General features: G+C 57.1%; 101 protein-coding genes, 1 tRNA gene and 1 pseudogene (2 of these 103 cut by a window edge). 63 read left to right on the top strand and 40 right to left on the bottom strand.

Annotated features, from left to right (window positions below; translation table 11 throughout):
* From ACUZ9Q_RS07935 to ACUZ9Q_RS07910, 6 genes are all read left to right on the top strand, one after another.
* A protein-coding gene (locus ACUZ9Q_RS07935) for a homocysteine S-methyltransferase family protein (protein WP_215647894.1) crosses the window boundary here: on the top strand, positions 1 to 1,722 show its 3' portion. 675 nt of this gene lie to the left of the window's left edge; only the last 1,722 of its 2,397 coding nucleotides appear in the window; its start codon lies beyond the left edge, outside the window; its stop codon occupies positions 1,720 to 1,722.
* A 49-nt stretch (positions 1,723 to 1,771) separates the two neighbouring features.
* Positions 1,772 to 2,239, top strand: a complete 468-nt coding sequence (locus ACUZ9Q_RS07930) for a TlpA family protein disulfide reductase (protein ID WP_022659376.1) — start codon at positions 1,772 to 1,774, stop codon at positions 2,237 to 2,239.
* Entirely contained in the window at positions 2,239 to 2,748 is a 510-nt protein-coding gene (locus ACUZ9Q_RS07925) for an N-acetyltransferase (RefSeq protein WP_192111896.1), read from the top strand. Before ACUZ9Q_RS07930 ends, ACUZ9Q_RS07925 begins: the two co-directional genes overlap by 1 nt.
* A complete protein-coding gene (gene hpt, locus ACUZ9Q_RS07920) occupies positions 2,735 to 3,283 on the top strand; it encodes a hypoxanthine phosphoribosyltransferase (protein WP_192111895.1) in 549 nt (182 codons plus the stop codon). Before ACUZ9Q_RS07925 ends, hpt begins: the two co-directional genes overlap by 14 nt.
* Before the next feature lie 43 nt (positions 3,284 to 3,326).
* A complete protein-coding gene (locus ACUZ9Q_RS07915; RefSeq protein ID WP_192111894.1) occupies positions 3,327 to 4,049 on the top strand; it encodes a zinc-ribbon and DUF3426 domain-containing protein in 723 nt (240 codons plus the stop codon).
* 336 nt (positions 4,050 to 4,385) lie between these two features.
* The gene (locus tag ACUZ9Q_RS07910) at positions 4,386 to 5,753 is read left to right on the top strand and encodes an amino acid permease (RefSeq protein ID WP_449247658.1); all 1,368 of its coding nucleotides are present in this window, start codon (positions 4,386 to 4,388) and stop codon (positions 5,751 to 5,753) included.
* A gap of 552 nt (positions 5,754 to 6,305) precedes the next feature.
* On the opposite strand, the gene ACUZ9Q_RS07905 is transcribed toward ACUZ9Q_RS07910, so the two are convergent.
* A tRNA-Lys gene (locus tag ACUZ9Q_RS07905) sits at positions 6,306 to 6,381 on the bottom strand.
* Between the two features lie 83 nt (positions 6,382 to 6,464).
* Between ACUZ9Q_RS07905 and ACUZ9Q_RS07900 the strand changes: the two genes are divergently transcribed.
* Together ACUZ9Q_RS07900 and ACUZ9Q_RS07895 are read left to right on the top strand one after the other, a co-directional pair.
* Positions 6,465 to 8,387 (top strand): cytochrome c biogenesis protein CcdA, encoded by a 1,923-nt coding sequence (locus ACUZ9Q_RS07900; protein ID WP_449247657.1) that lies wholly within the window; start codon positions 6,465 to 6,467, stop codon positions 8,385 to 8,387.
* Positions 8,388 to 8,556: 169 nt separating this feature from the next.
* Positions 8,557 to 9,033, top strand: a complete 477-nt coding sequence (locus tag ACUZ9Q_RS07895; RefSeq protein ID WP_192111892.1) for a chemotaxis protein CheW — start codon at positions 8,557 to 8,559, stop codon at positions 9,031 to 9,033.
* Positions 9,034 to 9,324: 291 nt separating this feature from the next.
* On the opposite strand, the gene ACUZ9Q_RS07890 is transcribed toward ACUZ9Q_RS07895, so the two are convergent.
* From ACUZ9Q_RS07890 to ACUZ9Q_RS07855, 8 genes are all read right to left on the bottom strand, one after another.
* Positions 9,325 to 10,278, bottom strand: a complete 954-nt coding sequence (locus ACUZ9Q_RS07890) for a rhodanese-like domain-containing protein (protein ID WP_449247656.1) — start codon at positions 10,276 to 10,278, stop codon at positions 9,325 to 9,327.
* An 11-nt stretch (positions 10,279 to 10,289) separates the two neighbouring features.
* Complete coding sequence (locus ACUZ9Q_RS07885; protein ID WP_449247655.1) at positions 10,290 to 10,547, bottom strand: sigma factor-like helix-turn-helix DNA-binding protein; 258 nt, start codon at positions 10,545 to 10,547, stop codon at positions 10,290 to 10,292.
* A complete protein-coding gene (locus ACUZ9Q_RS07880; protein ID WP_449247654.1) occupies positions 10,538 to 10,843 on the bottom strand; it encodes an RNA polymerase sigma factor in 306 nt (101 codons plus the stop codon). Before ACUZ9Q_RS07880 ends, ACUZ9Q_RS07885 begins: the two co-directional genes overlap by 10 nt.
* Before the next feature lie 8 nt (positions 10,844 to 10,851).
* Positions 10,852 to 11,190 (bottom strand): hypothetical protein, encoded by a 339-nt coding sequence (locus ACUZ9Q_RS07875; protein WP_192111889.1) that lies wholly within the window; start codon positions 11,188 to 11,190, stop codon positions 10,852 to 10,854.
* A gap of 594 nt (positions 11,191 to 11,784) precedes the next feature.
* The gene (locus ACUZ9Q_RS07870; RefSeq protein WP_022659388.1) at positions 11,785 to 12,015 is read right to left on the bottom strand and encodes a hypothetical protein; all 231 of its coding nucleotides are present in this window, start codon (positions 12,013 to 12,015) and stop codon (positions 11,785 to 11,787) included.
* Positions 12,016 to 12,024: 9 nt separating this feature from the next.
* Complete coding sequence (locus ACUZ9Q_RS07865; RefSeq protein WP_449247653.1) at positions 12,025 to 12,645, bottom strand: GDSL-type esterase/lipase family protein; 621 nt, start codon at positions 12,643 to 12,645, stop codon at positions 12,025 to 12,027.
* 4 nt (positions 12,646 to 12,649) lie between these two features.
* The gene (locus ACUZ9Q_RS07860) at positions 12,650 to 15,325 is read right to left on the bottom strand and encodes a TIGR03960 family B12-binding radical SAM protein (RefSeq protein WP_449247652.1); all 2,676 of its coding nucleotides are present in this window, start codon (positions 15,323 to 15,325) and stop codon (positions 12,650 to 12,652) included.
* 162 nt (positions 15,326 to 15,487) lie between these two features.
* Complete coding sequence (locus tag ACUZ9Q_RS07855; RefSeq protein ID WP_192111886.1) at positions 15,488 to 15,829, bottom strand: hypothetical protein; 342 nt, start codon at positions 15,827 to 15,829, stop codon at positions 15,488 to 15,490.
* A gap of 101 nt (positions 15,830 to 15,930) precedes the next feature.
* On the opposite strand from ACUZ9Q_RS07855, the gene rnc reads away from it, so the two are divergent.
* Positions 15,931 to 16,674, top strand: a complete 744-nt coding sequence (rnc, locus tag ACUZ9Q_RS07850) for a ribonuclease III (protein ID WP_449247651.1) — start codon at positions 15,931 to 15,933, stop codon at positions 16,672 to 16,674.
* A gap of 116 nt (positions 16,675 to 16,790) precedes the next feature.
* Here rnc and ACUZ9Q_RS07845 read toward each other — a convergent pair whose 3' ends face one another.
* The 5 genes from ACUZ9Q_RS07845 to ACUZ9Q_RS07825 all read right to left on the bottom strand — a co-directional run bounded on the left by ACUZ9Q_RS07845 (position 16,791) and on the right by ACUZ9Q_RS07825 (position 21,296).
* Complete coding sequence (locus ACUZ9Q_RS07845; RefSeq protein ID WP_192111884.1) at positions 16,791 to 17,699, bottom strand: flagellin N-terminal helical domain-containing protein; 909 nt, start codon at positions 17,697 to 17,699, stop codon at positions 16,791 to 16,793.
* Between the two features lie 410 nt (positions 17,700 to 18,109).
* Positions 18,110 to 18,838 carry an amino acid ABC transporter ATP-binding protein gene (locus tag ACUZ9Q_RS07840; protein ID WP_192112092.1) on the bottom strand — a complete coding sequence of 243 codons (729 nt, stop codon included), beginning with the start codon at positions 18,836 to 18,838 and terminating at the stop codon, positions 18,110 to 18,112.
* A 20-nt stretch (positions 18,839 to 18,858) separates the two neighbouring features.
* Positions 18,859 to 19,536, bottom strand: coding sequence for an ABC transporter permease subunit (locus tag ACUZ9Q_RS07835; RefSeq protein WP_192111883.1), 678 nt, complete (start codon positions 19,534 to 19,536; stop codon positions 18,859 to 18,861).
* Positions 19,529 to 20,278 carry an amino acid ABC transporter permease gene (locus ACUZ9Q_RS07830; protein ID WP_022659398.1) on the bottom strand — a complete coding sequence of 250 codons (750 nt, stop codon included), beginning with the start codon at positions 20,276 to 20,278 and terminating at the stop codon, positions 19,529 to 19,531. Before ACUZ9Q_RS07830 ends, ACUZ9Q_RS07835 begins: the two co-directional genes overlap by 8 nt.
* A 106-nt stretch (positions 20,279 to 20,384) precedes the next feature.
* Positions 20,385 to 21,296: a glutamate/aspartate ABC transporter substrate-binding protein gene (locus tag ACUZ9Q_RS07825; RefSeq protein WP_192111882.1), complete on the bottom strand. Its 912-nt coding sequence runs from the start codon at positions 21,294 to 21,296 to the stop codon at positions 20,385 to 20,387.
* A gap of 867 nt (positions 21,297 to 22,163) precedes the next feature.
* Between ACUZ9Q_RS07825 and ACUZ9Q_RS07820 the strand changes: the two genes are divergently transcribed.
* The 3 genes from ACUZ9Q_RS07820 (at position 22,164) to ACUZ9Q_RS07810 (ending at position 29,213) form a co-directional block, all read left to right on the top strand.
* Positions 22,164 to 23,855, top strand: a complete 1,692-nt coding sequence (locus ACUZ9Q_RS07820) for a bacteriohemerythrin (protein ID WP_227117892.1) — start codon at positions 22,164 to 22,166, stop codon at positions 23,853 to 23,855.
* 331 nt (positions 23,856 to 24,186) lie between these two features.
* Positions 24,187 to 25,629 carry a diguanylate cyclase gene (locus tag ACUZ9Q_RS07815; RefSeq protein ID WP_449247650.1) on the top strand — a complete coding sequence of 481 codons (1,443 nt, stop codon included), beginning with the start codon at positions 24,187 to 24,189 and terminating at the stop codon, positions 25,627 to 25,629.
* Between the two features lie 248 nt (positions 25,630 to 25,877).
* Positions 25,878 to 29,213, top strand: coding sequence for an EAL domain-containing protein (locus tag ACUZ9Q_RS07810; protein WP_449247649.1), 3,336 nt, complete (start codon positions 25,878 to 25,880; stop codon positions 29,211 to 29,213).
* Between the two features lie 150 nt (positions 29,214 to 29,363).
* On the opposite strand, the gene ACUZ9Q_RS07805 is transcribed toward ACUZ9Q_RS07810, so the two are convergent.
* Genes ACUZ9Q_RS07805 through ACUZ9Q_RS07790 form a run of 4 tightly spaced genes read right to left on the bottom strand, consistent with a single transcriptional unit; the run spans position 29,364 to position 33,884 of the window.
* Positions 29,364 to 30,188, bottom strand: a complete 825-nt coding sequence (locus ACUZ9Q_RS07805) for a lysophospholipid acyltransferase family protein (protein WP_192111878.1) — start codon at positions 30,186 to 30,188, stop codon at positions 29,364 to 29,366.
* Between the two features lie 2 nt (positions 30,189 to 30,190).
* Positions 30,191 to 31,414: a replication-associated recombination protein A gene (locus ACUZ9Q_RS07800; RefSeq protein ID WP_215647903.1), complete on the bottom strand. Its 1,224-nt coding sequence runs from the start codon at positions 31,412 to 31,414 to the stop codon at positions 30,191 to 30,193.
* The gene (locus ACUZ9Q_RS07795; RefSeq protein ID WP_192111876.1) at positions 31,411 to 32,169 is read right to left on the bottom strand and encodes a 16S rRNA (uracil(1498)-N(3))-methyltransferase; all 759 of its coding nucleotides are present in this window, start codon (positions 32,167 to 32,169) and stop codon (positions 31,411 to 31,413) included. Before ACUZ9Q_RS07795 ends, ACUZ9Q_RS07800 begins: the two co-directional genes overlap by 4 nt.
* Positions 32,166 to 33,884 carry a hypothetical protein gene (locus ACUZ9Q_RS07790; protein ID WP_192111875.1) on the bottom strand — a complete coding sequence of 573 codons (1,719 nt, stop codon included), beginning with the start codon at positions 33,882 to 33,884 and terminating at the stop codon, positions 32,166 to 32,168. The genes ACUZ9Q_RS07795 and ACUZ9Q_RS07790 overlap by 4 nt, the downstream gene beginning before the upstream one ends.
* Positions 33,885 to 34,043: 159 nt before the next feature.
* Between ACUZ9Q_RS07790 and ACUZ9Q_RS07785 the strand changes: the two genes are divergently transcribed.
* The 3 genes from ACUZ9Q_RS07785 to ACUZ9Q_RS07775 all read left to right on the top strand — a co-directional run bounded on the left by ACUZ9Q_RS07785 (position 34,044) and on the right by ACUZ9Q_RS07775 (position 37,137).
* Positions 34,044 to 35,195: a GAF domain-containing protein gene (locus ACUZ9Q_RS07785; RefSeq protein WP_225529811.1), complete on the top strand. Its 1,152-nt coding sequence runs from the start codon at positions 34,044 to 34,046 to the stop codon at positions 35,193 to 35,195.
* A 2-nt stretch (positions 35,196 to 35,197) separates the two neighbouring features.
* Positions 35,198 to 36,223, top strand: a complete 1,026-nt coding sequence (mreB, locus tag ACUZ9Q_RS07780; protein ID WP_215647905.1) for a rod shape-determining protein — start codon at positions 35,198 to 35,200, stop codon at positions 36,221 to 36,223.
* Between the two features lie 125 nt (positions 36,224 to 36,348).
* The gene (locus ACUZ9Q_RS07775; RefSeq protein WP_215647906.1) at positions 36,349 to 37,137 is read left to right on the top strand and encodes an inositol monophosphatase family protein; all 789 of its coding nucleotides are present in this window, start codon (positions 36,349 to 36,351) and stop codon (positions 37,135 to 37,137) included.
* Positions 37,138 to 37,267: 130 nt separating this feature from the next.
* Here ACUZ9Q_RS07775 and ACUZ9Q_RS07770 read toward each other — a convergent pair whose 3' ends face one another.
* Positions 37,268 to 37,783 carry an NUDIX hydrolase gene (locus ACUZ9Q_RS07770; RefSeq protein WP_215647907.1) on the bottom strand — a complete coding sequence of 172 codons (516 nt, stop codon included), beginning with the start codon at positions 37,781 to 37,783 and terminating at the stop codon, positions 37,268 to 37,270.
* On the opposite strand from ACUZ9Q_RS07770, the gene rimI reads away from it, so the two are divergent.
* From rimI to ACUZ9Q_RS07750, 4 genes are all read left to right on the top strand, one after another.
* Positions 37,782 to 38,240 (top strand): ribosomal protein S18-alanine N-acetyltransferase, encoded by a 459-nt coding sequence (gene rimI, locus ACUZ9Q_RS07765; RefSeq protein ID WP_225529810.1) that lies wholly within the window; start codon positions 37,782 to 37,784, stop codon positions 38,238 to 38,240. The two genes, ACUZ9Q_RS07770 and rimI, sit on opposite strands and share 2 nt — an antisense overlap.
* A 14-nt stretch (positions 38,241 to 38,254) precedes the next feature.
* Positions 38,255 to 39,019 (top strand): triose-phosphate isomerase, encoded by a 765-nt coding sequence (gene tpiA, locus ACUZ9Q_RS07760; protein WP_297144411.1) that lies wholly within the window; start codon positions 38,255 to 38,257, stop codon positions 39,017 to 39,019.
* A 51-nt stretch (positions 39,020 to 39,070) separates the two neighbouring features.
* Positions 39,071 to 39,454 carry a preprotein translocase subunit SecG gene (secG, locus tag ACUZ9Q_RS07755; RefSeq protein ID WP_449247648.1) on the top strand — a complete coding sequence of 128 codons (384 nt, stop codon included), beginning with the start codon at positions 39,071 to 39,073 and terminating at the stop codon, positions 39,452 to 39,454.
* Between the two features lie 80 nt (positions 39,455 to 39,534).
* The gene (locus ACUZ9Q_RS07750) at positions 39,535 to 40,590 is read left to right on the top strand and encodes a Smr/MutS family protein (protein ID WP_449247647.1); all 1,056 of its coding nucleotides are present in this window, start codon (positions 39,535 to 39,537) and stop codon (positions 40,588 to 40,590) included.
* Positions 40,591 to 40,718: 128 nt separating this feature from the next.
* Here the strand turns inward: ACUZ9Q_RS07750 and ACUZ9Q_RS07745 are convergent, their stop codons facing one another.
* The 6 genes from ACUZ9Q_RS07745 to xerD form a co-directional block, all read right to left on the bottom strand.
* Positions 40,719 to 41,123, bottom strand: a complete 405-nt coding sequence (locus ACUZ9Q_RS07745) for a DnaJ family domain-containing protein (protein WP_192111868.1) — start codon at positions 41,121 to 41,123, stop codon at positions 40,719 to 40,721.
* Positions 41,116 to 43,869, bottom strand: a complete 2,754-nt coding sequence (mutS, locus tag ACUZ9Q_RS07740) for a DNA mismatch repair protein MutS (RefSeq protein ID WP_192111867.1) — start codon at positions 43,867 to 43,869, stop codon at positions 41,116 to 41,118. Before mutS ends, ACUZ9Q_RS07745 begins: the two co-directional genes overlap by 8 nt.
* 110 nt (positions 43,870 to 43,979) lie before the next feature.
* Positions 43,980 to 44,420, bottom strand: a complete 441-nt coding sequence (locus ACUZ9Q_RS07735; protein WP_192111866.1) for a LapA family protein — start codon at positions 44,418 to 44,420, stop codon at positions 43,980 to 43,982.
* A gap of 157 nt (positions 44,421 to 44,577) precedes the next feature.
* Positions 44,578 to 45,120 (bottom strand): HIT family protein, encoded by a 543-nt coding sequence (locus ACUZ9Q_RS07730; RefSeq protein WP_192111865.1) that lies wholly within the window; start codon positions 45,118 to 45,120, stop codon positions 44,578 to 44,580.
* 20 nt (positions 45,121 to 45,140) lie between these two features.
* Positions 45,141 to 47,885 carry a CBS domain-containing protein gene (locus tag ACUZ9Q_RS07725; protein ID WP_449248134.1) on the bottom strand — a complete coding sequence of 915 codons (2,745 nt, stop codon included), beginning with the start codon at positions 47,883 to 47,885 and terminating at the stop codon, positions 45,141 to 45,143.
* Positions 47,886 to 47,926: 41 nt separating this feature from the next.
* Positions 47,927 to 48,856 carry a site-specific tyrosine recombinase XerD gene (gene xerD / locus ACUZ9Q_RS07720; protein WP_215647912.1) on the bottom strand — a complete coding sequence of 310 codons (930 nt, stop codon included), beginning with the start codon at positions 48,854 to 48,856 and terminating at the stop codon, positions 47,927 to 47,929.
* 155 nt (positions 48,857 to 49,011) lie between these two features.
* On the opposite strand from xerD, the gene folK reads away from it, so the two are divergent.
* Together folK and ACUZ9Q_RS07710 are read left to right on the top strand one after the other, a co-directional pair.
* Positions 49,012 to 49,527 (top strand): 2-amino-4-hydroxy-6-hydroxymethyldihydropteridine diphosphokinase, encoded by a 516-nt coding sequence (gene folK / locus ACUZ9Q_RS07715; RefSeq protein ID WP_027180803.1) that lies wholly within the window; start codon positions 49,012 to 49,014, stop codon positions 49,525 to 49,527.
* 105 nt (positions 49,528 to 49,632) lie between these two features.
* Positions 49,633 to 49,929: a TRASH domain-containing protein gene (locus tag ACUZ9Q_RS07710; RefSeq protein ID WP_022658711.1), complete on the top strand. Its 297-nt coding sequence runs from the start codon at positions 49,633 to 49,635 to the stop codon at positions 49,927 to 49,929.
* A gap of 135 nt (positions 49,930 to 50,064) precedes the next feature.
* Here ACUZ9Q_RS07710 and ACUZ9Q_RS07705 read toward each other — a convergent pair whose 3' ends face one another.
* Positions 50,065 to 54,411: an acyl-CoA dehydratase activase gene (locus ACUZ9Q_RS07705; RefSeq protein ID WP_227117872.1), complete on the bottom strand. Its 4,347-nt coding sequence runs from the start codon at positions 54,409 to 54,411 to the stop codon at positions 50,065 to 50,067.
* A 261-nt stretch (positions 54,412 to 54,672) separates the two neighbouring features.
* Positions 54,673 to 56,001 (bottom strand): M23 family metallopeptidase, encoded by a 1,329-nt coding sequence (locus ACUZ9Q_RS07700; protein WP_192111861.1) that lies wholly within the window; start codon positions 55,999 to 56,001, stop codon positions 54,673 to 54,675.
* 230 nt (positions 56,002 to 56,231) lie between these two features.
* On the opposite strand from ACUZ9Q_RS07700, the gene ACUZ9Q_RS07695 reads away from it, so the two are divergent.
* The 13 genes from ACUZ9Q_RS07695 to ACUZ9Q_RS07635 all read left to right on the top strand — a co-directional run bounded on the left by ACUZ9Q_RS07695 (position 56,232) and on the right by ACUZ9Q_RS07635 (position 67,711).
* On the top strand, positions 56,232 to 56,843 hold the full coding sequence (locus ACUZ9Q_RS07695) for a protein-L-isoaspartate(D-aspartate) O-methyltransferase (protein ID WP_027180804.1): 612 nt from the start codon (positions 56,232 to 56,234) through the stop codon (positions 56,841 to 56,843).
* Between the two features lie 41 nt (positions 56,844 to 56,884).
* Entirely contained in the window at positions 56,885 to 57,799 is a 915-nt protein-coding gene (locus ACUZ9Q_RS07690) for an Mrp/NBP35 family ATP-binding protein (RefSeq protein ID WP_297893125.1), read from the top strand.
* A gap of 146 nt (positions 57,800 to 57,945) precedes the next feature.
* Positions 57,946 to 58,494, top strand: coding sequence for a CDP-diacylglycerol--glycerol-3-phosphate 3-phosphatidyltransferase (pgsA, locus tag ACUZ9Q_RS07685; RefSeq protein ID WP_192111859.1), 549 nt, complete (start codon positions 57,946 to 57,948; stop codon positions 58,492 to 58,494).
* Between the two features lie 12 nt (positions 58,495 to 58,506).
* Positions 58,507 to 58,761 (top strand): hypothetical protein, encoded by a 255-nt coding sequence (locus ACUZ9Q_RS07680; protein WP_022658717.1) that lies wholly within the window; start codon positions 58,507 to 58,509, stop codon positions 58,759 to 58,761.
* Positions 58,761 to 59,069: an FtsB family cell division protein gene (locus ACUZ9Q_RS07675; protein WP_225529809.1), complete on the top strand. Its 309-nt coding sequence runs from the start codon at positions 58,761 to 58,763 to the stop codon at positions 59,067 to 59,069. Before ACUZ9Q_RS07680 ends, ACUZ9Q_RS07675 begins: the two co-directional genes overlap by 1 nt.
* A complete protein-coding gene (locus tag ACUZ9Q_RS07670) occupies positions 59,066 to 60,190 on the top strand; it encodes a tetratricopeptide repeat protein (RefSeq protein ID WP_192111858.1) in 1,125 nt (374 codons plus the stop codon). Before ACUZ9Q_RS07675 ends, ACUZ9Q_RS07670 begins: the two co-directional genes overlap by 4 nt.
* Before the next feature lie 14 nt (positions 60,191 to 60,204).
* Positions 60,205 to 61,581: a hypothetical protein gene (locus ACUZ9Q_RS07665; protein WP_449247646.1), complete on the top strand. Its 1,377-nt coding sequence runs from the start codon at positions 60,205 to 60,207 to the stop codon at positions 61,579 to 61,581.
* A 217-nt stretch (positions 61,582 to 61,798) separates the two neighbouring features.
* Positions 61,799 to 62,806, top strand: a complete 1,008-nt coding sequence (gene fbp / locus ACUZ9Q_RS07660) for a class 1 fructose-bisphosphatase (protein WP_192111856.1) — start codon at positions 61,799 to 61,801, stop codon at positions 62,804 to 62,806.
* A gap of 74 nt (positions 62,807 to 62,880) precedes the next feature.
* Positions 62,881 to 63,942 (top strand): tRNA (adenosine(37)-N6)-threonylcarbamoyltransferase complex transferase subunit TsaD, encoded by a 1,062-nt coding sequence (gene tsaD, locus ACUZ9Q_RS07655; RefSeq protein WP_192111855.1) that lies wholly within the window; start codon positions 62,881 to 62,883, stop codon positions 63,940 to 63,942.
* 161 nt (positions 63,943 to 64,103) lie between these two features.
* Positions 64,104 to 64,427, top strand: coding sequence for a thioredoxin (gene trxA, locus ACUZ9Q_RS07650; RefSeq protein WP_192111854.1), 324 nt, complete (start codon positions 64,104 to 64,106; stop codon positions 64,425 to 64,427).
* Positions 64,424 to 65,350, top strand: a complete 927-nt coding sequence (gene trxB / locus ACUZ9Q_RS07645; protein WP_449247645.1) for a thioredoxin-disulfide reductase — start codon at positions 64,424 to 64,426, stop codon at positions 65,348 to 65,350. Before trxA ends, trxB begins: the two co-directional genes overlap by 4 nt.
* Entirely contained in the window at positions 65,343 to 66,074 is a 732-nt protein-coding gene (locus tag ACUZ9Q_RS07640; protein WP_192111853.1) for an outer membrane protein assembly factor BamD, read from the top strand. Before trxB ends, ACUZ9Q_RS07640 begins: the two co-directional genes overlap by 8 nt.
* Positions 66,075 to 66,253: 179 nt before the next feature.
* The gene (locus ACUZ9Q_RS07635) at positions 66,254 to 67,711 is read left to right on the top strand and encodes a cation diffusion facilitator family transporter (protein WP_449247644.1); all 1,458 of its coding nucleotides are present in this window, start codon (positions 66,254 to 66,256) and stop codon (positions 67,709 to 67,711) included.
* Positions 67,712 to 67,916: 205 nt separating this feature from the next.
* Here the strand turns inward: ACUZ9Q_RS07635 and yihA are convergent, their stop codons facing one another.
* Positions 67,917 to 68,585, bottom strand: coding sequence for a ribosome biogenesis GTP-binding protein YihA/YsxC (gene yihA / locus ACUZ9Q_RS07630; protein ID WP_192111851.1), 669 nt, complete (start codon positions 68,583 to 68,585; stop codon positions 67,917 to 67,919).
* Between the two features lie 186 nt (positions 68,586 to 68,771).
* Here yihA and efp point away from each other — a divergent pair, with 186 nt between their 5' ends.
* The 3 genes from efp to lolA all read left to right on the top strand — a co-directional run bounded on the left by efp (position 68,772) and on the right by lolA (position 72,573).
* Complete coding sequence (gene efp / locus ACUZ9Q_RS07625) at positions 68,772 to 69,329, top strand: elongation factor P (RefSeq protein ID WP_022658729.1); 558 nt, start codon at positions 68,772 to 68,774, stop codon at positions 69,327 to 69,329.
* A gap of 90 nt (positions 69,330 to 69,419) precedes the next feature.
* A complete protein-coding gene (locus tag ACUZ9Q_RS07620) occupies positions 69,420 to 71,861 on the top strand; it encodes a DNA translocase FtsK (protein ID WP_252209447.1) in 2,442 nt (813 codons plus the stop codon).
* A 40-nt stretch (positions 71,862 to 71,901) separates the two neighbouring features.
* Positions 71,902 to 72,573: an outer membrane lipoprotein chaperone LolA gene (lolA, locus tag ACUZ9Q_RS07615; protein ID WP_192111850.1), complete on the top strand. Its 672-nt coding sequence runs from the start codon at positions 71,902 to 71,904 to the stop codon at positions 72,571 to 72,573.
* Between the two features lie 71 nt (positions 72,574 to 72,644).
* Here the strand turns inward: lolA and ACUZ9Q_RS07610 are convergent, their stop codons facing one another.
* The 6 genes from ACUZ9Q_RS07610 to ACUZ9Q_RS07585 all read right to left on the bottom strand — a co-directional run bounded on the left by ACUZ9Q_RS07610 (position 72,645) and on the right by ACUZ9Q_RS07585 (position 79,893).
* A complete protein-coding gene (locus ACUZ9Q_RS07610; RefSeq protein WP_225529808.1) occupies positions 72,645 to 73,097 on the bottom strand; it encodes an acyl-CoA thioesterase in 453 nt (150 codons plus the stop codon).
* Positions 73,098 to 73,304: 207 nt separating this feature from the next.
* On the bottom strand, positions 73,305 to 73,838 hold the full coding sequence (gene hybD, locus ACUZ9Q_RS07605; protein WP_022658733.1) for a HyaD/HybD family hydrogenase maturation endopeptidase: 534 nt from the start codon (positions 73,836 to 73,838) through the stop codon (positions 73,305 to 73,307).
* 125 nt (positions 73,839 to 73,963) lie between these two features.
* Positions 73,964 to 74,668 (bottom strand): Ni/Fe-hydrogenase, b-type cytochrome subunit, encoded by a 705-nt coding sequence (cybH, locus tag ACUZ9Q_RS07600; RefSeq protein WP_192111849.1) that lies wholly within the window; start codon positions 74,666 to 74,668, stop codon positions 73,964 to 73,966.
* A 51-nt stretch (positions 74,669 to 74,719) separates the two neighbouring features.
* Entirely contained in the window at positions 74,720 to 76,534 is a 1,815-nt protein-coding gene (locus ACUZ9Q_RS07595) for a nickel-dependent hydrogenase large subunit (RefSeq protein ID WP_192111848.1), read from the bottom strand.
* A gap of 11 nt (positions 76,535 to 76,545) precedes the next feature.
* On the bottom strand, positions 76,546 to 77,646 hold the full coding sequence (locus ACUZ9Q_RS07590) for a hydrogenase small subunit (protein ID WP_297144392.1): 1,101 nt from the start codon (positions 77,644 to 77,646) through the stop codon (positions 76,546 to 76,548).
* A gap of 129 nt (positions 77,647 to 77,775) precedes the next feature.
* On the bottom strand, positions 77,776 to 79,893 hold the full coding sequence (locus ACUZ9Q_RS07585) for a methyl-accepting chemotaxis protein (protein WP_192111846.1): 2,118 nt from the start codon (positions 79,891 to 79,893) through the stop codon (positions 77,776 to 77,778).
* A gap of 569 nt (positions 79,894 to 80,462) precedes the next feature.
* Between ACUZ9Q_RS07585 and ACUZ9Q_RS07580 the strand changes: the two genes are divergently transcribed.
* Positions 80,463 to 81,326, top strand: a complete 864-nt coding sequence (locus ACUZ9Q_RS07580; protein ID WP_449247643.1) for a TonB family protein — start codon at positions 80,463 to 80,465, stop codon at positions 81,324 to 81,326.
* A 3-nt stretch (positions 81,327 to 81,329) separates the two neighbouring features.
* On the opposite strand, the gene ACUZ9Q_RS07575 is transcribed toward ACUZ9Q_RS07580, so the two are convergent.
* The 6 genes from ACUZ9Q_RS07575 to ACUZ9Q_RS07550 form a co-directional block, all read right to left on the bottom strand.
* Entirely contained in the window at positions 81,330 to 82,178 is an 849-nt protein-coding gene (locus ACUZ9Q_RS07575) for a metal ABC transporter permease (protein WP_192111844.1), read from the bottom strand.
* A gap of 38 nt (positions 82,179 to 82,216) precedes the next feature.
* Positions 82,217 to 82,993: an ABC transporter ATP-binding protein gene (locus tag ACUZ9Q_RS07570; RefSeq protein ID WP_449247642.1), complete on the bottom strand. Its 777-nt coding sequence runs from the start codon at positions 82,991 to 82,993 to the stop codon at positions 82,217 to 82,219.
* A complete protein-coding gene (locus ACUZ9Q_RS07565) occupies positions 82,990 to 83,811 on the bottom strand; it encodes a metal ABC transporter substrate-binding protein (RefSeq protein ID WP_215647581.1) in 822 nt (273 codons plus the stop codon). The genes ACUZ9Q_RS07570 and ACUZ9Q_RS07565 overlap by 4 nt, the downstream gene beginning before the upstream one ends.
* 12 nt (positions 83,812 to 83,823) lie before the next feature.
* Positions 83,824 to 84,432: a class I SAM-dependent methyltransferase gene (locus ACUZ9Q_RS07560; protein WP_449247641.1), complete on the bottom strand. Its 609-nt coding sequence runs from the start codon at positions 84,430 to 84,432 to the stop codon at positions 83,824 to 83,826.
* 50 nt (positions 84,433 to 84,482) lie between these two features.
* Positions 84,483 to 86,579 carry a TonB-dependent receptor gene (locus ACUZ9Q_RS07555; RefSeq protein WP_215647583.1) on the bottom strand — a complete coding sequence of 699 codons (2,097 nt, stop codon included), beginning with the start codon at positions 86,577 to 86,579 and terminating at the stop codon, positions 84,483 to 84,485.
* Between the two features lie 357 nt (positions 86,580 to 86,936).
* A complete protein-coding gene (locus ACUZ9Q_RS07550; RefSeq protein ID WP_449247640.1) occupies positions 86,937 to 88,526 on the bottom strand; it encodes an outer membrane homotrimeric porin in 1,590 nt (529 codons plus the stop codon).
* A 147-nt stretch (positions 88,527 to 88,673) separates the two neighbouring features.
* Here ACUZ9Q_RS07550 and nikA point away from each other — a divergent pair, with 147 nt between their 5' ends.
* From nikA to ACUZ9Q_RS07425, 25 genes and pseudogenes are all read left to right on the top strand, one after another.
* The gene (gene nikA, locus ACUZ9Q_RS07545) at positions 88,674 to 90,269 is read left to right on the top strand and encodes a nickel ABC transporter substrate-binding protein (protein ID WP_022658745.1); all 1,596 of its coding nucleotides are present in this window, start codon (positions 88,674 to 88,676) and stop codon (positions 90,267 to 90,269) included.
* Positions 90,270 to 90,335: 66 nt separating this feature from the next.
* Positions 90,336 to 91,271, top strand: a complete 936-nt coding sequence (gene opp1B, locus ACUZ9Q_RS07540; RefSeq protein ID WP_323390682.1) for a nickel/cobalt ABC transporter permease — start codon at positions 90,336 to 90,338, stop codon at positions 91,269 to 91,271.
* Entirely contained in the window at positions 91,268 to 92,113 is an 846-nt protein-coding gene (gene opp1C / locus ACUZ9Q_RS07535) for a nickel/cobalt ABC transporter permease (RefSeq protein WP_215647586.1), read from the top strand. Before opp1B ends, opp1C begins: the two co-directional genes overlap by 4 nt.
* On the top strand, positions 92,110 to 92,985 hold the full coding sequence (locus ACUZ9Q_RS07530) for an ABC transporter ATP-binding protein (RefSeq protein WP_449247639.1): 876 nt from the start codon (positions 92,110 to 92,112) through the stop codon (positions 92,983 to 92,985). The genes opp1C and ACUZ9Q_RS07530 overlap by 4 nt, the downstream gene beginning before the upstream one ends.
* Positions 92,978 to 93,736, top strand: coding sequence for an ABC transporter ATP-binding protein (locus ACUZ9Q_RS07525; RefSeq protein WP_449247638.1), 759 nt, complete (start codon positions 92,978 to 92,980; stop codon positions 93,734 to 93,736). The genes ACUZ9Q_RS07530 and ACUZ9Q_RS07525 overlap by 8 nt, the downstream gene beginning before the upstream one ends.
* Positions 93,737 to 93,770: 34 nt before the next feature.
* On the top strand, positions 93,771 to 94,535 hold the full coding sequence (locus tag ACUZ9Q_RS07520; RefSeq protein WP_227118389.1) for a class I SAM-dependent methyltransferase: 765 nt from the start codon (positions 93,771 to 93,773) through the stop codon (positions 94,533 to 94,535).
* A gap of 68 nt (positions 94,536 to 94,603) precedes the next feature.
* On the top strand, positions 94,604 to 96,061 hold the full coding sequence (locus ACUZ9Q_RS07515) for an aspartate ammonia-lyase (protein WP_449247637.1): 1,458 nt from the start codon (positions 94,604 to 94,606) through the stop codon (positions 96,059 to 96,061).
* Between the two features lie 39 nt (positions 96,062 to 96,100).
* On the top strand, positions 96,101 to 97,333 hold the full coding sequence (gene hydF, locus ACUZ9Q_RS07510) for a [FeFe] hydrogenase H-cluster maturation GTPase HydF (RefSeq protein WP_449247636.1): 1,233 nt from the start codon (positions 96,101 to 96,103) through the stop codon (positions 97,331 to 97,333).
* A gap of 374 nt (positions 97,334 to 97,707) precedes the next feature.
* Positions 97,708 to 98,736: a [FeFe] hydrogenase H-cluster radical SAM maturase HydE gene (gene hydE, locus ACUZ9Q_RS07505; protein ID WP_449247635.1), complete on the top strand. Its 1,029-nt coding sequence runs from the start codon at positions 97,708 to 97,710 to the stop codon at positions 98,734 to 98,736.
* A gap of 84 nt (positions 98,737 to 98,820) precedes the next feature.
* The gene (locus ACUZ9Q_RS07500) at positions 98,821 to 100,077 is read left to right on the top strand and encodes a [FeFe] hydrogenase, group A (protein WP_192111831.1); all 1,257 of its coding nucleotides are present in this window, start codon (positions 98,821 to 98,823) and stop codon (positions 100,075 to 100,077) included.
* A 12-nt stretch (positions 100,078 to 100,089) separates the two neighbouring features.
* Entirely contained in the window at positions 100,090 to 100,464 is a 375-nt protein-coding gene (locus ACUZ9Q_RS07495) for an iron hydrogenase small subunit (RefSeq protein WP_022658755.1), read from the top strand.
* 390 nt (positions 100,465 to 100,854) lie between these two features.
* Positions 100,855 to 102,273 carry a [FeFe] hydrogenase H-cluster radical SAM maturase HydG gene (gene hydG / locus ACUZ9Q_RS07490; RefSeq protein ID WP_449247634.1) on the top strand — a complete coding sequence of 473 codons (1,419 nt, stop codon included), beginning with the start codon at positions 100,855 to 100,857 and terminating at the stop codon, positions 102,271 to 102,273.
* Between the two features lie 609 nt (positions 102,274 to 102,882).
* Complete coding sequence (locus ACUZ9Q_RS07485) at positions 102,883 to 103,293, top strand: NADH-quinone oxidoreductase subunit A (protein WP_192111829.1); 411 nt, start codon at positions 102,883 to 102,885, stop codon at positions 103,291 to 103,293.
* Positions 103,278 to 103,745, top strand: a pseudogene (locus tag ACUZ9Q_RS07480) (NADH-quinone oxidoreductase subunit B); the annotation flags it as partial. The gene ACUZ9Q_RS07485 and the pseudogene ACUZ9Q_RS07480, both read left to right, overlap by 16 nt.
* A 179-nt stretch (positions 103,746 to 103,924) precedes the next feature.
* Positions 103,925 to 104,503, top strand: a complete 579-nt coding sequence (locus ACUZ9Q_RS07475; RefSeq protein WP_449247633.1) for an NADH-quinone oxidoreductase subunit C — start codon at positions 103,925 to 103,927, stop codon at positions 104,501 to 104,503.
* Positions 104,500 to 105,618, top strand: a complete 1,119-nt coding sequence (locus tag ACUZ9Q_RS07470) for an NADH-quinone oxidoreductase subunit D (protein ID WP_192111827.1) — start codon at positions 104,500 to 104,502, stop codon at positions 105,616 to 105,618. The genes ACUZ9Q_RS07475 and ACUZ9Q_RS07470 overlap by 4 nt, the downstream gene beginning before the upstream one ends.
* An 11-nt stretch (positions 105,619 to 105,629) precedes the next feature.
* Positions 105,630 to 106,622, top strand: coding sequence for an NADH-quinone oxidoreductase subunit NuoH (nuoH, locus tag ACUZ9Q_RS07465; protein ID WP_192111826.1), 993 nt, complete (start codon positions 105,630 to 105,632; stop codon positions 106,620 to 106,622).
* Between the two features lies 1 nt (position 106,623).
* A complete protein-coding gene (locus tag ACUZ9Q_RS07460) occupies positions 106,624 to 107,064 on the top strand; it encodes a NuoI/complex I 23 kDa subunit family protein (protein WP_022658762.1) in 441 nt (146 codons plus the stop codon).
* Positions 107,064 to 107,588 carry an NADH-quinone oxidoreductase subunit J family protein gene (locus tag ACUZ9Q_RS07455; protein WP_192111824.1) on the top strand — a complete coding sequence of 175 codons (525 nt, stop codon included), beginning with the start codon at positions 107,064 to 107,066 and terminating at the stop codon, positions 107,586 to 107,588. The genes ACUZ9Q_RS07460 and ACUZ9Q_RS07455 overlap by 1 nt, the downstream gene beginning before the upstream one ends.
* Positions 107,588 to 107,914 carry an NADH-quinone oxidoreductase subunit NuoK gene (gene nuoK, locus ACUZ9Q_RS07450; protein ID WP_192111823.1) on the top strand — a complete coding sequence of 109 codons (327 nt, stop codon included), beginning with the start codon at positions 107,588 to 107,590 and terminating at the stop codon, positions 107,912 to 107,914. The genes ACUZ9Q_RS07455 and nuoK overlap by 1 nt, the downstream gene beginning before the upstream one ends.
* Before the next feature lie 12 nt (positions 107,915 to 107,926).
* Positions 107,927 to 109,420 carry a monovalent cation/H+ antiporter subunit D family protein gene (locus ACUZ9Q_RS07445; protein WP_192111822.1) on the top strand — a complete coding sequence of 498 codons (1,494 nt, stop codon included), beginning with the start codon at positions 107,927 to 107,929 and terminating at the stop codon, positions 109,418 to 109,420.
* A 2-nt stretch (positions 109,421 to 109,422) separates the two neighbouring features.
* Entirely contained in the window at positions 109,423 to 109,668 is a 246-nt protein-coding gene (locus ACUZ9Q_RS07440; protein WP_215647596.1) for a hypothetical protein, read from the top strand.
* Positions 109,661 to 111,451, top strand: a complete 1,791-nt coding sequence (locus ACUZ9Q_RS07435; RefSeq protein WP_215647597.1) for a Na(+)/H(+) antiporter subunit D — start codon at positions 109,661 to 109,663, stop codon at positions 111,449 to 111,451. The genes ACUZ9Q_RS07440 and ACUZ9Q_RS07435 overlap by 8 nt, the downstream gene beginning before the upstream one ends.
* Before the next feature lie 25 nt (positions 111,452 to 111,476).
* The gene (locus ACUZ9Q_RS07430; protein WP_192111819.1) at positions 111,477 to 113,000 is read left to right on the top strand and encodes an NADH-quinone oxidoreductase subunit M; all 1,524 of its coding nucleotides are present in this window, start codon (positions 111,477 to 111,479) and stop codon (positions 112,998 to 113,000) included.
* Positions 113,001 to 113,031: 31 nt separating this feature from the next.
* On the top strand, positions 113,032 to 113,591 hold the 5' portion of the coding sequence (locus ACUZ9Q_RS07425; RefSeq protein WP_449247632.1) for an NADH-quinone oxidoreductase subunit N. Its footprint extends 865 nt past the window's final position; 560 of the gene's 1,425 nt are visible here — the first part of the coding sequence; it begins with the start codon at positions 113,032 to 113,034; its stop codon lies off the right edge, out of view.

Here is a 113,591-nt window from a genome sequence, read left to right as displayed (position 1 = left end):
CCGGTCATGGCCGAACCCAATGCCGGTTTGCCCGAACTGCGCGGCAATGAAACCGTGTTCCCCTTAGGGCCGGAAGATTTTGCGCAAAAAACCGCCCCCTTTGCCCACCTTGGCGCGCGCATACTTGGCGGCTGCTGCGGCACCACGCCCGCGCATCTGGCTGCGCTTGCGCAGGCCCTGCGCGGTATGGACAGCGTCACGCCGCCCCCGGTATCGCGCAAGGGCATCTGCCTGACCAACCGCTCCCAGATGGTGCGCATCGCTGTGGGCCAGCCCCTGACCATCATTGGCGAACGCATCAACCCCACGGGCAAAAAGGCCCTCACGCAGGAACTTCAGGCCGGAGCCTTTGACGTTGCCATGCAACTGGCCGATGCTCAGGTAGATGCCGGGGCCACGGTGCTTGACGTTAACGTGGGCGCCCCCCTGGTGGACGAAACCCAGCTTTTGCCCGAACTGGTGCAGCGCCTTGTGGGGCGGCTGCCCCTGCCGCTCTCCATAGATTCTTCCAATGCGGATGCCATTGCCAACGCCTTGCCGTACTGCCCCGGTTCGTTTCTGGTGAATTCCATCAGCGGCGAGGCTGGGCGCATGGAAGCGCTCGGCCCCTTGTGCCGCGATTTCGGCGCGCCCTTTATTCTGCTGCCCCTGCAGGGGGCGCATCTGCCGGAAAAAGCCGCAGAGCGCATCAGCACGGTGGAGAGCCTGATCGAAAAGGCCGAGGGCATGGGTATTTCGCGGCGGCTGATGATGGTGGACATTCTGGCGCTGGCTGTATCCTCCAGCGCGGACAGCGCCCTCCAGTGCCTGGAAATGACGCGCTGGTGCGCTGCCAACGGCCTGCCCACAACGCTTGGCCTTTCAAATCTTTCTTTTGGTCTGCCCGCGCGCGAACTGCTCAATTCCACGTTTCTCTCCCTGGCGGCGGGCGCGGGGCTTACCTCGTGCATCGCCAACCCCTCTGCCCAGCGCCTGCGCGAGGCGGCAGACGCGCTCAAGGTGCTGTGCAACCACGATGCCCACGCATCTTCGTTTATAGCCTCCTATTCCGGCTGGAAACCCGGCGAAGGCACCATACAGGTGCGTCAGGGCGGCGGGGCTGCGGCCAAAACCCTTGCCGAAGCCGTGCTCAACGGCGACAAGGAAAATGTGCTGACTCTGCTTACGGCAGAGCTTGACGCGGGCGCCGACCCCTTTACCCTTGTGCAGGAAACGCTCATTCCGGCTATTACGGAAGTGGGCGCGCGCTATGAACGGCGGGAATACTTTTTGCCCCAGCTCATCCGCGCGGCAGAAACCATGCAGACCGCTTTTGCGTATCTCAAGCCTTTGCTGGAGGCCGGGCGCGGCCCGGAAACGCGCCCTGTTGTGGTGATGGCCACGGTAGAAGGCGATATCCACGACATTGGCAAAAATATTGTTTCGCTGCTGCTCGGCAACCACGGTTTTGACGTGGTGGACGCGGGCAAGGACGTTCCGGCAGAGGCCATTGTTGCTTGCGCACTCAAGCACAACGCGCGTATCATCGGCTTGTCGGCATTGATGACCACCACCATGGTTCGCATGGAAGACACCATCAAAATCGTCAGGGAGCGCGCTTTGCCCATCAAGGTTCTGGTGGGCGGGGCTGCCGTTACGCAGGCTTTTGCCGATGCCATCGGGGCAGATGCGTATTGCGCTGACGCCGTAGGTGCGGTAAAGGCCGCCAAGCAGTTTGTTTAGCCGCGCCCCGGCGCGGCCTTTGCTCCTCATTCAAAACTTCGGGTAAACTATGAAGAAACTCATCCTGGCCTTATTGCTGTGTCTGGCTTTGCCGTGCTCGGCGCTGGCGGCCTCGTCATCGGTTCCTACCCTGAATTTGGCCGGGCTGACGGATATGCTTGCCAAAAACAAGGGCAAGGTCATCATGCTCAATTTCTTCGCCACATGGTGCCCTCCGTGCCGCGTTGAAATCCCCGAGCTTGTGAACGTTCGCAAAAAGTACGCGGAAAAAGACGTGCTTATCGTGAGCATCTCCCTTGATGAAGACTCCAAGGTTGTGCCCCCCTTTGTGGAAAAGATGAAGATGACATACCCCGTCTTTGTCGCTGACCGCGAAGTGGCGCGGGCGTTCAAGATTTCGCAGATTCCTCACAATGCCTTCTACAGCAAGGATGGCCAGCTCATTCTGTCTGAACCCGGCATGGCGGACGCCGAAATGGTAGAGATGGTCTTTAAAAAGTTGCTGGAACAGAAATAATGGAAAATACCCTTGTGGTGCGCAAAGCCCACATGGACGATGTAAAGTCCATGCATGGGCTTTTGCTGCAATGCGCCCAGAAAGGGCTTTTGCTGCCCCGCGCGCTGATCCATCTTTATGGGCATGTGCGCAACTTTATGGTTGCGGAGAATACTGCTGGCGAGATAGTGGGCTGCTGCGCCCTTGCCCCGGTGTGGGAAGATCTGGCCGAAATATGCTCGCTTGTGGTGCGTGAAGACGCCCGCCGCCTGGGAACGGGCCGGGAGCTTGTCAACGCCTGCCTTAGCGAATGCCGCGACCTGCATATTCAGAAAGTGTTTGCGCTTACATACCAGGAGGCGTTTTTCGCCCGCCTGGGTTTCAGGGTTGTGGACAAGAATGTTTTGCCGCAAAAAATCTGGGCCGACTGCGTGCACTGCGCCAAGTACCCCAACTGCGACGAAACAGCCGTTTATTTTGAACTGGATTCCGCTGCAAAGGACGTAGGAGAGGTGCATGTCCAAGGCTAACGACATCAAGGTAAAAGAACTGAAACCGGTATTCACGCCGGAACAGATTGCAGCCCGGATCCAGGAACTGGCCGCAGAGATCAACGCCGAGTACGGTGATGAGCCGATGGTGGCAGTGTGTGTGCTCAAGGGTGGCTTCATGTTTTTTAGTGATCTGGTTCGATTTTTGCACAACAAAAATCTGGAACTGGATTTTGTCCGTTTGTCCAGTTATGGCAAAGGGTCTTCCAGCTCCAAGCATGTGATCTTCAGCAAGGATGTTGAGATTGACATTTGCGGCAAGCATGTGCTGATTGTTGAAGATATCGTGGACAGCGGGCACAGCATGCGTTTTCTGCTCGGGCAGTTTGCGGCGCGCAAGGCGCGCAGTTTGCGCCTGGCTGCACTGGTGGACAAGGATGAACGCCGGGAAGTTGACGTTAAGGTCGATTTTGCGGGCTTCAAGCTGAACCAGGGGTTCATTGTGGGCTATGGCCTGGACTACGCCGAGCATTACCGTATGTTGCCCGGCGTGTTTGAAGTTATTCCCGAATAGGCTTTTCCCGGCTCCGGCAGCCGGTAGGTTTTGGAGTAATGGCATGGAAATAAAGTGTCCTAATTGCGGTAGCCGCTTCAATTTGCCGGATCAGCTTGCCAAGCCGGGCGTCAAGCTGCGTTGCTCGGTCTGCAAGACGGTTTTCACCTATGAGCCGGAAGTCCCCCTGGCTGAACAGGGGCCGCTGCCGGAAATGCCCATCAAAAAGAAGCTGCCACTGGTCAAACTGGCGCTGATTTTTGTGCTGGTGCTGGCCTGCGCAGGCGGCGGCTGGTATTATTACTCGCTCAAAAGCGCTGCCAAGCAGCCCAATGAGCAGGAAATTGCCAAGCAGGTTGAGCTGCTGACCATGCGTAACGTGCGGCAGTATTATGTTGATAATGAAAAGGTGGGCAAGGTTTTTGTGATAGAGGGCAGGGTGGTTAACGAGTTCCCGCAGCCAAAGGAACTCATTACCATTGAAGCCGCCATCTACGACAAGGACAAGAAAGCCCTGGCTGTCAAAAAACAGCTTGGCGGCGTGCAGCTTTCACTTTTTCAGCTCCAGGTGCTGAGCGAGAAGGAAATGGAATCCTTCCTCAACAACAAGGTTGAGATTCTCACCAACAACACCAATGTGCCGCGCGGCGGCGAAGTGCCGTTTATGGTGCTGTTTTACGCGCCGCCCGAAGGCGTGGCCGAGTTTGGCGTGAGGATCGTTGACGCAAGGGATGTGTCTGAGCAGGGCGGTTCCGGTACGGGCACCCCCGCAGAGCAGCCCAAATAACTGTTCTGACGCAAAACGCCGCTTGTTTTCGAGCGGCGTTTTGTTATTGTGCCAGGCGCAGGGCCGCATAAGCGGTTTGCCCACCGCGGTGCCAATACTGCGGCGGGCTGTATTGCGGCCTGCGGAATGTTGGGTCAGCCGTCTGCTGCTGACCGGGCAAAAGGCGAATGTGCGCGAAAGGCCGGTTTTGTTGTGGAAGCCGCCTTTCGTTTTTGGCGACAAGAGGATTGGCCGGCCGCATACCGGATTTTGTGCAACAGGGCGACTCTGGCGGGGAGTGGCCGCATAGCCAAATTGCTGCAAATGAAAAACGAAAAACCAGAATTGAAAAGAGCCTTGAAAAACAGGCATGTACAGCTCATTGCCCTGGGCGGAGCCATTGGCACCGGCTTGTTCCTTGGTTCGGCTGGCACCATCCAGATGGCTGGCCCCGCTGTTCTGATCAGCTACGCGCTTGGCGGCTTCATTGCCTTTATGATCATGCGCCAGCTTGGCGAAATGATGGCGCAGGAACCCGTTGCCGGATCTTTCAGCAACCTTGCCCACAAGTACTGGGGCGATTTTCCCGGTCTGCTTTCTGGCTGGAACTACTGGATTCTGTATGTTCTGGTGGGCATGTCCGAGCTGTCGGCTGTTGCCGTATATGTGCAATACTGGTTTCCCAGCATCCAGCCATGGCAGACCACGGCCTTTTTCTTCCTGCTGATCACCGGCGTAAACCTTTGCCATGTGAGCCTTTTTGGCGAAATGGAATTCTGGTTTGCCTCCATCAAGATTGTGGCCATTGTGTCCATGATTCTGCTGGGGTCTTTTTTGTTGTTCAGCGGCCATGCTGGCCCTGACGCGGCGGTGAGCAACCTGTGGACCCACGGCGGCTTTTTGCCGCATGGATGGGAAGGCGTGTTTACCGCACTGGCGGTTGTGGCCTTTTCGTTCGGCGGGCTGGAGCTTGTGGGCATTGCCGCTGCGGAAACCGACAATCCGCGTGTGACCATCCCCAAGGCTGTGAACCAGATCATCTACCGCATTCTTATTTTTTACATTGGCGCGCTGCTTGTGCTGCTGACCCTGCACCCCTGGAGCCAGCTTGGCGCACCCGTGGACAAGAGCCACTGGGCCCAGGCCATGGTAGCCAGCCCCTTTGTGCAGATTTTTGACCTCATCGGCATTCCTTTTGCCGCGCATGTGCTGAACTTTGTGGTGCTCACAGCGGCCCTTTCCGTCTACAATGGCTGCGTTTACTGCAACAGCCGCATGCTGTTTGGCCTGGCGCTTCAGGGCAACGCCCCCAAGGCCTTCGGTACGGTCAGCGCTCGCGGCGTGCCGGTGTACGCCCTGCTGATTTCGTCTCTAGCCACGCTGATCTGCGTCATCATCAACTACGCCATGCCCGGCAAGGCCCTTGGCCTGCTCATGTCGCTTGTTGTTGCCGCTCTGGTCATTAACTGGGCCATGATCAGCCTGACGCACCTCAAGTTCCGCGCTGCCATGGTTCGGGCTGGCGAAGTCATTCATTTCAAGTCCCTTTGGCATCCTTTCACCAACTATCTGTGCCTGCTGGTCATGGCCATGGTGCTCGCAGTGCTTGTGATCATTGGTGAAAGCCTTGCGGTAATGCTTGCCCCCATCTGGATTGCCTTTGTATGGCTGGGCTACAGGCTGAAAAAGCAGAGCAAGCATCTGCCTCCCAGCATGAGCAAATAACACTGTAGCCGCGTTTTCAGGCTGTAAAGGCCCGCTTGGCGTGCGCGTCCCTTTGGGGATGGCATGACAAGCGGGCCTTGTTTTTTTGTGGTGTGTACCTTGGGGGCAAGGGATTCCTGCCGCTGTCAGCCAAGCAAGTTGGGCAGCGTATGGCAAGGTGTTGAAAATTTTTTTTGGCACAAGCAGAAATATGAAATCGTGGCTTGTGGCCTGCTGCGACAAAATCCGTAATCGCGGCATTGCGGCTGTGACTGCCTGTCTGGCTTCAGGGCCGATGTGCGGTTGGTAATATTTATCCATGCAAGACTGTTAAGAAAAATTGGCAGCAGAAGGGGCAGAATCGGCCTGTGATGGGCTGGCAAAGGGCGGGAGCGGGCAAACGCGAACAAGGAAGGCCGTAAGCTGCGGTTTTCACAAGTGACGTAGCCGGAAAGCGCTTGTCTAGACTTGCCTTCGAGGAGCGGCTATTGTCTTGCAACAGGTGAACGCCATGAAAAAACATAAAGCAACAACAAAAAAAGGTTCGCGGTTGAACCGCGAACCTGAATTTTCTGGTGGGCCATCAGGGACTCGAACCCCGAACCAACTGATTAAGAGTCAGCTGCTCTACCAATTGAGCTAATGACCCGCATTGCGTGAAAAGGTGTTTACGCTCATGCGGCCCTGCCTGTCAAGTAATTTGAAAAAAATCAGCTAAAAAGAGACAATGCATTGAAATATGACAAACTGGCCGTAGCTTCCGCCATGCCGCTTGCCCCGGTCTGGCGAGTGCTGTGCGCAGGCCTCGTGGTGCTGTGCGCCGCTGTTTTTATGAGTTTTGGGGCGCGGGCCGAGGATCTGCAACCAAGGCTTGAAACTGCCCGCGACGGGCAAAACCTGATTGCTGCGCTGCATATTGTTATCCCTGCGGAATTTCACGCCTACGGGCACGAACCGGGCGAGGCGGGCAGACCCACCACTGTGGCCTTTTCTGTAGCAGGGGGCCGGGCCTTGCCCGTGTATTACCCCGATGGAGCAGTCCAGCGCGATTATTACGATCCAGCGGCTACCGTGAACGTGTACGAAGGCAACGTGACCTTCTACATCCCCTTGCCGTCCGATGCCGCAGGAAAGCCCTTTGTGGCTGATTTGAGCATGCTGTTATGCTCCAGCCGCAAGTGCATGCCCGTCAATGAACAAGTGACGGGTACGATTGCGGCCGAATCAGCGCCCCTCAGCGGCATGCCCTGGCGCGTACAGTGGCAGGAATTGCAGCGTCGCGCGCCTGCGGCGCCGCCGTCAACCACGGCGGAAGAGGACGGCAACGATGACGCAGCGGGCGACGCGTGGGCCAGGGAGTCCGCGCAGGCCACCACTGGTGGATGGGTCGAGGAAGGTATGGAAAAGCTGCCGCCGCCGGATGGTTTTGACGTTCGCCTTTCGCCGCGTTTTCTTGATGATTCCATGGAAATTTCCGGCCTGGGCAAGGCCCTGCTGTTTGGCATACTTGCAGGCCTGCTGCTCAACGCCATGCCCTGCGTACTGCCGGTGCTTACCTTCAAGGTCAGCGGACTGCTCATGGTTGGCGGGCGTGATGCCGCAGGGCTCAAGCGCTTTCGGCAGCACAACCTCTGCTTTGCCGCAGGGGTCATGACGCTGTTCAGCGCGCTGGCCCTTGTGCTGGGGCTTGCAGACCTCATGTGGGGGCAGCTTTACCAGAATCAGGCTGTGCTCATGGTCATGCTGCTGGTGGTCTTCTTGATGGGACTGTCCACCCTTGGCGTGTTCAGCCTGCCGGTCATTGACCTCAAGACCGGGGCCAATAGCAAAAATCCCTGCTTGCAGGCATATTTTACGGGCCTTGTTTCGACCTTTCTGGCTACGCCGTGCAGCGGCCCGCTGCTGGGCGGCGTGCTGGGCTGGGCTTTTACCCAGCCGCTCATCATTGTTGTTGTGGTTTTTTGGGCTGTGGGGCTGGGCATGGCCCTGCCGTACATCCTGTTTTGCATCTGGCCAGATCTGGCGCGTATTTTGCCAAAACCCGGCGCATGGATGCACGTTTTTGAGCGCATAGTGGGCTTTATGCTCATGGGCACGGCCCTTTACCTGCTTTCTGTGCTGCCTGTTGAGCGGCACATGCAGGTGCTCACCGTGCTGCTGGTGCTTTCGCTCTGCGCCTGGCTGTGGGGGCAGTATTGCGGCATAACCGCGCCGCCCCTGAGGCGCAAGATCATGGGCGTGCTGGGCGTGGGTCTGCTGGTGGCGTCTGTTTTCTGGGTGCTGCGCCCCGTTGCGCCCCTGCCCCAATGGCGGCAATTCACGCCGGAGGCTTTTGAGGCCAACCTTGGCAAAAAGCCCATGCTGCTTGAATTTACCGCCAACTGGTGCCCCAACTGCAAATTTATGGAAGCCACAGTGCTGACGGACGAGCGCATGCGCAAGCTTCAGGCCCGGTACGGCATGGAACTCGTACGCGTGGATCTGACCAACGCCAATGCCTATGCGGTGCGATTGCTTGACGCCCTGGGCAGCAAAAGCATTCCGCTTACAGCCATTTTCCCCGCCGGGGATGAAGCCGGGCAGCCTCTTGTGCTGCGCGATGTGTATAGCGCCCGGACACTTGAGCAGGCCCTGAGTGAAACTTATGAAAAATAATGGCCTTTTTCGTAGATTGCCCTATGGTTCTTTACTGCCCTGCCGATATTGTCTAATGTGTGACCATACAGCAGTGCTTGAAATGGAAAAGAGGTTCACGGCCCAAGGGTTGCCCCTCATGTAATTTTTCTGCACACGACTGCGGCCTACTTGCGACAAGGGAGCAGACATGGATCTGAGTCAAAAAAAACAGGAAGACGAACTTCTGCAACTGGTGACGTTCAGCATCGGTGAAGAAGAGTTCGGGGTGAACATCCTGAAAGTTCAGGAGATCATCCGCACCATGGAAATCACCAAGGTGCCCCGTGCTCCGGAATTTGTGGAAGGCGTCATCAATCTGCGCGGCAAGGTGATCCCCATCATTGACCTGCGTCGGCGTTTTGGTCTTGCCCCCAAGGGACATGACAAAAACACGCGGATTATTGTCATTGAAATCAACAACATCATCGTGGGCTTTGTTGTCGATGCCGTCTCCGAGGTGTTGCGCATACCCGCAAGCACGGTGGAACCGCCGCCGCCAGTTGTGGCCGGGGTGGACTCGGACTACATCAGCGGAGTGGGCAAGTTGCAGGATCGCCTGCTTATCATGCTTGACCTTGATAAGCTGCTTTCTAGCGACGATCTGGAGATGTTGACGTCCGTCTAGCCCGTAGCCCGGCATCTGGCGCTGCATTGCCAGCAGAGTAGCGTGTGGAGGCGTGCCTGCACCGATTTCTCTGACTGCGCCCGCAGAGCCCGGCATCCGTAGAGTAGCCACGTATACCATGGCTGCCTGGGTGCTGTGTCAGCAGATTATGACAACAGTGCCGAAAGGGTATTTAAAACAGGCCGGGCTATGCCCGGCCTGTCTGCGTTATGCGCGGGCAACAAGACTGAAAAGACAAATTGTCAGCTCACCGATATTTACGCTAAGTTCTGCGCTAAGTTCCGCGTATGCTCAGTTGGAGTATTCTGCTGTATGCTCTGCGGGAAAGCGGTGGTCAGTTTGCAGCAGCGGCGACTGATTTTTGAATCCAGATATATTCCACCCGGCGAGCCCCCAATCCAGGCTGTAGGCTTCATACCCCAGCTGGTTGAGGATCATTGCACCAACATTTGAATAGTGGCCAATGTAGCATGCGACCACAATTTTTTTGTCGCGGGGCAGCTGTAGCAGCTGTTGATCGCCGTCAATAAATATTTTTGCGGGCAAGCTTGCTGCACCGGGTATGTGCGCATAGGCATAGTCCTCTGGAGATTGCATACTGACGAGCAGGGCATCGTCCTTCATTGCTGCCAATTCTTCGTGGCTAATGCTTACAGGCCGCCTTTGGCTGGCGTACTCGCGTGTTTTTTGCAAAATACTGTCACTGTCACTCTGCCTGGATGCTTTGGAGCTTTGCGGGGGCACCAATGGCAAGGGGGTTGCAGTGTTTGCAAGGGGCAGTTTGCGTCCCTCAGGAAAAGCCCCCGTACCCGCAAATTCCTTGTTCCAGCCAGCCATCCCAAGTAACAGTGTTCTGGCATCATAGCCCAGCTCGCGCAGAAAGATGGTCATCTGGCAACTCTGCTGTCCGTTGGGGTCGGTAACAACAATTATTTTGTCACGAGGCAGAAGGTTGAGGGCAGAATCGGGATGTGCGTAATCCAGTTTGAGCAGATTCGCACCGGGGATATGGCCTCTGGCAAATTCATGGGGGCTCTGCAGGCTGATAATGAAATATGAAGCATCCTTTGCCGTAATTATTTTTTGCAGCTCTGCTGCTGTAATCGAGTGTTTGTCAGCGAGGGCCCGGCGACTTATCCGCAATATCTGTTCCTGCTCTGTTTCTTCAGAAGCACAGGCCTGTGTGGCGTGATCAAAAGCAAGTAGCATGGCAATTCCTATTATTGAAACTTTAAACAGCCACATATTGTTCCCCTTTATGAATTGATAATTTCTTGTCTTATGGATTCAAGCCTGGTGCGCAGCCGCAGTACCGCATAGTGCTTGCGTGAAATAAGGGTGTTAACTGGCACACCAGTTTCGCTGGAAATGCTGTTGTACGATTCGCCCAGTAATTCTGTGCGCACAAAAATATTGCGCTGCTCTTCAGGGAGGTCTGTCAGAGCGGATTCAAATTCTTCCCAAAACAGATTTTTCAGTACATGGTCTTCTGGGCGAGCGTCATCTAACAGCAAAAGTTCCAGTGGGTTGCCAGAAAATTCCTCCTGATCTTGTGGGCCGCAGTCTCCCGCAGAAATTGTTTTTTCTTTTTCAGCAGATCAATGCTTGCGTTACGGGCCACATGGTAAAGCCATGCGAGCATTTCATCCTGCGGCAGTAATAATTGATCTGCTTTCACCAGCTTATAGAATGCAGTTTGAATGACATCTTCCACATCATTCTGAGGCAGCTTTTTTTGCAGAAAAGTTTTCAGGTGCTGATAGCATTTTCTGAAAATTTCCTTGGGGATGGATTTTGGCAGGTGTGCCATGCTGGTTCCTATTTTTGTTCACCGTCACGATTGGTGCAAGGAAACCTGCCATGGTGTGAGCGGATGCGTTCAATACATTGAGCGCGCTGTTCCGGAGACATGGAATGCCAGTTTTCCAGTATTGCCTGCCGCTCTTTGCGTGCCATGAAGTGGCCCATATCTTTAAGGATGCCAAACCCGCCAAACAAAAGGCGTGAAAGAACAAGCAGCCCCACTGCCTGAGCAATGGAAAGTGTAGGAAGATTGAAAAGTTCGGGGATTAGAGCATTCCACAGCAACATGGTAGCCACGCCAAAAACAACTATGGCAACGGCAAGTTTAACTAAAAATTTCATCATGGTGTTCATAGGGGCTCCGTATAGGGGTATGTGTTTCTCACTTCCTTTAACGATTTGAAAAAGAGAATATTGTGTCTGCGCAAAACTTTGTTTTGTGAAAATTAATTTTTCAATTAAACAAGAATGTTATTAGTAAAAAGTTGTACCCATTTTTGGGGGGACACGGGCAGAACGATTGCAAGGCACAAAAAAGCGCCAGGCAACCTACAAAAATGTCGGGTGCTGGCCTTGAACGGGCGACTATAGCTGCTTTGATTTATATACGCTGCGGTCACGTATTTTGGGCATAGCACAGCCAGGATGTGCCTGTTGGGAAACGGGGTAATTAGGAGTGAGTGTGGTGTGCCTGTTGAGCAGCACAGTAACACGGCAGGCAGGAGCCTGCGGAAAGAATGAGGACGCAAACAGGGGGAGTGCCGAAAGGGTACAGCTAAAGCCGTTTGCTCAACGGCGAACTGGCACATGGAGTGCCAGTATGACAGCTAGAGCGCAAAACGGCAGTATACAGTAAGGCAGGTTATAGCTGGTGTAATGCTTCAAATTTAGACAAGTCAGCTAGGGTGTATTCTTGCCATGCCAGGCTTGGCGGGAATCGGCAGGATATTATTTGCCCAGCGGCTGCTGCCGTACCCGGCGGCTCGACCGCAGAAACAGCTCTTCCACAATGACCTTTTCATAATCAGGAGCCAGGGCAAGATCTGTGTGCAAGGCATTGCACAACATGCTTTCAAGCTGCTGGGTTTCTTCCCAGATTTCAAGCAGTTCGTCATCCGCCATTGTTTTGACACGTTCTGCAAAAGGCTGTTCGTCAATAAAGGGAATACATGAACCCATTGTGTTCTCCTACTGCGCGGCGCGCATGAATTCTCTAACGCATTGCTGCGCCAGCAGCGTTTGCGCCATCTGGGCGCAACCCTGTGATCCGGGGTGCAGCCCATCGCTCAGATCGTCCATATAGACGGAATTGGTTAGCAAAAGCTCATGCACCTGCGCAAAAGGAATGCCGCGCTGGTCGCACAGCATTTGTTGCAGTTTGCACAGTTGTGCGATGCGGGCGTTCGCTTCCGCTGCCGCAACGGGCGGCGGGCTGATCACCAGTGTGGGGGCGGTTGCCGCCGCTTCTTCCAGCACGGGGTGCAGCAATGCTGCCGTCGATGCCGGGTCTGCGGGCTGGCCGCCGCCTGGGGCAGCCATATCCACCACGCCCACGCAAAAAACAAGGTGCGGCTTCATACCGGGTATAAGCCTGTTTTCCAGCTCCTGCCGCCAGCGTGCGGCAACGTCAGCCGTGCCGTGCCGCCGCGCGCCCAGATTATAAAACGTGGCGCGCGGTATGGGGCAAAGGCCCGTTTTGTGTGCAAGCACTGCCAGCCTGCTTACCCACCCGCCCGGCATGAGACAATCGTTAACGCCTTGCGTCAGCGAATCGCCAAAAAAGAACCAGGCTGGTGTCGTATGCGGCATATGGTTACTCTGGATAGGATTGACCGTCCGCAAATATCTGCGCTGTTTTAAGCAAGCCTATGCGCTGGCGCAGAATTTCGGATGCTCCCAGGGGTTCAAGCACTGCCATGCAGAAAACCAGAGGAGACAGGTATCCGTTACTCCAGTCTGCCACAAATGTCACGGCCTCCACCTGGCCCGTTTCACTGGTCTTTGTTGACCAGTCGCGCAACATCAGTCGGATATCTGCCGTGCGCGGGCCTTTCTTGGTATCGCGCGTGAACATGCGCTCGGACAGCTCGGCAAATTCGGCAAAGCAGCGGGCTGCCGCTGCGGTTTCTTCCTGAGTGGGCATGCGCAGGGTAAAGGCTTCGGCAACGGCCTGTTCTGTGCGGCGGCTTTTTTCCACAGGCTCCACCCGCAGCACGTTCATGCCGGGGGGCAGCAGGGGGGCCAGGCGCGCGGCGACTTCTTCCGGCGGCAGATTTTTGTGCAGGGTAAGGGCAAACCACTCGGCCTGGCTTTCCACGCCCACAGGCAGCGCGCGGCCAAAGGAGAGCAACGGCATGGGGTGGAAGCCCTGCGAAAATGCCAGGGGCATGGCAGCCCTGCGCAAGGCGCGGTCAAGCACAGCCTGCAATTCAAGCTGGCTCAGATATGCGCTGCCCCCGGCCTTGCTGTGCCACAGGCGGTACTGGGCCGCCTTGACGGTCAGCTCCGCAGTGATCTTGGGCGGGCGGCTGGTTTGCGGACGGCAGACAAGGCGGCCTTCCTCGTCCAGGGTAGGCGCGTGGGCCATCTGGTCGCGCTGCGGCAAAATAAGCCTGTTGCGGTGCAGGGGCTGGCCGGGTTCGTCCGAGTCCGCCGGGGCGGATGCGTGTTGCATGCGCGAAGGGCCAGCCTTGGTGTCGCATGCGCCGCACTGGCGGCACGCGCCGTAGCGGCAATCATCGGTAATTTTTTCCGTCAGGGCGCGTTCGCGTTCACGCAGCAGAAATTCCTCGGAAATGCCAGCTTCAAGGTGGCTCCAGGGCAGGGCTGCGCCGGGTTCGCGCGGGCCTGTGCATTCCTGCGCGCTGATACCGCACTCTTCAAGAGCTTCAAGCCAGGGCGGCAGAGAAAAATGTTCCATCCAGCTCGTAAACACAGCGCCCTTGCGGTAGGCCTTTTCCACCACATCGGCCATACGGCGGTCTGCGCGCGACAAGACCCCTTCAAGGTGACTCATGGCGGGTTCGTGCCAGCGCAGCTTGAGGAACTTCTGCCCCTTGAACTGCGTCCGCACCAGATTGACGCGGCGCTGGATTTCATCCTGCCCGATCTGCGGCACCCACTGGAAGGGCGTGAAGGGCTTGGGCACAAAGGGTGAAAGGGCGGCTGTCACCTGTAAGCGGGGGTTGCCGCGGCCAGCGGCATCGCGAACCTTGCGGCAGATATCCGCAATGGCAGACAGGTCTTCATCCGTTTCTGTGGGCAGGCCGATCATGAAGTAGAGCTTTACAAGCCGCCAGCCGTGTTCGACCAGTTTCTGCGCGTGCAGCAGCAGGCCTTCTTCTGTAACGCCCTTGTTGATGACATCGCGCAGGCGCTGGCTGCCGGCCTCGGGGGCGAGAGTCACGCCAGTGCGGCGCAGATCGGCCATGCGTTCAATGATTTCGTCATCAATGGAGCCAACGCGCAGCGAGGGCAGGGAAAGGCTGATCTGTTCGCGGGCGCAGCGGTCAAGCACACCGAAACTCAGGGTCTTCAAGGCGGAAAAGTCGCCCGTGCTCAGAGAAAGGAAGGAAATTTCGTCAAAGCCCGTTTCGTTCAGGCATTTGGTCAGGAGTTCATTGATATTGTCGAGCGAGCGTTCGCGTACAGGGCGATACACCATGCCCGCATGGCAAAAACGGCAGCCGCGTGTGCAGCCGCGCGCGATTTCGAGCGAGAGGCGATTGTGGACAGCGCCCACAGGCACAACCTGCCGCGTGGGGTAGGCCGCATTGTTGAGGTCGGCCACAATGCGCCGGGTGGGGCGCTGGTAGTCATCGCGCAGTGGCTTGAGCGGGAAAATGGGCGCGCCTGCGGCGTCAAATTCCTGCTGGAAAAGGGACGGCACGTACACGCCGGGAATAGTGCGCGATTGCAGCAGCATTTCATCGCGCGTCCAGCCCTGATCCAGAGCTTTTTCAAGCATGCGCAGCACGTCCGGCAGGCTTTCCTCGCCGTCGCCGAGCACCATGATGTCCACAAAGGGGGTCAGCGGTTCCGCGCTCAGCAGCGCGCCGCCGCCAGCAATAACCAGGGGGCATTGGGTGAGGCTTTTCGGCCTGTCTGCCGTGCGCAGCGGGATGCCTGCCAGATCAAGCATATAGAGCACATTGGTGTAGCAGAGCTCGTGCGTGATGGAAAAGCTCAGGCAGTGCATGTTGCCCAATGGCGTGTCTGATTCCAGCGTGGCCAGCGGCGTATTGTGGGCGCGCAGAATTTCTGCGGCTTCCTTTTCAGGCGCCATGACGCGCTCTGCCCACCAGCGCGGTTCGCTGTTGACGATATTGTAAAGAATTTTTTGTCCAAGGTAGGACATGCCCACATCATAGGTATCGGGAAAGGCCAGAGCCACGCGCAGGCGTACGTCTTCGGGGGTCTTACGGCAGGCGTTGTCCTCAATGCCCGCATAGCGGCTTGGTTTGGGCAATAGGGGCAGCAGTGGGCGCATGTCTATCCTTGTGTGGGTTGGAGAAAAGGCGAAGGGTGCAAAAAGGGCGGCGTTTTGCGCCGCCCCAAGAGTGATGGCAAACCCCGTTTCTCGGGTATTGCGCCATCAGAGTCGGCAAAGCCGCCGGGCGCAAAGGGGTTTGCTGCAAGAGTTCTTCTTGAATTACTTGATAAGGCCGCTGCCGGAACCACCAAAGGGTTCGGAGCTGAACTGCATCTTGCCGAGGCCGCCGGCCACGGTCAGATTGGTACAGGCTTCGATGTACTTGTCCTGCAGTTCCTTGGGGGTGTTGGCATAGCGGTAGAGGAAATTTTTTCCCTCAATGCTGCCCGTAAAATCAGGTTCAAAGGGATAGCCGTAGGGCAACAGCATCATCTGCACACCCTGCTGGGTGGGGACAGTCTGAAGGGTGGCCACCTCGTTAAGGCAGTCCTTGTCGGCGTCATACTTGCCGATGATCAGTTCGCCCGTCACCAGCTTCATCAAACGGATATCATAAGCCATGCTCAACTCCTCGGTAGTCGTTGGTTTTACCTAGGCATTGGTGCAACGCATGTCAAGGTATTTTATGTTGCCAACAGTTTTGAAATGACTACAGTACGGGCATGCAGAATTTTGACGCACCCACAAATACAGACCCCGAAGCAGCGGCCAAAGTGCTGGAACCAGTGCTCGGGTATGTCTTTACAAAGCCCGCGCTGCTGGATCTTGCCCTGACGCACAGCTCGTGGGCCAATGAATGCGGCACAGGGCAAAACCATAACGAACGCCTTGAATTTTTAGGCGATGCCGTGCTTGAACTGTGCGTCTCAGCCCAGTTATATCGGCGGTTTCCTGATGCTCGCGAAGGCGAGCTGACCAAGATGCGGGCGCATCTGGTGAGCACCGTAAGCCTTGCGGAGCGGGCACGAAAGATTGGGCTTGTTGCCTTGCTGAAACTGGGAAGAGGAGAAGAAAGCCAGGGGGGCCGTAATCGCGACGGCGTGTTGAGCGATGCGCTGGAGGCTGTGCTTGCCGCCGTGTATGAGGACGGCGGTTTTGCTGCCGCCCAGAGCGTGGTAGCGCGGCTTTTTGCTGACCGCTGGCCCACGGCTGCAAGCAAGACCATGCCCAAGGACTATAAAACGAGGCTTCAGGAAGCTTCGCAACAGCGCTTTGGCGAAGCGCCGCTCTACACCCGCATGGGCAGCCAGGGGCCGGAGCATGCCAAAATTTTTGAGATAGCCTTGCGGCTGCCGGATGGAACCGAATTTGCCGCCACTGGCAGCAGCTGCAAAAAGGCGGAACAAAATGCCGCCCAGCAGGCGCTTGCCGTTCTCGAGTCTACTGCAATACCAAAAAAGAACTGACAAATCCCCCAATATGCCGCCGCGAAGCATGCGGGCATAATCGGGATTGTCCCGGCCCGGGGGCACAGCCCCCGGGCCTCCCATCTTTGGTCCACCACAGCCTAGTTTATGATGGCCTAACCGCCGATAAGCTTCATGGCCATCTGCGGCAAGGAGTTGGCCTGCGACAACATGGCCACCGCAGACTGGGTGAGAATCTGGTTGCGGACAAAGGACGTCATTTCTGTCGCAACGTCCACGTCGGAAATTCGGGATTCAGCAGCCTGGAGATTTTCAGCCTGAGTGTTCAGGTTGGTAATCGTATTTTCCAGGCGGTTCTGCACCGCGCCAAGGTGCGCGCGGATTTTATCCTTGGACACAATGGCCTTCGTAATGGCCTCAAGCGACTGCTGCGCGGCCTGCTGCGTGGAAACCGTGCCGCCCGCCCGCAATGTGTTGGTGGCGGTGTCATAGGCCTGGTTGCCAACGCCAAGGGCAGATGCGGTGGTGCAGCCGATGGTGATATAGTAATAGTCTTCGGCAGAATCGTTGCCGGTGCCAAAGTGAACCTTCAGCTTGCCGGAAGACGTCATGCCGCTGCCATCGTGCGAGTCAGAGGACAATGTGCCGTTCAACAGGTGGATACCGTTGAAGTCGGTGGCATTGGCGATACGGGTAATTTCCGAAGCCATTGCCTGGTACTCGGACTCGATCATCAGGCGCTGCGTGGAGTCATAGGTGCCGGTGGCTGCCTGTTCCGCCAGTTCCTTCATGCGCGTGAGCTTTTCATCGATGATGCCAAGCGCGCCGTCGGCGGTCTGGATCATGGAGATAGCGTCGTTCGCGTTGCGCGCGCCCTGATGCAGGGTGGTTATGTCGGCGCGTTGCAGTTCTCGAATTGCCAGACCCGCGGCATCATCAGCGGCGCTGTTGACGCGAAGGCCAGACGACAAGCGCTGCATGGATTTTCCCAGTGCCGAGTAATGCGCATTTAAATTTCTGGCCGTATTGTCGGCCATCATATTATGGTTAATGACCAAAGACATGGGACACCTCCTGGTGGTTACTAAGCTGTACTCGCCAAGATGCAATCCATGTGCCAATAAAAAAAGTTATTATAATTTATATAGTTACAAGATTAAAATCGTGGAGGGAAATTTTTTCCCTCCCTGAAGAGGAATTTTTGACAGTATATTAAGGCAGTCGCACAAACCACTTTGCCTGCTTCAGAGGCGATGGAGCGAATGCAGCCTGATGCTCATCGCTGCGGCACGTCATCCTTATGCGTTGGCAGCGCAGGCAGTTATCACTTGCAGGCCAACCTGATAATCCATTGTGTATATGCATCCTGTTATGGCTGCGGTGGGCTACGCAGCAAGAAGAAACCCCGGCCTGTTCCCACATGTACTGGGAGCAGGCCGGGGTTATGCCGTTAACAGCGCCCTGAGGCGGCGTATTAGTGCGGAATGATGTTGGCCAAAAAGTCCTTGGCGCGCTGGGTTGCCGGATTGTCGAAGAACTTGTCCTTGGGGGAGTCTTCGAGAATCTGGCCGCTTTCCATAAAGAGAACCCGGTTGGCGACCTTGCGGGCAAAACCCATTTCATGGGTAACGACCATCATGGTCATGCCTTCGTAGGCCAGCTCAACCATGACATCCAGCACTTCGTTAATCATTTCCGGGTCGAGTGCGGAGGTCGGTTCGTCAAAAAGCATGGCCACGGGATCCATGCACAGGGCACGGGCAATGGCAACGCGTTGCTGCTGCCCGCCGGAGAGCTGTGAAGGATACTTTTCCGTCTGCTGTTCAAGGCCGACCCGCTTGAGCAGCATGTGGGCCTTTTCCATCGATTCTTCGCGGTTGCGCTTAAGCACCTTTTCCTGAGCCAGAACAAGGTTATGGATGATGTTCAGGTGCGGAAAAAGCTCAAAATGCTGAAAAACCATGCCAACGTGGCTGCGGAGCTGGGCAAGGTTGGTTTTTTTGCTGGTCACTTCTGTGTTGTTCACAAAAATTTTGCCAGACTGCACGGGTTCAAGGCCGTTCACGGTTTTGATCAGCGTGGATTTTCCCGAACCGGAAGGCCCGCATACCACAACAACCTCGCCCTTGTGTATGCGCGTGCTACAGTGGCTCAGCACATTGAAGTCACCGTACCACTTGGATACGTTTTCCAGAATGATCATGGCTTCATCGGTGGGATTAATCATTGATTGAGTCTCTTTTTTACCATGGTTACGGTGGCTGAAACGCAGAGGCAGACCACAAAGTAGCCGGATCCTGCAATCAGTACCATATCAATTTCATAGCCTGTTGTTTTGCCAATGTTGGAAGCGGTGCGGAAAAAGTCGGCAAGGCCGATGATGTACACCAGGGCGGTATCCTGAAAAAGAATCATGCCCTGGGTCAGCAGCAGGGGCGTCATGACGCGGAATGCCTGCGGCAGGATGACATAGGTGATTGTTTGCGACTTGGTCATGCCAAGCGCAAGGGATGCCGCGTACTGGCCGCTGGAAACACTACGCATGCCCGCGCGGATAATTTCTGCATAGTAGGCCGCCTCAAATGCGGTAAAGGCCACTATGGCGGAAACAAGCCGGATGTCTGTTTGCGGCGAAAGATTGAAGAACGAACTCAAAAACTGCGGCACAATGAGGTAGAACCACAGCAGCACCATCACAAGGGGGATGGAGCGGAAGCAGTTCACATAGGCGGCGGAGAGCCAGCGCATGGGCGCGTAAACAGAAATGCGCGCCACTGCCAGCAATGTGCCTATCACCATGCCAAAGGCAATGGCGGTAATGGTGATCTTGAGCGTTACCAATGCCCCCTGCGCAAGCAGGGGCAGGCTCTGCTGGATGATGCTCCAGTCTATGCTAAACATTTTTGCCTCCTGTGCTCATGGAGGGCAAACGCATTTTGTTCTCCAGCAGTTTCATGGAACGCATAACCACAAAATTCAGGAAGGCGTAGGCAAGCGTAACCGCAATGAACGATTCATACGCGTAGCCGGAAAATTCCAGAAGGCGGTTGGCCTGCGCGGTCAGTTCGATAAGCCCCACAGTTGAAGCAACTGCGGTGTTTTTGACCATATTGAGCATTTCGGAGGTCAACGGCGGAATGATAATGCGGTAGGCATTGGGCAACAGAACGTGACGATAGGTTTGCGGCAGCGTAAGGCCAAGGGCCAGGGCTGCGTAGCGTTGCCCGCGCGAGAGGGCCTGAATGCCAGACCTGACCTGCTCACAGACGCGCGCACCGGTAAAGAAACCCAGCGCGCAGGTGGAAATGACAAAAAACTGGATGTTGGGGTTCAGTTCTGCCTTGAACCATACGCTTGCTTTGTAGGGCAGCAGGTCGGGTGCTGCAAGGTACCATATGAAAAACTGAACGATAAGAGGTATGTTGCGAAAAACGGTCACATAGGCTGCGCCAATGTTGCTCAGAATCTTGTTGGGCAGAGTGCGGAGAATACCGAAAAAAGAGCCCAGAAGAAAAGCCAGAATCCAGGCACAGACAGACAGGGCCACTGTCGTCAAAAAGCCGTCCACCAGCCAGCTAAAGTAGGTGACGTTTCCGAACGGCGCCTGCTCAAAAAAAATGCCCCAGTTCCAGTTAGCCTGCATTCGTTGGTTCCATCCCTGTGTAAAAAACGTATCTCATGGTGCAGCGGGCTTAAACGCATGCCCGGGAGCGCCCGCTTGCGCCTGAAGCTCCCGGGCATGCCTAAAATCAGTTCAGGGCCTTATCGTTGGGGGCCTTGAAGAGAGCCTTCATTTCGTCAGACATTTCAAAATTCATGTTCATGTTCTTGGGCGGAATGGGCTGCATGAACCAGCGGTTAAAGGACTTTTCGGCATTGCCGTTGCTCTGTTCCGCAGCAATCACGTCGTCAAGAAGCTTCTTGAACTGCGCGTCGCCCTTGCGCACCATGCAGCCGTAGGCTTCAAAGCTCTGCGGGGTTCCCACGATGATCCAGTCAGCGGGCTTTTTGGCCTTGGCGCGTTCGCCGGCAAGCAGGGCGTCATCCATAAAGAAGGCCACAGCGCGGCCAGATTCCACAGTGCGGAACGCATCGCCGTGGTCTTTTACGCTGATGATGTTGATGGCGAGGCCCTTCTCGTCATTCATCTTGTTCAGCAGCTTTTCAGACGTGGTGCCGGAGGTCACGGCAACGTTCTTGCCCTTCAGGCCGTCAAAGTCCTTGATGCCGGAGTCTTTGTTGACCAGCAGGCGGGTGCCGATGATAAAAAAGGTGTTGGAGAAGTCAACCTGCTGCTGACGTTCCAGGTTGTTGGTGGTCGAGCCACACTCGAAATCAAAGGTGCCGTTTTGCAGCAGGGGAATGCGGTTCTGCGAGGTGATGGGCACAAAACGCACCTGGAGGTTGGGCATGTTCAGCTGTTTTTTAACGGCTTCCACGACCTTGTTGGAATAGTCCTGTGCGTAGCCGATAACGTTCTGCTGAAGATCGTAGTAGGAAAAAGGCACGGAAGATTCACGGTGACCCACAACAATCACGCCGGTATCCTTGATTTTTTTCAAGGTCCCGGTGAGTTCCTCTGCCTGCGCCTGACCGCCCTGAACAGAGGTCAGCAGAAGCAGAGCCGCCAGAGCGGACAAAATGGATTTCTTCAGCGCCATGGTTTCCTCCTGGAATGGCATTTACGGAAGACGGCGCCCCGTTGCCAATTAGCAGCGCCGCCGAAGAAAACTACCCGGAAAATGGTGTTTGCCAAACCCATAAAAGCCAAGCCCCGCAATCAGTAACTACGGTGCTCTGGTTTTAATGGGGTGCCGTTGTGCAAGTGCACGTCCACGGCAAACAGTTTCCCTGAGTCCCTGCCAGAGTGCAGTGTCTGCGCTCATCGGGCGCGCCGATGCTGGCAGGCAAGAAAGCCGGGTGCGCTATCATGGTTCAGCGCACGCCGCTTCACGTTGCTGAGAACGGTACGCGGCAACCGGCAAAGAAAAATACATCAAACCATGCGGCGCTTGGCGGTGCATGATCCATCGCTGACTGGTGCCTTGGGGGGGAGGCGTCGCTGCGTTCTTGAGCAATTAAATGATGCGAAATGTATTCGCAAAATTTTACGTCACATGTTCAGGCGGTTACCCCTGCGGGTAAAAAGCGCTCGCGCCTCACAGGCGGGCGTTTGCTCGCACAGCCTTAGGAGCGATTGCAAGGTGAAATCGCTCCTAGAGTGCAGGAACCACAACCAGTTATGTTTGCGGCAGAATACCTGCATCAAAATTTTCATTAAAATACCTCGGCATCATTATAAATATTAGCCCTGGTGTCAATATGACATCCACTTGCGTTGACCTCGCGCGTGCTGTCCTCCGAATTTTGGGCAGACGCATAAATGTAACATTTTTTTCAAGATTGGCGCTATTGGTGCTGCTTGTGTTGTCCGATAAACGATAATATGATCGTTCTGCTTGGTTTTCTGGGAGGCTGTTTTTTTCAGCCTCGGGCACAATTATCCGTTTTCCGACAAGGGTGGGTTTATGGTTTTTATTTCCCATGCATTTGCTTTGGCCATGCTGGTTATTTTGGCGGTTGTTGGAAAAATTGACGGATTGTTGTGGCTTGCTTTGGGCGGTGCGGCTGCCTGCCTGGTGGTTGATGCAATTATGTGGCTGCGCGCCCTGGCCGAGGCAAGGCAAATGCGCGAGCTGATGGATGACGTAGCAAGCGGCGCTGGCGAATCCGGCGGCGCCAATAATCAGGAACGCCTTGCCTATTGCATTGGGCGGCTGCGTTCGGCAGAAGATAACCTGGCTGCCGAGCGGCAACGCACAGCCGGCCTTGAGGCCAGCAATGCGGCGCTTCAGGCAAAGCTGCAAGCGGCGCAGGCCGAAAATGCAGCCTTGAGTGAGAAATTTGAAAAGGGCGATGCCGTGTTGCACAAGGCGCATACTGTTTGCGCCAAACTCTCTGCCGAAGCCCAGAACCTTGCGACCCTGGTTACGGAAGTGAACCAGGGGGTTGCCGTGCAGCGCGACCGCCTGAACGAAACCGGCGGCGCTATGGACACGGTCTCTCAGGGGGCGCACGAATCATCCATGCGCGTGCGCGAGATTTCTGAGAACGCGCAAACAGCCAGCGGCAGCGCATCTGCCAGCAAGGAGCAGGTTGACGGCGCTGTTAATTCCATTGAGCAACTTAAAGATACCATTGTGCAGCTCAAGGAAGCCATGGCGGGGCTTGGAGAAAAAGCCAGCAATATCGGCAAGGTGATGGCTGTCATCAATGAAGTTGCCGACCAGACCAACCTGCTGGCCCTTAACGCAGCCATTGAGGCGGCCCGCGCTGGCGAAGCCGGGCGCGGTTTTGCCGTTGTGGCTGACGAAGTGCGCAAACTGGCAGAAAAAACCATGGGCGCCACGCGGGAAGTTGAAGACGCAGTGAAGGCCATTCAGCATGAGGCCCACCGTAATGCCGAAACAGTGGATGCCGCCGCGCGCCTCAGCCTTGAAGGCGCGAGTTCCGCCTCTGTGGCTGGCGAGCGCATGCGCGAAATTCTGGAGACCATGTCCGGCACAGCCCAGCATTTGCAGGCTGTGGCCGCCACTGCCGGGGTGCAGTCGGAAAATATTGAAGACGCCAATAAAGCCCTGGACGAAATCCGCATAGTGGCGGAGCAGACCTCTGGCAATATGAAGGTGTTCACTGCTGCGCTTCTGACATTTCAGGGCGGCATGGAAGAGCTGGACATGATTGTAAGCGCCCTGGCAAGCGGCGACTATGATCGTGCATCTTCAAATAAGTTTGTGCAGTGGACGCCTAATATGGATCTTGGTATAAATGATATAGACAGCCAGCATCGCCTGCTTGTTGACTATATTAATGATCTTCACAGCGCCATGACCAATAACAGCAGTGCGCAAGAGATGCTTGGCATTCTGCGCAAGCTCCGCGATTACACCAGTACACACTTCAGGGATGAAGAAAAGCATTTTGTCCACTCCGATTACCCCTCCACCAAGGAGCATCTTCAGATTCACAGGGAATTTGAGGCCAAGGTCAATGAAGTGGAGCAGGGCATCAAGCAGGGAACAATAACCCTGAGCATGGATCTGCTTTCGTTCCTTAAAGACTGGCTTGTGCAGCACATCATGGGCATGGATGCGCAGTACGCGCCCTATGTCAAAAAAGCTGCCAGGCTTGGCACGACCCGCAAGGGGCGTGTTGCCTGATTCCACTGTTTCAGCAGTTTGTTAACGGCCCGTTCCGGTTCAGGAAAGCGCACTAGCCTGCGGCTTCCTGAACCGGAACGGGCTTTTATTATGCGGCAGGCGCAGGCTCTCTCCGCTCATGCCTGTGACGTTCGGATTTTGGAGAATAGCGTGGATCCTTCTTCCACCATTGCAGGACTGACAAAAATCATTCATATGCAGATGGTGGAATGATCGTTTTGCCGTGGCGGACCGGCCGCAAGTACTGCTTTGATTCGCACGTTTTTATGGCTGTGCATGCAAGCGGCCTTGCCCTTGCACAAAGCGACAATAGTCAAGTCTGGGGGAATGGATGCCCATCCAACGCGCTGCCGCAACCAACCGCGTCATCAAACTATTGTGCAGCGGGCTTGTCTGGCTTTTTTTGCAGGCCTTGCCCGGCATGGCCTGCGCTTTTGATACCGCGGTGTCGCATCTCGGTGATGTGGCCCTCACACCCACCGAGATGGCCTACCTGCGTGAGCACAAAAAAGTTACCCTGTGCGTTGACCCTGATTGGGTTCCTTATGAGCAGATAGACGCATCGGGCAAACACGTGGGCATTGCAGCCGATCTTCTGGCGCTGGTTGCGGACAGAACAGGCCTTGAGTTTGAGCTGGTGCGCACCGCCGACTGGAATGAAAGCCTGGCTTTTTCCAAAAGCGGGCAGTGCAAGGTGCTGAGTTTTCTCAACCAGACCACTGAGCGTAGTGAATGGCTTATCTTTACCTCGCCCCTGTTCAGTGACCCCAACGTGTTTATAACGCGCGAAGAACATCATTATATCTCTGACCCGGCAGCGCTTGAGCACGAATCCATTGTCTTTCCTGAAGGCACGGCAATGGAAGGTTTGATCAGGGAGCGGTATCCCAATCTTGAGATCAAGCTTGTGCGGTCAGAAGATGAAGCCATGAAAATGGTTTCAAGCCGTCGCAGCTCCATGACCATGCGTTCCCTGATGGTGGCCGCCTACACCATACGCACAAATGGGCTGTTCAATCTGAAAATTGCCGGGCAATTGCCCATGTACATGAATCACCTGCGCATTGGCGTACGCAAGAGTGATGTCATCCTGCGCAATATTCTGGACAAGGGCGTGATGTCCATAACACCGCAGGAACGGGGAAGGGTGGTCAATCAGCATATTTCCATCAATGTGCAGTCAGCCATCAACCCCATGTGGTTTCTTTTTGGCGGCGGGATTGGCGCTGTCATCGCCTTGCTCTGGGGCTACTGGACGTACCGGCTGTGGCGGCTGAATGCTGAGCTGCTGCATATTTCCAATACCGACAAGCTTACAGGCCTTGCCAACAGGCAAAAACTTTCTGGCGATATGGCCGAGGCCATGCTGCGATCGCACCAGCGGGAACTTCCTCTTTCCGTGCTGTTGCTGGATGTGGACAACTTCAAAAATGTCAACGATACCTTCGGGCATCTTGCTGGCGACGGCGTGTTGCAGGCCCTGAGCGCCCTGGCTGTAGATGTTCTGCGCCAGCAGGATATTGCCGGGCGTTGGGGTGGGGAGGAGTTTCTTGTGCTTTTGCCAGAAGCCGATGCCGATAAAGCCGGGGAAATTGCAGAAAAACTTCGCCGCCGGATTGAAGAGTTCAGCTTTGCAGACGGGCTGCGTTGCACCGTGAGCATCGGCCTTGCAGAGATGCGCCCTCATGATACTCAGGACAGCCTGATCCACAGAGCGGATACGGCGCTTTACCATGCAAAAAGAATGGGGAAAAACAGAGTCTCTGTGGGCTGATTTTTTGTGTGTTTGAGGTTTTAAAATGCGTAATTATGTGATATCAGTTTATAATATCGGGTCATGAACTTGCTTGGAACAATGATTTGGAGTAGATTTATTGCTATAGGTTTTTAGTTTCCATATTTCCGTAACAGCCGTGTGCAGTTCATTTTTTGTTTAAACGCCGCATGGTCTCCTTCGCCTCCACTGGCTTCCATCTGTTCCGTTTTTTGGGAGTTGACGCATTCTGCCGCTGTGGGGTTCATATGACTGATTCCCAGCCAAACCTTCGTTCAGAGTCTGAACGCAGCAAGTCATCCCGGCTGCATTCCCACAAGCAGCTATGGGTCATTGCCACAATCAATTTGCTTGTTCTGGGCATTATTATTTTTGCGCTGGTGGGCAGCAGGCAGCAGGAACTCGACAAGGCCGCCAACACGCTGGAAAGCGTTTCCCGATCCATTGACGATGTTCTTTCCTGGCGTTTTGAGAAGATCAATCTTGCCCTGCTGGGCGCGGTTGATGAAGCGCAACAGCAGGCACTGCGCGGCGATGTTTCCTGGGAATGCTTTGAAGCCTATGGCAAAAACCTTGATGAACGCCTGCCGGACACCCTTGGCTTTTTGCTGACAAATACGCAGGGACGAGTGGTATACGCTTCTCCCCGCGCACTTTCTGGTGAGATGTCCATCACCAACACCGACCACTTTGTTCAGTTGCGCAATAATCCCTCCTCTGGGCTTGTTATTTCCCACCCTTTTTACAGCCAGTTGTGGACGCGCCCCATCATTGTGCTTTCCATGCGCTATTTGTTGCCCGATGGTTCGTTTGGCGGCGTTGTGGCCTGCGCTGTCTCCATAGATATGTTTTCGGACATCATGGCTTCAGCCGTCATTGTGGGTTCAAGCGCCGTGGCCACCCTGTGGGATAAAAAGCTGGGCCTTGTCACGCAGTATCCGCGCGGGCGTTTCTGGCTTGACGCCAAACCATCGCCCCCGTTGCGAAAACTTATTGAACACGACGCCGCTCCAAGCATCTACCAGCACAGGCGTGCAGATTTTGGCGATAAAAAAAGGATCGCGTTTTATCGCAAGCTTAGCCAATGGCCCCTGTATCTTTCTATTGGCCTGTATGAGCAGGCCGTTCTCGCCAAATGGCGTCAGGACATTTTTTCACTGGGTTTTTTATGGATAGTCTGCGTGTTTATCTCATTCTGGAGCGGTATTAGCTACACCCGCCAGCTCAAGGCACTTGAATTGGGCGAAAAGCGCTACAAAGGCCTTTTTGACAATATGCAGGCAGGCATGGCCCTGTGCGAGCCGGTCTTTGCGCCAGATGGGAAAATTTGCGATTTCAGGCTGGTTGAGATCAACCAGGCCTACTGCGACGTATTCAAGGCGGAGCGGGAAGACGTTATCGGCAAAACACTGCTGGAAAGAATCAGCCCCAAAACCAGCGAAACAGCCCGCTGGGTGAATCCGCTCATAGTGACTGCGGAAACCGGCGACCCGTCTCATTTTGAATTTTACCTTGCTGGCAACAACCTGTGGGCGGATATTGTTGCCTATCGCTCAGAAGTTGGAATCATAGCATTTTTATGCACTGACATAAGTGAAAGAAAATTCGCTCAGGCGCGGGCAAACCGTATTTCACAAATGTACGCTGCGCTCAGCAGATGCAATCAGGCCATTGTGCGCTGTTCTGGCAGAAATGATCTTTTTGCTGAGGTTTGTCGGGCTGCTGTTGAAGCTGGCGGCATGAAGGGAGCCTGGATCGGCCTTGTTGAAAAGCAGACAGGCAACGTGCAGCCCGTTGCATCATTTGGCCTGAGCAATACCGATCTGCAAAAGCTCGACATATCTGTTTGGGCGTCTGACCCCAAAGGGTCCGGCCCAACTGGCTGTGCAATCCGAAACAACGAATCTGTCTGGTCAGACGACACCACAACTGACCCCAGGCTTGCGCCCTGGTGGCAGCTTGTGCGCAAAACGGGTTTTCTTTCTGTTGGGGCGCTCCCCTTGCGCCAACGGGGAGAAGTTGTTGGAAATTTGACGCTCTACGCCGATGATGCCGGAACCTTTGATGCAGAGGTGCGCGAGCTCTTGGGGGAAATGGCCCTGAACGTCAGTTTTGCGCTGGATAATTTTACATGGGAAGAAGAGCGCCGCCGCAACGAAGCCCGCATCAATGAGCTGGCCTACTATGATCAACTGACCGGCCTTGCCAACCGTCCCCTGCTTACTGACCGCATCCGGCAGGCAGTTGCGGTGGGCATGCGCACGGACAAGTTCAGCGCGCTGCTGTTTATTGACCTTGACCGGTTCAAGACGATCAACGACACGCTTGGTCACGCGCACGGCGACAATCTGCTCAAGCAGGTTGGGCAGCGCCTGCTTGCCATTGTTCCGGCAGATGACACGGTGGCGCGCTTTGGCGGTGACGAGTTTGTCTTGTTGTTGCACGGGCTGTCGGGCAACAGCGAGGAAGCTGCGGAGGCCGTGGCGCTTATCTGCCGCAAGATTCTCAATGCCGTTCGCGAGCCAATTCTTGTGGAGGGCATCACCTGCAACTGTACAGCCAGTATTGGCGTTGCCCTGTTCGGCAAGCAGAGCATCACTCCAGATGAACTGCTCAAGCAGGCGGATCTTGCCATGTATCAGGCTAAAGACGCCGGAAGAAATACCGTGCGGTTTTTTGATCCGGCCATGCAGCAAACCGTCATGGAGCGCATAGAGCTTGAGCGGGATCTTGAGGAAGCCATTCGCCTTGAGCAGTTTGTGCTGTATTATCAGCCGCTGATTGACCTGGATGACAACGTGTTTGGCGCTGAAGCGCTGATTCGCTGGCAGCACCCCAAGCGCGGTATTGTATCGCCTGCCGACTTTATTCCCCTTGCAGAAGAAAACGGCATGATTGCCCGCATAGGTGCATGGGTGGTGCGGCAGGCGTGCAGCCAGCTTGGACGCTGGGCTGTGATGCCCGAGTTTTCAAATCTGACAATCGCCATCAACGTAAGCGCACGCCAGTTCCGCGAAAGTGATTTTGTACGGGATGTTACGGCAGCGGTGCGGCAAACGGGCATTGACCCAAGCCTGCTGAAGCTGGAGCTGACCGAAAGCCAGCTGGCTGTGAACATGCAGGAAATCATATCGTCCATGGTCGAGCTGAGCAATCTGGGCATCCGGTTTTCGCTGGATGACTTTGGCACCGGCTATTCGTCCATGGCGTATCTCAAGCTGCTCCCGCTGGATCAGCTCAAGATTGACCGTTCATTCATTCGCGACCTGCTCACTGACCCCAACGATGCCGCCATCGCCAGCATCATCATCGCGCTTTCGCAAAGCCTTGGTTTAACCACCGTGGCCGAGGGCGTGGAAACACGCGAGCAGAAAAGGGCTCTGCTGAACATGGGCTGCACGTTGTTTCAGGGGTATCTGTTCAGCGTGCCGCTGGCGGTGAAGGACTTTGAGCGGTATCTGGCGCACAGAAACGCAGCGGCAGCCGCAGAAGGGCATGGTAATCGGGCCGAGCAACCCGAGAGCGCTGAACAGACCGAAAGCACCGAACAGGTAGCGGAGGGCGAGGGCAGGGGAGCCGCCTGAGCGGGGAGAAAAAACTTCAGGCGGGGCAATATTCAGGCCTGTTGCACGCATTGCCATGCCTGAAAAGAATTTTGTGCTTCAAAAAATAACAAGGGCGGGGTAAACCCCGCCCTTGAACGTCATATCCGCAAAATAGCCGTAAAAATCTGGCTACTGGTTGATGCCGTCCAGTTGCAGCCATTTGCCGAGGTGGCTTTCAATATGCTGGCAGATTGCCGCCTGTTCTTCCTTGCCTTGCCCGGCAATGGTGAGGGGGCTTGCAAAGGTGTAGCGTATGGTCAGGCCGGGTTTGACCGGGCCAAGTTCCTTGATTTTTTTGCCCTGTCCCCAGGCGTCGGTTTTGAGGGCCAGCGGCACAATGGGCACTCCGGCCTTTTTAGCCAGCTTGACGCCGATGGAATTGAACTGCTGCGGATTAAACTCGCGCGAGCGGGTGTGCTGCGGAAACACAATGATGGAAATGCCCTTTTTCAGGCGCTCCAGCCCGCCGTTCAGTACGGCTGCGAGGTCTTCACGCGGATTGGTGCGCCCAACCACGATGGGGTCGCGCGAGCACATCACCGGGCCAAAAAGCGGCATGGTGGTGAGGCTTTTTTTGACCACAAAGGTCACCTGGCGGCGGGGCCGGATCATGGCCGGGAGCATGAATGTTTCCAGCGTGCTCATGTGGTTGGCCACAAACAGGCAGGGGCCGTCCACAGCTTCAATGGCGTCCATGCCTTCAATCTCGATGGGGCAGCCTATGCGCTCCACAAGGTCTGCCACCCACGCGCTGGCATATACCCAGGCGGCATCGTCGCACTGCCCCTTGGACGCTCTGGAGCACAGCCAGCGCACTGGGCCGAGAAACAGGCGGCTGTAAAAGCTGAGCGAGGGCATCATACGGCTGAAAAAGCCCGCACTGGCAGGCTGACTGCTGTATGTGTCACCCGTAAGAAACTTGGCTTCAAATGCGCCGTCAACAAAGGGGTTCATGCCTATTCGTCCGTTTTTTTGATTTTATGCAGTTTGCGCCACCACTGGCTGAGGCGCGGTTCTTCGCCGTTGTCGCGCGGCTGGTAGAACCTGCGTCCTTCCAGTTCTGTCGGCAGGTATGACTGCTCGATCCACGATTCCGGGTAGTTGTGGGGGTACTTGTATTCCTTGCCGTAGCCCCATTCCTTGTGCAACTGGGTAGAAGGATTGCGCAGATGCAGCGGCACCGGGCGCGTCCCGTTGAGTTTGACCTCGCGGGCGGCGTTGAGATAGGCCGCGTATGAAGCGTTGCTCTTTTTTGCAAGTGCCAGATAGGTGACGGTTTCCGCCAGCGGAATAAAGCCTTCCGGCATGCCCACAAATTCCACGGCCTGCTGACAGGCCACGGCCAGCCCCAGAGCGTCCGGGTCGGCAAGCCCCACATCCTCGGAGGCGGAGAGTATCAGGCGGCGGCATACAAAGCGCGGGTCTTCGCCGCCTTCAAGCAAACAGGCCAGATAGTACAGGGCCGCATCCACATCGCTGCCGCGAATGGACTTGATGAGCGCCGAGGCCAGTTCGTAGTGGTTGTCGCCATCCTTGTCGTGGCGGATGAGCACCTCGGGCAGCGCCGCCTTGATATGCTCCAGATCGCGCCTATCTTCCGGCAGGGCGCCCACATATTCCACAAGATTCAGCAGGGTGCGGGCATCGCCGTGCGAAACCCCGGCCAACAGGTCGGCCACATCATCTGTCATTTCAAGCTGCATGTCTTTTGCGCCGCGCCGGGCAAGCTCCATAAGCTCAGGGCGGCCCAGGGGCCGCAGCCGCAGCACGTGCAGGCGCGAAAGCAACTGCCGCGTGACGCTGAACGAGGGATTTTCCGTGGTTGTGGCAAGCAGGGTCAGTTCGCCCGATTCCACCAGCGGCAAAAAAAAGTCCTGCTGCGCCTTGGAAAAGCGGTGCAGTTCGTCCAGCACAAGAATTTCCACACCTGTGAGCGAGCGCCGCAGGTGCTGCAAGCCAGCTTCGGGCGCGCTCAAGCGCAGATAGGGCTTGCCGGATGATTTGGCCAGTAGCAGGGCAAGGGTTGATTTGCCGCAGCCGGGCGGGCCGAAAAACAGCAGGCTGGGCAAACGCCCGGACTTCATAAGTGAGCGCAGGCGGTCGCCAAGATGGGTCTGACCAAGAAAAAGCGCCAGATCATCGGGCCGCATGCGCTCCGGCAGCGGCTTGCTTACGGTCACTGTCCGCTCCCTTGGGCGGCATCGGGCTTGCCGTAAAGCTGCGAACCCCACCAGTGCAGGCCAAGACAGAGCGTTGCGGCTGTCTCACAGCGCAATACGCGCGCGCCAAGGCTCACGGCGGTAAAGTGGGCGGCTTTCAGGGCTGCCAGTTCCCGTTGCGAAAAGCCGCCTTCGGGGCCGATCACATAGACGGTCAGGCCGGGCTGACCCGCCATTTCCGGGGTGAGCATGTGCACACCGTCCTGGAGTTCCCAGGGCAGAATGCGGTGGTCGGCAGCGTGCGAAAGATGGATGAGCTGGTCCACGCCGCCCGAGAGGGCGCGCACTTCGGGCAGCCAGGGGTTGCCGCTCTGCTTTGCCCCGGCAATCATCTGCCCAAGGCAGGCTTCTTCTGCGGCGGCAGAAAGTTTGCCCTGGCTGTGGTCGCCCTGCCACAGCCATACGCCGTGCGCGCCAAGCTCCACGGCCTTTTCCATAAAAAAGCCGCGCCGCACGGCCTTGCTGTAGGCCAGCGCCACAATGGCCCGCGAATGCGGAGCAGGGGTGACAGTTTCAGAAACGCGCTGGAGCTGCACGTTTTTTTTGCCCACCTTGCACACCACAAATATGCCCGAGCGGCCCCGGCCATCGAGAAGCCCCACTTCGGTGCCGGATTCCGCGCGCAGAACCTGCCCCAGATGCCGGGCTTCCTGCCCTTCAAGAAGAGGTGTATCGCCCCAGTGTTCAGGGGCCAGATAAAAAAACGGTACGCTCATGCCACCACGTTTTCCTTGCCGCTGCGCGCCTTGCGCACAGCCTTGAACCCGTCCTGCAATGAAACAAGACGTCTGTAATTTTTACGGATTTCCTGACCAGCCGGGGTAAGGGTGTCTTCCGGCGGTTCAACGTATTTGCGTTGCAGATAACTGTCGCGCAGGATTCTTTCCACACAGTCTATCACGGCGTCAACCAGGCCGGGGAAGAAACTGACGATCTCAAACTTCAGCTCGTTGAGCAGGTTCAGGGCCTCGCGGAACATCTGTTGGTAGGTGATGCGCGCGCCCTTGAAGGTGCGCTGGCACAGGTCTTCCAGTATGCGCACGCGCCGGGCCTGCTGGATGTAGCTGAACCGGGTGCAGACTTCCTGATACAGTTCGCGCAGGTTTTCAAAGGCCTCGTCATTGTCTGGCGAAAAGAGGTAGTTGGTCAACACCTTGCTTACATTGGAGAAAAATTCATCACTGTAGCTGATCATGCGGCGCTGATGCTTTGTCAGCCAGCTATAGAGGAATTTGAGCCGCTTTTCGTGCGTGCCCGTGTTTTCCACCACCTCGGTGCGCTTGTAGATGATGCGCCCCGTGTATTCGCCGCGCACAATGTCGTTGAGGCGCAGGAACATGTTGGAGGTGTCCTTGATGATGTTAAGCCCTGTGAGCGCTTCGCCCGTAATGGGGTGCAGCACCTCCTGCGCCACCACGGAGAGGGCGCGGTCCTGCCGCACGTTGCTGGCGTCAAAGGTGTGCTGGCGGTATTTGATGCGCAGAATGACCACCCGGCGCGGCTTGTCCAGAAAAAATCCATCGCGGTCAATGGCGCTCAGCGCTTCGTCCTGATCGGCGTCCACAGCCACAAGGGCCACTTTTTCCAGCAGGGGGTAGCGCGTGTTTTCGCCATTGGCCATGTAGGTGGTAATGGTTCTGTCCGTCTGCCCCAGCACGCGCAGCAAAAAACGCTCGCCCATCTTGTGCAGCTTGCGGGCAAAAAGCGCGCTCGAGGTGCGGCGCTCTGAAACTATGGGGAAGCCGTAAAGCTCCATGAGGTACTGGTACACAAACATGCGGTTGCGTTCGTAAATATCGCTGTCGCCATATACGAACTTGCCGATGCGGATGCCAAAACGCTTCAGTTCGCTGTCGATATCCGAAGGAAAGGAAGCGAATATCCCGGCCAGATGAAACTGCTTGTCCGCGCCCCAGGCCAGCACGTGCGCCCTGTCCATGCTGAGCAGGTAGGGCATGAGGGCAGGGTAGGTTTCGAGCACAACCGTGTCTGTCGAGCGGAACTGCTGGCGAAAAATATCCTGATGCACACGCGGCAGCCGCGAGGCCAGGGTTTGCAGGTTCTGCACCATGACCTGATTTTCCAGCGGGCAGCATGCGCCGTCGCCTTCGGTAATTACGGGGTGCAGGCGGTCGAACTGAAAAATTTCTGAAAAATAGTCGAGCTGGCGGGCAAAGGCCACCATGGCAAAGCCGGGCAGCTCTTTGTATTCAAACATGTCGTTGTCAAACGAGGGCAAAAGCTCGCGCGCTTCCACAAGGGGGTAGTTCTTGTTTTCCTGATAGGGTTTGACAAGACACAGGCGGATATGCACGGCGTCGAGCATTTTCTTGAGCTGCGGCAAATCGCTTACGGCAATCGAAGAGGACAACTGGGTAGCGTCCTGCCAGGGCAGACCGTCCTTGCTGAATACCTCTTGCCATTTAATCATCCGCACATCCCTTATAGAAATTTGTTATTTACTACCTGCTTTTCAGAATATTTTCCAGTGGGAATGATGCAGGTTCCCCGAAAAACGGCATCAACCGGGGCTGCCAAGCCCGATATCAGGGGTGCAGGCGCTGCCGGCAAAGGCCTCGGCACCGGAACAATGAGCACGAGCAGCGCAAAAGAAGTTGCGGCGGCGCAGGCCCTTTGCTACAAGAAATGCGTTACCCGAGAGCCGTCACGCCTGTGGGCGGCATCACCTCAACCCCATGTGCCCATGACCGCCAACTCTGTTGAAAAGCATATTCTGAGCATCGTTTGCAGCGTTTTTGACGCTTATTCCGTAGTCCTTTTTCTGCCTGATGAAGAAGGCGAAGCGCACCACCTTGCGGCTGCCTTCAGCCTGGGTGAAAGGATAGCGTCCAACGCATCGGTGCTGCCCGGCAAGGGCCTTGTCGGCTGGATTGTTCGTAACCGGCAACCTCTGCTTGTGCCGAATTTTGATCAGCGCCAGAGCAACCTTGGCTACTACACCGGTGGCGAAGAGGCCAATATCAAGGCCTTTATGGGCTGCCCTGTGCCCACTGGCGGCGCGCTCTGCGTTGACAGCAAGCGGCAGTACTCTTTTTCAGACAAAGACCACAAGATCCTGCAAATGTTTGCAGAACTGATCTCGCGCCAGCAGGGTTCCACGGGGCGGCAGGAGCTTGCCGGGGATATTCCGCGTTATTTTGCGGAATTATCCGTTATTCAGGATCTGCGCTTTCGTTACAAGCGCTGGCCCCAGTTTTTGCAAAACTACCTGCGCATCATGGTTGAAGCCACGGGTTTTGACTACTGCGCCTTTGCCTCGGTGGACGAACCGGGCGAAACATATTGCGTTGAAAGCGAATCAGCCCGCCTGCTGCTGACCGGCGAAGAACCGCTTATCCTGCCCATGGGCAGCGGCATAACAGGCTGGGTTTTCCGCAACGATCAGCCGGTGATCGCTGAAGGCGTCGAAGGCGCGCCCGCCACTGTGCTGTTTGGCAAACTACCGGATATGCCCGATTTTCAGGCTGCCATCTGCATGCCGGTTATGGTCAACAAGAGCACGCGCGGCGTCCTTTGCCTTGCGCACACCAATCCCCGCCAGATAGACGAATCCCTGCGCAGTTTTGTGCGTCAGTCTGTGGATCATCTGGCCCTGTTCCTGGAAAATCTGTATCTCAAAATGCGGCTCAGAACCATGTTGCCCCGAGCACGGGTGCACAACGACGGCCCCCAGGCCTATGACCCCGACACTGCGCCCATTCCGCCAACAAAAGAATACTAAACATGATGTTACGGCGTTTCTTCAGATTCTTGTCAAAAGACATTGCCATGGATCTTGGCACTGCCAACACCCTGCTTTACACCAGGGCGGATGGCATTGTGATCAATGAACCATCGGTGGTGGCCATAGACACGCACAAGAATTCTGTTCTCGCCGTAGGCGCTTCAGCCAAGGAATATCTGGGCCGCACTCCCCAGCGCATCAAGGCCGTGCGCCCCATGAAGGACGGCGTCATCGCCGACTTCGACATCACCCGCGAAATGATCTCCTACTTTGTGCGCAAGGCCATTACCGGGCTGCGGCTGGTCAAGCCCTCCATGGTCATCTGCATTCCAACGGGCATCACCCAGGTGGAAAAACGCGCGGTCATTGATTCGGCCATTCTGGCTGGTGCTGCCGATGTGGCTATGGTCGAGGAGCCAATGGCCGCGGCAATTGGCGCAGACCTGCCCATTCACGAGCCTCTGGGCAATCTGGTGCTCGACATTGGCGGCGGCACAAGCGAGGTGGCTGTTATCACCATGGCGGGCATTGCCAATGCGCAGTCTGTGCGCGTGGCGGGCGATGCCATGAATATGGCCGTGCAACGCTATATGCGCGATGTTTTCCGCATGGAAGTTGGTGACAATACTGCGGAAAACGTGAAGAAAATTCTTGGTTCCGCCATGCCCATTCCCAATGCGCCGGTGCTCGAAGTTTCGGGCAAGGATCTGGTGCGCGGCGCGCCACGTGTGGTCAAGGTTACGGAAGGCCATGTGCGCGAAGCCCTGCGCGAGCCTGTGCTGGCAATCCTTGGCGCAGTAATGCGCGCCCTGGAAAAAACGCCGCCTGAACTGGCTGCGGATATTTACCGCAACGGCATGCTCATGGCGGGCGGCGGTTCGCTGCTCAAGGGGCTGGATCAGTTTATCGCCAGAGAAACGCGCCTCAAGGTTTTTGTGGACAAAGACCCACTGACCACCGTGCTGCGCGGTACGGCCCGCGCCATGCTTGACCGTCAACTCTACCACTCGGTCTTCATTAACTAGCTGCGCCCCGCGCCTCTTGCCGGGAGGTTGCGAAATCCATCTGTCAAAACAATATCTGCTGCGGGGCGACCAGCCCTGCGGCGTCTGTGCGTGGTATACACAGCCTTGCGCACAAAGGGATAGCCATGTTTGCATCACAGGATATTTTGCAGGGATGTCTGGAAATTGTGCGCCAGAGCGGCGACATCGTGCGTGAACACTGGGCAAAGCCCAGCAATGTGCGGCACAAGGGGCGCATTGATCTGGTCACGCAGACCGACCTGGCTGTGGAAGCCTTTTTGAAGGAAAAACTGGCAAACCTTGTGCCCGGCGCCGCCTTTATGGCAGAGGAAAGCAGCGAGAGCGAGAAGGAACCGGACGGCCTGTGCTGGATCATCGACCCTGTGGACGGCACTACCAATTTTGTGCACCGCATCCCGCAGGTTGCTACCTCGGTAGCGCTCTGGAACAAGGATCATGTGGAGCTTGGCGTGGTCAACATTCCCATGATGAACGAATGCTTCAGCGCGCAGCGCGGGCAGGGCGCGTACCTCAACGGCGCGCCCATAAGCGTGAGCAAGGCGGAAACCCTTGGAGATGCGCTGGTGGCCACGGGCTTTCCCTATGACTTTAGCGGGCGACTCGACAGAATACTGGAACGCCTTTCCCTTGTGCTGCCCAAAAGCCAGGGCCTGCGGCGCATAGGCGCGGCGGCGGTGGATATGGCCTATGTGGCCTGCGGCAGGCTGGATATGTTTTATGAAGAAGGCCTGAAGCCCTGGGATTTTGCCGCTGGCCTGCTGCTGGTGGAAGAAGCCGGGGGCAGGGTGACCAATTTGCGCGGCGAGGCCCTGCATTTTGGCGATGTGCTCATGGCCTCCAACGGGCTGGTGCATCAGGAGGCTGTTGATCTGCTTGGCCCCACGGCCGTATAAGAACACAGCGTGGCACGGCCTGAGCAGAGCGTTCACGAAGTGTGCGCAGGCCCAGCGAGTTACGCTCCTGCCGGGCAGGTTTTTCAACTGGCAGGCTTTTTACGGGTAAATTGAGGGCGTGTGAAGCAGCTCAGCGCGGGCGCACAAGGCCAGCCTGCACCGCCTGCCGCAAAAAGGGCGAAAGCAGTTCGCCAAAGTGTACGCCTAGGCCCCGCAGTTCGTCATAATCGACCAGCATGTGCTGATCCGGGTCACGCACGGCGGTGGCAGCCAGCGAGGCGGGCATGCGGCCTTCATACAGCGCCACAAAGGCGTTGAAATTGTCCGGCCCCGGCGGGGAAACGCCGAGCGCCAAAATGCGCCCCTCGTGGTTCCAGTCGTTTCTAAACAGCTCCTGCGCCTTGTGCTCGCTTGATTGCCCGGCGGGCAGCCGCCCGAAGGACGAAAATCCCCAGCCAAGGCCAGGGCGGTGCGTCAGCAGGGCGCGGCCAAGGCGGTCGCGCACAAGCAGGCCCACTGCCCGGTGGCGCAGGTTCTGCCTCAGTATGTCCTCGCCGCGCATGATGCACAGTGGTACATTGTTGTGATCCACAACCTCCTGCAAGTCAGGAGAGTTGCCTAATGAAGGATAAAGGCTGATTTTCATGAATGCTTCCACAGTGCGGGACGAACGCCTTCAGATGCTTGGGCCGCAGCATGCCGCCGCTATGTACGAGATTGAGCGCCAGTGTTTTCCTCTGCCCTGGTCAGAAGAGCAGTGCGCTGCCGCCTTTGGGCAAAAGGCTTTTTCGGCACTGGGAATGTTTCGGCATGAGGCGCTGATTGGCTATATATCAGTATATCACACGCTGGATGAACTGGAAATACTCAATCTTGCAGTTTTGCCGGATGAGCGCCGCAGAGGCCACGGGCGGCGTATATTGGGCGTGGTCTTGCGCCTTGCGCGTAAAATGGCTATAAACAAAATCTTGCTTGAAGTCAGAGTGGGCAACAGGCCCGCTATTTGTCTGTATGAGAGTTGCGGCTTCAAGCGAGAGGGCGTGCGCAAAAAGTATTATACCGATACTGGCGAAGACGCGCTCATTTATCTTTGTTCCATCTGATCCTTGAGGACGCCATGCAAAAAATATTTGCCGCCAACTGGAAGATGTATAAAACCCGCGCACAGGCTGCCCAAAGCGCAAGCGATCTGGCCAAAGGCCTCGGGCATATGCCTGCGGGGCAGGATGTGGTTGTTTTTGCGCCCTTTACGTCCATAAGCTGCGTGGCGGACGCTTTTAAAGGCGTGGCGGCGCTTTCGGCGGGCGGGCAGAACTGCTATCCCGCAGAAGAAGGGGCTTTTACTGGCGAAACTTCGCCCGCCATGCTGCTTGATGCTGGCGCAAGCTGGGTGCTGACCGGGCATTCCGAGCGGCGGCACATCATGGGAGAGGACGATGCCCTGGTGGCCCGCAAAACAATTTTTGCCCTTGAGCACGGCCTCAAGGTGCTGTTCTGCATTGGCGAAACCCTTGACGAGCGCGAAGCTGGCAAGCTGAACGCCGTGCTTGAGCGCCAGCTTGCCGCTGTTTTTTCGGCCATGCCCGAGAGCCTTCGCGGCGCTGCCCTTGTGGGCAAGCTTGCCATTGGCTACGAGCCTGTGTGGGCCATTGGCACGGGCAAGGTTGCTGGGCCGGAAGAAGTGCTCGATGCCCACGCCGTCACGCGGGCCTTGCTGAAAAAACTTGTGGGTGAAACCGCAGACAAGCTGCCCATCCTTTATGGCGGCAGCGTTAAGCCAAACAATGCCGCAGGGCTTATGGCCCTTGACAATGTGGATGGCCTTCTGGTAGGTGGAGCGTCTTTAGAAGCGCAAAGCTTCTTACAAATTATCGGGGCCTAACCCCACTTCGGGCGCGCCATCGGGCAGTGGCCGGACGGCGAGGAGGAATTCGTGCAGACTCTCATTCTTACGCTGCATATCATTGTGTGCGTGTTGCTGGTTATTCTTGTGCTGCTTCAGGCGGGCAAGGAAGGCATGGGCGTGATTTTTGGCGGTGGCAACAGCTCTGTGTTCGGCAGCGGCGGCGCAGGCGGCATTCTTGCCAAACTGACTGCCCTGATGGCCGTGATTTTTGTTATCACGTCGCTCAGCTACACCCTCGTGACAAGCTCGCGTCCTTCCAGTCAGTCTACGATTCTTGACGTGAAGATTGAAGAGCCTGCTGCTCCCAGGCCCGCCGCCCCGGCTGTTACGCCCGGAGCGGAAGCGACCCCGGCTCCTGTGGTTCCCGCTGCTCCTGCCGAGCAGAAGGCCCCGGTGCCTGCGGCTCAATAAGCGCAGCACCTGTTTTACTGCTAAAGCCGCGGCCTGTGCTGCGGCTTTTTTTATTCGCATACCTTATGAGTGGAGCCGTTATGTCTGACGCAGACGCCTTTGGGGCAAATCCGTTCCGCGCGCTCAACGCAAAAAAATTTCCCGAAAAGCAAAAAAACGGCAGCAATGAGCGCAAACCTACGCGCCACGGGCAAGGCAAGGGCAAACGCGTGATAGCGTCTGCTGGCACTACGCTGGTTGCTGAAGTTTCGGATGAAGACTGCGATCTGTTTTTGAACGCCGTGAGCAGCGTGACCCCTGCCAAAAACAGCCGCAAGGCTGCAAATCCGGGTTTTTCGCTGGAAGAACGAGGTGCCTTGACCAGCATGGCCGATGCACTGGCTGAAGAACGCAGCAAGGGTAAAAAAAATAGGGCCAAGGGCACAACGCCGTATGCTGGCAAACCCGTGGGGGCATCTCCGGGAGCGGCCCAGACGCCGAGCGCCCATGCGTCACCTGGCACGGCGTCATCTGGCAAGGCGGCTCCTGCCAGCGCCGCATCTGGCCCCGTTCAGCATGAGGACGATGACGAAGCTGCGGCCTTTCTTGCCGCCATGGGCACGGTAAGCCCCCTCACTGGCGGCGGGCGTGATGTTGCCCCGGCTCCTGCCCCGGCAACGCCACCGCCTCACGGCGAGCTGAGCCTTCAGGATTTCATGGATGGCAAGCTGGAGTTTGCGCTGACGTTCTCTGACGAATACCTCGAGGGCCATGTGGTTGGCCTTGATCAGATGATTTTGAACAAGCTCCGCGCTGGTGGCCTCAGCCCGGAGGCCCATCTTGACCTGCACGGCCTCAATGCGATGCAGGCATTTGAAGCTCTGCGCGGTTTTTTTAAGGGAAGCTGGTACAAGGGCCTGCGCACGGTGCTGGTGGTGCCGGGCCGTGGGCGCAATTCGCCTGACGGCATGGGCGTTCTGCGCGAAAAGCTGCAAAGCTGGCTGACGCAGGATCCCTTCAAGCGGGTGGTGCTGGCCTTCTGCACAGCCCAGCCGCACGATGGAGGCCCGGGCAGCGTCTATGTGCTGCTGCGCAAGTATCGCAAAAAGGGCCGTATTTACTGGGAAAGAATGCCGGCGGATTCTGACCTGTACTAGGGCAGGTCATGGGAAGTTTTATTTTTGTGGTAGAAACGGGCTTGCAGATTTAATGCAAAAAAATGGCCGGGATGTTCCCGGCCATTGTGCTTTTTGTGGGGTCAGGTGAATGTCCCTTGCCGCCGATATCAGCCTGCCTTGCGTGGATTGGCGGACAGCCTGTCCAGCAGGCGGTCGTAATAGGGATCGTCCTGCTCAATCTGCATGGGCCGCTGAAAGCGCATTTTGGCCCGCGTGACCATAAAGCGCACCCTTTGCATCTGGCGCACTCGTTCCTGCTCGTCCTCGCACTGCTCCAGCAGATCAACAAGCCTGTTCAGTTCCTTGCGCTCCTCAAGCTCCGGCGGCAGGCAGCCAGCATTGCGCAGTATCTTGTAGGCCATGCGCATATCTTCCGGCACATGGCTCAGGTCTTCAATTTCAAGAGGTTTGCCAGCGCCGGGCAGATTGTCAAAGGCCCCCTGCGACAGGGCTTCCTCAATGCGGCGTTCCGCCACAAGCTGGATGACAGACCAGGGATTGGCGTCACTCATGGGCATCCTCGTCCGGCGGCAAGGCGTCTGTTTGCGGGGCAGATTCCGGGCTGTCGCTCCACAGTTTTTTCCATTCCATAAGCAGGCGCAGGGCGTCCAGCGGGCTGAGTTCGTCAGGATTAAGCTCGCGCAGCAGCAGAACAAGCGGGTGTTCCGAGCGCGGCGGCGCAGCGGCAATTTCCGGCAGTTCCGGCTCTTTTTTTGCTGGCTCCGGCAGACTCAGGCCCGGCAGAGACACCGCAGAAACCACGGTTTTTCTGGCGTTGTCGCGCCCACGCTCAAGCCCCTGCAAAATGGCTCTGGCCCGCTGCACCACGGGGCCGGGCACACCCGCAAGGCGGGCCACCTCCACGCCGTAGCTGCGGTCCGAAGGGCCGGGAACCAGCTTGTGCAGAAAGAGAATGTCGTTGTTGTATTCGCGGATGGCGATGTTCATGGTGAACACGCCCGCAATGCGGCCTTCCAGCGCGGTCAGTTCGTGGTAGTGGGTGGCAAAGAGGGTGCGCAGGTCGCCGCCAGCCCGCTTTGCGAGGTCTTCCACCACGGCCCAGGCCAGGGCAACGCCGTCATAGGTGCTGGTACCACGGCCAATTTCGTCCAGAATCACAAGGCTGCGGCGGGTGGCCTGACGCAGAATGCGGGCCGTTTCCATCATTTCCACCATAAAGGTACTCTGGCCCTGGGCGAGGTTGTCTGATGCGCCCACGCGCGAAAACAGTCGGTCTACCAGCCCAAGGCGGGCGGCGCTGGCAGGAACCATGGAACCCATCTGCGCCAGCAGGCTGATGATGGCAACTTGCCGCAGCACGGTGGATTTACCCGCCATGTTGGGGCCTGTGAGCAGGCACAGGCGGCGACCGGCATCAAGGCGAAAGTCGTTGGGCACAAAGTTGGCGCGGCCAAGCATGGCTTCAACCACAGGATGCCGCCCTTCGCGGATGTCCAGATTGGCCTCCGCGTCAAGCTCCGGCCTGCACCAGTTGTTGGTGCGGCCCACCTGCGCAAGGCTCTGCCAGTAATCGAGCTGGGCAACCATATCCGCCGCGTGGATGATGCGTTCGCGCTGGGCGGCCATGTGGGTGCGCAAATCCTGAAACAGCGAGTATTCCAGCGTCTTGCGCTTGTCTGCGGCAGAGAGAAGCTCTTCTTCAAGCTCTTTCAGCTCCACAGTGGTGAAGCGCTCGGCATTGGCAAGGCTCTGGCGGCGGATAAAATGGAAGGGCGCAGGGCCGCTGTGGGCCGCGCGCGTAAGCTCGTAATAATAGCCGAACACACGGTTAAAGCCCAGCTTGAGCTTGCTGATGCCCGTTTTTTCCTGTTCCTCGGCCAGCATGTTCTGGAGTTTCTGTTCGCCATGTTCCGCCAGATCAAGCAGGCGGTCAAGTTCCGCATTATAGCCGGTTTTGAACAGGCCGCCCTCGGTAATGACCGCAGGGGGGCTGTCCACGAGGGCGCTTTGCAGCAGGGCCGCGCAGTCTTGCATGTTGTCCCACGACTTGACCACATCGGCAACGCTCTTGGGCATCTGACCCGCAGGAGCGGAAGTTGTGTCAGAGTTCGCTCCGGAAGGCGTTCCAGCCGCTTGCAGGGCGGCATACACATCCGGCAGGGCCGCAAGGCTGTTGCGCAGGGCAATAAAATCACGCGGCGCGCCCTGATTCAGGCTGATGCGCGTGGAGAGGCGCTCCAGATCGTAGACATTTTTCAAAGCCTCGCGCAGTGCGGCGCGGCGGGCATCGTCCGCATGAAAAAAGGCCACCGCGTCCTGAACGCGGGTGATGGGGCCAAGCTCGCGCCAGGGGTGGCGGAGCATGTCTTCAAGCAGCCTGCCGCCCATGGGAGTCATGGTGTCGTCCAGCACATGGCGCAGGGTGCCCTTGCCCTTGCGGCCATTGAGACGGCAGAAAATTTCAAGGTTACGCTCGGTCACATCGTCAATGAGCAGACGGCGGCCAAGATCAAGGGGGGCAAAGGGCATGAGGTGGTCGGGGTTGCGCATCTGCGTCTGGCTCAGATAAACCAGCAGCGCGCCGCAAGCCCGCATGAGTTCCGGCTTGCCTTCCAGCCCAAGAGCACCTGCCTCGCGTACCCCCTGAGCGGCTATAACGCGCTCTGTGGCGCGCTTAAGGTCAAACTGGGGCGCAGGCATGCGCACAAGCCTTATGCCTTCCAGAATGCAACGTTGGGGCGGCTCGACCCCTTCCGGCACCAGCAGCTCGCGCGGGGCGAGTTTTTGCGCCCACTGCCACAGTTCGGCCTCGCGCTTGAACTCGACGCCTGACCACTGACCCGTGGAAATATCTGCCCAGGCAAGGCCGCCAGCCCCCCCCGAGGCGGAAGGGCACAGCGCACCCAAAAAGTTATGGCTCTTGCTGGCGAGGTTGGCGTCTTCCAGCACTGTGCCTGGCGTGATAACGCGCGTAACGGCCCTTTTGACCAGCCCCTTGGCGGCCTTTGGGTCTTCTGTCTGGTCGCAGATGGCAACGTGGTAGCCCTTGTCGATGAGCTGGGCCACGTAGCCCTCCACCGCATGCCACGGCACGCCGCACATTGGGATGGGGTTTTCTGCGTCCCTGCTGCGGCTGGTGAGGGCAATCTGAAGTTCACGGGCCGCAACCTTGGCGTCTTCAAGAAACAGTTCATAAAAGTCGCCCATACGGTAGAACAGCAGGGCATCGGGGTGTTCGGCCTTGATGCCCATGTACTGTTCAAACATGGGAGTCAGTTTTACGGGGGCTTCTGACATAATAATTCTTGGTGTGATGGTGACGGTTGCGGCTTACCGCAGCCATAAAAAAATTGTGGCGCTGCCCAGACCCTCAGCCGAACAGCGCCACAAAGCGGATTGCGAAACGTCTAGTGCTGCTTGTCAGGATCCGGAACCAGTGATTCTTCGGCGGCAACAGCAGTTGCGGCAGCGGGGGCCACAGGAGCGGGCTGGGCTTCGGCCTTGCCGTTCTTGCTCAAGAACTGCGCACGGGCTGTGTCTGCGCCAAGCTTTTTCTTGGTCTTTTCCAGTTCGCGCTCAAGGCTGCTGATCTGCCATTTCTGCTTCATCAGGCGGGCAGTCAGATTGACCTTGTCCCACACCAGAAAGCCCAGAGTCATCAAGGCGCCACAGGCGAAGGCCGCGATAACCAGAAAATAAAAGGGCAGGGCGATGGAAGACATGGCGGGAATAAAGAACAGGTTGAGCGTGAGCACCATGCTCTGGGAGAGCGCACCCTGGTTCTGAAAAAAGAACACAAGGGCGAGGAAAAAGAGAATGGCGAGCAAAAATACTTTGATATACCGCATAGACATACTCCTCAGGCTAAATAAAGCTATCTCAAAAAAACTTCACGGGCTTTTTGAGAATGCCGCATCGCCCAAGAGGGCACAGCATCGCGCTCTCCAGCCGGTCTTTGTCGCCCCCTGCGAAAAAGACAATCCCCGCCACAAGGTCATGCAGCCCTTACGAGCCGCAACCTTCCTGCCCGGGCGTGGAAGCGGCGCGGTCTTGCTTGCCATTGGCCGCGCCATTCGTGAAATACGGTTTCAGTGCCGCATAGGTGCGGCTCAAGTGTTCGGGCATGGTGCGCACTTCGTCAAACACTGCCATGAATGAAGAGTCGCCCGTCCAGCGCGGCACCAGGTGAAAGTGCAGATGTTCGCGAATGCCCGCGCCCGCTGCCTGCCCCTGGTTCAGGCCGATATTGATGCCTTCACAGTTAAAGTGCTGCTTTAAGATTACCGTGCACTGCTGTAAAAGATCCATGATTTCATGGGTTTCTTCCGGCTTGAGGTCAGCCAGCAGCATAACGTGCCGGTATGGGCACACCATGATATGCCCGTTATTATACGGGAACTTGTTCATGATGACAAAGGCCATACGGCCTCTGTGCAGTACCAGGCGCTGCTCGTCATCCGCCGTATGCTCGGGGAGGCAGAACACGCAGGAGTCTGGCTTGGGGCCAAGAATGTACTCAATGCGCCATGGAGCCCATAGTTGTTTCATAGTTGGTTTGTATACACCTCTTATAAACGCTGGGCAAGTGAAGAATTCCTACTGGTTTGTTCTTCATTCCCATTGCCTGATTTTGCGCCAATACTGCACACGAGGCTGCGCGCCAGGTCCATCTGTTGCTCTGGCGTTGCAGCAGTGCCGTCAAGCTTGGCAGCAAGCACGGCGTCCAGAATGCGCCCAAAGGCGGGGCCGGGTTCCAGCCCCATGATGCGCAGGTCTTCGCCGCTCACATCCGTTTTTTCTTTGCGCCACTGGGTAATGTAGCGCGAAAGGTTTTTTTGCAGGGCGGCGTCGCTTGTGTCTGCCATAAGGTAGAGCAGGCATTCGAGCGAGAGGGGGCGTAGCAGGGCGCACAGGGCGCTGATGCTCTCCTTGCCTGCCTCATGGTCTTTTTGCCACGGTTCCAGCTTGCCGCGCACCACGCGCATGTGCTCGCGCTGGCGCAGAATGTCGGCCCGCCGGGGTTCGGGCAGGCCCATGCGCTGATAGTGATTTGCCGTATCGGCATAGCTCATGTTGTGGTTGAGGGCCAGAAAGAAGGCCAGCCAGGGTTGGGCTGCCTCTTCAAAATACAGCAGTCTGTACCACGTGAGCGTTTCCTGAAGCCGCAGCAGCAGGTTTTTGCGCGTGGGATTAAGCGACAGCAGGGGAGAAACCGCCTCCAGCACGCCAAGTTGGTCAAGACGCGCAATGCAGGCTGAAGGGTCTTCCTCATCGCAGATATGCTGAAATTCGTGGAACAGCCGAAAGCCCGAGAGCTTGTCCATGAGCTTGAGCTTGAGGGCGTTCTTGATGAGCTTTTCCGTACCTGCCCCGATATGGAAGTTATAGCGCTGCTCAAAGCGCACAGCCCTGAGGCAGCGGGTGGGGTCTTCCACAAAGCTCAGGGTGTGCAGCACCCTGATGACGCGCTCCTTGATGTCGCGTTGCCCGCCGAAAAAATCCACCAACTGGCCGAACGGCTCGCAATCAAGCCGCACAGCCAGCGCGTTGATGGAAAAATCGCGGCGGAACAGATCCATCTTGATGGACGAAAGCTCAACCGTGGGCAGGGCCGCTGGGTATTCATAGTATTCAAGGCGCGCCGTGGCTACGTCGATGCGGGCTTCTGCCCCTGCGGCATCGGTGTAAATGACCACGGATGTGAGGAACTTCTGGTGCTCGCGCACCCGCCCGTTGAGTTCTTTTGCCAGCGCCCGCGCAAGCGCTATGCCATTGCCCTCCACCACCAGATCAATATCCTGGTTGGGGCGCTGGAGCAGAAGGTCGCGCACAAAGCCGCCCACGGCGTAGACCGGCAGCCCAAGTTCCCTGCCCAGCCTGCCCGCAAGATGCAGCATGTTGCGGCTGGCAAGAGGCAGTCTGTCCTGTATGAGCTTGCCGAGGTTGCGCTCCTTGCCGCCGGTGGTGCGAGGTTCCGGCATATGGCCCGGCTCCTGCGCAAAAACATTGATAAGGTCGGTGCGCGTGACCACGCCGATAACCTTGTCGTCTTCCACAATGGGCACAAGGCGCTGGCGGCCTCCCACGATGGTCGTGGTCAGATCCTTGAGCGTTGCATCCGGCGGCAGTGTGGTGATTCTGCGGCTCATGTAGTCTTCAACCGTGGATGCGCCAAGACCGTGGGCGCTGGCCCGCGAGGCCGTGAGGGCATCCAGCAGGCCGATGCACTGGCGGGTATCGGGCATGAAGACCGGCACGGCCTTGAGCCCGAAGTGGAGCATGAGTTCATCCGCCTCATGAATGGTGGCGGTGGCCTCAATGCCCACTGCTGGCGAAGACATATATTCGCGCGCGGTTTTATCGGGGTAAGCCTGGGCGTAGAGGTGGCGCAAAATTACATCGCGTACCTCGTGCACTGTCATGGAGCGCACCGAGGCCGAAGCCGCGTAGGCATGCCCGCCGCCGCCAAGGGCCGCGCAGATGTCGCCAACGTTGATGGCCTCGTTGCGGCTGCGGGCCACCACCTGAATACGGTCGTCCATAAGCCCGATGGCAAACAGCACCGGGAATTTTTCCATTTCCATAAGGCGGTGGGCCAGATAGGCGAAATCACCCAGATAATGCTCCATGGCCGCTTCTGAAAGCGTTACCTGAACATTGTTGATGTTGTACGTCTGGGTGGATTCCAGCAGGCTGTTCAGGGCCTGAATGTGCAGGCTCGTGAGCTCGTGGGCTGCCAGAGCGTCGATGCGGTTCACATCCATGCCCTGCCCGAGCAGCCATGCCGCCGCCATAAAATCGGCCTGCGTGGTTGAAGAGTAGGTGAAAGAGCCGGTATCGCCATAAATGCCAAGACCCAGCAGGGTGGCATCGTCCGCGCTGAGGCTGAGGCCCCGCTGCGAAATGGCCTGCACAATGAGGCTTGTGACAGAGCCGATGTGCGCCATGTGCGTGTGCGGGCTTGTGATGTCGTCCGTGGAATCCGGGTGGTGATCCCACAGTTCCACGGTTACGTCATCACGGTCGAGCAGTTGGGCCACATGGCTTATGCGGCCACGCTGACGGGTATCCACAACCACAAGGCGGGTTATGGAATCCCACGGAATTGCAGGAGTTTCCACAATGCCCAGCGCCGCCGTATCCAGCCCGGCAATGAGTTTTTGCAGGCCGCGTTCCTGCGTGCCGGGAAAGAGCAGCACATGCGGGGAGTAAAGAAATCGGGCCGCCAGCATGGCTGCAAAGGCGTCAAAATCTGCACTTGCGTGGCAGGTGATGAGCGTTGTTCCGGCTGGATGCTGCAACGTAGTGGCCACAGAAGCGGACGCCGCCTGTGGGGTCGTTTCCGGCGCGGGGATCACTGGCGGCTCCGGGGGTGGAATTGATGGTGTATGCCGCGCAGGCGTTCGGCCTGCACATGGGTATAAATTTCTGTGGCGCTTATGTCGGCATGGCCAAGCAGCATCTGCACGGCGCGCAGGTCAGCGCCGCCCTCGAGCAGGTGCGTGGCAAAGGAATGCCTGAACGTATGCGGCGAAATGGCGCGGCGGATGCCAGCCTCAAGCGCATATTTTTTAACCATTTTCCACACGTACTGGCGCGTCAGGGCGCGGCCCGATCGGTTGACGAAAAGCTGGTTGCCTGTGGGCGCAAAAAGAGGCCTGCATGCGCTGATATAGTCTGCCAGCATTTGCTGCATCAGGTCGTGCAGGGGCACCAGCCTTTCTTTTGAGCCCTTGCCAAAAACGCGCACAAGGCCACGTTGCAGGTCAAGATCCGGCACGCACATGGTGCACAGCTCAGAAACGCGCAAGCCTGCGGCGTACAGAAGCTCAAGCATGCAGCGGTCGCGCCTGCCGCTTTTGTCGCGCAGGTCTGGCTGGGCAAGCAGGGATTCCACTTCGTCTCTGGTCAGCACCTCCGGCAGATGTTGGGGCAATTTGGGGTTTTCCAGCAATTCAGCCGGGTTTTTACGCAGTCTGCCTTCTTCAACGGCAAAGGCAAAAAACGCCCGCAGGGCGGAAAGTCGCCGTGCAAGGGTACGCCCCGTGTTCTGCCGCGCGCGCAGCCAGGCAAGATACAGAAAAATCTCCTGCTCATCGGGGTCGGGCAGGGATTCTTCCGCCGCGCCCTGGGCCAGCTCCTGCCGATACAGAAAAAAACTCTCAATATCCTGCCCGTAGGCTTCAACCGTATTGGGCGAAAGGCCGCGCTGGGCCAGCAAAAAATCCCGCCACAGGGGTAAAAGGGTTGCCAGGGCAGGGGCTTTGGTGCGTGGATGTGCCATGCGCCCATGCTAGCCGCCTTACCGCAACGGAGCAAGCCTTTTGCAATCAAAACCGCCCGGATGCGTTGCATGCGGTGGGCTTTATCCTTTCCGCGAAAAAAGATATGCTGCAAACCTTGCTAAAAAGCGGGCTGAACCTATCTGAAGGAAACCTGATGGCAGATCAAACAAAGCTGCGGGCCTACGTGAGCCTTGGCTCCAACTGCGACAACGCGGCAGAAAAACTTGCAGCAGCGCTGGACGCCCTTGCGGAACTGCCGGAAATGGGCATCGGCGCAGTATCCCCCGTCTACCGGACAGAACCGCAGGAATACACGGAGCAACCCTGGTTTCTTAACCAGGTTGTTGAACTTTTTCCCGGTGATAGCTGGCGGCCTTGCAGCCTTGTGGACGCCCTGCTGGACATAGAAGCCAGGCTTGGGCGGGTGCGCAGTCCTGACCCCGTACTGCGTTTTGGGCCGCGTGTGATTGATGTTGACCTGCTGCTTTTTGGGCAGGAGCGGAGCACCGATCCTCATTGCCTTGTGCCGCATCCACGGCTGACGGTGCGGGCTTTCGTCATGCGGCCATTGCTTGATATTGCGCCCCTGATCGTTGTAGACGGCCTGCCCGTAAGGGATTGGTTGGCGCGTACAGTATGCCGCGTGGAAGGGGACAGAATTTTTCAGTGACTGGTGCCGCCCTCTGTGATACTGTTTCCAACGGCTTTAATATGCCTGAAAGGGCTGCACTCCAGCCTTACGCGACCCGTGCCACGGGATTAAGGAGCATAACAAATGGTAAAGTGGCTTATTCTGATTTTGGCGGGCTACGCCCTATATCGCCTTTTTGCCAATGATCTGAACAAGAAGAAAAAGGAAAACAAGCAGGAAAGCGCTGCTGAAATGGAGCGTAAGGTTGCCGCTGGCGAAATGGTCAAAGACCCCGAATGCGGCGCGTATGTGGCCGTTGATGGCTCTATTTCCGTGCGTGACGGTGAAAAAGTTCACCGTTTCTGTAGCTACGAATGCCGCGACAAGTTCCTGCAACGCCTTGAAGAAGGCGGCCGGGAACTGCCCCCCCGCGAAGAGTAGTCTTTTTCAGCGTATCTGGAACAGGCCATTTTGTTCCCTTATGCTTCAGATAGTTTGCTGGGCATGATGTGATTTTGTGCAGGTAGCATAAAACCGCCCGCCGGGATAATTCCAGCGGGCGGTTTTTTTTGCGGCCTATTGCTGCCAGTAAGCTCTGTCGCTTCCCATTGTGCCCGTATAGGTGTGCCGGGCATGCCGGGCGGCTTCTTCCCTTTCCTTTTCCTTCTCTCTGGCGATAGCCATGAAAAGCCGTATGCGGTTGAGCTGATTGGCTTCACTGCTGCCGGGGTCGTAATCCAGCGCCATTATGTTGGCCTCCGAGCGCTGACGGCGCACGGCCTTGAACGCGCCGCGCCCCACCACGTGGTTCGGCAGGCAGCCAAAGGGTTGCAGGCAGAGTATGTTGTTTGTGCCGTGTTCGAGAAACTCCAGCATTTCTGCGGGCAGCAGCCAGCCCTCGCCAGCGCTGTTGCCAAGGGACATGACGCTTTCGCCTAGCCTGGCCAGATCGTCAATATGCGCCACAGGCATGACGTGGGCGCTCAGGGGCGAGGTGTTGAGCGCGCCGCGCATGTAGCGGCGCACACCTTCAATGCGGCGCATCACAAGGGCATTGCCCAGCGCAGCCCATGCGCTGCCGCCCTGATACCGCCAGTCGTACACGGCATCCCGCAGGCAGTAGAGCATGAAGTTGGCAAAGTCCGGCAAGAGCGGTTCGCCGCCTTCCTGTCTGATCTGTTCGACAATGTGATTGTTGGCGTCTGCATGGTAGGTCAGCAGAATTTCGCCCACAACAGCCACCCGCGGCTTGGGGGCCAGAGCCGTGCGGATGGAGGCAAAATCCTGCACCAGGCGGGGCAGCAGTTGCCGCAGAGCGGTTTCATCGCCTTTGCGCACTACCGGGATCAGGGTTTGCAGCCAGTGCTGCACCCTGTCTTCGGTTTGCCCTGCATGGCATTCGTAGGTGCCCGTAAACAGCGAAAGCCTTTGCAGCATGTCGCCGGCAAGCATGCCAAGCAGCATGCGCCAGAGCAGGGCGCGGTCTGGCCGCAGGCCGGGCTGGCTCTCTGACCCCGAGGCATTGAGCGTGAGCACGGGCACCGGGTCGTAGCCGTATTCCATAAGCGCCTTGCGCAGCAGGGCCGGATAGTTGCTGGCCCGGCAGGGGCCGCAGGTCTGCGAAAGCAGCAGTGCCGTGCGGCGTGGATCAAGCCCGCCATCGCGCAGAGCCTGCAATAGCTGACCGATAGCCACGATGGCCGGGTAGCAGGCATCGTTGTTTACATAGGCCTGCCCCAGACTCACGGCTTCTGTGCTCACCGTGGGCAGCAACTGGACGGTGTGCCCGCTGCCCGCGATGGCCTGGGTCATGAGCGGAAAATGCAGCGGGGCCATTTGCGGCACAAGAATGGTATGCGTGGCCGCATCACGTTTGCTGAACACCGGCGGCGCGTGGGAAACGGCGGTTGCGGTGCTGTTTCCAGCCTTGTTGCGGCTCACTGCCAGCAGCGAGCGGATACGAATACGTGCAGAGGCCAGGGCATTGCCCTCGTCCATCTTGATGAGGGTATACAGCTTGCCGTGGGCGCGCATGAGTTCGCGCATCTGGTCGGCGGTGATGGCGTCTATGCCGCAGCCAAAGGAAGTCAGTTGCACGAGTTCCACCCGCGCGTTGCCATGGTCTGCCTCGCAGGCCCACAATCCCGCCCGGTAGAGGCGGGCGGCGTATGTCCATTGATTGCGCGCCCTCAGGGGAAAGGACATGCGGTGCCCTGTCCAGTTGCGGGGCATGGCGTCCTCGCTAATGACCGCAGCCCCCAGCGAGGCGATGAAGTCGGGCAGGCCGTGGTGCACCTGCGGGTCAGCATGGTAGGGACGGCCAGCCAGAACCACCAGAACTCCCTTGTTGCGCAGGGTTTCGGCATAGATGTGTTCCGCCTCGGCGCGCAGCTCTCTCAGGTAGTACGCCTGCTCGTGCCGCGCCGCCCGCACTGCGGAGCGTACCTCGCCCCTTGGCAGGTTGAATTCGCGGCAGAGGTTGCGCACCAGCGATGCCGTGTGCGTGAGGTTTACAAAGGGCGAGTGCATGACGGCCCCGGCATCCTTGAGTTCCGGCAGATTCTCGCGCACCACCTGCGGGTAGCCGCAGGCCACCGGGCAGGAGAAGGAATCGCACATCTCGGCAAATTCCTGCGCCTCGCGCGGTATGCAGGGGAAGAAAATGCTCTTGATGCCGCTTTCAAGCAGGGCCAGCACATGGCCGTGCGCCAGCTTGGCCGGGTAGCATACGCTCTGGGAGGGCACGGACGACAGGCCAGCCGCAAACAGGGCGCGGCTGGTCGGCGGCGACACTTCAACCCGGAAGCCCAGCGAGGTAAAGAGGGTGAACCAGAAGGGATAGTGCGCGTAGACGTTTAGAACTCTGGGGATACCCAACCTGCCGCGCGGCGCGGATTCAAGGGGCAGCGGTTCGTAGCGGAACAGGCGCTGGTTTTTCCAGGCCACAAGGTTGGGAGCCGTGACGGTTGCGCCACGGTGCGCCTCGCTGAACCTGTCACACCTGTTGCCCGCGATGTGACGCGAACCGTGGGAAAAGCGCGTTTCTGTGAGCAGGCAGTTGTTGCCGCAGTCGCGGCAGCGAAAGCTGCGCGTACGCATGGCCAAACCACGGATAAGCGGGGCAGTGATGGAAGAGCGCACACTGACGCATTCCGCCTTTTCCAGAGATTCAAGGGCCGCCCCGTATGCGCCCATAAGGCCGGAAGCCGCAGGGCGGTGCACATGCCGCCCAAGAGTGCGCTCCATGGCGCAGAGCAGGGCGTCATTGAGGAAGGAGCCGCCCTGCACAACCACATGCTCGCCCAGTTCTGCCACATTCTTGATGCGCAGCACCTTGTCCAGCGCATTGCGCACAACAGAATAGCAAAGTCCCGCCGCAATGTCGGCAATCTGCAAGCCGTCTTTCTGGGCCTGCGTGACGCGCGAATTCATAAAAACCGTGCAACGCGAGCCAAGATCGGCCGGATGCGCGGCGTACAGGGAAATATCCACAAATTCCTGCATGCTCAGGCCAAGGCCCCGGGCAAAGCTCTCAAGAAAAGCCCCGCAGCCAGCGGAACATGCCTCGTTGAGGCTCACGTCGCTGATAACGCCGTTATCCACCTTGAGGCATTTCATGTCCTGGCCGCCTATGTCTATGACATAGCTGACCTCCGGCACAAGGCGCGTGGCCGCCTTGAAGTGGGCCAGGGTTTCCACCAGCACGGTATCCACGCCAAGGGCGGATTCCGCCAGATGCGCGCCGTAGCCCGTAGCCCCGGATGCGGCAAGCCATGCCCCGTCAGGGATACGCTCAAGCATGTCTGCCAGAGGGGGGAGCAGGGTCTGCAACGGATTGCCCCCGTTGGAGGCGTAGCAGGAATCAAGGATGCGCTGTTCGCTGTCTACCAGCACGGCCTTGACCGTGGTTGAGCCCAGATCCAGCCCAAGGAACAGTGGCCCCCGGGCCTGCCGGATATCTGCGGAGGGCAGCACGTTGGCTGTTGCGTGGCGCTGGCAGAAGCGCGCGTATTCTGCGCTGTCGGCAAACATGGCGGGAAGAACCTTTTCCATGGCAACCTTGCCCGTGTGCGTAAGGCCGCTGGCGCGGCGGGCAAGATCGGCCAGATGGAGCGGTTCTGCGGTATCTTCAGTTTCTTCAAGCGACACGGCGCAACGCGCAGCGCCAATGGCTGCTGTGCACTGGGCATGCGGCAGGTGCGCGATGTGCGCCTCCGCAAGATCAAGATTTTTGATGAACAGATTTTTGAGTTCGGGCAGAAAGTGCAACGGCCCGCCCAAAAAGGCTACCTTGCCGGTAATGGGTCTGCCGCAGGCCAGCCCGCCGATGGTTTGCTCCACCACCGCCTGAAAAATGGAGGCCGCGATATCTTCACGCGGGACGCCGCCGTTGAGCAGTGGCACAATATCCGTTTTGGCGAACACGCCGCAGCGTGAGGCGATGGGGTAGAGCGTGGAATGCCTTGCCGCCAGATCATTGAGGCCGCCCGCATCCGTGCTGAGCAGACGGGCCATCTGGTCGATGAAGGCCCCGGTGCCGCCCGCGCACGATTCGTTCATGCGCAGTTCCACATCCTGCCCCAGATAGAGCAGCTTGGCGTCTTCGCCGCCCAGTTCCACAGCCACGGAAGTATCCGGCGCAGTATAGGAAATGGCGCGGGCTGTTGCCAGCAGTTCCTGAACAAAGGGGATGGAGAGCTGATTGCTGAGATCAAGAGCGCCGGAGCCGGTCATGGCGCAGCGCACGGTGGCTGAGGGGTAGAGCCGGGAGACTTCGGCAAGCAGGGCTGACATGGTGGCGCGAACTGCCGTGCCGTGACGGCTGTAGCGGGTTTCGGCAACAGAGCCGTCGCCGTTCAGCAGCGCCAGTTTTACTGTGGTGGAGCCAATATCAAGGCCGAGATAAAAGAGTGGTGGAGACACGTACAAGTCCTCACATGAAACAGGTTTATGTGATTTGGGCCTGATGTCTTCATAACGCTGAAGCAGAAATTATTTACTTTCTTTCATGAATTCACGCTACACTTGAACGTGAAAAGAATTCAAGCCCCTTTTTATAAAAAAATTGCGGCCTGCTGATTTTAAACCATCCACTCTTGGAATGGTTTAAAATCAGCAGGCCGCAATTTTATCAGCGGGAGTAAAAAGGGATATTGAAACGCTAAATTATATTTTGCTGCACAACTACTGTTGCGTCATGGAGGCATCAATTCGCCCAGTGACGTTGTCCTTGATCCACTTGGGGTCAAGCCACTCAAGGGGGGTCACTTCCACGCCGCCCACCAGAATGCCAAAGTGCAGGTGATCGCCAAAGGCAAGGCCTGTGCTGCCGGTATGGCCAATAAGCTGGCCTCTCTGAACCACATCGCCCACTTTTACAACCTGATCGTTGAGGTGGGAGTAAATGGACATGAGGCCAAGGCCATGGTCAATGACAATGAGGTTGCCGTAGATGCCAAGGTTGCCGCAGAAGACCACTCGGCCGCTGTTGGCGGCGGGCACCTCGGCATTGCGCACCGAGGCAAGGTCAAATCCCAGATGATAGGATTCGCCCACGGGCTTGCCCTGATAGTTGAAGAAACGGTGGTCGCCAAATCCGGCGCGCGGGGCAGAGCGTGGCAAACGCTCAAAAACGCCGCTCCACAGCATGGCCGCGGCAGTGTCCCGTCCAATTTCGCGCAAAGCCTGCACATTGGCGGCGCGCACCTGATTGTTGATATACAGGTAGCACTCCAGCGGGTTTGCTGCATCGGGGGCCAGATCGCGCAGCTTGCTTTCAACCGCCATCAGGAAGTTGTCCGTCACTTCAATGCTGTCGCTTTTGAACGTTCTTTCAAAAGACATGACCGTGAGATGGCTCTTGGTGACGTTGCCCGCAAGGTCTGTGGCCGTGATCTCAACGCTGTTCTTGTAGTCTCTGGCGGTCATTGTGTACGGGAAAGGGAAAAAGCAGAGGTAGCTGCCGTCTTTTTGCATGTAGCCGGGCACAAAGTAGCCCGCCACCAGAACGCCGCTGCTGCTCACATCTTCATCAATGGTGTAACGCACTACAGCGGTGCCGCCCCTGCGAACGTTGGGGGGCAGGGTTTTGACAGAAATGCGCGGGGGCTGCGTATCGAGGCGCATGGGCAGTTGAACCGTGCGGGTGTTGCCTTGGCCGAATCCGGCAAGCGAGCCGTCCGTAGCGCGGATTTCAAGCTCAAAAGCACCTTCGCGCAGGTTGGCGTCCTTCATGGGGACTTCCACCTCGCGTTCAGGAATGTACTGGTCAAAGTGCTTGCTGTAGATCACGTTGAGGACGTTGTTCTTGCGCACGCCCACAGAAATGGAACGGATGCCCGAAGGATCCTTCATGCGTACTTTGAGCACGCTGGCAGGCGAGACCCTGCCTGTATTTGGCGTGACGTCAACAGTAGGGCCGTCAAGATCTTTAAAAAAAGTGTAGCCGCCCAAAACCAGAATGGCGACCACTATAATACCTAGTACCGATGAAAACAAACTTCTTTTACGCATTGCCGACTCCTCATTCTCGCTTCCCGAAGGGTTGCATAAAGAATGGCAAGTTTCAAGGGAAAGTCTGGAACTTGTCTTGATATCTCTGCAAGCCCCCCCGTTGGCGCATTGACTTGGCAGGAAAAATCTGTTTTCACTTCCGCAGTATGCAGTACAGCAAATATTCTGCGGCTGGGGGCACGCCCCGCGAGCCTTCTCCGTCCGTGGACCCAAAACGTCTGCGGCGCAGGATGGTGCGCGAGCAGCTTGAAGCGCGCGGAATCAGCGATCCGGCGGTGCTGGGGGCCATGTTTGCTGTGCCGCGCCATCTTTTTGTGCAGGAGGCGCTGCGCGCCCAGGCCTATGAAGACACGCCCTTGCCCATCGGCTACGGGCAGACCATTTCCCAGCCCTATATTGTTGCCCTGATGACCCAGCTGCTTGAAGTGCAGCGTGGGATGCGCGTGCTTGAGGTCGGCACCGGCTCCGGCTATCAGGCAGCAGTGCTTGCCACCATGGGCTGCACGGTCTTTACCGTTGAGCGCATGCGCGAGCTGTATCAGATTACTTCAGGCCTCTTGCGGCAACTGGGACTTAGGGGTATCCACATGCAGCGGCGTGACGGCACGCTTGGCATGCCCGAAGCCGCGCCATTTGACCGCATCATCGTTACTGCCGGCGGGCCGGAAGTGCCGCGCCCCCTTGTTGATCAGCTTGACGAGGGCGGCATCATGCTTATCCCTGTAGGGTCAAAGCCCCGCACGCAGCGCCTTGTGCGCGTGTGCAAAGAACAGGGGCGCGTCAGCTCCGAAGACCTGGGGCCGGTAGTTTTTGTAGATCTGGTGGGCGATCACGGCTGGTAGATACGCCGCCGTAACCGTCCGCCACAATTGAAGGAGATGTCATGGGATCCTGTTCATCCTGTTCTTCTGCGTCCTCTTGCTCCAGTGCAAAGAGCAATGGCGGCAACGGAGAGTGCAATGACCCTATGGCCAAGCAGGACCGCGTAATCGCTGACCGCTTGGGCCATATACGCCACAAAATATTTGTCATGAGCGGCAAGGGCGGCGTGGGCAAAAGCTCCGTGACCGTCAACACCGCAGCGGCTCTGGCGCGGCGCGGGTTCAAAGTCGGCATTCTTGATGTGGACATGCATGGCCCGAGTGTACCCAATCTGCTCGGCCTTACCAGCACGGTTGAGATTGACGAAGCCACCCAGCTCATGATTCCTGCGGCCTATGACGAGAACCTCTCCGTCATTTCAATGGATACGTTCCTGCAAGACAAGGATCAGGCCATTCTGTGGCGCGGTCCCAAAAAAACTTCGGCTATCCGGCAGTTTATTGCGGACGTGAAGTGGGGCGACCTGGACTTTCTGCTCATTGACTCCCCTCCAGGAACGGGAGATGAGCACATGACCGTCATGCAGTCCATTCCCGATGCCCTGTGCGTGGTTGTGACCACTCCGCAGGAAATTTCGCTGGCAGATGTGCGCAAGGCCATCAACTTTTTGCAGTACACCAACTCCAACGTGCTTGGCGTGGTGGAAAACATGAGCGGCCTTGTGTGCCCGCACTGCCATCAGGAAATTGACCTGTTCAAGAAGGGCGGCGGCGAAGATCTGGCCAAGCGCTACGGGCTCAAGTTCCTCGGCGCGGTCCCGCTGGATCCCACAACCGTGGTTGCGGCTGACAAAGGCATTCCTGTGGTGTACCTTGATGCGGAAAGCGCAGCCAAGGAAGCCTTTCTTAGCCTGGCAGATTCTATTGCCACTGCCGCTGACGGCAGCCTGGAAGCCCTTGCCGGCTCGCGCAGCTAGTTGCGCCCCTGCGGGCTTGACCCGATAGAATGCAGGCTTCCCTGGCGGCTGGTGCACGGTCGCCGGGGGAGCTTTTTTCTCCTTTTCTCCCGTGTTCTTTTGTGGTAACGCTTTAAAAAATTCGCACGGAGCGCCTGAGAGGAAGAATGCTTAATCTTGCTAATAAAATTACACTGTTACGCATTTTAATGACCCCTCTGGTTGTTTTGCTGCTCTATTTTGAAGGCCCGATGACCTGCATTTTGGCTACTCTGGCCTTTATTTTTGCCTCCCTTACCGACTGGGCTGACGGTTATATTGCCCGCCGCTCCAATATGGTTACCAGCATGGGCAAGTTTTTGGACCCGCTGGCCGACAAAGTACTGATCTGCTCGGTGCTGATCATGTTTGTGAAGCTGGACTGGGCGCCCGCCTGGGTGGTTATCATTATTGTATGCCGCGAGCTTGTGGTCACAGGCCTGCGCGCCATTGCCATTGACGAGGGCATCGTGCTTGCCGCCGACAAGTTCGGCAAGGCCAAGACCGTGCTCCAGATTTTTGCCATTGTGCCCCTTGCCCTGCATTATCCTTTATGGGGTATGGATCTGCGGTTGCTTGGCCTTGTGCTGCTCTATATAGCGCTGGTGCTGGCCGTTGTTTCAGGGGCCAACTATTGCTATGATTTTTACCGCAATACGCGTAAACAGGCAGGCTAACGGGAACAACGCATGAGTACGTTGCAGATCCGCCTGAAAAACTGCATCCAGACCATTCTGGAGCTGGAGCCCGACATGCGCGCCGGGGTCTGGGGCCGTCACTTTGATCAGGAACTGAACACCCTCAAGGATTATCTGCATCAGGTAGACCAGATGAACCTTGCGGAAGAAGACGTTACGCGGCTTGAAAAAGCCACGGCCACCTTTTTGGCCGAACTGCGTCTTTCAGCGGGTAACGGTTCTCAACCTCAACGGCTGCTGCAATAATGTTTTGGCGTACCTTCATTCTGGTTGTGCTGGGCCTGGTCAATGTGGTGTTTTTTGCCCGCATGGTCTGGGGGCCCACTGGCCTTATTGAATACCGTGAACTCAAGCACCAGTACGCCGAACTTGAAAAGCAGATTGCAGGCCTTGATGCGGAAAACCTCTCTCTGAGCCGTGAAATTCGCCTTTTGCAGTCCGACAGCCAGTATATGGAAAAAGTCATTCGTCAGCGCCTCCACTATATTCGCGATAATGAGGTGCTCTATCTTTTTGGCGATATGGCGAAAACGGGGCGGGAGCAGAAACCATGACGGAAAAAATTGAATGGTATAAAGAAGTCCTGGAGCTTGAGCCCAATTCCAAGGTCTTTTTTCCTCTGGCACGTCTGCTTTCCGAAGCTGGTCGTACGGATGAAGCCGTTGAAATTCTGGAGCAGGGGCTTGCCCGGCACGAGGAATTTCTTGAAGCCAGGCTTTTTCTCATAGAGCTGCTGCACACCGCCAATCGGCTCGAAGCCTGCGAAAAGCAGGTGGGCAGGCTGACAAAAATGTTTTCTACCTATGCAGGCTTTTGGCAGGCATGGGCCGCCTGCATCAATGCTGCTGGCGATGCGCCTGATACTGCTGCCGTGCTGCGTTTTCTGGCCCTCAATTTTTCAAAGGGTCCGGTATCATTGCACGAAGTCATCAACCAGGGGCTGGCCTCCCTGTCTGGAGCTGGAGCCGCTGCTGGCGCTGAGGCCAGTTCGCAGGCGCGTTCCGAGGCCGCTAGCCCTGCTGCTGGCCCGTCCGTACATGAGGCGACATTTGCAGCAGCTTCAACGCCTGCACGCCCGGCGGTAACTGGGGACGCAGCGCCCGTGGCAGAAGCGGCTGAGCAACTCGTTGCCGCTCCCGTCCTGGCAACCTCCACGCATGACGCGGATGCCCAGCTTGATGCTGATGTTCACATTGATGACGTTGACGCTCACGAACCCATTGATTTTGATCCTGATCTTGCCATGGCGGACGATGAGGCGCTGCCAGCAGAATTGGAAGACGGCACTCCTTCCATGCTGGCTCGCGGAGCAGATGCGTATGCCGCATATGCTGCCCCGGTCACGCAGTCCGAAGCAGTTGTTGTAGACGATGCAGATGAAGGGGAGGAGCGTTTTTCGCTGCGTACCCGCTCTATGGCCGAAGTGCTGGCAGAACAGGGTGACATCAAGGGCGCACTTGATATTTACCATGAGCTTGCTGCCGCAGCGGTACATCCGGAAGAAAGCGCTGATTTGCGTCAGCGCATTACTACGTTGACTGCGCGACTGGGCAACGCCCAGACGGTAGATCCTGTCCAACCCGCTGCAACGGCAGAACATGCCAGCGGCAAGGACAAGCTGATAAGCATGCTTGAAGCTTTGGCTGAACGTGTCGAAGCCAGGGCGCACAGTTAATGAGGGAGAACACTGTGTTGAAATCATATGTGCGTTATTTCTTTTTGCTGGCATTTGCTGCATCTCTTGTAACGGGTTGCAGTTCATACCAGCCCACCAAGAACGTCTGGAAATCCACAAAGTCGTTGTGGAACACCTATGTGAGCCCCCCGGCCACCGTGGATTTTGAAGAAAAGGGCAATCTTTCGCCCCAGGCGCTTTCCCTCACGCACAGCATGATGGGTATTGACGTAGAGCTGACCCGTCTTGAGCGGACCATGCTCAATGCCGATAAACCGCCGACGCGCGAGTGGCTTTCTTCCTTCCTTACCTCCTTTCCCTGGGTCAGTGGTTTTGCCGGGGTGAAGTACGACGGCACCATTTTGGGTCAGGAACCTGCCAATCCCATGAAGCCGCTGGATTTCATTCCGCTGCTTTATGAAGACAAAAAGCAGAGCACGCGCGCCCTGCGCGCCGATGTGCAGAATTCGTCCTTTGGGCCTGAAGTTCTGCTTGCTTCTCCGCTCTATGACGGAACGGAATTCCTCGGTGTTGTTGTTGCCAACTTCGACATGCGTTCGCTCATGCAATACTCCCAGACGCCGCAGGACGTGGTCATTCTTTCGCCCCAGGCTTTGCTCTGGCCCGGAAAGTATGATTTCGCCTCGACCCCGCTTGCTGGCGTGAACTGGGACGAAGTGACCGCCAAGAGCACTTCCGGCACCTGCACCAACGTGAACGGCACCTTCTATTATAACGTGCGCTTCCTGGGTAATGTGCCTCTGATCTTTGCCGTGGCCGAGTCGGGCAATTTCCCGCAGGGCAATGGCAGTGTGGAGCAGGGGCTCGCGTTCTTCCCCAAGGATCGCCCCAAACTTACCCCGCCGCCTCACGAAGTGCGCAAGAATAAAAACCGCTTTGAGGAAGGCCTGAACGTGGACGTTACGCCTGAACAGGCCACCGCCACTGCTGATCAGCCTTCTGCCAAGCCTGCTGGCGGGGCGGACATTCAGCCCGGCAGCAAGGACAGCATGCTGCTCAAGCGTAAAAATGCCGAACGCCGCAAGGTGCAGGAACGTCAGCTTGCAGGTGAAAATACCTCTGTTGACCGCGCACCCCGCGAGTCTGCACCCAAGAGCAAGGAAAAGCCGCCTGTCGGCCTTGGCATAGCGCCTGATGAAGATGCCGCAACCTTGCCTGGCGGTCGTCCCAGCCCCTTTGGCCCCAAGGACGGCGATGACGCTGCAAAGCCTGCCGACACCGGTAGCGTAGGCAGCGGCAAGACCGACGCCCCGGCTGCGGCGCCAGCTGCTGCCCCGGCAACAGCCAAGCCAGATTCCGCAGCCCCGGCTGGCGAAGAGCCAGCGGCACTGCCGGGTGGGCGGCCAAGCCCCTTCGGGCCACGGAACTGACGCATTCTGGATTAAACTTGCGCCGCCCCGAGGCGGCGCAAGTATTTTGGAAGATGTGCAACCTGAAAAGTCCGCATGCTGGCAAGCAGTATTGCCATGCAATTTTGTTGCGGCGGAAGATTCGTAAAGTTTTTTTGCTAACTTGGCGTTTTTTCCTTTTCAGGTGTAAAGGCTCAATTGTTCCTCTCAATTTTCTGGATGTTGTAAGGAGCCCCCAATGGCTGACATCACGGTTACGGAACACCTGCTGCTGCATCAAAAGCGTAGCCCCCAGGCAACGGGCCAGTTTACTGGTCTTCTGTACGACCTGATCCTTTCGGGAAAAAGCATTTCCCGTCGTATCGCCAAGGCTGGCCTGCTTGATATTCTCGGCGGCACGGGCGAAGTGAATGTGCAGGGTGAAGATGTGCAGAAGATGGATTCCATCGCCAACCGCATCCTGCTGTATCGCATGGAGCGTTGCGGCGCTCTCTGCGCAATGGGGTCGGAAGAAGAAGCTGAACTTGTACGCGTGAGCAAGGATTTTCCGCGCGGAGACTATATACTTATATTTGATCCTCTTGACGGCTCGACAAATATTGATGTGAACATCAATGTCGGCACCATATTTTCCATTCTGCGCAGGCCCGAAGGCCATACCGGCGAGGTTACGCTGGATGAAGTGCTGCAACCCGGCATCAAGCAGGTAGCAGCTGGGTATATTCTGTATGGCCCTTCCACAATGCTGGTTCTCAGCACAGGGCAGGGCGTGCACGGTTTTACTCTTGATCCTGGTGTGGGCGAATTTTTGCTGTCTCACCCTGATATGCGCATTCCCGAGCAGGGCCATATTTATTCGGTCAACGAAGGCAACTGGAAAAAATGGGATGCGCCAGCCCGTGATGCCGTCAACTGGTTCCACGGTTGCGAAACTTCGGACGGCAAGCCCTATTCTTCGCGTTATGTTGGCGCGCTGGTGGCCGACTTTCACCGCACGCTCATCAACGGCGGTATCTACATGTACCCGCCCGATGCCAACAAGCCCAATGGCAAGTTGCGTCTGATGTGCGAGGCCAACCCTCTGGCTTTTCTTGCAGAACAGGCTGGCGGCAAGGCGAGCGACGGGCATGGCCGCATACTTGAGAGGGTGCCGGACAAGCTCCATGCGCGCACACCCCTGTACATCGGCTCGAAGCTGGATGTTGAGGCTGTGGAAAAAATCTACGCCCGTCACGCGGGCAGATAGCTTTTGCGCCAGCCCCCGCGTGTTTGCGGCGGCTGCCTTGTTGTACCGGCCTCTGACCGTAAATGGCGAACCGCATGTTGTGTTTGGGAATTGAAAGTTCTTGCGACGAAACCGCATTGGCGCTGGTTGAAGACGGGCGGCTTGTGGATGCCGTGCTTGCAAGCCAAGCCGATGTGCATGCCCTGTTTGGCGGTGTGGTGCCGGAACTGGCATCGCGCGAGCATTACCGCTTTGTGGGCGCGCTGTTTGACGAACTGATGCGGCGCAGCGGCAAGACCAATTCTGATATTGATCTTGTGGCAGCGGCGCGTGGCCCAGGGTTGCTTGGCAGTCTGCTGGTGGGCGTTGCCTTTGCCAAAGGCTTGGCCCTTGGTCTTGGCAAACCCTTTCTTGGGGTTAACCATCTGCATGCGCACCTTCTGGCAGTAGGGCTGGAGCAGGAATTGCACTTTCCGGCCCTTGGTCTGCTGGTGTCGGGCGGGCATACGCACATCTACAGGCTTGAATCGCCCTGGGATTGCCGCCTCCTTGGGCGCACCCTTGATGACGCTGCTGGTGAAGCGTTTGACAAGGTTGGCAAATTTCTGGGTCTGGCTTATCCTGGCGGCAAGCTTATGGATGCTCTGGCCAGGGCAGGGCACGCCACTCCAGCCATGTTTCCCCGGCCTTATCTTGATAATGACAATCTGGATTTCAGCTTCAGCGGCCTCAAAACAGCCGCCACCGGGCTTGCCGCGCATCAGTTGGCGGGGCAGGAATGGCCTCGTCCGCTTACAGACATTGCCCATGCGCCGCAAGCGCTCAAGGATTATTGCGCTTCATTCAACCTGGCTGTTGTGGATACCTTGTGCGCCAAGATGGCTCGGGCGCTTGACCGCAACCCCGGTGTTACAACACTGCTGATGGCGGGTGGGGTTGCCTGCAATTCACTGCTGCGTGAGCGAATTGAACAGCTCATGCAAGGCAGGGGAGGCCAGGCTTATATTCCCGGCCCCCTGTTGTGTACCGATAATGCTGCAATGATTGCCCATGCTGGCTGGCTCTTGGGCGCAAGGGGTTTCAGCCATGATCTGCGTATGGAGACCATACCCCGCGGCAAAATCATACCCGATGACATGTTGTGCAGCTTGTGCTGAAAGTGTCAAGAGACCCTGCAAAACAAGAGATTGTCTTGACAGAGAGCACATTGGTATCTACTCTTAGTCAATACAGAAGCATACACTTTAAATGCGCTTCTGTTCGCGTCACAGGCCAATAGTGGCCGTGGAGCGATACAAAGCAACGTAAGGAGATAGTTATGGCTGAACAGGTCACTGACGCCACCTTTGAAAGCGTTGTGCTCAAGTCCGATCTTCCGGTTCTGCTCGATTTTTGGGCTCCCTGGTGCGGTCCTTGCCGCGCTGTTGGCCCCATCATTGACGAACTGGCCACTGAGTATGACGGCAAGGTGCGTGTCGTAAAAATGAACGTGGACGAAAATCCGGCCACGCCCACCAAGTTTGGCATCCGCGCTATCCCGACTCTTGTCCTTTTCAAAAAGGGTGAAACGGTAGAGCAGATCACAGGTGCTGTGACCAAGGCTGCCCTGAAAGACCTTATCGATACAAAGGCTCTGGCATGAAAGAATATGATGCCGTAGTCATAGGCAGCGGCCCCGCTGGCATTACGGCAGCAATGTATCTGGCCCGCTCCGGTTGCTCGGTGCTTATGCCCGAGCAACTGGCAGCGGGGGGTCAGATTCTGCAAACTGAGGCCATGGAAAACTATCCCGGTTTTCCCAAGGGCATCAAGGGTTACGAGCTAGCGGATCTTTTTGAAGCGCACCTGGCCGGCCTTGATGTTGACCGGAAAGCTGCCTCTGTTGAATCCGTAACCGGTTCGGCTGGGCGTTTTGCTGTGCGCGCTGGCGGCGTGGATTACATCGGCAAGACGGTCATTGTCTGTTCCGGAGCGCACCACAAGCCGCTTGGGCTTGAGGGCGAAGATCGGCTGCGCGGCCATGGCGTTTCCTATTGCGCCATCTGCGACGGCAATTTCTTTCGCAATCAGACCGTGGCGGTTGTAGGCGGTGGTAATTCGGCGTTGGAAGAGTCGCTTTATCTTGCAAAGATTGTGGGAAAGCTCTATCTTATCCATCGCCGCGATGAATTCCGCGGGCACAAGATTTATCAGGATAAGCTTGACGCCTATGGCGACAAGATCGAGATCCTGCGCAGCAGCGTTGTGAGCCGTTTGCACGGTGAAAACGAGCTGACAGGTCTGACGGTTAAGGAACTGAAGACCGGAGAGGAACGCCATTTGCCCGTAGACGGGCTTTTCGTCTACGTGGGATATGAACCCTCCACCGGCTTTTTGCCCGCAGAGGTCGTACGTGACGCACAAGGTTTCATTATCACCGATACGGAAATGCGTACCAGCATTCCGGGCGTTTTTGCCGCCGGTGATATTCGCTCCAAACTTTGTCGTCAGGTAATCACTGCCGCCGGTGACGGCGCAACTGCCGCGCAGGCGGCGTTTGTATTTTTGGAACAGCTCCATGCATAAAAAACTGCTTCGCTCCATTTTGCTTGTCATAAGCATGTTTGCGGTTTCCGGTTGCGGCATCATTGATATGATCTATCTGCCGCCGGCGGAAGACACCGCCCAGGAGGTTTTTGAAGCCGCCAACGACGCCATGAGTGAGAAAAACTACGTGCGCGCCGTGGAGCTGTACAACAAACTTCGCGATACGTATCCCTTCAGCCCGTACACGGTTGATGCGGAACTGTCGCTTGCAGATGCCTACTTCCTTGACGAGGAATATGAGCTTGCTGCCGAAACCTACAAGGATTTCGAGTCGCTGCATCCTCGCCACGAAGCTATCCCCTATGTTCTGTACCAGACAGGCATGTCGCTCATGAAGCAGTTCCGCTCCATCGACAGGGCCACCACAGAACTCAAGGAAGCTTACGACTACTTTGACCGCTTGCGCCAGACCTTCCCCGACTCGCCGTATTCCAAGAGCGCGGAAGAACACATGCGCACGTGCCGTCAGCTCATGGCAGAACACGAACTGTATATTGCCGACGTGTTCTGGCACATGAAAAAGTACGGCCCGGCCTGGCATCGTTATGAATACATTATGAAAAACTTCAAGGATGTGCCTGAAGTTGCCGATCATGCCAAGGAAAAGAGCCTCGCTGCCTATCACAATTACCGTGAGGCTCAGTCGCAGGAAGTTCGCGAAAAGCGTGAAGGCAGCTGGAAGCGGTGGTTTACCTGGCTGTAACAATCCGTAACGGTTATTCCTGAAGGTTGTCAGATTAATACAAACCGGCTGTTTTGCAAAAAACAGCCGGTTTGTGTCACATAACTCCCTGCACTTTTCTGACTACGCTTGCAATCAGCGCCTTTCGCGCGCCAACCTCTGCAAATTCCGTATATTAATCCTTCTGTAGGAAACGTACTATGAACGTTATGGATAACGGCGCCAGCGAAAAAAGTCGCGCAGCCATGTTGTCGCTGCTCGCGGCATTGGGGCTTACCAGCATCAAGCTTGCGGTCGGCTTGTATACCAACAGCCTTGGCATATTGTCTGAAGCCTTGCACAGTGGGCTTGATCTGCTGGCGGCAGCGCTCACCCTTGCTGCGGTGAGAATTTCAGCCAAGCCTGCTGATTCTCGGCATCCTTACGGGCATGGCAAGGCCGAGAACCTCTCGGCCCTTGCACAGACGGTGCTTTTGTTTGCCACCTGCGCGTGGGTTGTCTATGAGGGCGTTCAGCGTCTTGCTTCAGGCTCAAGCCCTGTTGTGCCTTCGCTCTGGGGTGTTGGCGTCATGGCTATTTCCATGGCTGTTGACATCAACCGGGTACGCGTTTTGCGGCGGGTTGCCAAAAATTTCAACAGTCAGGCTCTTGAGGCTGATGCCCTGCATTTTTCCACAGATATTCTTTCTTCTGCCGTGGTGCTTGTGGGCGTGCTGGCTGTATGGCTTGCGCAGGCCCTGCAACTGCCTGCGCCCATAAGCCGCGTGCTTGCGCAGGCAGATACGGTGGCGGCCCTGCTAGTGGCTGCGATTATTTTTCGGGCGAGCATGCATATGGCCTCGGATGCCGTGAATATGCTGATGGATTCTGCTTCATCACAGGCGAGCGAAGCCATTGTGGTAGCCGTGCGAAAGATCGCGGGCATTTCCGAGGTCAGACGGGTGCGTGTGCGCACCAGTGGGCCCCAGAGTTTTGTGGATTTGACTGTGGGCGTAGCGCCGGGCTTGAAGGTCAGCGATGGGCACCGCCTCGCGCATGAGGCTGAGGAAGCCGTTGCAGGCGTTCTGCCCGGTGCGGACGTGACCGTGCACGTTGAACCCCGCAAATCGTGCCGCATTGATGAAAACAACCCCTTTGCCCTGGTGCAGGTTGCCGCATCTGAGCATGGCCTTGCGGTTCATGACGTGCATATCTTGAGCGCTGACAGCACCTGCCATATTGAGCTGCACGTTGAACTGCCGGGACAGATGCCCTTTGACCGGGCGTACGCGCGGGTCAAGGCTTTTGAGGACACGCTGCGGGAGGCCTTGCCGGGTGTTGAAATTGTCAGCCACATGGAACCCAAGGCCCCAAGCGCTGCGCTGGAGCCGGGCGCTTCGGTTTCTGTGCCTTTTTCAGAGATGGCCTGGCGTGAAATCAAGGCCGCGGTGGAAAATGAGCCTCTGGCGGCCATGCCGCACAAGTTTTCTACCTATGTGCTGCCGGAGCAGGGGGTCTGCATTTCATTCCACTGTAATGTGAGTGTGGGGCTGTCTGTGGAAGAGGCGCACAACGTCTGCACGCGCCTTGAAAAGCGCATTCGTGCCGCTGTGCCTCAACTGGGGCGTCTGAGCATCCACATGGAACCGGCGGTTGTGTCAAATACCCCAGCGGCATAACAGCCTTAGCGTACTTGGCGGCATGCGGATTTAAAACTCGCTGCGCACAGTCCGTTTGAGTGCAGCTGGGTCCGGTATTAGCCCTGATTACGGCGCTGTTGTGATCAGCGCCGTAATCCTTTTGCTTTTGGGGAGATTCCGCTCTGTACGCGGGCTTTGAAAAAAGCGGAGCCGACAGATATTCCTGCTGTGACCAATTCTGGCTTTAAGCCTGCTCCTGCGGCTCCTGCTCAGGAGTAGTGCCGCTCTGTGACTCAGCTTCCGCGTCAGCGGCATTGAGCGTGTCGGGAGTAACGCGCTGGGGAACCGCTGTTTCAACGAGCGCGCGCCAGAGGTTATCAATGCCGTAACGGTTGCTGGAAGACGTGACGATGGGGCGGGTGCCGAGCAGCTCCTGCCATTCATTCTGGCGGTTAGCGCGCTCACGCTGGCTGCACTTGTCTGCCTTGGTCAGCACGGGCACAATATTCAGGCCGTTGGTACGGGCAAAGGAAGCCAGATTTTTGTCGAGCTTCTGGGGTTCAAGGCGGCTGTCGAGCAGCAGGGCCAAGGCCTTGAGGCTTGCGCATTCCACAAGATACCGTTCAAGCAGGCGCGCCCATTTTTCGCGTTCTGTATGGCTTGCGCGGGCATAGCCGTAGCCCGGCAGGTCAACGAGATAAAAGTCATGGGGTGTCACGCGGTAATAATTCACCGAGCGGGTTTTGCCGGGGGTGGAGCTGACTTTTGCCAGTTTTTTGCGGCCAGCCAGCGCGTTGATAAGCGACGATTTACCCACATTGGAGCGCCCCGCAAGGGCTATCTGCGCCTCGGGCAGTGATATGAGCTGCTCAAGAGTATAGGCTGTAGTTTCAAGAGTAAGAACGGGATTCATAGTAAACCTCATGTAATACTTTAACTTTGTGTCTTGACAAGCAAGCATCTTTCAGCAAATATTTTCAATTCAGGGCTGACATTTTCAGCCAACTTCCGTATTAAGGTAGCCGCTCTTGCCGCAGTTGGCAAATGATCGGCCTTACGCCCGTTTGCGCCATTTTGCGGCGACATGTTAGGAGGACAAATGTATTCTACCACAGACTTTCGCAAGGGTCTGAAGATCGAAGTCGAAGGCACCCCTTACGAAATCGTTGATTTTCAGCATTTCAAGCCCGGCAAGGGTGGCGCTATGGTTCGTACCAAGCTGCGCAACATCCTTACTGGCCGCATGCAGGATATAACCTTCCGTTCCGGCGAAAAGGTCAACAAGCCCGATCTGGAAACCCGCGACATGCAGTTTCTGTATCGTCAGGACGACGACCTTATCTTCATGGATATGACCACCTACGAACAGCTCCAGATGCACATCACCACCACTGATGGCAAGGAAGGCTTTCTCAAGGACGGTCAGGAATGCCGCGTGCTGCTGTACAAGGGCAGCCCCCTTGATATCGACATCCCGCTGAGCCTCGTGCTTGCGGTTGTTGAAACCGAGCCCGGCGCCAAGGGTGACACTGTCAGCAACGTCACCAAGGCTGCCAAGCTTGAAACCGGTATTTCGGTTCAGGTGCCCATTTTTGTCAACGAAGGCGATCGCATCAAGGTTGACACGCGCACCAAGGAATACCTGGGCCGGGAATGATGACCGGTTCGGGAGGGTAGCCCTACGGACGCCCATAAATTCAGCCGCGAGCTTCTTGGCCTTTTTCTTATCTTCTGGGCGCTGTTGCTTTTGCTCAGCCTGCTCAGTTTTGACGCCAACGACCCCAGCCTTAACCATGTGGTCAGCGGTGTTGTCAAGGTAAAGAACAAGGCTGGTCTTTTCGGCGCGTACACTGCGGGTTTTCTTAACGATGTGTTTGGCGTGGCCGCCTATCTCTGCCCACTGGTTTTCGGTGCGCTGGGGGCGGCCTACGTTTCTCCTTCGTACAGTCTGCACTGGTCGCGCTGGCTTGGCTTCTTTTTGCTCACCGTCTGCCTGCTTGTCATAGGTTCCGCCTCGGATATCACCCTTGGCGACATGTGGGGCGGCGGCATGGTGGGCAATGCCCTGCACCTCAATGCCAGCCGATATCTGAGCCCGGGCGGTTCTGCCCTGGTGTGGATATTTGTGGCGCTTGTGGGCATGCAGCTCGCGGGCAATATCTCATGGTTCAATGTGGCGGCGCGTGTGCTGCACTGGGCGCAGGCGCGGCTTGCCGCCCGTGCGGGCAACGCAACCGGGCCTGTTGTTGCAGAAAGCCAACCGGAAAGCGAAGACGGCAAGCGGCGTTGGTCGCTGCTTGATCTGCGCCTGCCGTCCATGGAATTCTGGAAGCGCTGGCGCGACCGCCTTGGCAATATTCAGCCCACGGCTGACTCGCTGCCAGATGTTTTTGAAGAACAAAAGACCAAAGCGGCCCGACCGCAGGCAAATGAGCCAGCGGCACCCCGCCCGGCAGCACAAGTGGATGCTGATGATCCCTTTGCCGTGGCGGTAGACATCAACGGCATGCCCATTTCACCCGCTGTTTCTGCTGGCGCGGCCTATGCTGACGAGGGGGGGGGCACTGCCCCGGCCCATGATCCTGCGCATGATGCGGCCCATGATTTGGCTCAGGATGACACGGTGCATGCTGCTTCGCCTGCCGCTTCTGCCCCGAATGCTGGCGGCAAGGCTGCAAGTGCTGCCGCCACTGCTGCCGAAGCTCCCAAAAAGCAGGGCGGTCTGACCGGGCTGCTTTCTGGCATGACAGGCCGCAAGGCCGCTATTCCGCTGCCGGGGCTTGAACTGTTGGCCCCGCCTGTCAAAGTGCCGGGCAACAACAATAAAGAAGACCGCGAGGCACGTGGCAAGGCCCTTATTGCCTGCCTCAAGGATTTTGACATCCAGAGCGAGCTTGTGCATGTCACGCCTGGGCCTGTGGTCACCATGTATGAGGTGCGCCCGGCCCCCGGCATCCGTGTGAGCCGCATCGCCAACCTCAGCGATGACCTGGCGCTGGCCCTCAAGGCCGTTGCCGTGCGCATCCAGGCACCCATTCCCGGTACGGACACGGTGGGTATTGAAATACCCAACGACAACCGCGAAACCGTGAACTTCAGGGAACTTGCCGCTTCTGAGCCTTTCCGCAAGGGTTGTGGCCCTCTGACCATGATTCTTGGCAAGGACATTTCGGGCAAGCCCATCATGGCCGATCTCACGCGTATGCCGCATCTGCTTGTGGCTGGCGCTACGGGCGCGGGCAAGAGCGTCTGCCTTAACGGCATTCTTATCAGCCTGCTGTACCGCACCCAGCCCAAGGATATGCAGTTGCTGCTGGTTGACCCCAAGCGCATTGAAATGGCCGTGTATGCGGATGAACCGCATCTGGTGCATCCTGTGGTCACGGAAATGAACGAGGCCAAAAACGCCCTTGACTGGGCCGTGCACGAGATGGATCGCCGTTACGAAGCAATGGCGCGCCTTGGCGTGCGCAATGTGGCCGGATTCAATCAGAAGCTGGCCGCCTGCAAGAATGATCTGCCCCCGGATTTTGCCGACCTTGAACCTCTGCCTTATCTTGTCATTGTTATTGACGAACTGGCAGACCTCATGATGACCGCCGCCCGCGAGGTGGAAACCAGCATTGTACGCCTTGCGCAGTTGGCCCGCGCCGCCGGTATTCACATGATCCTTGCCACCCAGCGCCCCAGTGTGGACGTGGTGACAGGGCTTATCAAGGCGAACTTTCCGTGCCGCATATCCTTTCAGGTTACGTCCAAGCACGATTCGCGCACCATCCTTGACCAGGTGGGTGCGGAGCATCTGCTTGGTCGTGGCGACATGCTCTTCAAGCCCAGCGGGGGGCGCTTGCAGCGTCTGCACGGCCCCTTCCTCAGCGATGAAGAAGTGCAGGGCGTAGTGGCCTACTGGAAGCGGCAGCTCAGCCCCTCCTACAAGGTGGACTTTGCCCAGTGGGGGCTGGACTCTGTGAGCGGCGGCGGTAGCGGCGGTGGCGGCGATGCCGCGCAGGATCCCCTGTACGGCGAGGTGCAGGCCTTTGTGAGCGAGCAGGGGCGCGCATCCATATCGCTGGTGCAGCGCCGCTTCAAGATCGGTTTTAACCGCGCCGCGCGTCTGGTTGAACAGCTCGAGCACGACGGTATCATCGGCCCGGCAGACGGCAGCAAGCCGCGCGCTGTGGTCAAATAAATCAAACAGCACAACTGGCGGCTTATGCCGTGGAGGTGTTATGCGCATAAATGGCATGCTGGCCCTGGCAGCCGGGCTTGTTCTTCTTGTGGCTTCTGCCGCGCAGGCTGCGGATATAGCGGCGACCATCCAGGCGCGGTATGAAAAGCTGCGCACGTTTTCCGCCACGTTTGAGCAAACGCTGACCCACAAGGAAAGCGGCTCGGTGGAGAAACGGCAGGGCAACCTGCTGTTCCAGAAGCCCCTGCTCATCCGCTGGCAGACAGATAAACCCCATGAAGAAACCCTTGTGGTCACGCATAAGGAAATTTGGGATTATCTTGCGGATGAAGAAATTGCCTACCGCTACCCTCTGGAACTTGTGCGCGATTCGCGCACCATCATTCAGGTCATCACCGGGCAAGCCGCGCTGACCAAGGATTTTGACGTCAAGGAAGCCGGGCAGGAAAACGGCCTCGCCAAGCTGCACCTTTACCCCAAGGAACCAGCCCCGCAGATGGTTGAGGCGCTTTTGTGGGTCGAGCCTTCCACCGGCTATATCCGCAGGGCCAGCATCATTGACTTTTACGGCAATTCCAACGACGTGCGCTTTACGCAGTTCAAGCCCGACACCTCGCTGAAAGAATCTGACTTCACCTTTACCGCGCCTAAGGGCGTGGAGGTTGAAGACCGCATTGACCGCAAGGTGCAGGAAAAGGAACTCTTTAAATAAGCTGATTACGACTCAACAAAAAGGCCGTGGAGTTCGAAACTCCACGGCCTTTTGCTGTATTTATGGGAAGGCTACACGCACAAGCGCCGGAAAACGCCCGGCGCGTCTTCGTCTACTATGGGAAAAGAATCCTGCAGCTCGTCCGGCACACTGACAGGTTTGCCGCTGGTCATATCAATGAAGACCCACTGGGTTTCCGCCTCGGCAAGGAGAGCTTTTTCCTTTGCATTCCAGAAGGCATAGCGGCGCAGGCTGCGGCGCGAAGCGTAGGATGCAATCCATGTGGCGGCGGTAATCACGTCACCCAGAAAGGCCGGGCGCTTGTAAGTGATGGTGTGCTGGCGCACCACCCAGCCCTGGCCAAGGCTCTCGTAACGCTCCATAGGCCAGCCGCAAACGGCGGAATGCGCAACAGCCACATCCTGCATCCAGGCCACATAGCGCAGGTTGCTGACGCGGTGCTGCATGTCGATATCATCCTGCCCAACCGTGATCTGCTGCGTATATATGTTGATCCGGGCCATATGTCCTCCGCATTTGTGATGGCGCAGACCATACCCCTTGCAGGTAAAAAATAAAAGACACGCGGGCTTGCGTTAATTTTGCCCGCGTGTCTTCTGGTTGATAAGAACAGGTTGCTACAGATTTGTCAGGGCACGTTTTGCCTTGCAGTCAGGCAAGCCTTTTGTTGCATGCTCGCTGCCCCTCGACCTTGCTGTTTTTTGGGTGCCCTACACGCAACCCTGAACAAGACTGTCGAGCACCGCTGCGGAAAGGTGGCGCGGCTGCGCCCGCAACTGAGGGTCAATGCCCCATTGCCGCAGTACATCCAGCGCCATGCTTTGGGCTGCTTCAAAACTTTCGCTGACCGGAGTGGACAGAGGAGCTGCCAGCGTCATGGCCGCCGGTTGCACGCCAATGAGGGCGCAGTGCTCCGGGGCTGTGCCGCGCAGGGCGGCAAGGCCCATCACTTCCGAAAAGCTGTTCTGGTGCGGGCCGATTTTTTGCGCTGTCAGGTATGCCGGCACGTTGTCGCGCAGCACCAGCTCGCCCGGTTCCAGCCCAAAATCAACCGCATCCAGCACCAGCAGTTTGTCGGCCCTTTCCACAAAGGTCAGCAAGGTCTGCCCCTGGGTGCCGCCGTCCACGACTTCCACGTTTTCAGGAAAATCCCAATGGGCGTAAAGCCGTTGCGCCAAAAGTACGCCAAAGCCTTCATCGCCGTACAGAATATTGCCAAGACCAAGAATGACGATCTGTTCCATGAGATTTCCGTGCACCTTTGCGGCAGTAGTGCCGCCTTTGGCGGCGCAACCACGCTGGCGTGTTTTGTTATGTCTGTTTGGCGGCCCGGATGGGCCGCCTCACGCTACTCTCAGGCTACCTCAGGTTATGGCTTGCGGCGTTCGCGGAATCCGCTGAACATGGACGAAACCAGGGTGGTCTTGCCCATGATTTCTTCGCGTATGACCATGTACAGGTGCACGGTCACAAAGGTAATGAGCAGCAGCATGCCCAATCGGTGCAAGCTGCGGGTCATTTGCCCGTTGCCGCCAAACCAGTTGTTTATCCAGTCCTGCACAAAGGTGAAGAAGTGGATAAACGGCACGTGGCTGTCCTGCGCGTACATGCCAAGGCCCGTAAGCATGATGACAAGCATGAAGATCATGCCCGTGCCCATGCCCAGCTGCGCCAGCGGGTTATGCCCCACATGCGCGGCGCATTCCTTGTTCAGGAACAGGTACCAGCGCACGTCCTGCCACAGGTCGTTCCACCAGTCCTTGCTCCACACCGGCACTATGATAAGCTCGCGAGAATAGCGGTTGCCCCACACAAGGCCATATATGTAACGCAGCACTGTTGAAATGATCAGCACAAAGCCCGCAATAAAGTGGGCCATACGGGTGTAGCCCATGTAAAAGGTTTCGTACGGCTCACCAGTGACGGAAAGCCAGGGTTTGCCGATAATGTAGCCAGTGACAATAAGCACAATGACACAGGCAACCATAACCCAATGCCAGATGCGTATGGGCAGTTGATAAACGTATATGCTCTTGCCCATAGGCAGTTGCGGCAGCAGATGTTGTTCGCTCATGACGTTCTCCCGGCGGAAGGCTTGTATTCCGCGTCTCGGATTGCCCGAACGCTAGAAGCAGTTGTCTGTCCGCACCGATATGAGCTCTGATCCGTCCGGCCCGATGATGTGCGTGGAGCAGGCCAGGCAGGGGTCAAAGCTGTGCAGGGTGCGCAGGATTTCAAGGGGCTGGTTGGGAACCGCCATCTTGGTACCCATGAGCGAGGCCTCGTAGGCGCTGAGCTGTCCATCGGGGCTGCGGGGCGCACCGTTCCAGGTGGTGGGAACAACGCACTGGTAGTTCTCGATCTTCCTGTCCTTGATGGTGACCCAGTGCCCGAGAGCGCCGCGCGGAGCTTCCGTAAAGCCAACGCCGCGCAGGGTGCCGGTGGGCCAGCTTTCAGGCTTCCACAGCTTGGTGTTGGCTGTTGCGCGGTTGCCGTTTTTGAGGTTGGCCACAAGCTTGTCGTAGAAGTAGCGCATTTTGTCGGCAGACCATGCCAGTTCCAGCGAGCGGGCCGCAATGCGGCCAAGGGTGGATTGCAGCACAGAAACCGGCGCCTTGGCCTGACCAAGGAATTCATCAATGAGGCCCTTGATCTCGGTGTCCTTCCTGGCATAGCCCACCAGCAGGCGCGCCAGGGGGCCCACTTCCATCTGATGCCCACGCCAGAGCGGGGTTTTGATCCACGAATACCTGTCGCGCTCGTCCACCTGCTTGAGGTCAGTGGGCGTGCCCTTGATATTGGGGCCGGGGGCGTAGTTGGGTTCGGTCATGCCGTCAAAGGGGTGCAGACCGGTTTTGCCGCCGGGGTAGGGCTTGTACCAGGAGTGGGACACGCTTTCCTGAATTTCGTCAGGATTGCGCAGGTCAACGGGCAGCACTTCGTTGAAGTTGCCGTTGATGATGGCCCCAGGGGGCAGCAGCAGGCTTTTTTCAGAGTAGTCATTGGCGATGTCGGGGATAGCGCCGTAAGCAAGCACGGAAAGCTTGGAAAGCCCGCCGCCTATGTTCAGCCAGTCTTTATAGAAGGCCGCCAGCGCAAGGGTGTCGGGTATGACAACCTGTTGGGCAAAATCACGGCAACGCTCAATAAGTTGCAACACCAGTTCCAGACGTTCCTGATTGATAACGTCGGCAGCGCCGTGCGCGTCGAGGTTCAACGAGCAGGGCACGCCGCCCACCAGCCAGTTGGGGTGCGGATTTTTGCCGCCAAAGATGGTGTGGATCTGCACCATGTCTTTCTGGAAATCCAGGGCTTCCAGATAATGGGCCACCACCAGCAGGTTGGCTTCGGGCGGCAGCTTGTAGGCAGGGTGCCCCCAGTAGCCGTTGGTGAAAATGCCCAGTTGGCCCGATTCAATCACGCGGTTGAGGCGATCCTTGATGGATTTGAAGTAGCCCGGCGAGGAATTGGGCCAGGGGGTGAGCTTGTGCGAAAGCTCCGACGTTGCCTTGGGATCAGCCTTGGCGGCAGACACAACGTCCACCCAGTCAAGGCCCGCAAGATGGTACAGATGCACCAGATGGTCATGGTACATGAGGCACAGGTGCATGATATTGCGGATAATATTGGCGTTGTCTGGTATTTCTATGCCAAGCGCATCCTCCACCGCATGCACGGAGGAAAGGGCATGCGTACCCGTGCAAACGCCGCAGATGCGTTCAACAAAGGCCCAGGCGTCGCGCGGGTCGCGGCCTTTGAGGATGATTTCAATACCTCTGAAAATGGTGCCGCACGAAACCGCATTGGTGATGACGTTGCTGTCGTCAAGGTTCACCTCGCAACGCAGGTGCCCTTCAATACGGGTAACGGGGTCTACAACCACGCGGCGGCCCGAGTCCTTAACGGCATAACCCTGAGATGTAGTGTATTCGTATGCCATGGGGTATTTCCTCAGTTTTTGGAGTCGGTGTCGGAGGAGTTCTTGGTGTTCTTGCTACCTGCGTGGCGCACCATACTGGCAACGCCGTGCACGGCAACACCCGCGGCCACGCCCGCCACAGCGGCAACGCCCACGGTTTCAGCCGTTGCGTTGGTGCCGAGATGCGGAATGGTGGTGATGCGGTCATAAAACGAGCCCTGATCCCAAAAGTTCTGTTCCGAGCAGCCTATGCAGCCATGCCCGGACTGAATGGGAAAGGAGACACCGTTGTTCCAGCGTGTGGAAGGGCAGGCGTTGTAGGTGGTGGGGCCTTTGCAGCCCATCTTGTACAGGCACAGGCCAGCGCGCGCGCCCGCATCGTCCCACGATTCCACATATTCACCCGCGTCAAAATGGGCCCTGCGGTAGCAGTGGTCGTGCACGCGCTTGCCGTAAAACATTTCCGGCCTGCCCTGCGAATCGAGGGTGGGAAGGCGGTCGTAAGTGATAATGTAGGTCAGGATTGAACTCATGACCTCAGGGATGGCCGGGCAGCCGGGAACCTTGATCTGCGGTTTGTTGGGAAAGAGCTTGTGCAGCGGGGTAGCGCCCGTGGGGTTGGGGTGAGCCGCCTGCACGCAGCCCCATGAGGCGCAGGTTCCCCAGGCCACAAGGGCCTTGGCATGCTCCACGCCTTCCTTGAGCTTTTCGTAGAAGGGCTTGCCAGCATCAATGCAGTACATGCCCTGGCCGTTGAGCGGCACGTTGCCTTCAACAGCAAGAATATACTGCCCCTTGTACTTCTTGATGGCCTCTTCATAGGCGGCATTGGCCTGATCGCCAGCGGCGGCCATGATGGTGTCCTGATAGTCCATTGTGATCATCGAGAGCACAATGTCTGTCGCCAGCGGGTGGGCTGTGCGCAAAAACGATTCAGTGCAGCAAGAACAGGAAAGACCGTTAATCCAGAGCACGGGGACACGCGGTTTGGTTGACAATGCCTGTGCGATTGCCAGATCCGCTCCGGGGCCAAGGCCCATGGCAACGGCTGTGAGCGCACAGAATTTCATGAAATCTCGACGGCTGACACCACGATTACGCAAGGCTTGTTCAGTAGTTTCGAGATGAGCCATAAGTACCTCGAGAAGAACATGGTTGCAGGGTGGTTGATGGATAAACGACACAGTTAATAGATATCAGTACTCCTTGCGCCTGTATACTGTTGAAAGTACAAGATTTCAAATGTACCCTGGCTGACCTCCTTACATCAAAACAGATTTCTTGATGCCGGTACTTTTTAAATCCGCCATAACGCCGACCAGAATGTCGGTCTGCGTGCGCAGTTCGTTGAGAACTGAGGTCGCCTGATCCATGGCGTTTGCGGTGTTAAGGGCAAGCTGATTGATATCTTCAAGGCTGCTGTGGATGGTTTCGCTGGAGGCGGACTGTTCTTCGGAAGCTGTGGCGATGGATTGGGCCTGAATGGTAGAGGCGTTTGCCAGTTGCACAAGAGCCTGCAATGCTTCGCCAGACTGCCGGGCCAGAACCGTGACCTGCTCAATGGTTGCAGCGGACTGCTCCACATGCGAGATATGTTTGCGTGTTCCGCCCTGAACCGCATGGATGGCTTCTCCCACCTCCTTGGTCGCTGTCATGGTTTTTTCGGCCAGCTTGCGCACTTCGTCCGCAACCACGGCAAAACCCCGGCCTGCATCGCCTGCGCGCGCAGCCTCAATGGCAGCATTGAGCGCCAAAAGGTTGGTCTGGTCGGCAATATCACTGATGACATCCAGGACTTGCCCAATGCCCTCGGCCTGCTGACCGAGCAGGCCCATATCGACCTTCATCTTGTTGGACTGCTCTTGCACCTGAGCGATTGCAGAGATGACATTTTCAACAACTGTGGAGCCTTCGCTTGCCTTGGTGTGTGAATTATCTGCCGTTTGGGCGGCATCCGCAGCATTTTTTGCAACTTCAATGACAGTGGTGCTCATTTCCTGCATGGCGCTGGTTGTGGTATCAAGCCTGTTGGACTGGCTGGTTGCGCCTTGCGTAGAAATGCGCACCTGTTCCTCAAGGTTGTTGAGGGCGAGATTAAGCGATTCCACAACGCCGTGAATTTTGTCTACAGCCGTTGCAAGGGTGCTGGCTCTTGTATTTGCTTCTTTCTCTGCCTGCTCGGCTGTTATTCTGCACTGTTCCGCCAGGTTGCCGCGTTCATCAGCAAGGGCATGCTGTTGTTGGGCCGTCTGAATCTGTTCTTTCAGGCGGGTGACCATTTCGCGCAGCACATCGGCAAGGCCGCCGATCTCGTCATTCTGTTTGACTGTCAGAACCGAATCAAAATCCCCGTGGGTGATGCCTTGGGCGTAGCGCAGGGTGCTGCGCACTGGCCTTCCAATAGTGATGCAGATTCTCCAACCCAGCAGAATGGTGAAAAAGGCCACCAGAAGCGCGGCAGAAACAGCGATCAAGAGGCTCCTCTGGGCCAGACGCACTTCTTCGCGAGCGTTTCCAAGCAATTGATCTCCCCAAGCTTTTTCCACTTCCATCAGCTTGTCGATGCGGCGCGTGGACGCTGCAAACCATTGCTGCGGATCAGCCTCCAGGCTGGATTTTTCAAGGTTGGCGTAGGCAGTATCGCGGAATCGCGTCACTTCTTCATCAACAGATTGCATTTTGCTTTGCAGCAGGTTTAGCGCCGCCTTGCCGCCCAGTTCCGCAAACGAACTCAGATAGGTGTTTTGTGAGCTGACCCTGTAGAGCCAGTCGCGGTAGAGCTGTTTGCTGAAGGTTCCGGCAGAAAAGGCGGCGTTGAGCGTGGCACGCTCCTGCCCGGCAATCTCCTTGCCGTGCAAAAGCTGAATGATTGATGTGAAGGCAAGGTCGGCGCGGGCGTTCAGTTCAGAAATCGCAGCGATCAGTTCATTGATACTGATATTGTACGCTGCAATGGCCTGAAGGGCATCAATGCGGGCGTCCCTGGCAGCGTTTCTGGTTGTAGAAAGGTCTGTAAAGTTTTGGGTGGATGCAGCAAATATTCTGGCAAGAGAGTCATTTTCCAGACTATCCGCGCCAGCAAGTACAGCAGTAAAGTTTTTATAGGCTGAATTGGATTTATCTGTCTGTTCCGCCAGTTCGGAAGAAAACCTTTTGCCCTTGCTGCCCAGGAATCCAGCCGTGTAACCACGCTCTTTTTGCAGCTCGTGGATAAGTTCACCAGCAGAGAGGCTGACAACCAGCGAGCGTTCTATGGCTTTAAGGTGGTCTATCGTCTTCCAGCGTTGAATGTTTTCCGCAGAAACAACGAAGAGAAAAGTCGCCATGGGCAATACGAGCAGAAGACTGAGTTTTCGGGCAATCTTGAGATCGGCAAGCATGGTGGCTTCCTCCTTAAAACGGTTGTCTTACTCAATTTGCGGGTGATGCGCTTGCGTTCTATGGCATCTATATAGCAAGCTAATAATTGCATGTAATAACTGTATTGCGATATTTCAAAAGGATTTAACGTTTGTAGTAGCATAATTAAAGCAAAAGACAATAACGTTGTTGAGAGAGTATCAATCAAGTTGCTGTTAGTATTAAATAATTTAATGTAAATTGAATATATTATTATATTTTAAATAGTTATAGTTTTCTGTTTCGCATTTGGTTAGTCCGTTAGTGATAGTAGATAGCTGGGTAATAATAAGTAAGATATAGTGTTTATCGCTATCAATTTATTTTTAATACATTAACACTCTTATTTTTAAGTATAAAAAAATATAATTTTCGAATAGCCCGAGCTGGTTTGGATTGGGAGGTATGGCGCAAGGGGTGGTAGTGGCATATTTATTTTTTTTGTACTACTACTCTTCGTGTTATGATTTAGAAGTTCGTGTTCACAATTTGGGCCAGAATTGCAGTCAAATTTTATATCTTCCTGACCTGTACTGTCCCGGAGGTTCCCGTGTTGCCGTTTGATTACCCGCCGCCTCGGCGCAGCAAACGTTTGTTTGTCCGCTGGTTGGGGTATTCCGCCATTCTGCACGCTGTGCTCGCGGCATGCCTGCTTGCAGGGGCCTACGCCTTGCCCCGGTATCTTCCGGTTCAGTCTGGCGGGGCAGTGATGGTCAGTCTCTCAGGTGTGGGGAGTTCATTGGCAGGAGAGGCGGGGCTGCAGGCACAGGCTGCGGGCGGCATGGCTGAGGATGTCTCAGTTACGCCGCCAATGACAGAAACAGCAGCAAAAGCCGAGCAAACGGTGTCTGAGGCGGCTGTTCCTGTAAAAAAGCATTCTGTCAAGCCGAAGCCGGCAGAAAGGCCCGCTGGCAACCACAAGGCGCAGCCCTCGCAACACAGGCAGGAGCAATCGGCCCAGCCAAAGCCCCAGCAGGTAACCACAGCCGCAGGGCAGTCTGCCCAAGCCGGCCTGCCAGTTCAATCTGGCGGTGATGGCGGTCAAGGCTCTGCCAGCAGCGGCTCTGGCCCTTTGGAGCAGGCCACGGGCGCTGTGCAGGGGGATGGTTCCCCCCATCCGCAGGTTATGCCCTGGAATGCTCAGGGCGGGCCACGATTTTTACGGCAGGCTCCATTGCGGTACCCCCGCGCTGCCCAACGCCGTAACCTTGAAGGAAAGGCGGTTGTGGAAGCCTATCTTGATATGCAGGGCAAGCTGCTCCGCGCCCGCGTGTTGCAGGCTGATCATGAAGATTTTGCCGATGCGGCGCTGGCCTGTGTGCAGTCGTCATCGTTCAAGCCTGCCCAGCGGGAGGGTAAAGCTATCCCCTGTGTGGTGCGTATTCCCATGCTCTTTGTGCTCAAGGGGCTTTAGTGATCAGGCCTGATTGCTCTGCTCGACAGGAGATGTCTGCTCGCTCCGGCATGTCTTCTTGGGCGAAAAGATCATGGCTGCAACAAGTATGGCGGAAGAAACCAGCACAATAACGGCCCCCGGCGGCACAGCCCAATGGAATGAAAGCCACAGGCCCGCAACGGAAGCCACCGCGCCGAACAGGGCGGCCAGCAGAAACATGCGGCTCAGGCGATAGGTGATCTGCAATGCCGTGGCTGCTGGTGTAACAATAAGCGCATAGATCAATAAGCCGCCGATGGCCTTGAGGGCACAAGCCACCACCAGCCCCATCAAAATGAGGCAGGCATAGTAGATGCCCTTGACGGGAATCCCCGCAGCTACCGCCGCATGCCTTTGCCCCATGATTGCCTCGATCTCCTTGAAAAACAGAAAAACAAAGCCAAACAGAAGCAAGGCCGTTGCGGCCATGAGTTGCAGGTCAAAGCGTGTTACCGTGAGCAGGCTCCCCCATATGAGGCTGAGGCCTTCTGTCCGTGCGCCGGGCATGAGGCCCAAAGCCAGCATGGCCAGGCTCATCACCACCGCAAAGACAACACCCATGGCGGTATCAAGGCTGAATCCGGGTTTTTCAGCAAGCGGCCCCACAGCAGAGGCAGCCCCAAGGCTGGCTGCAAGCCCACCCGCCAGCGGCGGCGCGCCAAGCCATAAGGCAAGCAGCGCTCCGGCAAAGGCGGCGTGCGAAACGCACATCCCCACCAGACTCATGCGCCACAACACCACAAAGACGCCCATTGCCCCGCAGACAGAACCGCCAAGCAAGGCCATAAGCAAGGCCCTTTGCAAAAAAGCGTACTGAAAAAAGTCATCCATATTTCACCCGCAGTTATTTGTCATGCAGGCGGCCCTGTTTAAAACAGGGCCGCCATGCGCTCGCCGCTGTGCGCTATCTGAATGGGCACATCGTACAGTCTGCTCAAGAGCTCAGCATTGACGGCATCCTGCGCGTCGCCCTGCCAGAGCATGCCGCCAGCCCGCAGCATGGCAACCTTTTGAGCCAGCGCAAACACAGCGTTGAGGTCATGCGTAACCATGACGACAGTGAGGTTGAATGCTTCACGCAGTGTGGCAACAGCATTGCAGATATCCCGCTGCGCGCGCCAGTCAAGCGCGGCTGTGGGTTCGTCAAGCAGCAGCAGTTCCGGCTCCTGCGCCAGGGCGCGGGCAAGCGCCACCCGCTGCCTTTCGCCTCCAGAAAGATGCCCGATAGGCCGCTGGGCCAGGTGCGCAAGGCCAACGACTTCAAGTGATTGCATGGCAAGATTTTTTTCTTTCTTTCCCGGCCAGCGAAAAAGCCCCAGCCGCCCATAGGTGCCGCTGAGCACGGAGGCGAAGACAGAAAGCGGCATTTTGGGATCAAGGTCGGTAGCCTGAAAAACATGCGCCACCTGACGGCGTACCTCGCCCAGCATGTCTGGGCTTACACTTTTACCTTTGAAATACACGGTGCCGCCATTGTGTGGCGTAAGCCCGTTAAAAAGGCCCATCAGAGTGGACTTGCCTGCGCCGTTGGGGCCGATGAGCGTCCAGAAATCACCCTTTTCGATGCGCAGGTTTATGCCGTTCAGGATGCATCGCTTGCCGTAGTGAACGCTGACGTTGCGCAGTTCGGCCAGGCACGGGGTCACGGCTTTGCCTTTATGGTTTGCAATTGCGCCACGTTACGGCGCAACAGGCTGAAATAGTCCGGCGCGTCGTTGCTGGAGCCGGGAAAATTGGAAAGCACCACATGCGTCACCCCAAGCTCCAGCGCCAGCGGTAGCCCCGCGTCCGGCCCGCTCTGATAATTATCCACCACACCCGCCACTGGGCTGTCTTTGACTGCGCTCAAAATTTCAGCCAGTCCGCGCGCATTAACGTCTTCAGCCCTGCCAAAGGCGCGGATCACGTCAAAGCCCGCCCATTTTACAAATTCTGCCTGCATGTATGCTGCGATAACAGGCAATCCCTGCGTGGCAGCAAGCGCCGAGCGGCATTCTGCGGCAATGGCGTCAATCTTTTGCAGCCGTTGCAGCATCCTCCGCCTGATAACCGGCGCAAGCTCAGGGGCCGCGCCTTCAAGCGCCGCCGCAATTTCCCGCACAGCCTGCTTTTGTATATCGGGTATGAGCCAGCTGCCACGCGGGCTTACTTCAACAATAGCAAGCAGAGGGTTGCCCACAGCCTGGAGCATGGCATCGACCTGCTGCAGATGGCGCTGAAACGGGTGGACGAGCAGCAGCTTTGCCTTGGCGGCAAAAACATAATCCCCGGTGCTGGCATTCTCATGACCAGGGCAACTTGAACCCTGGATCAGGGTGAGCGTTTCGCTTTTACCTTCTGTCAGGTCGGCAACAATATCCGAAATAAGCGAAGTTCCGGCCACAACGCGCAGCGGTTCCGCCGCAGTTGCGGAAAGGGGAATGAGAACCAGGGCAAGCCACAGAAGGGCGGAAAATTTTTTCATGGCGTATCCCAGCTATTTTATAGCGCAAAAGTGGAAATGGTCTGGCCCTTCACTGGCCTCTATGTTCGTAAAGCCAGCCTCGGAAAAGATGATGCGCATGCCCGTGGGGCAGGGCAGATGATCACCTTCCACCGCGTGGTGGCTGTCATGAAGCTGATTGAGTTTTTCACGGCCATCTATGTGCAGCACATAGGCACGGCCAGCGGGGCGCAGAACGCGATAAAACTCGCGAGCCGCGGCTTTTTTGTCCGCCACGTGCGGAAAGGCGGAAAAACAGATAACCATGTCCACGCTGGCGTCCGGCAGGGGCATGCATTCTGCCGCCGCCTGATATGTGCGCACATGGGGAAAGCGCGCGGAAAGGCATTGGAGCATTGCTGCGGAAGGGTCGAGCGCCAGGAATGACGCATCGGTCTGGGCATGTTTTTGCAAAAAAGGCTGCAGCACACCTTCGCCGCAGCCCACATCCAGAATAACACGGGCATGCGCCAGGGGCAGCCCCTGAACCAATTGGTCAACCTGCCTGAGTTTTTCCGGCGGATAGTTGCGGGCTTCCCATCCGGTGGCGTGCGCGTTGAAAAATTCCTCTCTTTCAGCGTGTTGTGCAAAGTTTTTGCTCATGCTTCCTCCTGAAAAAGCGCCGCCCTGCACGCAAGGCGGCGCAATACTGGTTAGAACTTGAGGTCAAAACCAACCATGACGCTTGTTCCGGGCATGTTGTAAAGCCCCCGGTTGTTGCCGGAAAGCTCCATGCTGTATGCGTATGGCGTATTGAAGATGTTGTTTACCGCCACAAAAACCTTGCCTTCTTCAATGTGCATGTCGTCGTAGCTGAAAGTATAGTCCAGCCTTGCGTTAAACACGTTGATGTCGGGCAGGCGATTTCTTTCATTCAGTGTGGTCACGTTGCTGGAAGGCGCTTTGGGGTTTGTCGTCCGCATCCAGTTGGCTGCGTAAACATCCTTGAGGTACTGGTAATCGCCGCTGAGCTGGAAGTTATCAAAGAACTTCCACTTGAAGCCGGTTTGCAGGGCAAAGGCAGGCGTGTAGGGCATTTTGCTTGTAGTTTCGCCGTCGTCGCCCTTGGCCCATGTTTTCAGCCAGGTTGCGCCCACAAAGAGCTCAAGGTTGTCTGTGGGCGTGACGCTGCCAGCAAGTTCAAGCCCGTCAATTTTGTATTCAGACGCGGACGAAGTGAAAAAGTCGCTGGTGGGGTTGGCGTTCCCGTACATATAGGCGCGCAGTCTGTCGCGGCCGTCATCGTGAAAGACAGTGGCGCTTGCCGTGAACAGCCCCGGCTGGGTGTGGCTGAGCGACATTTCATAGTGGTCCACCACTTCAGGGCGAATATCCTTGGTGTCCAGGCCGGAAGGCAATGATGTTTTGTTGGTCAGCAGGCCCTGGAGGATAACAGGGCTTGGATAGTTGACGCCCCGCGCGTAGTTGAGGCCAAGATTGGTGTTGTTGTAGCCAAGCACAAGGCCAGCCTGCGGAGCGGTTTTGTCTTCAAAGAGGTTGCTTGTGTACAGGCGCAGACCAGCGGAAGGCGTAACGTGAAAGCTTTCCTTGCTGCCAAACATCTGGCTGACGGCAGCGTAGGGCGAAAACATCCTGTGCTGAGGAAATTCCCACGATGTTGTGGAATCTGTGGAATACGTCCGCTGGTCGTTGCGCAGGTCGCTGATATCAAGATCAAAGCCGTTGACTATCTCGCTGCCTTCCCAGATGGAATAGGTTTCGCGGCCTCGCAATCCGTACAGATTGTTGGTTTGCACCGATGTGGTTGTGTTGGAATTTTCGCCGCGCAGATAAAACAGCGTGTCGTTGTAATAGCCTTTGAGGTAACCATTGGCGTTGTTGTACTTGTTGATGAGGCTCAACGTGGCAAGGCTTGTCTGTGTATCGTAGCGGTCTGTGGTGCGGGTATTGGTAATGGGATTGTTGGGAACCTGAGTCTGTGCATCCACCCGGTTGGCCATCATGCGCAACGACCAGTTGTCAGACAGGCCTATGCCCATGTTGCCGTAGTAGCTCGCCTGGTAGGCCGCTGTGTGATCCTTGTGCCCCAGCGTGCTGACAAGGCTTTGCGCGGCATAAATATCCACATTGTCTTTTTTTGCGCCCATGCCAACGTTTTCGGCCACAGTGCCAAAGCTGCCTCCCTCTGCGCCAATGCGCAGCTCATAACCTTCCTTGGTCATGTATTTGGGAATAAAGTTCAGCATGGCATAACCGGTGCCAAAGCGCGACGGCTGGGGGTATTTGTAAATTTCCATACCGCCGAGGGCGTAGACCGGGATGCCGTCGGCCAGGGCCTGCCCGTACAGCACGCCGCTGCGCGGCACGTCATCAAAAAAGATATTGATGTCAGGGCTTGGATGGCTTGCGCCGCGCCCGCGCACATAAAGGCTCGCGCTGGTTTGCCCGCCGATGATGTTCTTTTTCTGATACATGACGCCCGGCACGTTGCGCAGGGCGTCATAAAAATCAAGAGAGTTCTGTAGGCGGATCTGCTCTTCAGTCACCACGTTGTACTGGGTGCCAAACCGCGTCTGCACTGGAACAGTTGGAGCCTGATCGGCCACGCCGAAAGTGGTTACGGCGGGCAGGTCATACGCTGTAAGGCTGCCCTGCGTGAGGTCTGCCTTTGAGGCAGGGGCCTCCTGCCCTCCTGTTTCGGGTGGAGTCTCTGCCGCCCAGCCCGGCTGAACGCAAAGACAGTGGCCTGCAAGCACGGCAGCCGCCACAATTGCTGAAACCTTGTTCATTACACGTCTTCCTCCTTCTTATACCTGTCGCGCGGGGTGCGCGTGGGCTTTTCGCAGGGGATTGCTGCACAACCTTTTGAGTGTGTTATGTAATATAAAAAAGTGTTACCGTGCGGGCGACGAATACAGCAAGAGGGCGCAAGGATGCCGCCCAGCTTGTTGATTTATGTTATTTTTTTAAAAAATGTAACACAAACTATAGTTTGTCTGCGATACAGTCAAGCTGGTGATACCATCAATTTCTGCAAGAATGCCCGCGTGGTATGCTGGCAAAAGAGGGGGGGATTGTACCCGGCAGGGAAGCTGCTAAATCAGCCTCCCCGCCGGACTCGGGGGAATTTGCTTGGCGCGTGGCGTTTAGAATTTATAGATAAAGCTCATGTTGACGTTCCAGGCGTCCTGGGTGGTGACGCCGCCCATACGCGCGCCGCTTGTGGTGGTGTACCCGCCCCAGACATCCTTGGACTGGTCAAGCCACAGGGCAATGTAGTTGGCTTCCACCACAATCTTGAAGTTGTCGTACATCTGGTAGGTGGAGGTGACGCCAAATTCCGCAGCGTAGTCGCGCGAGGTCAGGTACAGGCCGTAGTAGTTGGCCGTGTTGAAATCGCCCATGCTACCGGGGGTTACATCGGGGCGGAACAGGGTTTGCCCGTCCACATCTTTCTGCCCCTTGATGTACTTGGCCATGGTGGGGCTGTTGGTGCCGCCAAGCAGGTTGGCGTGGAAGGTGTGCTTGAGCTTGTCCAGAAAGCTCACGTCTTTCACGCGCGCGCCCACGCCCCAGGTTCCCACAAAGGTGGAGCCAAGCAGGGTATCGCGCCCAAGGGTGAGTGTGCCCAGCGTACCAAAGCTGTCCAGCCCGTTGGTGCTTTCGTTGTTGGCTTCAATGGTAGGCATGCGCTCAGAGCCGTTTTTCACGTTGCCGTCGTCGCCGCTTGTATACCAGCCGTAGATACCGGGCACACCCCAATCCATACTGTATTCTGCCAGCAGGGAACCGTACCAGCCCTTACGGTTCAGGGTTTCAACGCCAGTGTCCGACTGCCCGTAGTTAAAGCTCCACGCCAGCCGGAAGGGATTCCAGGCCACGGCTTCGCCTGTCAGGCCTGCCCAGAAAATGGTGGAATAGGCATTGGCGATCTGCCGCCCGACCTTGCCGTTACTGAGGGCATATGTGGCAGGGGCTACGCCCAGCGCGCCCGCGCCATCGTTGTTTTTGCCGTAAAAATCATTGTTCTTGCGAAAGGTATTGCTGCCAAACGCGCCCACAAGGCCCCAGGGCGTAATGTTGAGGCCTTCAAAACGCAGGGGAGCGGTAAGGCCGAAAAGATCAAAGTTGTCCAGATAGCTCTGCGGGGAATTTCCGGTTCCGGCCCAGTTGTCGTTGTAGGCGCGCGCCCAGAATCCTGTGAGCGAGAGGTTTTCGTTTACCGGCACGGAAACCGTTATGCCTGCGGTGTCGGCGTCAAAGGCCTGCGAGGCTTCGGTCACGTAGTCTGGCAAAAAGATGCGCTGTATGCCCATGCGGATCTTTACGTCGGTTTGCGGCATGGTCCAGTCAAGGTAGCTGTGCTTGATCTTGATGACGTTGTTGCCGTCCGCCCCCAGAGCCGCGCCGGACTTGTTGCTGGCCTGCCCCCAGTACTGGCGGCCAATCTCAAAATACACGGTGCCGGAAAGCGCTTCTGATGCCACGGCGTCAAGCTGAAGGCGCACACGCGACTTGGCCTCGAACTGGTCTTCATTATAACGGCCCCAGCCCGTGGTGCGGTTGGCCTGCGTGCCGTTGACGGAGCGCCCCCGTTCCATAAAGTTGCCGCCGCCGCCATATTCAAAATTCATGATCCAGACGCCCTTGGTCTTGAAGTCCACAGCCTGCGCAGTGGCGGCAAGGCCAGGCAGCAAGGCTGCGGCAGCCAGAAGCGATAAAACTTTTTTCCGCATCGTTCCCCCGATAGTGACGTAAGATTTCATATGGACACGTTTTATAAGTTCGTGCTACTGGATTTGCTTGCAACGGCGATGTTATCTTTGCAGAAAAAGTGCTACTACTGTCAACCCCTAAATCTGCCTCGCCGCATGGAGCGCGATATGCGAAAAATCGGTTTTGTACTGGCGGCCCTGATCTGCTGCCTGAACATATCCGCCTGCCAGAATGATGAAAAATCCACTGCCCAGGCGCAGCGTACTGAAATGGTCTACGCCAGCACCAAGGACATCCGCATCATCAATCCCCATCTCTACTCCGGGGAAATGGCCGCCCAGAGTATGGTGTTTGAACCGCTGGTGGTGAACACCCCCGAGGGTGTGAAGCCCTGCCTTGCCGAAAGCTGGGAAATTTCGCCCGATGGCCGGGTGTATACATTTCATTTGCGCAAGGGCGTGACATTCACAGACGGCGCACCCTTTGATGCCGCCGCCGTCAAGCTGAACATGGACGCCATTGTTGCCAACAGGCAGCGGCATGGATTTGAAATGGTTAACGAGATTGAGCGCAACGAAGTGGTGGACACGTACACGTACCGCCTTGTGCTCACGCATCCGTACTATCCCACCCTGGTGGAACTGGGGCTTGTGCGGCCATTCCGTATTATTTCGCCCAACTGCTTTATTAACGGTCAGACCAAGGACGGCGTTTCCGGCTATGTGGGCACCGGCCCCTGGGTGCTGACAGAACACAAGGAAAAGCAGTACGCGCTGTTTACGGCCAACAAAAATTACTGGGGTGCTCAGCCCAGGCTGCAGGCCGTGCGCTGGCGCGTCATGCCTGACCATCAGACCATTATGCTTGCCCTGCAAAAGGGTGAAATTGATTTGGTTTTTGGTGCAGACGGCGACATGCTGAACATGGACGCCTTTAACGCGCTGCAAAAGGAAGGCAAGTACGCCACCCTTATCAGCAAGCCCATTGCCTCGCGCGCCATCCTGCTCAATGCGCACCAGCCCGTGACCAAGGACCGCGCAGTGCGCATGGCCCTGCAATATGCGGTCAACAAGCAGGCCATTGTGGACGGCGTTCTGAACGGCACGGAAAGCGTGGCCGACACGCTTATTTCGCCCACGGTACCCTATTGCGACCTTGGTTTGCCCGTGCGCGGCTATGATCCGGCCAAAGCCGCAGCCATGCTTGAGGCCGCTGGCTGGAAGCTCGGCCCCGATGGCCTGCGCGCCAAGGACGGGCAAAAGGCCGTAGTGCGTCTGTACTACAATTCGCAGAACGCGCAGGAGCGCACACTTGCCGAATACGTGCAGAGCGACCTGAAAAAGGTCGGCATAGAAATGAAGATCATCGGTGAAGAAAAGCAGGCATTTCTTGACCGCCAGCGCACTGGCGATTTTGAACTGCAATATTCGCTTTCGTGGGGAACCCCCTACGACCCGCAGTCCTACCTTTCATCGTGGCGCAAACCCGCACACGGCGACTATCAGGCCCAGGTGGGCATGGAGCGCAAGGAATGGCTGGATAAAACCATCAGCCAGCTCATGATTGAACCGGATGAAGCGACCCGCAAGGCCATGTACAGGGAAGTTCTCACCTATGTACATGACGAGGGCGTGTATATTCCCATTTCTTACTCGCGCACCAAGGCTGTGCATTCCAAAGCATTGCAGGGCGTTGGATTCGCCGTTTCGCAGTACGAAATTCCTTTTGAAAAAATGTATTTCGAGAACACACCCGCCCGCTAGGCAGCAGGCACAGTTCAGGGGCGCGTCTTTGCACAGTCGCAAGGGCGCGCCCCATGCTCCACATATATGAAAGCATACATTCTCCGCCGCCTCCTGCTGACAATCCCGCTTTTGCTGGGGATTTCCTTTGTTTCATTCGTCATCATCCAGCTCAGCCCAAGCGACCCGGCCGAGGTGGCAGTCCGCGTCAATGAAATCGAGCCCACGGATGAAGTGCTGGCTATCACGCGTGAGCAGCTTGGCCTCAACAAGCCTTTTCTGACGCGCTATGCGGACTGGATGTGCGCCGTTGCGCAGGGTGATCTGGGCAGGCGCTATGTGGACAACAAGCCCGTTGCGCAGGAACTGGCCCGAGCCTTGCCCCCCACCGTGTGGCTGGCGCTGACGGCAACGCTCTTTATGGCGGTGTGCAGCGTGGGTATGGCTTTTGTGTGCGCCATGCACGAGGGACGCACTGTGGATTACCTGCTGCGCGGGTTTATTTTTCTTGGCACTGCCACGCCCGGATTCTGGGCCGGGCTGCTGCTCATGTGGCTTTTTTCCGTCAAGCTCAACTGGTTGCCCACCAGCGGCATGCAGGGCGCAAGCTCGGTCATTCTGCCAGCAGCGACACTCTCTTTGTCCTACATTTCCACCTATGCGCGGCTTTTGCGCAACAGCATGGTGCAGAACAAGCAGAAGAATTCCGTGCTCTATGCTAGGGCGAGGGGCCTCACGCGGAGCATGATCTGGCGGCATATATTTCGCAATTCCCTGCAATCCACCCTGACCGGGCTTGGCATGTCGCTGCCAAAGCTTATGGCCGGAACCTTTGTGGTAGAAACCATTTTCGCCTGGCCCGGCCTCGGCTGGCTGTGCGTCACCGCCATTTTTAACCGCGATTTCCCCGTCATTCAGGCCTATGTGCTGCTGATGGCCGTGATGTTTGTGGGCTGCAACCTGCTGGTGGACATCTTGTGCGCAGTCATTGATCCGCGCCTGCGCGCCAGGGAGCAGGTATGAGGGTATGGCGGCGGCTGCGCAACGACCCTGTGGGCATGGTCTGCCTGTGTTTTCTGCTTGCCGTGGCGGCGCTTGCCCTGTGCGCGCCCCTGGCGGCTCCGTGGGACCCCACGGCCATTGATATAAAAAACAAATTTGCGGCATGGTCTCTGGCGCATCCCCTTGGCACAGATCAGCTCGGCAGGGACGTATTGTCCCGGCTCATCTGGGGCGGGCGCGCCACCCTGGGCTTTTCGCTGCTCACCATGGGCATAACCCTTGTTATCGGCAGCGGATTGGGCATTGTGGCGGGTTTCTGTCGCGGCAAGGTTGACGAAACAATCATGCGTTTTTGCGATGTGATGATGTCCTTTCCCAGCGAGGTGCTCATTCTGGCCATTGTGGGCATGCTTGGGCCGGGGCTTGGCAATGTGGTCATTGCCAGCGTGATTGCCAAGTGGCCCTGGTATTCGCGCATGGTCCGCTCTGTGGTCATGCAGTATACGGACGTCAACTATGTGCGCTTTGCCCGCGTGGCGGGCTGCGGCATGTGGCACATCTTCCGCAGGCATCTGCTGCCCGGCGCGCTGGGCGAAATCATTGTGCTGGCAACGCTCGATACCGGGTCAGTGATCCTGTCTGTTTCAGCCTTGTCCTTTCTGGGCCTCGGAGTGCAGCCGCCCACGGCGGAGTGGGGAGCCATGCTCAGCGACGCCAAGGACATCATGTCCATGTACCCGCAGCAGATGCTGCCCGCAGGGCTGACAATCCTGCTGGTTGTGGCGGCCTTCAACTTTTTGGGCGACAGCCTGCGCGATGCCCTTGACCCCGCCCATACCACCCTGCAGGGGGTGAGCCTGTGAGCGCGTTCAATACAGGTTGCCAAAAGCAGGAGCAGTCCTGCGCCGCCGCGCCCCATGTGCCCCATGTACTTGATGTGCGCAATCTGCGCGTGGTGCAGCGCGCAAACGGGCAGGAGCTTGTGCACGGCGTGGACTTTACGCTTGCCGCCGGGGCCTGCCTTGGCATTGTGGGCGAAAGCGGCAGCGGCAAAACCCTGACCTGCCGCAGCATCATGGGCCTGTTGCCGCCTACGCTTGCGGGCGAGGGCACGGCTGTTTTTAACGGTATTGATCTTGTGCATGCCCCGGCGGAGCAGATGCGCCAGCTCCGGGGCAGCAAGATTGCCATGGTGCTGCAACAGCCCATGACAGCCTTTGACCCCCTGTACACCATGGGGGCGCAGTTTAGGGAAACCCTGACTGCGCATGGGGCGTACACCGCCGGGCAGGCAGAGGATCTGGCCGTAACCATGTTCGGACGTGTGCGCCTTGACGCACCGCAGGAAGTTTTGCGCAGCTACCCGCACGAGCTTTCGGGCGGCATGCTGCAACGCTGCATGATTGCTCTGGCATTGGCCCTTGAGCCGCAGGTCATCGTTGCCGACGAACCCACCACGGCACTGGATGCGGAAACGCAGTTTGAGGTCGTGCAACGGTTTCTGGAACTGCGGGCACAGTGCAATACCGCCATGATCTTTATTTCGCACGATCTGGGCGTGGTGCAGCGTCTGGCAGATGCCGTGCTTGTGATGAAGGATGGCAGCTGCGTGGAATACGGCCCTGCGGAAACCGTGTTTAACGCGCCGCAGCACGAATATACGCAGTATCTCATCCGCACGAGGCTTGCGCTGACGCGGGGTTTTGAAGCCATGCTGGAGCGCGCCCATGCTTGAGGTAAGAAATATCTGCAAAAGCTATGGCAAGGGCGGATTGTGGAATCCCCAGCCCAAATCTGTTCTGCATGACGTGAGTTTTCACATACCAGTGGGCGCGACCGTGGGGCTGGTGGGCGAGAGCGGCAGCGGCAAAAGCACGCTGAGCCGCATTGTTCTCGGGCTGGAGCGCCCAAGCAGCGGCACGGTATTGCTAGAAGGGCAGAGTGTGGGCCAGTGGCTGCGGCGCAATCCTGGCCGCATGAGCGTGGTTTTTCAGGATTACACAACCTCGGTCAATCCGGCCTACACCATCCGCGGCATCATCCGTGAGCCTTTGCTGGCCTGCGGCAGAGGTGCTGGGTCGGACAGGGCAGTGCTTGCGCTGATGGATCGCGTTGGCCTTGCCGCAAACCTTGCAGACCGCTTGCCCCATGAGGTCAGCGGCGGTCAGTTGCAGCGGGTGTGCATTGCCCGCGCCATCGCCACAGATCCCCGCTTTGTGGTCTTTGACGAGGCCATCAGCTCGCTGGATGTTTCGGTGCAGACCCGCATTCTTGACCTGCTGCGCGAGCTCAAGGGCAACATGACCTATTTTTTCATAGCGCACGACCTCCAGGCCGTGACCTATCTGTGCGATGATATCCTTTTTATGCATCAGGGCCGCATTGTGGAACAGGCCGCAGACACAGGGCTGGCTGGCGTTTCGCACCCCTACGCGCAAAAACTGGTGAGTTCGGCAATCCTGTTTCGTTCGGCCTGGAATGGATAAGCCGCATCAAGACGTTAAAAGTAAAGGAGCAGTTATGAACCGCTACGCCGCAGATACAGCCTGCGTCACCTCGGATGCCCTGCCCGTCCCCGGCCCGACGCTCACGGGCCGCATAGAAAACTACTGGTCGCGCCGGGCCGAAAGCTATGGCGAAATACGGCGTCATGAGCTTGCCTGTGAGAAAAAATCCCTGTGGCTGGCGGAAATCATGCCCCATCTGCCAGAGGCAAGGCCATTGCGCATCCTTGATGTGGGTACAGGGGCCGGATTTTTCGCCATACTGCTGGCAGAGCAGGGACATTGCGTCTGCGGCGTGGACATGACCCAGGCCATGCTGGACGAAGGCGCGGCCCTTGCCCGGCAAGCCGGGTGCGATGTGGCCTTTCAGCGCATGGACGCCTGTTGCCTTGAGTTTGAATCCGCAAGTTTTGACGCTGTGATTTCGCGCAACCTCACCTGGACGCTTCAGGATGCCGCTGCCGCGTACCGGGAGTGGAACCGCGTGCTGCGGCCCGGCGGGGTGCTCTTGAATTTTGACGCTGACTACGGCTCGGTTTCTTTTCTGGATCTGGCGGATCAGCATGTGGGCATAAATGACGACATGATGCGTGAATGCGAAAACATTCGCCGCCAGTTGCCGCTCAGTTCCGAATCCCGCCCGGTATGGGACGTGCAGACCCTGCGCAACTCCGGTTTTTCAGACTGCTGGTGCGACCACGGCCTGAGCGCGCGCATCTACGCCCACCGCGATGAAACCTACAATCCTGTGCCCATGTTTGCCCTGCGGGCGATCAAGTAGCAGCCAGCCGGCGGGCTTTGTTTGAAGCTGCGGCGGAGGGAAATGCCCGTTGCAGGGAGGGGTGACTGATGAGCAGTGGCAAGGCACACTCCGTCAACTCCGGCGTGCAGCCGGGCGTTGCACAGCCTAGTGCGCAGTCATACAGGCAGGAATCGGACGCACTGGGCGCAGTGGATGTCCCACTGTCGGCATACTGGGGCGTACATACGGCCCGTGCGCTGGCAAATTTCCCACTTTCGGGCCGGGCCGTCAGGCCCGAGCTTGTGCGAACAATGGCTCTCGTCAAGCTGGCCTGCTGCCGCGCCAACGCGGAGCTTAGCTATCTGCCGCAGCCCGAGGCGCAGGCCATTGCCGATGCCTGCCGCGAGGTTGCCCAGGGGGGTCTGGCTCATGCCTTTGTGGTGGATGCCCTGCAAGGCGGCGCGGGAACCTCCACCAACATGAATATGAACGAGGTACTTGCCAACCGGGCCGAAGAACTGCTTGGGGGTTGCCTTGGCTCTTACGCCCGCATAGACCCCCTGCGGCATGTGAACCTTCACCAGTCCACCAACGATGTGTACCCAACTGCGGTGCGGGTTGCCGCCCTGTTTCTGCTCAAGGATCTGGAACAGGCCATTGCCGCCCTGCAATCTGCCTTTCAGGAAAAAGAACTGGCCTTTCGCCATATTCTCAAGGTGGGCCGCACCCAGTTGCAGGATGCCGTGCCTGTGACCCTTGGCATGGAGTGTTCCGCCTGGGCGGAATGCCTCTCGCGCGACCGCTGGCGCGTGTTCAAGTGCGCGGAGCGGCTGCGTGTGGTCAACCTTGGCGGCACGGCGGTGGGTACGGGCATAACCGCCCCCCGCAAATACATTTTTCTGGTGGTCGAAAAGCTGCGCGAGGTCACGGGGCTGGGCCTCTCGCGGGCAGAAAATCTGGTGGACGCCACGCAGAATGTTGATCCACTGGTTGAAGTTTCCGGCATTCTTAAAGCCCATGCAGTAAATTTATTTAAAATTTGCGCAGATTTACGCTTGCTTTCATCCGGCCCTTCGGCGGGGATAGGTGAGCTTAAACTGCCAGCAAGGCAGGCGGGGTCAAGCATCATGCCGGGCAAGGTCAACCCCGTAATCTGCGAGGCCGCATCACAGGCCGCCCTGCGGGTCATGGCCGATGACAGCGCCGTGACCCAGGCCGCATTTCTGGGCCAACTGGAGCTCAACGCATTCATGCCGCTTCTGGCGGATTGCCTGCTTGGCAGCATGCATCTGCTGGCGCAGGCCAATACCATGCTGGCCGAAAATTGCGTGCAGGGCCTTGAGGCTGACGAAGCCGCCTGCGCCCGGCATCTTGGCAGGTCATTTGCCACGGTTACAGCACTTGTGCCGGTGCTTGGCTATGCGCTTGCGGGCGAAATAGCCGCCCAGGCGCACAAAACAGGGCAGAGCGTGCGCGCCGTGGTGCTGGAGAGAGGCCTGATGAAGGCGGAGGATGTGGACAACCTGCTCAGTGCAGAGGCCGCAACCGCGCTTGGACACAGGTAGGGGAACAGGCGGGTAATTTACGCAACCGGAGCTTCTGGCATGAATGAAACACCCAAAAGTCTGCGCCTGCACATAGGCATCTATGGTCGGCGCAATGTTGGCAAGTCGTCCCTGCTCAACGCGCTGGCGGGGCAGCAGGTTTCCATTGTTTCCGACACGCCCGGCACAACCACCGACCCGGTGGAAAAAACGCTGGAACTGGCACCCCTCGGGCCTGTGGTATTTATTGATACTGCGGGCATTGACGATGTGGGCGCGCTGGGCGAGCTGCGCAAGGAGCGCACGCTCAAGGCCCTTGAGCGCACGGATGTTGCCCTGCTGGCCGTTGAGCCGGGGCAGTGGGGCGAGTATGAAGATTTTTTTGTAGGCCAGTTGCGTGAGCGCAAAATTCCTTTTGGTGTGGTTTTTGGCAAGTGCGATCTGGCGGCCCCTTCTGCCGGGCAGCTTGGCGGGCTGGATAAGGAAGGTATCCGCTGGATGAGCGTATCCGCCATGACAGGCAAGGGCATGGGGCAGGTGCGTGAAGCTCTGGCGGCCCTTGCGCCGGAACACTGGTTTGCAGAGCCGCGCCTGCTGGGCGACCTGCTGCCAGCGGGCGAGTTGGCGGTGCTGGTGGTTCCCATCGACCTTGGCGCGCCCAAGGGGCGGCTCATACTGCCGCAGGTGCAGGCCATACGCGATATTCTCGACAGCGACGCCTCCTGCATGGTGGTGAAAGAGCGGGAACTGGCCTCTGCGCTGGCCCGGCTGAACAAAAAACCCGCTCTCGTGGTCTGCGATTCGCAGATTGTGCTCAAGGCTGTGGCAGACACGCCGCCAGATATCCCGTTGACCACATTTTCCATTCTCATGGCCCGATTCAAAGGCGATCTGGCGGCTTTTGCAAGGGGCGCGGCTGCCATAGACCAGTTGCAGCCCGGCGATGCCGTGCTGGTGTCCGAGGCCTGCGGGCATCATCCTTCGGCGGATGACATCGGACGGGTCAAGATACCGCGCTGGCTCAGACAATACGCCGGGGGCGACATCCGCGTGGATAATCTGGCGGGGCGGGATTTCCCCGACGATCTCAGCCCCTACAGGCTCATAATCCACTGCGGAGCCTGCACCTTCAATCGACAGAGCATGCTTGCGCGCTTGGGGCGTGCCCAAGAGCAGGGGATTCCCATGACCAACTACGGGCTGGCTATCTCGCATGTGCAGGGTGTGCTGCGCAGGGTTCTTGAGCCTTTTCCCGCTGCCCTGACGGCTTTTGACGCCGTTTCACAGGCCTGAGCGGGCAGTGCGTCTGAAATCCGGTTGTGGGCAAAGCAAGCTAACTATCTTGATTAACAAATGTTAAATTTCAGGTGGAGCAAGATGATTCCTTTTTGCTAAATAAAATGTTGTTACGTAATTGACAAAAGTGTTACTAGGGAGCAATCTGCTCAAAACACTGTGCACACATGCCGTGCTGTCATAACTATAGCGGCAACGCTTGCGTGGGCGAACACGGCCGGGTGGAATCTTTTTTGGGTGTTTTTTGTTTGTCCGGTGTTACTTTTTTAAATTTTGTAACACATTTTCTTAGAACATTGGACATATCGGGCTGCACACGTGCTGGTTTGGCTGGCAGTGGCGGTTCATGGCACAGGATTGGATGGTAAAGCATGCGCCGCGAAGAAATACTTGATCTCCTGTTTGCACAGCCCTTTGAGGCGGTGTGCGAACGTGCCGCCCGTGTGCTGGAAGAAGAAAAAGGCGCGCACGTGCATGTTCGCGGCCTCATAGAATTTTCAAATTCGTGCAGGCGCAACTGCCGCTACTGCGGTTTGCGCTGCCAGAACGGCAATCTGCGGCGGTACACGCTTGCCAAGGCGGAGATCATGGCAGCCGCCACGCGCGCCGTTGCCTTGGGTGCAGACACCATTGTGCTGCAATCGGGTGAATACGCCATTGATCCCATGTGGCTGGCCGATGTGATTGACTGCCTGCGCGGCGGGCTCAACGTGCCCGTGACCCTGAGCGTGGGCGAGCATCCGCGCGCCGCATATGCCTTGTGGAAAGAAGCCGGCGCAGTGCGTTTTCTGCTCAAGCACGAAACCGCCGATCCATTGCTCTACGAGGCCCTGCATCCTGGGCATGTGCTGGCGGAGCGCATTGCCAGCCTGCGTGTTTTGCAGCGGCTTGGCTACGAAATCGGCTCCGGTTTTATGGTGGGCCTGCCCGGTCAGAGCCTGAATTCGCTGGCAGACGACATTATTCTGGCCCGCAGGCTTGGGGTTTCCATGTGCGGGGCCGGGCCGTTCATTCCGCAGCACGACACGCCGCTTGGCGCGTATCCTGCGGGCAGCGCGCAGCTCGCCCTGCGTGTGATGGCCGTCATGCGCATTGTCATGCCCTGGGCCAACATTCCCGCCACTACGGCCCTGGCAACGGTGGACGCGCAAGGCGGGCAACGCAACGGCCTGCTGGCGGGCGGCAATGTGCTCATGCCCTCGTTTACGCCGTCAGCTTACGGCAGTCAGTACTGCATTTACGACAATAAAAATCGTGTGGACATGCTTGGCGCGCGCAAGGCCATTGAAGGGGCGGGGCGCAGCCACACCCTTGCCCGCTGGCAGGAGCCAGCGGCACAGGATGTTGTTTCTGGCCTTTTGCCCTGTGCAGCTTCTGGTGCGCCTCACGCATCGGCCTAGGCCCGAATTTACTTGCAGAATCAATAGGCGGACGCAAACGCGCCGCTGTGAACAAATCAACCTGTTACCCGCCAGGAGGCTGTAATGCCGCGCATTGAAATGGAACACATCGCGTACGAGCTCAATGTGCCCCCCCAGGGTGCGGACGGCGACAAGATGTTTTTTGTGCAGATTGATCCCGAAAAATGCATCGGCTGCGATTCCTGCCAGGAATACTGCCCCAGCGGCGCCATTTATGGCGAAACCGGCCTCACGCACAAGATTGCCCACCCCGAACCATGTATCAATTGCGCCCAGTGCCTGACCCATTGCCCGGAAATGGCCATCTATGAGGTGCAGACCTGGGTGCCGGAGCTGCAAAAGAAATTGCAGGATAAAAGCGTCAAATGCATTGCCATGCCTGCGCCTTCTGTGCGTTACGCTCTTGGCGAAGCCTTTGGCCTCGCCCCCGGCAGTGTGACCACGGGCAAAATGCTGGCAGCCCTCAAGCAGCTTGGATTCTCCAACTGCTGGGATACGGAATTTGCCGCCGACGTGACCATCTGGGAAGAAGCCTCGGAATTTGTGGAGCGCCTCGGCGCAAAGCGCGATCTGCCGCAATTCACCTCCTGCTGTCCCGGCTGGCAAAAGTATGCGGAAACCTTCTATCCCGACCTGTTGCCGCATTTTTCATCCTGTAAATCGCCTGTGGCCATGAATGGCCGCCTTGCCAAAACCTATGGCGCAGAAAAGGCCAAATACGATCCCAAGAGCCTGTATACCGTTTCCATCATGCCCTGCGTAGCCAAAAAGTACGAAGGTCTGCGCCAGGAATATGCACAGAATGACCTGCGCGACATCGACGCCACCCTGACCACGCGCGAACTGGCCTACATGATCCGTCAGGCGGGCATAGATTTTAACAAGCTGCCCGACGGCCAGCGCGACAGCCTCATGGGCGAATCTACCGGCGGCGCGACCATATTCGGCGTGTCCGGCGGTGTTATGGAAGCGGCCTTGCGTTACGCCTATCAGGCCGTAACCGGCAAGCGGCCGGAATCGTGGGATTTCAAGCAGGTGCGCGGCCTCAAAGGCCTGAAGGAATATACGGTAACCGTCAACGGTATTGAACTGCATCTGGCGGTTGTGCATGGCGCAAAACGCTTTGCCCAGGTGTGCGATGAAGTGCGGGCGGGCAAATCGCCGTATCATTTCATTGAATTTATGGCCTGCCCCGGCGGGTGCGTGTGCGGCGGCGGGCAGCCCATCATGCCCAATGTGCTGCAAAGCGCGGAACGCAAGGCCACAAGCCTGTTTGCCGGATTGAAGCAGCGTCTTGCCAACACCCAGCCCAAAGCCTAGAGGAGGCCGCCCATGTCTATCATTGCCACTACCAGACGCGGATTTCTGAAAGGCGCGTGTATTCTTTCCGGCGGGTTGCTGCTTGGGGTTCGCATGGCCAACAAGGCCTATGCCGCCGCCAAGGATTTCAAGGATTACATGAGCGACCGCTCTGCCGCCGTGTACAGTGCCGATTCGGCCTTTCCCAAGCGCGCCAGCCAGGACAATACGCAGGTAAAAGCGCTTTACGATTCCTGGCTCGGCAAACCCCTGAGCCATAAGTCAGAAGAAAACCTCCACACCAAGTGGTTTGATAAATCAAAAGGCCTCAAGGCTCTTACGGCTTCAGGCGAATACCCCAACCCTCGCCACAAGGAGTTTGAGGGTACCGCTTATCCGTACGAATAAAGCCCTGGCCTTTTCCACCTGAGGGACCCCAAGACCCCTCGGGCCAGACCCACGGCCGACACGGTTTGCCCCCCGTGTCGGCCAGTTTGAATGCTGGGCTGCCCCTGGCCATTTATTCAGGTAATCAGGTAGCCCGCAACAGCGCACACGGGCTGTTCACATACGTAGTGCACAGCCCTATAAATAATTTTTTGATTTCGGTGAGATATCCAGTGGCGGAGCCTGCCGCCAGCAAAAACGTCAAGTTTGCAGCCTGTATTTTCTCTTTTTGCGAAAAAGCAATTCCCACGGGATGTTTTTTCACAGTCTGCCTGTCGAGTTCTCTATGCCAATATGGCTGGTCACCCGCCCGCACCGCCTGAGAATATGGGTCTTGCCGGAGGTTTTTTTATGTACAATCCCCAGTCGTTGCGCGCAGATGAATTTATTGACCACAGTGAAGTGCTCGATACCTTGAGCTATGCAACCGAGCACGCGCGCGATGCAGAACTTATTGACGCCATCATTGCCAAGGCTGCGCAAAAAAAAGGCCTGACCCACCGCGAGGCCTCGGTGCTGCTTGCCTGCGAGCTGCCGGAGAAAGTGGAGCAGGTGTACAGGCTTGCCAATCAGATCAAGCACGACTTTTACGGCAACCGCATTGTCATGTTTGCGCCGCTGTATCTCTCAAACCACTGCATCAACAGTTGCGTGTATTGCCCGTATCATTCGCAGAATAAAAACATCGCCCGCAAAAAACTCAGTCAGGAAGAAGTAGCCCGCGAGGCCATTGCCTTGCAGGACATGGGGCACAAGCGTCTTGCGCTTGAGGCGGGCGAACACCCCACCATGAACCCCATTGAGTATATACTTGAGTGCATCAAGACCATTTACAGCATCAAGCACAAGAACGGGGCCATCCGCCGGGTAAATGTGAACATAGCGGCGACCACGGTGGAAGAATACGCAATGCTCAAGGATGCTGGCATCGGCACGTACATTCTGTTTCAGGAAACCTACCACAAGCAGAGTTACGAAAAGCTGCACCCGGCAGGGCCCAAGCACGACTACGCCTGGCACACTGAGGCCATGGATCGCGCCATGCAGGGCGGCATTGACGATGTGGGCCTGGGGGTGCTTTTCGGTCTTGAGGGCTACCGTTATGAATTTGCGGCTCTGCTCATGCACGCCGAGCACCTCGAAGCCGTGCAGGGCGTTGGCCCGCACACCATCAGCGTGCCGCGCATTCGCCGCGCAGACGACATCAACCCCGACGTGTTCGACAACGGCATCAGCGACGATACGTTTGCCCGCATCTGCGCCTGTATCCGCGTGTCTGTGCCGTACACTGGCATGATTGTTTCCACGCGCGAGAGCAAGGCCGTGCGTGAAAAGGTTTTGCCGCTGGGCATTTCGCAGATCAGCGGTGGTTCACGCACCAGCGTTGGCGGGTACTATGAGCCGGAGCCGGAAGAAGACAACTCCGCGCAGTTTGATGTGAGCGATCGCCGCACGCTGGACGAGGTGGTGCGCTGGCTCATGGAGCAGGGGCATGTGCCGAGTTTTTGCACGGCCTGTTACCGCGAGGGCCGCACCGGCGACCGCTTTATGAGCCTGTGCAAGAGCCAGCAGATTTTGAACTGCTGTCACCCCAATGCTCTGCTGACCCTCAAGGAATATTTGCAGGACTACGCCTCGCCGCAAACCCGGCAGATGGGCCTTGCCATGATAGAGCAGGAACTGAAAAAAATTCCCAGCGACAAGGTTCGCAACAAGGCTGTGGAATACCTTGCCGCCATTGAAAGCGGTCAGCGGGACTTTCGATTTTGAGATAAGTTTTTCTGAAGGTTTTGCAGGAGGCTAAACGGACTTCGGCGCATTGGAGTTACCTAATGCGCCTTTTTTTGTATGTAGCCTCGATTGGGCTGGGGGATATTTTTTATTTGCACTGGAGCCTTGGTTTCTCAGTTGCCCGCAGTCGCAAGCCACTACCCCTACAGAGTTCATTTTTTGCTGCGGCAACGCCCTGACCGCCATTTAGCCCTGTGCGACAAGCGGCAATTTTTATGAATTTTCGTGCTATTTTTATTAAAAAAATAGCACGAAATAGAAATAGTAAATAACTTCAGCATGTTTAGAAACGCTGTTCGAACTAATTACCGCCAGCAATGAAAATAAAATTGTTTTTTTCGCTTTTTGTGATTGTACGCAATTCCAAATAAATGATTAATACACTAATATGATTGAATAAAAAATTCCTTTAATTGTACATTTTTGAACAGAAGCATGTATTTTTTTTAACAATTATTGACACAAAGTTTATGGGGGAGTAGTATTTAACTTAATTTATAAATTCACAAACGACTGTTAATTTAATTGTTTGTGGATTGATCAAGTATATCTTTTCGTAAATTTTATTCCTATTACAAGGAAAAATTTATGTCTAGCAGCGAACTTGTTGACATTGTCTACATAATGGCGTTCTGCCTTGGCGGCATGAGCTTTGCTCTGGGGCCATTTGTAATTGTTTTTTTTCTTGCCCCCCGCCTTACGCGCAACACTGTGGGCAAAACCCGCCAGATTGTTGAGTGCGGCATTGACCCCATTGGCGATGCGTGGATCAAATTCGGCGCGGTATATTACATGTACTCGCTGCTGTTCCTCGCCTTTGCGGTTGATATTCTCTTTCTCTTCCCTGTTGCGGTTATCTACAACAAGGCTTCTCCCATCAGTGATTTCCTGACGTTCGCGGAAGTTTTTCTGTTCGTGGGCATTTTGTCCCTTGTCATTCTGTACGCGTGGAAAAAGGGAGTGTTCCAGTGGCAACGGAAAATATATTCGGATCGGTAGTCCACTTTTCGCGGCTGGATTCGCTGCTGGACATGTGCCGGGCCAATTCGCTCTGGCCCATGACATTCGGCCTTGCCTGCTGCGCCATTGAAATGATGGCGACTGGCGCGTCCCGCTTTGATCTGGCGCGCTTTGGGGCCGAGGTGTTCAGACCGTCGCCCCGGCAGAGCGATGTGATGATCGTTTCCGGCACCATCAACAAGAAGATGGCCCCGGCTGTGCAGATTCTTTACGACCAGATGCCCGAGCCAAAGTGGGTCATCGCCATGGGCAATTGCGCCATTTCCGGCGGGCCTTTTGTGTACGAAGGGCAGTACGGCGTGGTGGAGGGCGTAGGCAAGCTTTTCCCCGTGGATGTGTTCATTCCCGGTTGTCCGCCAAGGCCGGAAGCCCTGATTGAAGGCATCTTGAAGCTGGAAGAAAAGCTCACAGGCACCCGGCGCTGGCCCGTGGTGACGCCCCCGGGGATTCCCGGCCCTGCGGCGGCGCAGGCGGCCAGAATGCAGGAGGAGGCGCAAGCGCCCCCGGCACCTGCCGGGGATGCTGCGGGTGATGGAGGTGCCCCTGTGAGTGCATCTGGAGGAGCCACCGGGGAAGACAAGGCGGGCAAGGAAGCAGGAGGGCATACGTCATGAACGCAGAAACCCTTGGCGCACAGTTGGCGGCCCTGCCCGGAGCCAGTGTTCGCGCTGCAGATCATGCCTCTGTGGGCTATGATCTTGATGTGGCGCTGCCGGAAAGCTCCCTGCTTGCCGCCGTGGGCATCATGGACGGAGCGGGGTACTTTCTTGAAGGAATGACCGGGGTTGACTGGCTTGGCGAGTGCGAGGCCCTGCGCAAGGAGGCCGAAGCCAAGGCCAAAAAGGCCGCCGAAGCCGCCGCTGCCAGTGCAGCGGACGCGCCGAGTACCAGCGAGGCCGCCCCACCTGAAACCCCAGTGCAGGAATCCATACCGCAGGAAGACGAGCTTGAAGTAGTATACGACTTCAACCTCTATTCCGCCCGCCACAGGGTATGCTTGCGGGTGCGCACGCCGCGCTCCAACCCGCAGATCCACACCATCGCCGAAATTTATCCCATAGCCCACTGGCACGAGCGCGAGATTCACGAGTTCTTTGGCATCGTCTTTATCGGGCACCCCTACCTCATCCCCCTGTTGTTGCCCGAAGACGCGGAATACCACCCCTTGCTCAAGGACTATAGCGCATGAACTATCTTGCCCAAAGTCCCACAGACGAGCGGTTTGTTCTGAACCTTGGCCCGCAGCATCCGGCTACGCACGGCGTTTTGCGCGTCAAGATGGTCATGGACGGCGAGTATATAGTGGAGGCCGAGCCTGTGCTTGGCTACATCCACCGCATGCACGAAAAAATGGCCGAAAACCGCACCTGGGCGCAGTTTATGCCCAATACGGGCCGCATGGATTACCTGCATGCCCTGGCCTACAACCACGGTTATGCCTGTCTTGTCGAGCGCGCCGCTTCCATTGAAGTGCCGGAACGCGCCGAATTCATCCGCGTCATCACCAACGAGCTGAACCGGGTTTCAAGCCATCTGCTCTGGTTTGGGGCTTTTGTGCTTGATCTTGGCGGGTTCTCGCCGCTTTTGTACGCTTTTGACGATCGCGAGCAGATTCTGGATCTGCTGGAATCCGTTACCGGGTCGCGGCTCACATACTGCTACTTCCGCTTTGGCGGCGTGTACAACGATGTTGACGATGACTTTGTAACAGGCACGCGGGCCTTTATCGCGCGTATGCGCAAGCGCCTGCCCATGTACCATTCCCTCGTTTCCAAAAACCTCATTATCCAGCAGCGCCTTGTGGATGTGGGTTTTGTACCTGCCGAGATGTGCCGCAAATACGGTGCAACCGGGCCTGTGGCGCGCGGTGCGGGCATTGCTTACGACGTGCGCAAGCACGAGCCATACGGCGTTTATGACCGTTTTACTTTTGACGTGCCCGTGTACTCCGAGGGTGATTCCATGGCCCGCTACAAGGTGCGCATGGACGAGATTGAGCAGAGTCTGCGCATTCTTGAGCAGGCCCTCGACTATCTGCCCAAAGGCCCGGTTATGGCGGCCAAGGTTCCCAAAACCATCAAACCGCCCAAGGGCGACTATTACCACGCTGTGGAAACGGCGCGCGGTCTTCTGGGTATCCGCGCCGTCAGCGATGGCAGCGGTACCCCCTGGCGGCTCAAGTGGCGCACCCCCTGTTTTTCAAACCTGCTTGTTTTTGGCGAGGCGGGCAGGGGAATGCTGCTGCCCGATGCACTGGCGCTGCTCGGCAGCCTTGACCTGGTGATTCCGGATATTGACCGCTAAGGAACACAGCTATGACGTTTTATTCCGAAATGCTGCGTCTTCTGGGGTATCTTGTAGGATTCCTTGTCTTTGTGGCGCTTAACGCGGCCTATCTGGTGTGGGTTGAGCGCAAGGTGGCAGGGCATATACAGCGGCGCATAGGGCCCAAGGAAGTTGGCCCCTATGGCCTGTTGCAGCCCTTGGCGGACGGTTTCAAGCTCATGACCAAACAGGTGTTCATTCCCAAGGATGCGGACGGCGTGCTGTTCTGCCTTGGGCCTGTGCTGGTCATGACCCCGGCCTTCATGAGTTTTGTGACTATTCCCTACACCGAAGGGCTGGTGGCGCGTAACCTTGATCTGGGGCTGTTGGCCATCTACGCCTTTGCCTCGGTAAACGTGCTGGGCCTCCTGCTCGGGGCGTGGGGTTCGCGCAACAAGTACGCGGTTATCTCCGCCGCGCGCGTGGTTTCGCAAAACGTGGCCTACGAAATCCCCATGCTGCTTGTTGTAGTGAGCCTTGTGATGGTCACGGGCACTCTCAACCTCAGCGAAACCGTTGCCACGCAATCGGGCGGGTTCTGGCACTGGAACGTGCTGCGCCTTTCTGCAAGCCCGCTCATGCCGGTTTCGTTCATCATTTTTTTTATCTGTATGCTGGCGGAGACAAACCGCGCCCCCTTTGACATGGCCGAGGCGGAAAGCGAACTGATCGCAGGCGCTTTTACGGAATATTCGGGCATGGGGTTTGGCGTGTACTTTATGGGCGAGTACGCCAACGTGGTGGTTGGCGCCAGTCTGCTGACCCTGCTGTTTCTTGGCGGGTGGGATTGCCCGCTGGGGCTTTGGCCGGGGGCGCACTGGTTTGCCATCAAGCTCTACGCGGTCATATTCACCGTAATCTGGGTGCGCTGGACATTTCCGCGCACAACCTTCTACGGCCTGCTGAACCTCTCATGGAAGGTGCTTATCCCCATTGCGCTCGTCAACCTCATCATTACCAGCGCGTTGCTCAAGGTGCTGTAGTATGAACGCATACTTTAAAAATATCTTTTCAGGCGGGTGGAGCCTCTTTGTGGGCATGGGCATAACGCTGCGCTATTTTTTCAAGCCGGTGGTTACATCATCCTACCCGCGTGAGGTGCTGCCCATAACACCGCGCTACAGGGGCCATATCGACCTTGTATACGACCCGGAAACCGGCACGGACAGGTGCATTGTGTGCGGATCGTGCCAGAAGGCCTGCCCCTCGGGCTGCATAGAGCTTGCGGGCGAAAAACTGGATGGGGCCAAGAAGAAGACCCTCACGAGCTACAAACTGAATTTTACCAAGTGCAGCCTGTGCGGTATGTGCGTGGAATCGTGCCCTACAGACGCGCTGACGTTTTCTCATGACTACAATCTGGCCGGGTTTGACGAGGCGGAGTATCACTTTGACCTTGTACGGCGGCTCAAGGAGCGTCCCTGATGTCCAGTCATGAAACTATGCAAACGCTGGCCGAGGGCATTTTCTGGTTCTTTGTGCTGGTGACGTTCTGCGGCGCGGTGCTGGCTGTTTCGGCGCGCACGCTCATACGCCGCGTGGCAGGGCTTGCCCTGTGCTTCACTGGCGTGGCGGGGCTTTATTACTACCTTTCCAGCCCCTTTGTGGCCTTTATGCAGATGCTTGTGTATGTGGGCGCGCTGTGCGTCACCATAACATTCGCCATCATGCTGGCTGAAACGTCGGACGCAAACCGTGCCCCGCGTCGCAACAGGCTCAGCCTGTTTCTGGGCGCCGCGGCCAGTTGCGCCATCACAGCGGCGCTTGTGGTGCAATCCATCGTGGCTCCCTGGCCGGAGACGCCGCCGTCGCAGATGGAAGGAACCATCGAGCGCATCGGGCAGGCCTTGCTGAGCACGTATTCCATGAGCTTTGAACTTATTTCCGTGGTTCTGGTGGTAGCCATGGTGGGGGCGCTCGCACTGGCCCGCCACGGGAGGGACAAGTGATGCACTACGCCAGCTTGAGTCAGTCTCTTGAAACCTATCTGGTCATCGGCGCGGCACTGTTCGGCCTGGGGCTGTTCGGCATGGCCATGCGCCGCACGTTCATAGGCATGCTCATTGCGTCCGAGCTTATCCTCTGCGGGGCTTCGGTAAACTTTATGGCCTTTGGGCGGTTTTGTGCGCCAGACACGGCAACCGGGCAGATCGCGGCCCTGTTTGTCATGGCCATCGCAGCGGCGGAAGCGGTCATTGTGCTTTCCATCATCATTGCGGTGTACCGGCTGTACCGATCTGTTGAAACGGACGCTCCGTCAGACCTCAAAGGTTAAGGGGAACAGCATATGGATATTGTTGAATCCGTCAGACCCCTGGCCGCCATACTTACAGCGTTGATCGGCGCATGCCTGATAATGCTGACGGGGCGTCGGCCCAACGTGCGCGAGACCGTTTCTTTTGTAACGGCGGTGGTCATGTTCTGCATCATCGCCTCCATGATCGGCGATGTTGCGCCTGCGCCCCTGGGGCTTGGCCACACGCTGCACCTCACGCTTTTTCCCATCCTGCCGGGGCTTTCGGTAAGCTTTCGGGCGGATGCTTTTTCCATGGTATTTGCGCTGGTTGGCTCGTTTTTGTGGATTATCACCGTTTTTTACGCGGCAGGGTACATGCGCGGCCTCAACGAGCATGCCCAGACGCGCTTCAGCGCCTGCTTTGCCCTGACGCTTTTTGGGGCAATGGGCGTGGCCTTTGCCGATAACCTGTTTACGCTCTACCTGTTCTATGAAGTGGTCAGCGTGTGCACCTATCCTCTTGTGGCCCACCATCAGGATGCCGAGGGCTATGACGGCGCGCGCAAGTATATTGTGTACCTGACCACCACGGCAAAAGGGCTGGTGCTGCCAGCCATGATCGTCATCTACGTGCTCACGGGCAATCTGGATTTTGCCCACAACAGCCACACGGGCATCTTGTCCGCCGGGGCCAGCGATGCGCTGGCAACCGTGCTGTACGTTTGCTGCATTCTGGGTTTTGCCAAGAACGGCATCATGCCGTTCCACCACTGGCTGCCGGGCGCAATGGTTGCTCCCACACCTGTTTCAGCCCTGCTGCATGCGGTGGCGGTGGTCAAGGTAGGCGTGTTCTGCACCACGCGCGTCATGCTCTTTGTGTTTGGCACTGATTTGATGAAAAGCCTGAACCTTGGCGTGCCCACGGCCTACTTTGTTTCGTTCACCATTCTTGCGGCTTCCATCATTGCCTTGACCAAGGACAACCTCAAGGCACGGCTGGCCTACTCAACGGTGAGCCAGCTCTCTTACATCGTGCTTGGCGTGGCGCTCCTGACCGTAGACGGCATACAGGGCGGTATAGTGCATATCGCCAACCACGCATTCTCAAAAATAACGCTCTTTTTCTGCGCAGGCGCGATCTATGTGGCAACGCACAAAAAGTGCATTTCTGAAATGAGCGGCCTTGGGCGCTCCATGCCCTTTACCTTTGCGGCCTTTGCCGTGGCCTCGCTTTCCATGATCGGCGCGCCGCCCGTGGCAGGGTTTGTGACCAAGTGGAAGCTGCTGGTGGGCGCAATGGAAATGCCCGCGCATTCCATGGGCATATTGCTGGTGCTGCTGGCAAGTACGCTCCTGAATGTGGCCTACTTTGCGCCTGTGACCTACAAGGCATTTTTCGGCAAAAGGCCGGAAGGCGAAGAAACGGGCATTCGTGAAGCCCCGCTGAGCATGGTTGTGCCCATTCTCATAGCGGCTGGCGTTTCCGTGTTCATCGGCATTTACCCCGATGCCATCATGTCCTTCGTGAAGGTGGTGACAGGATGATAGTGAACATCATCGAATTTTTCCGCGCCCGGCTCAAGGCTACCATTCGCGTGTGCCTGGTGGTGCTGGCCGCGCTGGTGGTGTGGGACGCCCTGTTTGTTTCAAAAGAGCATGTGCACACATTTGTGGAGCGCATACCCGGATTCTGGGCCGCGTTCGGCTTTGTCGCCTGTGTTGTGATTATCATCGTTTCCAAGTGGTTCGGCCATTTGGGCATTATGACCCGCGAGGATTATTACGATGACTGAGCCATGGATTCACCCCTCCGCAGTTCTGTTGCTGGGCGCGGTGATTTTGCCGCTGCTGCCCAAGGCCCTGCGCCGGATATGTATCGTGCTTGTGCCGGTGCTGGCCTTTTGCGCCGTGCTGCTCATGCAGGGGCACAATGGAGTATACGGCGTGCTGCCTTTCATGAAATGGCAACTCATATTCGGCAAGGTCGATGCGTTGAGCATGGTCTTTGCCTACATCATGACCCTCATGTGCGTGATCGGCTCGATCTATGGCCTGCATGTGGAAGAAGCCGCGCAGCACTCCGCCGCCTGGACATATGTGGCAGGATCACTGGGCGTCATCTTTTGCGGGGACTACCTGACGCTCTTTCTCTTTTGGGAGCTGATGGCCTTTTCCTCCGTATTTCTGGTGTGGTTCAGGCGGCGCAAGGAGTCGCTGGCCTCCGGCTACCGATATCTGCTGGTGCACACCGCGGGTGGTTTGCTGCTGCTGGCAGGGCTTGTGCTGCGCTACCGGGCCACGGGCGATCTGACCTTCGGCCCCATCGGCGTGGCTGATCCGCAGCTTTACACCTACCTGATCATGGCCGGGTTTATCCTCAACGCGGCAGTGCCGCCCTTGCATGCGTGGCTGCCCGATGCCTACGGCGAAGCCACGGTGACAGGCGCGGTATTCATGTGCGCCTTTACCACCAAAACCGCCGTATATGTGCTGGCGCGCAGCTTTGCGGGCATGGAAATTCTGGTGCCGCTTGGCGTGTGCATGGCCCTGTACGGCGTTGTGTACGCAGTGCTTGAAAACGACGCCCGCCGCCTGCTGGCCTACCACATCATCAGTCAGGTGGGCTACATGGTGGCAGCTGTGGGCATAGGCACGCCGCTGGCCATCAACGGGGCCTGCGCCCACGCCTTTGCCCACATTCTCTACAAGGGGCTGCTGTTCATGGGCTGCGGCTCTGTGCTGCACATGACGGGCGTGAGCAAGTTCACCCAGTTGGGCGGCCTGTACAAAAAGATGCCCAAAACCTTTGTATTCACTCTGGTGGGCGGGCTTTCTATTTCGGCCTTTCCCCTGTTCAGCGGTTTTGTGACCAAGGCCATGATCGTTGCCGCCGGATTTGAGGCGCACAACTACTGGGCGGGCTTTCTGCTCACCCTGGCTTCTGCGGGTACCTTCCTGCACACGGGTCTGAAGGTTCCTTACTTCATCTGGTTTGGCAAAAACAACTGCTCCAAGGAAACATGGGAACGCGCGGGCGATCCGCCGCTCAACATGCAGGCGGCCATGGCGGTGGCGGCGTTTTTGTGCATCTTCATCGGCTGCTACACGCCGTACCTGTACGACATGCTTCCCTTCCCCGAAGTGGCGGCGCAGTACCACCCCTACAGCGCGGCGCATATTTCTGAAACCTTGCAGATACTGCTGTTTACGGCCCTGGGATTCTTTTTGCTGCTCAAAAAGCTCACGCCGGAGCCCACCATCAGTCTGGATCTGGACTGGTTTTACCGCATGGGCGGCAGGCTGTTTTACTGGTTTGCGCGCAAGCCCGTGCAGTCTGCGGACAATGCCGTGGGCGAGGCCTGGAACCGGCAGGGTATAGTGCCGCTCATGCGCACGGCGCGCTTCTGGTCATGGTTTGACTGGCACGGCATTGATACTGTGGTTGACGGCACGGCCCGCAGCGTGCGCTCTCTTGGCGGAATGCTGCGGCACGTGCAGAGCGGCAGCCTGCAAATAAACATTATTTCCATGGCCGCAGTGGTGGCCCTGGTGCTCACGCTGCTGGCTCTTGTTTGAGCCGGGGTGAAAGGAGATCGCCACAATGGATTTTCTGAGCATGAACACCTTGGGGTATCCCATCCTCAGCATTCTTGTTTTTCTGCCGCTGGCAGGGGCTGTCATTGTGCCCCTGCTGCCGGGGGAGAACAGCGTGCGGGTGTGGACGCTGCTGGTCACTCTGGCAAACGCCGTCATTTCACTGCCGCTGTTTACGCGGTTCAACCCCACATCCGCCCTGTACCAGTTTGCGGAGCACCACCCGTGGATTGCGAGCTTTAACGTCAACTACACCCTTGGCGTGGACGGCATTTCTCTGCTGCTGGTGATGATGACAACGCTCATCATGCCGCTGTGCGTGCTGGGATCGTGGAAGTACATCCAGACCCGCGTAAAGGAATTCATGATCTGCCTGCTGGTGATGGAAACATCCATGCTCGGCGTGTTCATGGCGCTGGATCTGGTGCTGTTCTATGTGCTGTGGGAAGCCATGCTAATTCCCATGTATCTGCTCATCGCCGTGTGGGGCGGGCCGCGCAAGAGCTACGCCTCCATCAAGTTTTTTCTGTATACCTTGGCGGGTTCGGTATTTCTGCTGGTGGCCATTGTGGCCCTGTACATCAATCAGGGGACGTTCAGTATTCCCGCGCTCATGGGGCAGCAATATTCCGAGCGCTTCCAGTTGTTGGTATTTCTGGCCTTTTTCATCGCTTTTGCCATCAAGGTCCCCATGTTTCCCTTCCACACCTGGCTGCCAGCGGCCCATGTGGAAGCCCCGACAGCAGGCTCGGTGATTCTGGCCTCTGTGCTGCTGAAAATGGGCACCTATGGTTTTTTGCGCTTTTGCCTGCCCATTACGCCCGGCGCGGCTATCGGCCTGCTGCCCGCCTTGCAGTGGCTCTCTGTGGCGGGGATCATTTACGGCGGCCTGACCGCCCTTGCGCAGCAGGACATGAAGAAGCTCATTGCCTACTCAAGCGTGGGGCATATGGGGTTTGTGACACTGGGCATCTTTGCCCTGAACCAGCGGGGGCTTGAGGGCGCGCTGCTCCAGATGATCAACCACGGCGTCACCACAGGGGCTTTGTTTCTCTGCGTGGGCATGGTGTACGAGCGTTCGCACAGCCGCGAGCTTTCGGACGCGGCCGGGCTTGGCAAGTTCATGCCCATCTATGTGACGTATCTGACGTTTTTCTCGCTGTCGTCGTTGGCCTTTCCCGGCACAAACAGTTTTGTGGGCGAGTTTCTTATCCTTGCCGGGGCATTTTTCAACAACAAGATCGTGGCGGTTTGCGCCATCCCCGGTGCCATACTGGCGGCGGCCTACATGCTGCGCATGTTGCAGCGGGTGATCTGGGGCGGCACCAACAACCCCGACCAGTCGCGCATGTACGATCTTGGCTGGCGCGAGGCCGTGACCCTGGCCCCGTTGCTGGTGTTTGTTTTCTGGATTGGGCTGGCCCCGGAACCGTTTTTGCGCGTCATGAGGCCCAGCCTTGACCATCTGCTGGCGCAGACCGGCTACCATGCCACGAGCGCACTGGCCCTTGCTGAACTTATTGCGCGTTGATGAACCCCAAGCACAGACATAAGGCCTACGCATGAACGCACATCTTTTTGCACCGGAACTGGTTCTTCTTGCAGGGTGTCTGCTGGCATTTTGCATGACTCTGACGGAAGCCCGGACGCAAACCCTGCGCCTGCTGGTTCTTTGCGTTGGGGCAGCCTTTGCCGCTACCTCCGTTCTTTGCCTTTTTGCCAAGGGAACCCTGTTTTACGGAGCCTACAGGGTAGACCTGTTTTCGCAGCTGGTAAAATGCGTGATGTCCATCGGTTTTACCCTGATGCTGCTTTTTGGGGCAGACACCAAGGGTATTTCCGTGCGCATGCGCCCGGAATATTATTTCTTTCTGCTCACAAGCCTCTTGGGGCTGACCCTGCTTTCAAGCTGTGTGGAGCTGATCACCCTGTTCATCGCCCTTGAACTGTCTTCGTATTCGCTCTATCTGCTGGTGCCCATGCGCACCCCCTCGGACAGCATGCGCGCGCCCATGGAGGCGGCCATCAAGTATCTGCTCTTTGGCGTGACGGCCTCGGGCATCATGCTCTTTGGCATGAGCTGGATTTTTGGCATCGCGGGCAGCACCTATCTTGACCAGAT

The organism is Desulfovibrio desulfopostgatei, assembly GCF_053570645.1.
This window is presented reverse-complemented; position numbering and strand designations above follow the sequence as displayed.

Excerpts from the sequence above, each read along its gene's own strand:
- ACUZ9Q_RS07930 (WP_022659376.1), top strand. The coding sequence starts at position 1,772 with ATGAAGAAACTCATCCTGGCCTTATTGCTGTGTCTGGCTTTGCCGTGC.
- ACUZ9Q_RS07925 (WP_192111896.1), top strand. The coding sequence starts at position 2,239 with ATGGAAAATACCCTTGTGGTGCGCAAAGCCCACATGGACGATGTAAAG.
- hpt (WP_192111895.1), top strand. The coding sequence starts at position 2,735 with ATGTCCAAGGCTAACGACATCAAGGTAAAAGAACTGAAACCGGTATTC.
- ACUZ9Q_RS07915 (WP_192111894.1), top strand. The coding sequence starts at position 3,327 with ATGGAAATAAAGTGTCCTAATTGCGGTAGCCGCTTCAATTTGCCGGAT.
- ACUZ9Q_RS07895 (WP_192111892.1), top strand. The coding sequence starts at position 8,557 with ATGGATCTGAGTCAAAAAAAACAGGAAGACGAACTTCTGCAACTGGTG.
- ACUZ9Q_RS07890 (WP_449247656.1), bottom strand. The coding sequence starts at position 10,278 with ATGTGGCTGTTTAAAGTTTCAATAATAGGAATTGCCATGCTACTTGCT.
- ACUZ9Q_RS07880 (WP_449247654.1), bottom strand. The coding sequence starts at position 10,843 with ATGGCACACCTGCCAAAATCCATCCCCAAGGAAATTTTCAGAAAATGC.
- ACUZ9Q_RS07875 (WP_192111889.1), bottom strand. The coding sequence starts at position 11,190 with ATGAACACCATGATGAAATTTTTAGTTAAACTTGCCGTTGCCATAGTT.
- ACUZ9Q_RS07870 (WP_022659388.1), bottom strand. The coding sequence starts at position 12,015 with ATGGGTTCATGTATTCCCTTTATTGACGAACAGCCTTTTGCAGAACGT.
- ACUZ9Q_RS07865 (WP_449247653.1), bottom strand. The coding sequence starts at position 12,645 with ATGCCGCATACGACACCAGCCTGGTTCTTTTTTGGCGATTCGCTGACG.
- ACUZ9Q_RS07860 (WP_449247652.1), bottom strand. The coding sequence starts at position 15,325 with ATGCGCCCACTGCTGCCCCTATTGCCCAAACCAAGCCGCTATGCGGGC.
- ACUZ9Q_RS07855 (WP_192111886.1), bottom strand. The coding sequence starts at position 15,829 with ATGGCTTATGATATCCGTTTGATGAAGCTGGTGACGGGCGAACTGATC.
- rnc (WP_449247651.1), top strand. The coding sequence starts at position 15,931 with ATGCAGAATTTTGACGCACCCACAAATACAGACCCCGAAGCAGCGGCC.
- ACUZ9Q_RS07845 (WP_192111884.1), bottom strand. The coding sequence starts at position 17,699 with ATGTCTTTGGTCATTAACCATAATATGATGGCCGACAATACGGCCAGA.
- ACUZ9Q_RS07840 (WP_192112092.1), bottom strand. The coding sequence starts at position 18,838 with ATGATCATTCTGGAAAACGTATCCAAGTGGTACGGTGACTTCAATGTG.
- ACUZ9Q_RS07835 (WP_192111883.1), bottom strand. The coding sequence starts at position 19,536 with ATGTTTAGCATAGACTGGAGCATCATCCAGCAGAGCCTGCCCCTGCTT.
- ACUZ9Q_RS07830 (WP_022659398.1), bottom strand. The coding sequence starts at position 20,278 with ATGCAGGCTAACTGGAACTGGGGCATTTTTTTTGAGCAGGCGCCGTTC.
- ACUZ9Q_RS07825 (WP_192111882.1), bottom strand. The coding sequence starts at position 21,296 with ATGGCGCTGAAGAAATCCATTTTGTCCGCTCTGGCGGCTCTGCTTCTG.
- ACUZ9Q_RS07820 (WP_227117892.1), top strand. The coding sequence starts at position 22,164 with ATGGTTTTTATTTCCCATGCATTTGCTTTGGCCATGCTGGTTATTTTG.
- ACUZ9Q_RS07815 (WP_449247650.1), top strand. The coding sequence starts at position 24,187 with ATGCCCATCCAACGCGCTGCCGCAACCAACCGCGTCATCAAACTATTG.
- ACUZ9Q_RS07810 (WP_449247649.1), top strand. The coding sequence starts at position 25,878 with ATGACTGATTCCCAGCCAAACCTTCGTTCAGAGTCTGAACGCAGCAAG.
- ACUZ9Q_RS07805 (WP_192111878.1), bottom strand. The coding sequence starts at position 30,188 with ATGAACCCCTTTGTTGACGGCGCATTTGAAGCCAAGTTTCTTACGGGT.
- ACUZ9Q_RS07795 (WP_192111876.1), bottom strand. The coding sequence starts at position 32,169 with ATGAGCGTACCGTTTTTTTATCTGGCCCCTGAACACTGGGGCGATACA.
- ACUZ9Q_RS07790 (WP_192111875.1), bottom strand. The coding sequence starts at position 33,884 with ATGATTAAATGGCAAGAGGTATTCAGCAAGGACGGTCTGCCCTGGCAG.
- ACUZ9Q_RS07785 (WP_225529811.1), top strand. The coding sequence starts at position 34,044 with ATGAGCACGAGCAGCGCAAAAGAAGTTGCGGCGGCGCAGGCCCTTTGC.
- mreB (WP_215647905.1), top strand. The coding sequence starts at position 35,198 with ATGATGTTACGGCGTTTCTTCAGATTCTTGTCAAAAGACATTGCCATG.
- ACUZ9Q_RS07775 (WP_215647906.1), top strand. The coding sequence starts at position 36,349 with ATGTTTGCATCACAGGATATTTTGCAGGGATGTCTGGAAATTGTGCGC.
- rimI (WP_225529810.1), top strand. The coding sequence starts at position 37,782 with ATGAATGCTTCCACAGTGCGGGACGAACGCCTTCAGATGCTTGGGCCG.
- ACUZ9Q_RS07770 (WP_215647907.1), bottom strand. The coding sequence starts at position 37,783 with ATGAAAATCAGCCTTTATCCTTCATTAGGCAACTCTCCTGACTTGCAG.
- tpiA (WP_297144411.1), top strand. The coding sequence starts at position 38,255 with ATGCAAAAAATATTTGCCGCCAACTGGAAGATGTATAAAACCCGCGCA.
- ACUZ9Q_RS07750 (WP_449247647.1), top strand. The coding sequence starts at position 39,535 with ATGTCTGACGCAGACGCCTTTGGGGCAAATCCGTTCCGCGCGCTCAAC.
- ACUZ9Q_RS07745 (WP_192111868.1), bottom strand. The coding sequence starts at position 41,123 with ATGAGTGACGCCAATCCCTGGTCTGTCATCCAGCTTGTGGCGGAACGC.
- mutS (WP_192111867.1), bottom strand. The coding sequence starts at position 43,869 with ATGTCAGAAGCCCCCGTAAAACTGACTCCCATGTTTGAACAGTACATG.
- ACUZ9Q_RS07735 (WP_192111866.1), bottom strand. The coding sequence starts at position 44,420 with ATGCGGTATATCAAAGTATTTTTGCTCGCCATTCTCTTTTTCCTCGCC.
- ACUZ9Q_RS07730 (WP_192111865.1), bottom strand. The coding sequence starts at position 45,120 with ATGAAACAACTATGGGCTCCATGGCGCATTGAGTACATTCTTGGCCCC.
- xerD (WP_215647912.1), bottom strand. The coding sequence starts at position 48,856 with ATGGCACATCCACGCACCAAAGCCCCTGCCCTGGCAACCCTTTTACCC.
- folK (WP_027180803.1), top strand. The coding sequence starts at position 49,012 with ATGGCAGATCAAACAAAGCTGCGGGCCTACGTGAGCCTTGGCTCCAAC.
- ACUZ9Q_RS07710 (WP_022658711.1), top strand. The coding sequence starts at position 49,633 with ATGGTAAAGTGGCTTATTCTGATTTTGGCGGGCTACGCCCTATATCGC.
- ACUZ9Q_RS07700 (WP_192111861.1), bottom strand. The coding sequence starts at position 56,001 with ATGCGTAAAAGAAGTTTGTTTTCATCGGTACTAGGTATTATAGTGGTC.
- ACUZ9Q_RS07695 (WP_027180804.1), top strand. The coding sequence starts at position 56,232 with ATGGTGCGCGAGCAGCTTGAAGCGCGCGGAATCAGCGATCCGGCGGTG.
- ACUZ9Q_RS07690 (WP_297893125.1), top strand. The coding sequence starts at position 56,885 with ATGGGATCCTGTTCATCCTGTTCTTCTGCGTCCTCTTGCTCCAGTGCA.
- pgsA (WP_192111859.1), top strand. The coding sequence starts at position 57,946 with ATGCTTAATCTTGCTAATAAAATTACACTGTTACGCATTTTAATGACC.
- ACUZ9Q_RS07680 (WP_022658717.1), top strand. The coding sequence starts at position 58,507 with ATGAGTACGTTGCAGATCCGCCTGAAAAACTGCATCCAGACCATTCTG.
- ACUZ9Q_RS07675 (WP_225529809.1), top strand. The coding sequence starts at position 58,761 with ATGTTTTGGCGTACCTTCATTCTGGTTGTGCTGGGCCTGGTCAATGTG.
- ACUZ9Q_RS07670 (WP_192111858.1), top strand. The coding sequence starts at position 59,066 with ATGACGGAAAAAATTGAATGGTATAAAGAAGTCCTGGAGCTTGAGCCC.
- fbp (WP_192111856.1), top strand. The coding sequence starts at position 61,799 with ATGGCTGACATCACGGTTACGGAACACCTGCTGCTGCATCAAAAGCGT.
- tsaD (WP_192111855.1), top strand. The coding sequence starts at position 62,881 with ATGTTGTGTTTGGGAATTGAAAGTTCTTGCGACGAAACCGCATTGGCG.
- trxA (WP_192111854.1), top strand. The coding sequence starts at position 64,104 with ATGGCTGAACAGGTCACTGACGCCACCTTTGAAAGCGTTGTGCTCAAG.
- trxB (WP_449247645.1), top strand. The coding sequence starts at position 64,424 with ATGAAAGAATATGATGCCGTAGTCATAGGCAGCGGCCCCGCTGGCATT.
- ACUZ9Q_RS07640 (WP_192111853.1), top strand. The coding sequence starts at position 65,343 with ATGCATAAAAAACTGCTTCGCTCCATTTTGCTTGTCATAAGCATGTTT.
- ACUZ9Q_RS07635 (WP_449247644.1), top strand. The coding sequence starts at position 66,254 with ATGAACGTTATGGATAACGGCGCCAGCGAAAAAAGTCGCGCAGCCATG.
- yihA (WP_192111851.1), bottom strand. The coding sequence starts at position 68,585 with ATGAATCCCGTTCTTACTCTTGAAACTACAGCCTATACTCTTGAGCAG.
- efp (WP_022658729.1), top strand. The coding sequence starts at position 68,772 with ATGTATTCTACCACAGACTTTCGCAAGGGTCTGAAGATCGAAGTCGAA.
- lolA (WP_192111850.1), top strand. The coding sequence starts at position 71,902 with ATGCGCATAAATGGCATGCTGGCCCTGGCAGCCGGGCTTGTTCTTCTT.
- ACUZ9Q_RS07610 (WP_225529808.1), bottom strand. The coding sequence starts at position 73,097 with ATGGCCCGGATCAACATATATACGCAGCAGATCACGGTTGGGCAGGAT.
- hybD (WP_022658733.1), bottom strand. The coding sequence starts at position 73,838 with ATGGAACAGATCGTCATTCTTGGTCTTGGCAATATTCTGTACGGCGAT.
- cybH (WP_192111849.1), bottom strand. The coding sequence starts at position 74,668 with ATGAGCGAACAACATCTGCTGCCGCAACTGCCTATGGGCAAGAGCATA.
- ACUZ9Q_RS07595 (WP_192111848.1), bottom strand. The coding sequence starts at position 76,534 with ATGGCATACGAATACACTACATCTCAGGGTTATGCCGTTAAGGACTCG.
- ACUZ9Q_RS07590 (WP_297144392.1), bottom strand. The coding sequence starts at position 77,646 with ATGGCTCATCTCGAAACTACTGAACAAGCCTTGCGTAATCGTGGTGTC.
- ACUZ9Q_RS07585 (WP_192111846.1), bottom strand. The coding sequence starts at position 79,893 with ATGCTTGCCGATCTCAAGATTGCCCGAAAACTCAGTCTTCTGCTCGTA.
- ACUZ9Q_RS07575 (WP_192111844.1), bottom strand. The coding sequence starts at position 82,178 with ATGGATGACTTTTTTCAGTACGCTTTTTTGCAAAGGGCCTTGCTTATG.
- ACUZ9Q_RS07565 (WP_215647581.1), bottom strand. The coding sequence starts at position 83,811 with ATGAAAAAATTTTCCGCCCTTCTGTGGCTTGCCCTGGTTCTCATTCCC.
- ACUZ9Q_RS07560 (WP_449247641.1), bottom strand. The coding sequence starts at position 84,432 with ATGAGCAAAAACTTTGCACAACACGCTGAAAGAGAGGAATTTTTCAAC.
- ACUZ9Q_RS07555 (WP_215647583.1), bottom strand. The coding sequence starts at position 86,579 with ATGAACAAGGTTTCAGCAATTGTGGCGGCTGCCGTGCTTGCAGGCCAC.
- ACUZ9Q_RS07550 (WP_449247640.1), bottom strand. The coding sequence starts at position 88,526 with ATGCGGAAAAAAGTTTTATCGCTTCTGGCTGCCGCAGCCTTGCTGCCT.
- nikA (WP_022658745.1), top strand. The coding sequence starts at position 88,674 with ATGCGAAAAATCGGTTTTGTACTGGCGGCCCTGATCTGCTGCCTGAAC.
- opp1B (WP_323390682.1), top strand. The coding sequence starts at position 90,336 with ATGAAAGCATACATTCTCCGCCGCCTCCTGCTGACAATCCCGCTTTTG.
- opp1C (WP_215647586.1), top strand. The coding sequence starts at position 91,268 with ATGAGGGTATGGCGGCGGCTGCGCAACGACCCTGTGGGCATGGTCTGC.
- ACUZ9Q_RS07525 (WP_449247638.1), top strand. The coding sequence starts at position 92,978 with ATGCTTGAGGTAAGAAATATCTGCAAAAGCTATGGCAAGGGCGGATTG.
- ACUZ9Q_RS07520 (WP_227118389.1), top strand. The coding sequence starts at position 93,771 with ATGAACCGCTACGCCGCAGATACAGCCTGCGTCACCTCGGATGCCCTG.
- ACUZ9Q_RS07515 (WP_449247637.1), top strand. The coding sequence starts at position 94,604 with ATGAGCAGTGGCAAGGCACACTCCGTCAACTCCGGCGTGCAGCCGGGC.
- hydF (WP_449247636.1), top strand. The coding sequence starts at position 96,101 with ATGAATGAAACACCCAAAAGTCTGCGCCTGCACATAGGCATCTATGGT.
- hydE (WP_449247635.1), top strand. The coding sequence starts at position 97,708 with ATGCGCCGCGAAGAAATACTTGATCTCCTGTTTGCACAGCCCTTTGAG.
- ACUZ9Q_RS07500 (WP_192111831.1), top strand. The coding sequence starts at position 98,821 with ATGCCGCGCATTGAAATGGAACACATCGCGTACGAGCTCAATGTGCCC.
- ACUZ9Q_RS07495 (WP_022658755.1), top strand. The coding sequence starts at position 100,090 with ATGTCTATCATTGCCACTACCAGACGCGGATTTCTGAAAGGCGCGTGT.
- hydG (WP_449247634.1), top strand. The coding sequence starts at position 100,855 with ATGTACAATCCCCAGTCGTTGCGCGCAGATGAATTTATTGACCACAGT.
- ACUZ9Q_RS07485 (WP_192111829.1), top strand. The coding sequence starts at position 102,883 with ATGTCTAGCAGCGAACTTGTTGACATTGTCTACATAATGGCGTTCTGC.
- ACUZ9Q_RS07475 (WP_449247633.1), top strand. The coding sequence starts at position 103,925 with ATGAACGCAGAAACCCTTGGCGCACAGTTGGCGGCCCTGCCCGGAGCC.
- ACUZ9Q_RS07470 (WP_192111827.1), top strand. The coding sequence starts at position 104,500 with ATGAACTATCTTGCCCAAAGTCCCACAGACGAGCGGTTTGTTCTGAAC.
- nuoH (WP_192111826.1), top strand. The coding sequence starts at position 105,630 with ATGACGTTTTATTCCGAAATGCTGCGTCTTCTGGGGTATCTTGTAGGA.
- ACUZ9Q_RS07460 (WP_022658762.1), top strand. The coding sequence starts at position 106,624 with ATGAACGCATACTTTAAAAATATCTTTTCAGGCGGGTGGAGCCTCTTT.
- ACUZ9Q_RS07455 (WP_192111824.1), top strand. The coding sequence starts at position 107,064 with ATGTCCAGTCATGAAACTATGCAAACGCTGGCCGAGGGCATTTTCTGG.
- nuoK (WP_192111823.1), top strand. The coding sequence starts at position 107,588 with ATGCACTACGCCAGCTTGAGTCAGTCTCTTGAAACCTATCTGGTCATC.
- ACUZ9Q_RS07445 (WP_192111822.1), top strand. The coding sequence starts at position 107,927 with ATGGATATTGTTGAATCCGTCAGACCCCTGGCCGCCATACTTACAGCG.
- ACUZ9Q_RS07435 (WP_215647597.1), top strand. The coding sequence starts at position 109,661 with ATGACTGAGCCATGGATTCACCCCTCCGCAGTTCTGTTGCTGGGCGCG.
- ACUZ9Q_RS07430 (WP_192111819.1), top strand. The coding sequence starts at position 111,477 with ATGGATTTTCTGAGCATGAACACCTTGGGGTATCCCATCCTCAGCATT.